98 protein-coding genes and 1 tRNA gene (1 of these 99 running past the window's edge) are annotated in these 115343 nt (G+C 64.8%); 49 read left to right on the top strand and 50 right to left on the bottom strand.

Translation table 11 applies throughout. The features are described 5' to 3' along the window. The 6 genes from apbC to VA599_RS16085 all read left to right on the top strand — a co-directional run. On the top strand, window positions 1-305 hold the final stretch of the coding sequence (gene apbC / locus VA599_RS16110; RefSeq protein ID WP_346789485.1) for an iron-sulfur cluster carrier protein ApbC. It extends 847 nt beyond the left edge of the window; only the last 305 of its 1152 coding nucleotides appear in the window; its start codon lies off the left edge, out of view; its stop codon occupies window positions 303-305. 8 nt (window positions 306-313) lie between these two features. Next, the gene (gene murI, locus VA599_RS16105; RefSeq protein ID WP_231151599.1) at window positions 314-1093 is read left to right on the top strand and encodes a glutamate racemase; all 780 of its coding nucleotides are present in this window, start codon (window positions 314-316) and stop codon (window positions 1091-1093) included. 64 nt (window positions 1094-1157) lie between these two features. After that, window positions 1158-1601: a ribonuclease domain-containing protein gene (locus VA599_RS16100; RefSeq protein ID WP_031296317.1), complete on the top strand. Its 444-nt coding sequence runs from the start codon at window positions 1158-1160 to the stop codon at window positions 1599-1601. Further along, entirely contained in the window at window positions 1592-1870 is a 279-nt protein-coding gene (locus VA599_RS16095) for a barstar family protein (protein WP_021476946.1), read from the top strand. Before VA599_RS16100 ends, VA599_RS16095 begins: the two co-directional genes overlap by 10 nt. A 395-nt stretch (window positions 1871-2265) precedes the next feature. Then, window positions 2266-3501 (top strand): dicarboxylate/amino acid:cation symporter, encoded by a 1236-nt coding sequence (locus VA599_RS16090; RefSeq protein WP_021476945.1) that lies wholly within the window; start codon window positions 2266-2268, stop codon window positions 3499-3501. A 120-nt stretch (window positions 3502-3621) separates the two neighbouring features. After that, a tRNA-Ser gene (locus VA599_RS16085) sits at window positions 3622-3711 on the top strand. 190 nt (window positions 3712-3901) lie between these two features. Here the strand turns inward: VA599_RS16085 and VA599_RS16080 are convergent. The 5 genes from VA599_RS16080 to VA599_RS16060 all read right to left on the bottom strand — a co-directional run bounded on the left by VA599_RS16080 (window position 3902) and on the right by VA599_RS16060 (window position 7896). Then, the gene (locus VA599_RS16080; RefSeq protein WP_021476944.1) at window positions 3902-5047 is read right to left on the bottom strand and encodes an osmoprotectant ABC transporter ATP-binding protein OsmV; all 1146 of its coding nucleotides are present in this window, start codon (window positions 5045-5047) and stop codon (window positions 3902-3904) included. Continuing rightward, window positions 5047-5706 carry an ABC transporter permease gene (locus tag VA599_RS16075; RefSeq protein WP_429838795.1) on the bottom strand — a complete coding sequence of 220 codons (660 nt, stop codon included), beginning with the start codon at window positions 5704-5706 and terminating at the stop codon, window positions 5047-5049. The genes VA599_RS16080 and VA599_RS16075 overlap by 1 nt, the downstream gene beginning before the upstream one ends. Further along, window positions 5706-6635 (bottom strand): glycine betaine ABC transporter substrate-binding protein, encoded by a 930-nt coding sequence (locus VA599_RS16070; protein WP_346789484.1) that lies wholly within the window; start codon window positions 6633-6635, stop codon window positions 5706-5708. The genes VA599_RS16075 and VA599_RS16070 overlap by 1 nt, the downstream gene beginning before the upstream one ends. 26 nt (window positions 6636-6661) lie before the next feature. Further along, the gene (locus VA599_RS16065; protein ID WP_021476941.1) at window positions 6662-7378 is read right to left on the bottom strand and encodes an ABC transporter permease; all 717 of its coding nucleotides are present in this window, start codon (window positions 7376-7378) and stop codon (window positions 6662-6664) included. 326 nt (window positions 7379-7704) lie between these two features. Beyond that, window positions 7705-7896 (bottom strand): hypothetical protein, encoded by a 192-nt coding sequence (locus tag VA599_RS16060; RefSeq protein WP_346789483.1) that lies wholly within the window; start codon window positions 7894-7896, stop codon window positions 7705-7707. Window positions 7897-8243: 347 nt separating this feature from the next. On the opposite strand from VA599_RS16060, the gene VA599_RS16055 reads away from it, so the two are divergent. Then, window positions 8244-12410 carry a response regulator gene (locus VA599_RS16055; protein ID WP_346789482.1) on the top strand — a complete coding sequence of 1389 codons (4167 nt, stop codon included), beginning with the start codon at window positions 8244-8246 and terminating at the stop codon, window positions 12408-12410. Between the two features lie 3 nt (window positions 12411-12413). Then, on the top strand, window positions 12414-13433 hold the full coding sequence (locus VA599_RS16050) for an HD domain-containing phosphohydrolase (protein ID WP_031296314.1): 1020 nt from the start codon (window positions 12414-12416) through the stop codon (window positions 13431-13433). A gap of 83 nt (window positions 13434-13516) precedes the next feature. Here the strand turns inward: VA599_RS16050 and VA599_RS16045 are convergent, their stop codons facing one another. Both VA599_RS16045 and aroC read right to left on the bottom strand, forming a co-directional pair. Next, window positions 13517-14941 carry an EAL and HDOD domain-containing protein gene (locus VA599_RS16045; protein WP_021476938.1) on the bottom strand — a complete coding sequence of 475 codons (1425 nt, stop codon included), beginning with the start codon at window positions 14939-14941 and terminating at the stop codon, window positions 13517-13519. A 55-nt stretch (window positions 14942-14996) separates the two neighbouring features. Beyond that, window positions 14997-16097 (bottom strand): chorismate synthase, encoded by a 1101-nt coding sequence (gene aroC / locus VA599_RS16040; protein ID WP_104946341.1) that lies wholly within the window; start codon window positions 16095-16097, stop codon window positions 14997-14999. A 185-nt stretch (window positions 16098-16282) separates the two neighbouring features. Between aroC and eat the strand changes: the two genes are divergently transcribed. Genes eat through eutC form a run of 3 tightly spaced genes read left to right on the top strand, consistent with a single transcriptional unit; the run spans window position 16283 to window position 19880 of the window. Further along, window positions 16283-17704 carry an ethanolamine permease gene (gene eat, locus VA599_RS16035; RefSeq protein WP_346789480.1) on the top strand — a complete coding sequence of 474 codons (1422 nt, stop codon included), beginning with the start codon at window positions 16283-16285 and terminating at the stop codon, window positions 17702-17704. Next, on the top strand, window positions 17701-19083 hold the full coding sequence (locus VA599_RS16030) for an ethanolamine ammonia-lyase subunit EutB (protein ID WP_346789479.1): 1383 nt from the start codon (window positions 17701-17703) through the stop codon (window positions 19081-19083). The genes eat and VA599_RS16030 overlap by 4 nt, the downstream gene beginning before the upstream one ends. Continuing rightward, the gene (gene eutC / locus VA599_RS16025; protein ID WP_346789478.1) at window positions 19080-19880 is read left to right on the top strand and encodes an ethanolamine ammonia-lyase subunit EutC; all 801 of its coding nucleotides are present in this window, start codon (window positions 19080-19082) and stop codon (window positions 19878-19880) included. Before VA599_RS16030 ends, eutC begins: the two co-directional genes overlap by 4 nt. A 354-nt stretch (window positions 19881-20234) precedes the next feature. On the opposite strand, the gene VA599_RS16020 is transcribed toward eutC, so the two are convergent. The 4 genes from VA599_RS16020 to VA599_RS16005 all read right to left on the bottom strand — a co-directional run bounded on the left by VA599_RS16020 (window position 20235) and on the right by VA599_RS16005 (window position 25225). Further along, window positions 20235-20864: a 2OG-Fe(II) oxygenase gene (locus tag VA599_RS16020; protein WP_346789476.1), complete on the bottom strand. Its 630-nt coding sequence runs from the start codon at window positions 20862-20864 to the stop codon at window positions 20235-20237. A gap of 227 nt (window positions 20865-21091) precedes the next feature. Next, on the bottom strand, window positions 21092-22360 hold the full coding sequence (locus VA599_RS16015; protein WP_104946336.1) for a RidA family protein: 1269 nt from the start codon (window positions 22358-22360) through the stop codon (window positions 21092-21094). 683 nt (window positions 22361-23043) lie between these two features. Then, window positions 23044-23964 (bottom strand): alpha/beta fold hydrolase, encoded by a 921-nt coding sequence (locus VA599_RS16010; protein ID WP_346789474.1) that lies wholly within the window; start codon window positions 23962-23964, stop codon window positions 23044-23046. A gap of 58 nt (window positions 23965-24022) precedes the next feature. Further along, window positions 24023-25225: an MFS transporter gene (locus VA599_RS16005; RefSeq protein ID WP_346789575.1), complete on the bottom strand. Its 1203-nt coding sequence runs from the start codon at window positions 25223-25225 to the stop codon at window positions 24023-24025. 128 nt (window positions 25226-25353) lie between these two features. Between VA599_RS16005 and VA599_RS16000 the strand changes: the two genes are divergently transcribed. Both VA599_RS16000 and VA599_RS15995 read left to right on the top strand, forming a co-directional pair. Then, window positions 25354-27012: an ABC transporter substrate-binding protein gene (locus tag VA599_RS16000; RefSeq protein WP_346789473.1), complete on the top strand. Its 1659-nt coding sequence runs from the start codon at window positions 25354-25356 to the stop codon at window positions 27010-27012. A 115-nt stretch (window positions 27013-27127) separates the two neighbouring features. Next, complete coding sequence (locus VA599_RS15995; RefSeq protein WP_104946333.1) at window positions 27128-27553, top strand: Hsp20/alpha crystallin family protein; 426 nt, start codon at window positions 27128-27130, stop codon at window positions 27551-27553. A 72-nt stretch (window positions 27554-27625) separates the two neighbouring features. Here the strand turns inward: VA599_RS15995 and pepN are convergent, their stop codons facing one another. Together pepN and VA599_RS15985 are read right to left on the bottom strand one after the other, a co-directional pair. Next, window positions 27626-30244 (bottom strand): aminopeptidase N, encoded by a 2619-nt coding sequence (gene pepN, locus VA599_RS15990; RefSeq protein ID WP_021478122.1) that lies wholly within the window; start codon window positions 30242-30244, stop codon window positions 27626-27628. Window positions 30245-30338: 94 nt separating this feature from the next. Further along, window positions 30339-32132, bottom strand: coding sequence for a M61 family metallopeptidase (locus tag VA599_RS15985; RefSeq protein ID WP_346789472.1), 1794 nt, complete (start codon window positions 32130-32132; stop codon window positions 30339-30341). Between the two features lie 458 nt (window positions 32133-32590). On the opposite strand from VA599_RS15985, the gene ccoN reads away from it, so the two are divergent. The 6 genes from ccoN to VA599_RS15955 all read left to right on the top strand — a co-directional run bounded on the left by ccoN (window position 32591) and on the right by VA599_RS15955 (window position 37857). Then, entirely contained in the window at window positions 32591-34015 is a 1425-nt protein-coding gene (gene ccoN / locus VA599_RS15980; RefSeq protein WP_021478124.1) for a cytochrome-c oxidase, cbb3-type subunit I, read from the top strand. Between the two features lie 15 nt (window positions 34016-34030). Further along, window positions 34031-34645 (top strand): cytochrome-c oxidase, cbb3-type subunit II, encoded by a 615-nt coding sequence (gene ccoO / locus VA599_RS15975; RefSeq protein WP_021478125.1) that lies wholly within the window; start codon window positions 34031-34033, stop codon window positions 34643-34645. 3 nt (window positions 34646-34648) lie between these two features. Then, window positions 34649-34840 (top strand): cbb3-type cytochrome oxidase subunit 3, encoded by a 192-nt coding sequence (locus VA599_RS15970; protein WP_021478126.1) that lies wholly within the window; start codon window positions 34649-34651, stop codon window positions 34838-34840. Beyond that, a complete protein-coding gene (gene ccoP / locus VA599_RS15965; RefSeq protein ID WP_104946330.1) occupies window positions 34837-35766 on the top strand; it encodes a cytochrome-c oxidase, cbb3-type subunit III in 930 nt (309 codons plus the stop codon). The genes VA599_RS15970 and ccoP overlap by 4 nt, the downstream gene beginning before the upstream one ends. 122 nt (window positions 35767-35888) lie before the next feature. Then, the gene (gene ccoG, locus VA599_RS15960; RefSeq protein ID WP_346789471.1) at window positions 35889-37322 is read left to right on the top strand and encodes a cytochrome c oxidase accessory protein CcoG; all 1434 of its coding nucleotides are present in this window, start codon (window positions 35889-35891) and stop codon (window positions 37320-37322) included. Between the two features lies 1 nt (window position 37323). Beyond that, window positions 37324-37857, top strand: a complete 534-nt coding sequence (locus VA599_RS15955; RefSeq protein ID WP_346789469.1) for a FixH family protein — start codon at window positions 37324-37326, stop codon at window positions 37855-37857. Between the two features lie 70 nt (window positions 37858-37927). On the opposite strand, the gene VA599_RS15950 is transcribed toward VA599_RS15955, so the two are convergent. Beyond that, on the bottom strand, window positions 37928-39133 hold the full coding sequence (locus VA599_RS15950; RefSeq protein WP_346789468.1) for an MFS transporter: 1206 nt from the start codon (window positions 39131-39133) through the stop codon (window positions 37928-37930). Between the two features lie 90 nt (window positions 39134-39223). Between VA599_RS15950 and VA599_RS15945 the strand changes: the two genes are divergently transcribed. Continuing rightward, window positions 39224-40900 (top strand): SgrR family transcriptional regulator, encoded by a 1677-nt coding sequence (locus tag VA599_RS15945; protein ID WP_346789467.1) that lies wholly within the window; start codon window positions 39224-39226, stop codon window positions 40898-40900. A gap of 12 nt (window positions 40901-40912) precedes the next feature. Here VA599_RS15945 and VA599_RS15940 read toward each other — a convergent pair whose 3' ends face one another. Together VA599_RS15940 and VA599_RS15935 are read right to left on the bottom strand one after the other, a co-directional pair. Beyond that, window positions 40913-41257 carry a hypothetical protein gene (locus VA599_RS15940; RefSeq protein ID WP_231163072.1) on the bottom strand — a complete coding sequence of 115 codons (345 nt, stop codon included), beginning with the start codon at window positions 41255-41257 and terminating at the stop codon, window positions 40913-40915. Beyond that, window positions 41257-41733, bottom strand: a complete 477-nt coding sequence (locus tag VA599_RS15935; protein WP_346789466.1) for a YbaK/prolyl-tRNA synthetase associated domain-containing protein — start codon at window positions 41731-41733, stop codon at window positions 41257-41259. The genes VA599_RS15940 and VA599_RS15935 overlap by 1 nt, the downstream gene beginning before the upstream one ends. Before the next feature lie 137 nt (window positions 41734-41870). Here VA599_RS15935 and VA599_RS15930 point away from each other — a divergent pair, with 137 nt between their 5' ends. Then, window positions 41871-42446 (top strand): class I SAM-dependent methyltransferase, encoded by a 576-nt coding sequence (locus tag VA599_RS15930; protein ID WP_346789465.1) that lies wholly within the window; start codon window positions 41871-41873, stop codon window positions 42444-42446. Window positions 42447-42629: 183 nt separating this feature from the next. Then, a complete protein-coding gene (locus tag VA599_RS15925; RefSeq protein ID WP_346789464.1) occupies window positions 42630-43250 on the top strand; it encodes a glutathione S-transferase family protein in 621 nt (206 codons plus the stop codon). A 49-nt stretch (window positions 43251-43299) separates the two neighbouring features. Here VA599_RS15925 and VA599_RS15920 read toward each other — a convergent pair whose 3' ends face one another. Continuing rightward, window positions 43300-44685, bottom strand: coding sequence for a tryptophanase (locus VA599_RS15920; RefSeq protein WP_346789462.1), 1386 nt, complete (start codon window positions 44683-44685; stop codon window positions 43300-43302). 579 nt (window positions 44686-45264) lie between these two features. Here VA599_RS15920 and VA599_RS15915 point away from each other — a divergent pair. The 5 genes from VA599_RS15915 to VA599_RS15895 all read left to right on the top strand — a co-directional run bounded on the left by VA599_RS15915 (window position 45265) and on the right by VA599_RS15895 (window position 50514). Then, window positions 45265-46638, top strand: a complete 1374-nt coding sequence (locus VA599_RS15915) for a peptide MFS transporter (RefSeq protein WP_021478138.1) — start codon at window positions 45265-45267, stop codon at window positions 46636-46638. A gap of 131 nt (window positions 46639-46769) precedes the next feature. Continuing rightward, on the top strand, window positions 46770-48239 hold the full coding sequence (locus VA599_RS15910) for an ArnT family glycosyltransferase (protein ID WP_346789460.1): 1470 nt from the start codon (window positions 46770-46772) through the stop codon (window positions 48237-48239). 14 nt (window positions 48240-48253) lie between these two features. After that, window positions 48254-49261 (top strand): glycosyltransferase family 2 protein, encoded by a 1008-nt coding sequence (locus VA599_RS15905; RefSeq protein ID WP_346789458.1) that lies wholly within the window; start codon window positions 48254-48256, stop codon window positions 49259-49261. Continuing rightward, a complete protein-coding gene (locus VA599_RS15900; RefSeq protein ID WP_346789457.1) occupies window positions 49258-49647 on the top strand; it encodes a GtrA family protein in 390 nt (129 codons plus the stop codon). The genes VA599_RS15905 and VA599_RS15900 overlap by 4 nt, the downstream gene beginning before the upstream one ends. A 54-nt stretch (window positions 49648-49701) precedes the next feature. Then, on the top strand, window positions 49702-50514 hold the full coding sequence (locus VA599_RS15895; RefSeq protein WP_346789455.1) for a ChbG/HpnK family deacetylase: 813 nt from the start codon (window positions 49702-49704) through the stop codon (window positions 50512-50514). A 12-nt stretch (window positions 50515-50526) separates the two neighbouring features. Here VA599_RS15895 and VA599_RS15890 read toward each other — a convergent pair whose 3' ends face one another. Continuing rightward, a complete protein-coding gene (locus VA599_RS15890; RefSeq protein ID WP_346789454.1) occupies window positions 50527-51201 on the bottom strand; it encodes a TIGR01621 family pseudouridine synthase in 675 nt (224 codons plus the stop codon). A gap of 199 nt (window positions 51202-51400) precedes the next feature. Between VA599_RS15890 and VA599_RS15885 the strand changes: the two genes are divergently transcribed. Beyond that, window positions 51401-51874 (top strand): pilin, encoded by a 474-nt coding sequence (locus tag VA599_RS15885; RefSeq protein ID WP_346789452.1) that lies wholly within the window; start codon window positions 51401-51403, stop codon window positions 51872-51874. A 27-nt stretch (window positions 51875-51901) separates the two neighbouring features. On the opposite strand, the gene VA599_RS15880 is transcribed toward VA599_RS15885, so the two are convergent. Continuing rightward, complete coding sequence (locus VA599_RS15880; RefSeq protein ID WP_021478145.1) at window positions 51902-52378, bottom strand: acyl-CoA thioesterase; 477 nt, start codon at window positions 52376-52378, stop codon at window positions 51902-51904. A 96-nt stretch (window positions 52379-52474) separates the two neighbouring features. Here VA599_RS15880 and VA599_RS15875 point away from each other — a divergent pair, with 96 nt between their 5' ends. Continuing rightward, the gene (locus VA599_RS15875; RefSeq protein ID WP_346789450.1) at window positions 52475-53188 is read left to right on the top strand and encodes a putative metalloprotease CJM1_0395 family protein; all 714 of its coding nucleotides are present in this window, start codon (window positions 52475-52477) and stop codon (window positions 53186-53188) included. Between the two features lie 123 nt (window positions 53189-53311). Here the strand turns inward: VA599_RS15875 and VA599_RS15870 are convergent, their stop codons facing one another. Continuing rightward, window positions 53312-55699, bottom strand: a complete 2388-nt coding sequence (locus tag VA599_RS15870) for a heavy metal translocating P-type ATPase (protein ID WP_346789448.1) — start codon at window positions 55697-55699, stop codon at window positions 53312-53314. A gap of 80 nt (window positions 55700-55779) precedes the next feature. On the opposite strand from VA599_RS15870, the gene VA599_RS15865 reads away from it, so the two are divergent. Beyond that, entirely contained in the window at window positions 55780-56286 is a 507-nt protein-coding gene (locus VA599_RS15865; RefSeq protein WP_021478546.1) for a Cd(II)/Pb(II)-responsive transcriptional regulator, read from the top strand. A gap of 73 nt (window positions 56287-56359) precedes the next feature. Here the strand turns inward: VA599_RS15865 and VA599_RS15860 are convergent, their stop codons facing one another. Both VA599_RS15860 and VA599_RS15855 read right to left on the bottom strand, forming a co-directional pair. Continuing rightward, window positions 56360-57043 carry an LrgB family protein gene (locus tag VA599_RS15860; RefSeq protein WP_046166868.1) on the bottom strand — a complete coding sequence of 228 codons (684 nt, stop codon included), beginning with the start codon at window positions 57041-57043 and terminating at the stop codon, window positions 56360-56362. After that, the gene (locus VA599_RS15855) at window positions 57033-57473 is read right to left on the bottom strand and encodes a CidA/LrgA family protein (protein ID WP_021478545.1); all 441 of its coding nucleotides are present in this window, start codon (window positions 57471-57473) and stop codon (window positions 57033-57035) included. Before VA599_RS15855 ends, VA599_RS15860 begins: the two co-directional genes overlap by 11 nt. A 102-nt stretch (window positions 57474-57575) precedes the next feature. Between VA599_RS15855 and VA599_RS15850 the strand changes: the two genes are divergently transcribed. Further along, window positions 57576-58466: a LysR family transcriptional regulator gene (locus tag VA599_RS15850; RefSeq protein ID WP_021478544.1), complete on the top strand. Its 891-nt coding sequence runs from the start codon at window positions 57576-57578 to the stop codon at window positions 58464-58466. Window positions 58467-58509: 43 nt separating this feature from the next. Here VA599_RS15850 and rlmB read toward each other — a convergent pair whose 3' ends face one another. Then, window positions 58510-59256: a 23S rRNA (guanosine(2251)-2'-O)-methyltransferase RlmB gene (rlmB, locus tag VA599_RS15845; protein ID WP_021478543.1), complete on the bottom strand. Its 747-nt coding sequence runs from the start codon at window positions 59254-59256 to the stop codon at window positions 58510-58512. A gap of 78 nt (window positions 59257-59334) precedes the next feature. After that, complete coding sequence (locus VA599_RS15840; protein ID WP_346789445.1) at window positions 59335-62589, bottom strand: sensor domain-containing protein; 3255 nt, start codon at window positions 62587-62589, stop codon at window positions 59335-59337. 282 nt (window positions 62590-62871) lie between these two features. On the opposite strand from VA599_RS15840, the gene mfd reads away from it, so the two are divergent. The 3 genes from mfd to VA599_RS15825 all read left to right on the top strand — a co-directional run bounded on the left by mfd (window position 62872) and on the right by VA599_RS15825 (window position 68288). Beyond that, a complete protein-coding gene (mfd, locus tag VA599_RS15835) occupies window positions 62872-66264 on the top strand; it encodes a transcription-repair coupling factor (RefSeq protein ID WP_346789443.1) in 3393 nt (1130 codons plus the stop codon). A gap of 806 nt (window positions 66265-67070) precedes the next feature. After that, entirely contained in the window at window positions 67071-67703 is a 633-nt protein-coding gene (locus VA599_RS15830) for a Clp protease ClpP (RefSeq protein ID WP_104946319.1), read from the top strand. A gap of 69 nt (window positions 67704-67772) precedes the next feature. Further along, a complete protein-coding gene (locus VA599_RS15825) occupies window positions 67773-68288 on the top strand; it encodes a DinB family protein (RefSeq protein WP_346789441.1) in 516 nt (171 codons plus the stop codon). A 6-nt stretch (window positions 68289-68294) separates the two neighbouring features. On the opposite strand, the gene VA599_RS15820 is transcribed toward VA599_RS15825, so the two are convergent. Beyond that, window positions 68295-69494: a GGDEF domain-containing protein gene (locus VA599_RS15820; RefSeq protein WP_346789440.1), complete on the bottom strand. Its 1200-nt coding sequence runs from the start codon at window positions 69492-69494 to the stop codon at window positions 68295-68297. A 340-nt stretch (window positions 69495-69834) separates the two neighbouring features. Here VA599_RS15820 and VA599_RS15815 point away from each other — a divergent pair, with 340 nt between their 5' ends. Beyond that, on the top strand, window positions 69835-70284 hold the full coding sequence (locus tag VA599_RS15815) for a hypothetical protein (RefSeq protein ID WP_231178773.1): 450 nt from the start codon (window positions 69835-69837) through the stop codon (window positions 70282-70284). A 10-nt stretch (window positions 70285-70294) separates the two neighbouring features. Here VA599_RS15815 and VA599_RS15810 read toward each other — a convergent pair whose 3' ends face one another. Further along, window positions 70295-71284 (bottom strand): aldo/keto reductase, encoded by a 990-nt coding sequence (locus VA599_RS15810; RefSeq protein WP_346789438.1) that lies wholly within the window; start codon window positions 71282-71284, stop codon window positions 70295-70297. A gap of 97 nt (window positions 71285-71381) precedes the next feature. On the opposite strand from VA599_RS15810, the gene VA599_RS15805 reads away from it, so the two are divergent. After that, entirely contained in the window at window positions 71382-72287 is a 906-nt protein-coding gene (locus tag VA599_RS15805; RefSeq protein ID WP_021478534.1) for a LysR family transcriptional regulator, read from the top strand. Window positions 72288-72331: 44 nt separating this feature from the next. Here VA599_RS15805 and VA599_RS15800 read toward each other — a convergent pair whose 3' ends face one another. Then, window positions 72332-73723 (bottom strand): amino acid permease, encoded by a 1392-nt coding sequence (locus VA599_RS15800; RefSeq protein ID WP_346789437.1) that lies wholly within the window; start codon window positions 73721-73723, stop codon window positions 72332-72334. Window positions 73724-74059: 336 nt separating this feature from the next. After that, window positions 74060-76723 (bottom strand): bifunctional acetaldehyde-CoA/alcohol dehydrogenase, encoded by a 2664-nt coding sequence (gene adhE / locus VA599_RS15795; protein WP_346789436.1) that lies wholly within the window; start codon window positions 76721-76723, stop codon window positions 74060-74062. Between adhE and VA599_RS15790 the strand changes: the two genes are divergently transcribed. Further along, window positions 76710-76940: a hypothetical protein gene (locus VA599_RS15790; protein WP_152526984.1), complete on the top strand. Its 231-nt coding sequence runs from the start codon at window positions 76710-76712 to the stop codon at window positions 76938-76940. The two genes, adhE and VA599_RS15790, sit on opposite strands and share 14 nt — an antisense overlap. A 147-nt stretch (window positions 76941-77087) precedes the next feature. Here the strand turns inward: VA599_RS15790 and VA599_RS15785 are convergent, their stop codons facing one another. The 3 genes from VA599_RS15785 to VA599_RS15775 form a co-directional block, all read right to left on the bottom strand. Further along, window positions 77088-78155 (bottom strand): carbonic anhydrase, encoded by a 1068-nt coding sequence (locus tag VA599_RS15785; protein ID WP_346789435.1) that lies wholly within the window; start codon window positions 78153-78155, stop codon window positions 77088-77090. A 104-nt stretch (window positions 78156-78259) separates the two neighbouring features. After that, window positions 78260-79123, bottom strand: a complete 864-nt coding sequence (locus VA599_RS15780) for a DMT family transporter (RefSeq protein WP_021478530.1) — start codon at window positions 79121-79123, stop codon at window positions 78260-78262. A gap of 116 nt (window positions 79124-79239) precedes the next feature. Next, complete coding sequence (locus tag VA599_RS15775) at window positions 79240-80481, bottom strand: MFS transporter (RefSeq protein WP_104946313.1); 1242 nt, start codon at window positions 80479-80481, stop codon at window positions 79240-79242. A 149-nt stretch (window positions 80482-80630) separates the two neighbouring features. Between VA599_RS15775 and VA599_RS15770 the strand changes: the two genes are divergently transcribed. Continuing rightward, window positions 80631-81077, top strand: coding sequence for a winged helix-turn-helix transcriptional regulator (locus VA599_RS15770; RefSeq protein WP_031296826.1), 447 nt, complete (start codon window positions 80631-80633; stop codon window positions 81075-81077). Window positions 81078-81168: 91 nt separating this feature from the next. On the opposite strand, the gene VA599_RS15765 is transcribed toward VA599_RS15770, so the two are convergent. Beyond that, window positions 81169-82512 (bottom strand): aminotransferase class V-fold PLP-dependent enzyme, encoded by a 1344-nt coding sequence (locus VA599_RS15765; protein WP_346789433.1) that lies wholly within the window; start codon window positions 82510-82512, stop codon window positions 81169-81171. Between the two features lie 37 nt (window positions 82513-82549). After that, window positions 82550-83440, bottom strand: coding sequence for an EamA family transporter (locus tag VA599_RS15760; RefSeq protein ID WP_346789432.1), 891 nt, complete (start codon window positions 83438-83440; stop codon window positions 82550-82552). A gap of 1169 nt (window positions 83441-84609) precedes the next feature. On the opposite strand from VA599_RS15760, the gene VA599_RS15755 reads away from it, so the two are divergent. The 4 genes from VA599_RS15755 to folE all read left to right on the top strand — a co-directional run bounded on the left by VA599_RS15755 (window position 84610) and on the right by folE (window position 89354). Beyond that, on the top strand, window positions 84610-85575 hold the full coding sequence (locus VA599_RS15755; protein ID WP_021478524.1) for a LysR family transcriptional regulator: 966 nt from the start codon (window positions 84610-84612) through the stop codon (window positions 85573-85575). A gap of 45 nt (window positions 85576-85620) precedes the next feature. Then, window positions 85621-86802, top strand: a complete 1182-nt coding sequence (locus tag VA599_RS15750) for an FAD-dependent monooxygenase (protein WP_346789430.1) — start codon at window positions 85621-85623, stop codon at window positions 86800-86802. Between the two features lie 55 nt (window positions 86803-86857). Beyond that, window positions 86858-88582 carry a DUF4153 domain-containing protein gene (locus tag VA599_RS15745; RefSeq protein WP_346789429.1) on the top strand — a complete coding sequence of 575 codons (1725 nt, stop codon included), beginning with the start codon at window positions 86858-86860 and terminating at the stop codon, window positions 88580-88582. A 151-nt stretch (window positions 88583-88733) separates the two neighbouring features. Continuing rightward, window positions 88734-89354, top strand: coding sequence for a GTP cyclohydrolase I FolE (folE, locus tag VA599_RS15740; protein ID WP_046157544.1), 621 nt, complete (start codon window positions 88734-88736; stop codon window positions 89352-89354). Between the two features lie 58 nt (window positions 89355-89412). Here folE and VA599_RS15735 read toward each other — a convergent pair whose 3' ends face one another. From VA599_RS15735 to acnA, 8 genes are all read right to left on the bottom strand, one after another. Continuing rightward, window positions 89413-90417, bottom strand: coding sequence for an NAD(P)H-dependent glycerol-3-phosphate dehydrogenase (locus tag VA599_RS15735; protein ID WP_346789428.1), 1005 nt, complete (start codon window positions 90415-90417; stop codon window positions 89413-89415). Window positions 90418-90426: 9 nt separating this feature from the next. After that, window positions 90427-90870 (bottom strand): SH3 domain-containing protein, encoded by a 444-nt coding sequence (locus VA599_RS15730; protein ID WP_021478519.1) that lies wholly within the window; start codon window positions 90868-90870, stop codon window positions 90427-90429. An 8-nt stretch (window positions 90871-90878) separates the two neighbouring features. Continuing rightward, a complete protein-coding gene (gene secB / locus VA599_RS15725) occupies window positions 90879-91331 on the bottom strand; it encodes a protein-export chaperone SecB (RefSeq protein WP_021478518.1) in 453 nt (150 codons plus the stop codon). Between the two features lie 108 nt (window positions 91332-91439). After that, entirely contained in the window at window positions 91440-91697 is a 258-nt protein-coding gene (gene grxC, locus VA599_RS15720; RefSeq protein WP_104946306.1) for a glutaredoxin 3, read from the bottom strand. A gap of 50 nt (window positions 91698-91747) precedes the next feature. Further along, window positions 91748-93139: a D-alanyl-D-alanine carboxypeptidase/D-alanyl-D-alanine endopeptidase gene (gene dacB / locus VA599_RS15715; protein WP_346789427.1), complete on the bottom strand. Its 1392-nt coding sequence runs from the start codon at window positions 93137-93139 to the stop codon at window positions 91748-91750. Between the two features lie 11 nt (window positions 93140-93150). Continuing rightward, a complete protein-coding gene (locus VA599_RS15710; RefSeq protein ID WP_346789426.1) occupies window positions 93151-95334 on the bottom strand; it encodes a primosomal protein N' in 2184 nt (727 codons plus the stop codon). A gap of 506 nt (window positions 95335-95840) precedes the next feature. Further along, window positions 95841-96908 carry a uroporphyrinogen decarboxylase gene (gene hemE / locus VA599_RS15705; RefSeq protein WP_346789425.1) on the bottom strand — a complete coding sequence of 356 codons (1068 nt, stop codon included), beginning with the start codon at window positions 96906-96908 and terminating at the stop codon, window positions 95841-95843. A 114-nt stretch (window positions 96909-97022) separates the two neighbouring features. Beyond that, entirely contained in the window at window positions 97023-99695 is a 2673-nt protein-coding gene (gene acnA, locus VA599_RS15700; protein WP_346789424.1) for an aconitate hydratase AcnA, read from the bottom strand. A gap of 149 nt (window positions 99696-99844) precedes the next feature. On the opposite strand from acnA, the gene fumC reads away from it, so the two are divergent. Further along, window positions 99845-101230: a class II fumarate hydratase gene (gene fumC, locus VA599_RS15695; protein WP_346789423.1), complete on the top strand. Its 1386-nt coding sequence runs from the start codon at window positions 99845-99847 to the stop codon at window positions 101228-101230. 18 nt (window positions 101231-101248) lie between these two features. On the opposite strand, the gene VA599_RS15690 is transcribed toward fumC, so the two are convergent. The 4 genes from VA599_RS15690 to VA599_RS15675 form a co-directional block, all read right to left on the bottom strand. Then, entirely contained in the window at window positions 101249-102094 is an 846-nt protein-coding gene (locus VA599_RS15690; RefSeq protein WP_231161629.1) for a type 2 periplasmic-binding domain-containing protein, read from the bottom strand. Window positions 102095-102136: 42 nt separating this feature from the next. Continuing rightward, a complete protein-coding gene (locus VA599_RS15685) occupies window positions 102137-102652 on the bottom strand; it encodes a chromate transporter (protein ID WP_021477458.1) in 516 nt (171 codons plus the stop codon). Continuing rightward, on the bottom strand, window positions 102649-103206 hold the full coding sequence (locus VA599_RS15680) for a chromate transporter (RefSeq protein WP_021477457.1): 558 nt from the start codon (window positions 103204-103206) through the stop codon (window positions 102649-102651). The genes VA599_RS15685 and VA599_RS15680 overlap by 4 nt, the downstream gene beginning before the upstream one ends. 68 nt (window positions 103207-103274) lie before the next feature. Beyond that, a complete protein-coding gene (locus tag VA599_RS15675) occupies window positions 103275-104141 on the bottom strand; it encodes a LysR family transcriptional regulator (RefSeq protein WP_205692454.1) in 867 nt (288 codons plus the stop codon). Window positions 104142-104263: 122 nt separating this feature from the next. On the opposite strand from VA599_RS15675, the gene VA599_RS15670 reads away from it, so the two are divergent. Genes VA599_RS15670 through VA599_RS15660 form a run of 3 tightly spaced genes read left to right on the top strand, consistent with a single transcriptional unit; the run spans window position 104264 to window position 105800 of the window. Then, window positions 104264-104860, top strand: coding sequence for a short chain dehydrogenase (locus VA599_RS15670; protein WP_221668391.1), 597 nt, complete (start codon window positions 104264-104266; stop codon window positions 104858-104860). Between the two features lie 29 nt (window positions 104861-104889). Beyond that, window positions 104890-105486 (top strand): short chain dehydrogenase, encoded by a 597-nt coding sequence (locus VA599_RS15665; RefSeq protein WP_104946298.1) that lies wholly within the window; start codon window positions 104890-104892, stop codon window positions 105484-105486. 26 nt (window positions 105487-105512) lie between these two features. Further along, entirely contained in the window at window positions 105513-105800 is a 288-nt protein-coding gene (locus tag VA599_RS15660; RefSeq protein WP_021477453.1) for a YciI family protein, read from the top strand. Window positions 105801-105933: 133 nt separating this feature from the next. On the opposite strand, the gene VA599_RS15655 is transcribed toward VA599_RS15660, so the two are convergent. Together VA599_RS15655 and VA599_RS15650 are read right to left on the bottom strand one after the other, a co-directional pair. Further along, window positions 105934-106971 carry a methyltransferase gene (locus VA599_RS15655; protein ID WP_346789422.1) on the bottom strand — a complete coding sequence of 346 codons (1038 nt, stop codon included), beginning with the start codon at window positions 106969-106971 and terminating at the stop codon, window positions 105934-105936. 79 nt (window positions 106972-107050) lie between these two features. Beyond that, window positions 107051-107332 carry a hypothetical protein gene (locus VA599_RS15650; RefSeq protein WP_346789421.1) on the bottom strand — a complete coding sequence of 94 codons (282 nt, stop codon included), beginning with the start codon at window positions 107330-107332 and terminating at the stop codon, window positions 107051-107053. A 44-nt stretch (window positions 107333-107376) separates the two neighbouring features. On the opposite strand from VA599_RS15650, the gene VA599_RS15645 reads away from it, so the two are divergent. After that, window positions 107377-108090: a hypothetical protein gene (locus tag VA599_RS15645; RefSeq protein WP_346789420.1), complete on the top strand. Its 714-nt coding sequence runs from the start codon at window positions 107377-107379 to the stop codon at window positions 108088-108090. 64 nt (window positions 108091-108154) lie between these two features. Here the strand turns inward: VA599_RS15645 and parE are convergent, their stop codons facing one another. Next, window positions 108155-110122, bottom strand: coding sequence for a DNA topoisomerase IV subunit B (gene parE, locus VA599_RS15640; RefSeq protein ID WP_346789419.1), 1968 nt, complete (start codon window positions 110120-110122; stop codon window positions 108155-108157). A 115-nt stretch (window positions 110123-110237) separates the two neighbouring features. Then, window positions 110238-110762, bottom strand: a complete 525-nt coding sequence (locus tag VA599_RS15635; protein ID WP_031296470.1) for an RNA pyrophosphohydrolase — start codon at window positions 110760-110762, stop codon at window positions 110238-110240. Window positions 110763-110947: 185 nt separating this feature from the next. Here VA599_RS15635 and pssA point away from each other — a divergent pair, with 185 nt between their 5' ends. Next, window positions 110948-112291: a CDP-diacylglycerol--serine O-phosphatidyltransferase gene (gene pssA / locus VA599_RS15630; RefSeq protein ID WP_346789418.1), complete on the top strand. Its 1344-nt coding sequence runs from the start codon at window positions 110948-110950 to the stop codon at window positions 112289-112291. 87 nt (window positions 112292-112378) lie between these two features. Continuing rightward, window positions 112379-114169, top strand: coding sequence for an ATP-binding protein (locus tag VA599_RS15625; protein ID WP_346789417.1), 1791 nt, complete (start codon window positions 112379-112381; stop codon window positions 114167-114169). On the opposite strand, the gene VA599_RS15620 is transcribed toward VA599_RS15625, so the two are convergent. Continuing rightward, window positions 114166-115092: an ion channel gene (locus VA599_RS15620; RefSeq protein ID WP_346789416.1), complete on the bottom strand. Its 927-nt coding sequence runs from the start codon at window positions 115090-115092 to the stop codon at window positions 114166-114168. The genes VA599_RS15625 and VA599_RS15620 overlap by 4 nt on opposite strands. Window positions 115093-115343 lie beyond the last annotated feature (251 nt).

The raw sequence follows: 115343 nt of genomic DNA, 5'->3' as shown, positions 1-115343 counted from the left end.
TGGGGCTGGTGGAAAACATGGCGATCCACGTCTGCTCCAACTGCGGCCACGCCGAGCACATCTTCGGCGAAGGCGGCGCGGCCAGGATGGCGCAGGACTTCGGCGTGGACCTGCTGGGCTCGCTGCCGCTGGATCTGGCCATCCGCCTGGCGGCGGACGAAGGCAAGCCCAGCGTCGCGGCCGATCCGGCGGGCAAACCGGCCGAACTGTACCGCGCCATCGCCCGCCGCGTGGCGGTGAAGGTGGGAGAAAAGGCTCAGGACTTCTCCGGCAAGTTCCCCAAGATCGTGATCCAGAACAACTGAGCCGCAGCATGATCGCAATGTACGATTCCGGCCTGGGCGGGCTGTCGGTGTGGCGCGCGGTGCGCGCCGCCCTGCCCGACTGGCCGATCACCTATCTGGCCGACCAGGCCTATTGCCCCTATGGCCCGCGCAGCCGCGACGAGATCATCGCCCGGGCGCTGAAGGTGGGGCATTACCTGGTCAGCCAGGGCGCGACCATCCTGGTGGTGGCCTGCAACACCGCCACCACCGCCGCCATCGCCGCGTTGCGCGCCGAGCTGTCGCTGCCCATCGTAGGCATCGAGCCGGCGATCAAGCCCGCCGCCGCGATGAGCCGCACCGGCCGCATCGCGGTGCTGGCCACCGAGTACACGCTGGCCAGCGCGCGCGTGAAAACGTTGCTGGACGACCATGCCGACGGCGTGGACGTGCTGCGCCGCGCCGGCCACGGCTGGGTGGAACAGGTGGAGGCGGGCGAGCTGTCCAGCGAACGCACCCGCGCGCTGGTGCGCAGCGTGGTGGAACCGCTGATGGGCGAAAACATCGACCACATCGCGCTGGGCTGCACCCACTACCCGTTTCTCGAGCCGCTGATCCGCGAGGTCACCGGCGACGGCATCCAGCTGTACGACCCGGCCGAGGCCATCGCCCGCCGCGTCGGCGACCTGCTGCGCCAGCACGGCTGCGACAGCCAGGGCGACCGCTACTACCGCTTCATCACCACCTCGGCCGACGCCGGCGAGATGGCGCTGCGGCTGCCGCAGCTGATCGGCCGCCCTTACCCGGTGGAGTCGCAGCCGCTGGATTGAGCGCTTCTCCCCCCGCCGCCGCGACGCTAGAATGGCGCGGCAACCCTTTGCCTCAGGTTTCATCATGAAAACAAGATTGCTGTTACTGCTGCTGTCGGCGCTGAGCCTCCCCGCGCTGGCCGCGCCCTCCTGTCGCGACGTCGCCGCCAAAGTCAATCTGCAGGCTTCCCGCCAGTTGGACGTGGCCGAGCTGGGCGACATGCTGCAAAGCCTCAACCGCGATGGCCGGCTGCCGGACAAGTTCGTCACCAAGCGCCAGGCCCAGGCCGCCGGCTGGAAGCCGGGACGCAGCCTGTGGACTGCGCCCGGCCTGCAGGGCAAGTCCATGGGCGGCGACCGCTTCGGCAATTACGAAAAGCGCCTGCCTGCCGGCCAATGGCAAGAAGCCGACCTGGGCTACACTGGCGGCAAGCGCGGCGCCAAGCGCCTGCTGTTCAGCCGCCAGGGCCAGCGCTTCGTCACCGTCGATCACTACAACAGCTTCATCGAGGTCGCGCCATGCAAGTAAAAGTATGCGAGCTGCGCCATATCCGCAGCCTGGAGCAGTTCTACGACGAGCTGGAGCGCCAGCTGTCGCTGCCCGCCCATTTCGGCCGCAACCTGGACGCGCTGTATGACAGCCTGGCCAACGATGTGGCCGGCCCGTTCGAGTTGCTTTGGCGCGATACCGAGGAAGCCCGCCGCGGACTGGGCCAGGATGTCTACGCCACCGTGCTGGAAATTCTGCAAACCGTCGCCGAAGAGCGAGGCGACGTCACCCTCGACATCCACCACTGATCCCCGCCCGCCGCGTTGTCGCCGCGCTACACGAACGGCATCAACGCGGCAGCCCTCGCCATGCGATGCGCTTCTTTAGCGCATCATGGAATTCTTAAGTCTTTAAGATCATTGCGAAATATTCGAATTCGAACCGCAATTGTCGAAATCCCGTCAAGACAACCTCGTACTAACACTCTATAATCGCTAACCTTCAGCCGGCTGCTCCTGTCGGACAACAACAGGTACAAGTCCCTGAAAACGGGCTAAAAACAACAAAGTAGCCCGGCCGCTACATGGCGAAACATGCCGGACACACGGCACGCACACATGACTCCCTCCATTAAGCCGCATGTCATGTCATGAAAATGCGACGCTCGTTTGAAAACGTCTCAAGAACAGGCAGGAACAACTGAATGAAGTCTAAAAAACTCACGGCCTTGATTCTGGTCGGGATGCTGCTGGGCATCCTCGTAGGCTACCTCTTCCGCCAACACGCCGGCGATGACGCCGCCGCGATCAAATCCTTCGTCGACGGCATGTCCATCCTCACCGACATCTTCCTGCGGCTGATCAAGATGATCATCGCCCCGCTGGTGATCTCCACGCTGGTGGTCGGCATCGCCAAGATGGGCGACGCCAAATCGGTGGGCCGCATCGGCGGCAAGACCATGGGCTGGTTCATCTGCGCCTCGCTGGCGTCGCTGACCCTGGGCCTGATCATGGTCAACATCCTGAAGCCGGGCGTGGCGCTGAACCTGCCGCTGCCCGACATGCACGCCGACTCCGGCATCAAGGCCGGTGCCATTTCGCTGAAGGACTTCGTCACCCACGCCATTCCCAAGAGCGTGTTCGAGGCGATGGCCAACAACGAAATTCTGCAAATCGTGATCTTCTCGGTGTTCTTCGGCAGCGCGATGGCCGCTCTCGGCGAGCGCTCCAAGGCGCTGATCGACGTGATCGACGTCGTCGCCCACGTGATGCTGAAGGTCACCAGCTACGTGATGAACTTCGCCCCGCTGGCGGTGTTCGGCGCCATCGCCGCCACCGTAGCCAAGGAAGGCCTGTCCATTCTCGGCACCTACGGCAAGTTCATGGCCCAGTTCTATCTGTCCATCGGCATTCTGTGGGTGCTGCTGATCGCCGTCGGCGTGCTGATCGTCGGCCCGCGCCTCTTGCACCTGATGGGCATGATCAAGGAGCCGCTGCTGCTGTCGTTCACCACCGCCAGCTCGGAAGCCGCCTATCCGAAAACCCTGGAACAGCTGGAACGCTTCGGCGTGTCCAACAAGATCGCCAGCTTCGTGCTGCCGATGGGCTATTCGTTCAACCTGGACGGCTCGATGATGTACTGCACCTTCGCGGTGATCTTCATCGCCCAGGCTTACGGCATCGATCTGACGCTGGCCCAGGAAATCTCGATGCTGCTGATCCTGATGCTGACCTCCAAGGGCATGGCCGGCGTGCCGCGCGCGTCGCTGGTGGTGATCGCCGCCACTCTGGCGCAGTTCAACATCCCGGAAGCCGGCCTGCTGCTGCTGCTGGGCATCGACCACTTCCTGGACATGGGCCGCTCCGCCACCAACGTGGTGGGCAACTCCGTCGCCACCGCCGTGGTCGCCAAGTGGGAAGGCGAGCTGAAGCGCCACTGAGCCGCTTCCTCCCCCACGCCAACGCCACCCTTCGCGGTGGCGTTTTTCATGAGCGGAAACTGCAAGAAACTATTGACAGTTCAGGCTCGCACGGACATAATGCGCTCCTCGACTGACACCGGAGAGGTGGCAGAGTGGTCGAATGTACCTGACTCGAAATCAGGCGTACGTGCGAGCGTACCGAGGGTTCGAATCCCTCCCTCTCCGCCAGTAGAACGCAATCAAGCCCTTGAGCAATCAAGGGCTTTTTTGTTGCCTTCTACAAATACATGACCATCCGCTCCGGATGCCGCCATCCGAATGCTCATACCCTCCCAAATCGCCGCCCGCACGCCCCACCCCAAACTCAGCGCAACAAAAAAGGCGCGAATACGCGCCTTTTGACCAATCTACGACAACATCACGCCAGCGCGACGCCCTTTCTTCGGGTGCGACCCGAATGCAGATAATCGGCGATGTAGTCCTGCGACACCTCGCCGCAATAACGGCCGGCCTCGTCCACCACCGGCATCCAGGTGAGATTGTGCTCGTACAGGCGCGACAGCACGACGCGCAGGTTCTCGCCGACGCCAGCCGTCACTTCGATTCTATTGATCTTGTCGCGGCAGCGGCCGACGCCGCCGGACTTGGCGTCTCGCCGCTTGACGAAGCCCAGCGGCTCGCCGGACGCATCCACCACGGTCAGATGCAGCAGATCGGCGTCATCCATCATGCCGTAGGCCGCGGACAGCGGGGTATCCAGCCGGGCGGTCAGCGTCTCCCGCTGCTCGGCCACCTCGCCGGCCTTCACCAGCAGCAGCCGCTTCAGCGTGCGGTCGTGGCCGACGAAGCTGGCGACGAAATCATCGGCCGGGCGCGCCAGCACTTCGTCCGAACCGGCGCACTGCACCATCCGCCCCTGGCGGAACACCGCGATGCGGTCGCCCAGCTTGATCGCCTCGTCGATGTCGTGGCTGACCAGCATCACCGTCTTGCCCAGCTGGCGCTGCATCTGCAGGAATTCGTTCTGGATTTGCTCGCGGTTGATCGGGTCCACCGCGCCGAACGGCTCGTCCATCAGCAATACCGGCGCGTCGGCCGCCAGCGCGCGGATCACGCCGATGCGTTGCTGCTGCCCGCCCGACATCTCGCGCGGGTAGCGCTGCAGGAAACGGTCCGGGTCCAGCGCCACCATATGCATCAGCTCGCGGGCGCGCTCGCGGCAGCGCTTCTTGTCCCAACCCAGCATCCTCGGCACCACCATGATGTTTTCCTCGATGGTCATGTTCGGAAACAGGCCGATCTGCTGGATCACGTAGCCGATGTGCCGGCGCAGCGTCACGGTGTCGATGCCGGCGGTGTCCTCGCCGCCGATCAGCACCTTGCCGGAAGTGGGCTCGATCAGGCGGTTGATCATCTTCATGGTGGTGGTCTTGCCGCAGCCGGACGGGCCGAGCAGCACGCAGATCTCGCCCTCGGCCACTTTCAGGCTGACATTGTCCACCGCCTTGAAAACCTGGCCGTTCTTTTGGGTGAATTGTTTGCAGAGATTTTGCAGTTCTATCATCAACGGATTCCTTTCGGTGTCAGCGCGCGCTGGGCGCGCAGCAGCAGCCAGTCCATGGCTACGGCGAGCAGGCTTACGGCGACGGCGCCGGCGATCAATTTGCGGATGTCGCTCTGGCTGATGCCGTGCAGGATCAGCGTGCCCAGGCCGCCGGCCCCGACGATGGCGGCGATCGCCATCACGCCGATGTTCAGCACCACCGCGGTGCGGATGCCGCCGAAAATCACCGGCACCGCCAGCGGCAGCTCCACCCAGCGCAGGCGCTGCCAAAAGGTGAGGCCGATGCCGCGGCCCGCCTCGCGCACGCCAGGCTCCAGATGCGTCAGCGCCGCGTGAGCGTTGCGCACGATGGGCAGCAACGAATAAAGAAACGCGGCGGTGACGGCCGGCACCGCGCCGATGCCGTGGCCGATCAGCGAGAACAGCGGGATCATCAAGCCGAACAGCGCGATAGCCGGGATGGTCAGCAGCACGGTGGCCAGGCTCAACACCACATCGGCGGCGGCGGGAAAACGCACGATGGCGATGCCCAGCGGCACGCCCAGCAAGACGGCAAGGCTGACGGCGATGCCGACCAGGGTCAGGTGCTGGCCGGCCAGCGCGCCGATATAGGACAGGTTGGCCAGCATGTAGCGGACGGTTTCCAGCAGGGTCTCCATCACGCGCCCTCCTTCGCCAGGCCGCGGCTGCGCAGGAATTCGGCCGCCACCTCCCTGACCGGACGATGCTGGATGTCCACCTCGGCGTTCATCGTCGACATGGTGTCGTTGTCCAGCAGGGCGGCCAGCCGGTTCAAGTCGTCGGCGAGGCCTGGGTTGCGGTCCAGCGCAGCCTTGCTCACCACCGGCGTCGCCGCGTAGGCCGGGAAGAAGTTCAGGTCATCCTGCAGCACCAGCAGTTCGAAACCCTTGATCCGGCCATCGGTGGTGTAAACCAGGCCGGCGTCGACGAAGCCGTCGCGGATGGCGTTGTAGACCAGGCCGGAATCCATCTGCCGGATCTGCGGCCGCGCCAGCTCCATGCCGTACAGTTGCTGCAGCGGCTTGAGGCCGTCCGGGCGGCCGGCGAACTCCATGTCGAAACCCAGCTGCCAGCGCTTGTCGCCGCTATTGCTCCGGCTCACTGCCCGCGCCAGGTCCGACAGCGTGCGCACGCCCTCGGCTTCGGCTCGGCTGCGCTTCATCGCCAGCGCGTAGGTGTTGTTGAGCGCCGCCGGGTTCAGCCAGATCAGGCCCTTGGGCTCGTCCAGGCGCTTGACGGTGGCGTAAGCCTCCTCGTTGCTCATTTTCTGCTGAATGCCGTGATGGATGATCAGGCCGGTGCCGGTGTAATCCCAGGCCAGATCGATCTGCCCGTGCTCCATCGCATTGCGCAGGATAACGGTGGCGAGGTCTTGCTTCTGCGCCACTTGATAGCCCTTGCCTCGCAAATACTGCGCGGTCAGCTCGGACAACAGATGCTGCTCGGTGAAGTTCTTGCTGCCCAGCGTCAGGCCTGCGGCCGCCGCCGGCGCTGACAACAATGTCAGCGCCGCGGCAGCCAGGCAGGCGCCTGTCAGCCAGTTGCGAAAAGACGCGATCATTTTCATTGGAAATCCTTCATGCGGGCCCGCGCTCAAGCGATGCCGCGCGCGGCGGCCAAACGGCCGACGAACGCCACCGATTGGTCCAGCGCCAGCGCGATCAGCGCGGTGCCGCCGGCGCCCAACAGCAGGGCGGTGTGGTTGTTGAGGTAGATGCCGGGGAAGATCAGCTCGCCGTAGCTGCTGGCGCCGATCAGGAAGGCCAGCGGCGCGGTGCCGACATTCAACGCCAGCGCGACGCGCACGCCGGACAGGATCACCGGCAGGGCATTGGGCAACTCCACCCGCCACAGCCGCTGCCGCGGCGTCATGCCGATCGCGTCGGCCGCTTCCAGCATGGCGGGCGGCAAGCCGGCCAGGCCGGCATAGGCATTGCGCACGATGGGCAGCAGCGACGCCAGGAACAAGGCGGCGATGGCCGGCGCGTCGCCGATGCCCACCATCACCATGGCCAGGGCCAGCACCGCCATCGGCGGCAAGGTGTTGCCGATATTGAAGATCTGCATCCAGGATTCGGCGCTGCGCCGCAGCCGCGGCCGGCTCAGCAGGATGCCGCTGGGCAGCCCCACCGCCAACGCCAGCGCCATCGATACGCCAACCAGATAGAGATGCCGCCCGCCCAGATAGAGCAGGTCTTCGCGGTATTCCGCCCACACGGCCGGGCCAAGGCCGTAATAGAGTCCCGCCGCCGCCAGGGCGGCCAGGATCAGCCAGATCATGCTGCGCTTGCCAAACGCTCTTTTGTGCATCTGCGTCCTCCTTGGCGGATAGCGACGACAAAACCGTCGGCGATCCGCTGTAATGATCGCGACAACCAGAGAGCTGCCAGTAGATTTTCAAGACATCCGGCCAAGCCGGATACGAGGTGCGTGAAACGCGGGAACGGGACGAGCCCGAAGATTGAGTGGCGCGTTGCGCGCCAAAGAACTTCGCAAACACTATAACATCGCGCAAATCAACATGCAAACAATCTAATATTCAAAAACACCATAATAATCTTGATATTGCAGAAAAAACATCATGATAAACATTACATTTGATCCAAACGTGCTGATGAATTTCCAGCCATAAAGAGCTATTTCTTCGCAACAGAACTGGCAGTCCGCTCTACGGAAAATCCGCCAAATCCCTTGAGATACAAAAGAAATCCGCCTTCGCCATCAAAGGCTGAGCGGCAAATCCCATCCGCCCTCCCCAGCCTTCCGCTCAAGCTGCGCAAAATATACATTGTCATTAAAAATAAAATTTCAGAGTTTCCGTTTTCCATTTTATTTCCCAGAATGGACCAGACGCCCGCAGGCCTGGCCCAGACGCGGCCCGCCCCTAGCCCGGTACGCCTCGACGAAGGACGCGGCCAGCGCCTTCCGGCCCGCAAGCCATGAGGAAATGACGGAAGGAATATGCAGCCCAAAGACAAACCTTTCGTCCTGAAGCTTTGGCTGGCGGATTGAACCCGCATCCGTATTTCTACTAGAAATCATCCACTTGTCTTGATTAAAGGCCAAACACCATCCAATTCGAACCTACGCTCATGCCAAAAGGCAATGCGATGAACTAACTTGAATGGATGAGACGCCCCCCGCATCGAGAGAGGGGCCCGAAATGGAGTCCGTGATGACAGAATCACAGTCAAAAAGACTGTTTGGTTTCGACAGGCGGATCGCATTGCTTGGTCTGCTGTTGTGGGGCTTGCTGGCCGCGGCCGTCACCTGGATCGCCGGCGAGCACGAGCGCGAGCGCGCGCTGACCTCGATGCACAACCGTCTGGCCTCGCTGGTTCAACTACGGCTGGAAATACTGAGCCAAAGCCTGGAGCGCTACAGCCAGAGCGTGCGTTTCCTGGCCGACACGCCGCCGGTGACGGGCTTGGCCCGCGCCAGCCTGAACAACGACTTCGACGCCAAAGAGCAAAGCTCCGGCGAGTTGTGGCGGCGGCGGCTGGCGGCGATTTTCCGCGCCTACGCCGCCACCGCGCCGGAAACGCTGCAATTGCGGTTGATCGGCACCGCCAATAACGGCCTGGAACTGGTGCATGTGGTCAATGGCCGCGGCGGCCCGGTCGAGCTGCCGCCATCGGCCCTGGAGCATAAAACCGGCTCAGACTACTACAAGCAGGCCATCCTCTTATCTCAAGGAGAGGTCCATCTGTCCGACATCCGGCTCAGCCGGGACCGCAGTCAAGCGGAAAAAGAATCGCCGCTGCCAGTGCTGAGACTGGCTACGCCTATCTATGCCGCCAACGGAAAACTGTTCGCCGTGCTGTCCATCAATCTTGATGCCCGCCATCTGATGTCCTATCTGCGGGTGGGCAGCGGTGAACGAAACGTGCGCGTCTACATCTCCAATCAGGATGGCGACTTCCTCGACCATCCCGACCCGAATAAGACTTTCGGCAAGGAGCGCGGCAAGCGCTGGCGCTGGCAGGACGAGTTCCAGCCGCTTTCGCCCCTCGACGGCCATGCCGGCCTGCAACACCTGCAATCCGCCAGGGGAGAAGTCTATGCGGTGACCAGCCAGTTGGCGCTGGCGCCGCAGAAACACGATGGACGCCATCTGGTCATCACCGAGGCGCTGCCCGAATCCATCATCAGCGGCGCCGTGGCCATCGCCCGCCGCGACACGCTGCTGGCGATGTGCCTAGGCGGCCTGCTGGTCGCGGCCCTTGCCTGGGTGTACCAGCGCCAGCGCAACCGCTTGCACAAGCAGATCCGCGAGATGAACGCCTCGCTGGAAACCGAGGTGCAGCAGCGCACGCAGGAAATCCGCCGTTACGTCGCGCTGCAGCAGGCCATCCTCAATGACTCCAGCTACGCCATCATCGCCACCGACCAGTCCGGTCTGATCACCTTGTTCAATCCGGCGGCGGAAGCGCTGCTGGGCGAAAATGCCGGCGAGGTCGTCGGCCGCCACCGCATCACCGACTGGCTGGACGCATCGGAGCTGGAGCGGCATGCGCGGCAACAGGCCGAAGAAAACCAGCCCCCGCAGACAGACGCCTTTGAAACGCTGGTCTCGCGCTCCCGCGGCGGCAAGTCCAGTCAACAGGAGTGGACAGTCACCGCCAACGACGGCCGCCGCATCCCGACATCGATCGCGATAACCGAGCTGCGCGACGACGACGGCGCCCTGCAGGGCTTTCTAGGCATGGCGGCCGACATATCCGCCCAGTTGCAATATCAGCGCGACTTGCTGAGCGCCCGCGATCAACTGGCCAAAGCGGCGGAAGTCGCCGAACTCGGCATCTGGACCTGGTGGCTGGCCGACAATGCGCTGGCGCTGAACACGCGGATGTTCGACATGTACCAATTCCCGCCGGAATTGCATCAGGAAGGCCTGACCTACAGGCACTGGCGCGACCGCCTCCACCCCGATGACGTGGATGCCGTGGAACGCGAGCTGATGGACGCGGTGGCCGGCCGCGGCACTTATGCGCCGATATTCCGCATCGTGCTGCCGGACGGGAAAATCCGCCACATCCAGGCCGGCGCGTTGGTCGAGTTCGACGACGACAATCGGCCGTATCGCGTCACCGGCATCAATCGCGACATCACCATCCAGCACAATGTCGAAACCACGCTGCGCGAGGCCAAGGAAACCGCCGAAGCCGGCAGCCGGGCCAAAGCCAACTTCCTGTCCAATATGAGCCACGAAATCCGCACGCCGATGAATGCCGTGCTCGGCCTCGCTTATCTGCTGGAGAAACACGGCCTGCCGGCCGAGGCTCTGGATCTGGTGCACAAGATCCGCGTTGCCGGCCGCTCGCTGCAGGCCATCATCAACGACATTCTCGACTTCTCCAAGATCGAGGCCGGCAATCTGGAAATCGAACGGGCTCCGTTCCGTCTCGCCGATGTGCTGGACAACCTTTCCACCATCATGAGCACCAATGTCGGCAACCGCGATGTCGAACTGATTATCGCGCCGCCGCCGTCTGACATCGACTATCTGCGCGGCGACGCGCTCAGGCTGGAGCAAGTGCTGATCAACCTGACCAGCAACGCGATCAAATTCACCGAGCAGGGCCACGTCAAAGTCACCATCCAGCCGCTGGAGGTCCGGCCGAAGCAAGTGCGGCTGCGTTTCGCGGTGGAAGATACCGGCATCGGCATCGCCCAATCCAAGCAGCGCGAACTGTTCCGGCCCTTCACCCAGGCCGACGCCTCCACCACCCGCCGCTTCGGCGGCACCGGCCTGGGATTGGCCATCAGCCAGCGGCTGGTGGCGCTGATGGGCGGCGAGATCGGCCTGGACAGCGAGCCTGGCCGCGGCAGCACTTTCTGGTTCACGCTGCGCCTTCCCCGCGAGCAGGGCGTCAGGCTGTCCTCGCCGGAAATGGCCAATCTCAATGTGTTGATCGCCGACGACAACCCCATCGCGCGCGAGACGCTGGGCGTCACCGCCAACGAACTCGGCTGGAAAACGCTGGCCGTCGACTCCGGCCAGCAGGCGGTGGACCAGGTGATCGCCGCGCTGGGCGGGAACCAGGCGGTCGACGTGGTGATCCTGGACTGGAAAATGCCGGGCATGGACGGCCTGGAGGCGGCGCAGGGCATCCGCCTGGCCTGCCGCGGCAAACGCATGCCCATCATCCTGATGGCCACCGCCTACTCTCGCGAGATCCTGCTGGCCGAACCCGCCGCCGACACGGTGACCGAGGTGCTGAACAAGCCGGTAACGCCGTCAGGGTTGTACAACGCCGTCGCCCGCGCGCTGCGGCCGCAGCAGGCCGCGCCGCAGATCCCGCCGCCGGCGCAGCATGCCGGCCGGCTGCATGGCTTGAAGCTGCTGGTGGTGGACGACAGCGACATCAACCGCGAAGTGGCGCAGCGCATTTTCGAGGACGAAGGCGCCGTGGTGTCTTTGGCCAATGACGGACGCGAAGCGCTCGACTGGCTGCTGCTGCACGGCGGCGAGGTGGACATCGTGTTGATGGATGTGCAAATGCCGGTGATGGACGGCTACGAAGCGACGCGGCAAATCCGCGCCACCCCGGCGCTAGCCCACCTGCCGGTGGTGGCGCTGACCGCCGGCGCCTTCCAGGCGCAGCAGGACGCCGCGCGCGAAGCGGGCATGAGCGACTACATCGCCAAACCGTTCGATGTCGAAATCGCCATCGGTCAGCTGCGCCGGCTGGTTGGGCGCCGAACCACCGCGCCGACGGGCGAGCCCTCTGCCAGCCAGGCGACGCTGCAATCGGACCTGCCCGGACTGGCGATTTCGCGCGGGTTGCAGATCTGGCGCGACGCCGACGTATACCGGCAATACCTGCGCAAGTTCGCTCGCGACTACGGCGACAGCGCGTCCACCATGCGCCTGGCCGGCAAGGTTGTCGCGCAGGCGCTGGCCCACAAGCTGAAAGGCGCCGCAGGCAATCTGGCGCTGGACGAGGTGTCGGCGCGCGCCGCCGACGTGGAGAATCGGCTGCTGGCCGGCAGCGACCCCGGCCCGGCGTTGGACGCTTTACGCACCGCGCTGGTACGGGCGCTGGACTCCATTTCGCGCTACGCGCCGGCGACGCAGGCCGGCGAAACCGCAAGCGCAAGCGCAAGCGCCACCGCCGTCGACGCCGAACAGTTGAAGCCATTGCTTCTGCAGGCGCTGCAGGCCTTCAACCGGGACGATCCCGCCGCGGTGGAGCCCGTTCTCGCCCAATTGGCCGCCCTGCTGTCAGATCAGCAGGTCGCGCCGCTGCGCGACGCGGCGGAGAACTTCGATTTCCGCGGCGGAGAAGCCGCCACCCATGCCCTGGCCAAAACGCTGGGCCTTTCCCAGGAACAGTGAAACATGCAGCCCTCCCCTCCCTTGCTCGTTGTCGACGACGAACCGCAAAACCTGGCCGCGATGCGCCAGGTGCTGGCGCCGCAATACCCGCTGGTCTTCGCCCGCAACGGCGCCGAAGCGCTGGCGGCGGCCGCCAAGCACCGGCCCTCGCTGGTGCTGCTAGACATCCAGATGCCGGACATGGACGGCTATGAGGTTTGCCGCCGCCTCAAGAAAGATCCGCAATCCTCCGCCACCCCGGTGATCTTCGTCACCTCGTTGGCGGAAATCGGCAACGAAGCAGCCGGTTTCGACGCCGGCGCGGTGGACTATCTGGTCAAGCCGGTTTCGCCATCCATCGTGCAGGCGCGGGTACGCACCCATCTATCGCTGGTTCAGGCCACCCAGCTGGAGAAAAGCCACCGTGACGCGATCTACATGCTGGGCCAGGCCGGCCACTTCAACGATACCGACACCGGCGTCCACATCTGGCGGATGGCGGGCTATTCGGCGATGCTGGCCTCGACCAGCGGCTGGGACGCGCCCTCCTGCCATCTGCTGGAGCTGGCCGCGCCCATGCACGACACCGGCAAACTGGGCATACCGGACGCCATCCTGCGCAAGCCCGGCCCGCTGACGCCGGAAGAATGGGAAATCATGAAGACCCATACCCGCATCGGCTACGACATCCTGATCCGCAGCGAAGCGCCGGTCTTCAGACTGGCGGCGGAAATCGCGCTGTATCACCATGAGAAATGGGACGGCAGCGGCTATCCTGACGGACTGGCCGGAGAGGCCATTCCCGAATCGGCGCGCATCATTTCGCTGGCCGACGTGTTCGACGCGCTGACGATGCGCCGTCCCTACAAGGATGCCTGGCCGATGGAAAAGGCGCTGGCCACGCTGCGCCAGGGCAGCGGCGTCCATTTCGAGCCCAGGCTGGTTGAAGTCTTCGACGCCGCGCTGCCCAAGCTGCTGGAAATCAAGGAAATATGGGGAGATCTCTCCCAACAGGCGGAGCACGACGTGCTGATGCTGTTCTGACGAGAGCCGCCGCGCGGCGCCCGGAAGCGCCTGGCCTTGCCGCGCCCAGCGGTCCGAACGCTCGCGAAGCGCGGCCGGCGGCGCTAAACCGCCTCGACGTTGTTGTGCACCTCGCTGTCGCGCAGCACCACCTGAGCCCACACCACCGAATCCAGGTAATACTGGTTGGCCAGGTCCAGATCGAAGTCCAGCACCCTGGCCAGCGCCTCGATCTGCGCGTTGTCGCCCTGCTCGCAAGCCATCGCCAGCGACAGGTGCGGCGAGAAGATGCCCTTGCCCTCCACCACCGCCTCCCTTACCGTCAGCGGCAGCTCCAGCGGATCCAGCACATCCGGAAAGGGAACATTGAGCAGCACGTCCAGCAGCGAGAACATCCCGGTCAGGAACAGGTGCTCGGCCTCCAGCTTGTTGCCGCGATAGCCGCCCAGCTTCTCCATGAAGCGGGCGCGGATCAACGACTTCTCCATCAGCGAGATCGCGGTGCCGTCCTCCTTGCGCGAGGTGAACAGCAGCATGGACAGCCATTTGAACAGCGTCTCCCGCCCCAGCAGCAGCAGAGTTTCCTCTATTGTCTGCACCTTGCGCGACAGGCCGTGTATCGGCGAATTGATGAAGCGCAGCAGCTTGAACAGCAGCACCGAGTCCAGCTTGAATTGGGCTTCCACCTCCTTGGGATCGGCGCTTGTGCGCAGCAGGCGCATGATCTGCAGCACGCGGGTCTGGTTGGTGTCCACCTTGCCGCCTTCCAGCGCATGGGCGGTGGTGACGAAGGGGCCGTGGAACAAGGCGAACCGGTTGTTGCCAGGTCCGCGCAGGCAAACGTCCATGTCCTCTGCGGTGCCGACGTTGCGCGCCATCCAGCGCGCCCCCGGATAACGTTTGGGCAGCTGATCCAGGATGGGCGCCAGCACCCGGGTGGACGGGCCGGCGAAATCCAGCACCATGAAATCCACCCGGCTGAACAGATCGGCCTGCAATCCCGGACTCAGCATGTTCTGGTCGTAGGCGGCGGGCTCCAGCGCGAAGCGCAGGCCAAGCTTCTGCAGCTCGTCCAGCTGGCGCAGCATGTGCTCCGCCACCTCCATGCCCGGCAGCGGCTCCAGCACGAAGATCACGCTGCCCGCCGGCATGCCGCGCAGCTGCGGGTCGTCGAGCGAGGTCATCGCGATGTGGACGAAGGCGCGGCGGTAGGCCAGCAGCCGGAAGATGTCCATATTGTGCAGCGTGGCCAGCAGCAGCCGGTCGAACTCCTGCTGTTTGCCGGCCTCGATGTTGCGCTTGCCCTGGCGGACGAAGAAATCATAGGCGACCACGCGCTGCTGGCGGTCCATCACCGGCTGGTGGGACACGAAGCCCAGCGTGGCGGGCAGATCGGCCGGCTCTTCCTCCTCCGGCGGGGAGATGATGGTATCGGGCGGCTCCGGCCTCGCGTCCTGATGCGGGGCCTCTTCCTCATGCGCGTTCTTCTTCAGACGTCCGGCCAATCCATCTATCAGATTTTTCAGCATGGTGTCATCCCAGGGTTGAACTGGCCTCGAGCCGCCCGGCCGGTATATGTGCATTCTAGCCGATATGACCCGCAATTCTCGGCGTTTCCACCCGCACATCGCCGCATTGCGCGCGGTGGCGCAAGGCATGGTCGATCAGCACCAAGGCCAGCATCGCCTCGGCGATCGGCGTGGCGCGGATGCCGACGCAGGGATCGTGGCGGCCGTGGGTTTCCATCGTTATCGCCTCGCCTTGCTTGTTGATCGAGCGGCGCGGCTGGGCGATGGACGACGTCGGTTTGATCGCGATCGATACGTCGATCTGCTGGCCGGTGGAGATGCCGCCCAGCACGCCGCCGGCGTGGTTGCTGGCGAAGCCTTGCGGCGTCAGTTCGTCGCCATGCTCGCTGCCGCGCTGGGCCACGCAGCCGAAGCCGGCGCCGATCTCCACGCCCTTGACCGCGTTGATGCTCATCATCGCGTAGGCGATGTCGGCGTCCAGTCGGTCGAACACCGGCTCGCCCCAGCCCACCGGCACATTGTCGGCCACCACGCGCAGCCGCGCGCCGATGGAATCCAGGCTCTTGCGGATGGAGTCCATATATTCCTCCAGCCGCGGAACGATGTCCGGATCGGCGCTGAAGAAGGGATTGCCGCCCACATGCTCCCAGCTCTTGAACGGAATGGCCACCTCGCCGATCTGGGTCATGTGGCCGCGAATGACGATGCCGTATTTTTCGCTCAACCACTTCTTGGCGATGGCGCCGGCCGCGACGCGCACCGCGGTCTCGCGCGCCGAGGAGCGGCCGCCGCCGCGCGGATCGCGGGTGCCGTATTTATGCCAATAGCAGTAATCGGCGTGGCCGGGGCGGAAAGTCTCGGCGATATTGCCGTAGTCCTTGCTGCGCTGGTCAGTGTTGCGGATCAGCAGCGCGATGGGCGTGCCGGTAGTCTTGCCCTCGTAGACGCCGGACAGGATTTCCACGGTGTCCGGCTCGCGGCGCTGAGTCACGTGGCGGCTGGTGCCCGGCTTGCGGCGGTCCAGCTCCGCCTGGATGTCCGCCTCGGTCAAGGCCAGTCCCGGCGGACAACCGTCCACCACGCAGCCTATGCCCGGCCCGTGGCTCTCGCCGAAGGAAGTCACCGTAAACAATCGTCCCATGCTGCTGCCTGACATCTGCTTTCCCCTGCCGCTGATTGCGTATCGTCATCGATTCTAGCATGGCGCGCGCAGCAAGCAGCCATGCTGCGGCGCGCATTGAAATCGGCAGCGGACGCTGGCATTCTTTTTGCATAAACGGGCGATGCGGGAATGCCCGCCCTTCCCGACGGGAAGGCCATCCAATCGGACAGGAGTCTGCCATGAACGCATCGACACCCGGCCTCGCGCGCAAGCTCGGCGGCTGGCAACTATGGGGCATCGCCGTGGGGCTGGTGATTTCCGGCGAATACTTCGGCTGGAGCTACGGCTGGGCGCAGGCCGGCACGCTGGGCTTTCTGTGCGCCACGCTGTTCGTCGCGCTGATGTACGCCGCCTTCATCTTCAGCTTCACCGAGCTGACCACCGCCATTCCGCACGCCGGCGGGCCCTTCGCCTACGCCCGCCGCGCCTTCGGCCCGCTGGGCGGCTTCATCGCCGGTTTCGCCACGCTGTGCGAATTCGTGTTCGCGCCGCCGGCCATCGCGCTGGCCATCGGCGCCTACCTCAATGTGCAATTTCCGTCGCTGGCGCCCAAATGGACCGCTTGCGGCGCCTATCTGGCGTTCATGGCGCTGAACATCGCCGGGGTCGGCATCGCCGCGATGTTCGAACTGGCGGTCACGCTGCTGGCCATCTTCGAACTGCTGGTGTTCATGGGCGTGGTGGCCCCCGGCTTCAGCTGGGACAACTTCATGCGCCACGGCTGGGCCGGACAGGACGCCTTCCATTGGGGCGCCGTCGGCGGCATGTTCGCCGCCCTGCCGTTCGCGATCTGGTTCTTCCTGGCGATAGAGGGCGCGGCGATGGCCGCAGAAGAGGCCAAAGACCCGGCCCGCACCATCCCGCGCGCCTACATCGCCGGCATCCTCACCCTGGTGGCGCTGGCCTTCGGCGTGATGGTCATGGCCGGCGGCGCCGGCGACTGGAGCCGGCTGGCCAATATCAACGACCCGCTGCCGCAGGCGATGAAGCTGATCGTCGGCGAGCACAGCGGCTGGCTGCACATGCTGGTGTGGCTGGGCCTGTTCGGCCTGGTGGCGTCGTTCCACGGCATCATCATGGGCTATTCGCGGCAGATCTTCGCGCTGGCGCGGGCCGGCTACCTGCCTCGCGCGCTGGCCGCCATCCATCCGCGCTTCAAGACGCCGCACCGGGCGATTCTGGCCGGCGGCGCGGTCGGCATCGTCGCCATCTTCAGCGACGATCTGGTGCAGATCGCCGGCCAGCCGCTGACCGCCAACATCGTCACGCTGTCGGTGTTCGGCGCCATCGTCATGTACATCGTGTCGATGCTGGCGCTGTTCCGGCTGCGCGGCCGCGAGCCGGCGCTGCTCCGGCCGTTCTCCGCGCCCGCTTATCCGTGGCTGCCGGCGCTGGCGCTGGGCTGTTCGCTGATCTGCCTGATCGCCATGGTCTATTACAACCGGCTGCTGGCCGGCATCTTCGCCGCGATGCTGGCCTCCGGCTACCTGTACTTCCTCGCCACCGCCCGCCAGCGCGCCGAAGCCGGCGTCGACGCTCAGCTGCAAGGTTCGGCCGAGATTGCCGCCCAGCCCTCCCCCACCATCCGGAGCCAAACATGAGCCACGCCATCGCCATAGGCCCGCGGACCTACCGCTTCGCCGACCTGAAAACGCTGATGGCGCGCGCCAGCCCACTACGCTCCGGCGACCAGCTGGCCGGCGTCGCCGCCGCCAGCGCCGAGGAGCGGGTGGCGGCGCAAATGTGCCTGGCCGACCTGCCGCTGACTGTCTTTCTCAACCAGGCGCTGATCCCGTACGAGGAAGACGAAGTCACCCGGCTGATTCTGGACGGCCACGACGCCGCCGCCTTCGCCGCCGTCTCCCACCTGACCGTGGGCGGCCTGCGCGATTGGCTGCTGTCCGACGCCGCCACCGCGGAAACGCTGGCGGCGCTGGCCCCCGGCCTTACCCCGGAAATGGCTGCGGCCGTGTCCAAGCTGATGCGCAACCAGGACCTGGTGCAGGCGGCGAAGAAATGCCGCGTCGTCACCGCCTTCCGCAACACCCAGGGCCTGTCGGGACGGATGGGCGTGCGGCTGCAGCCCAACCATCCGGCTGACGACGCGCGCGCCATCGCCGCCGCCACGCTGGACGGCCTGCTCTACGGCGCCGGCGACGCGGTGATCGGCATCAACCCAGCCGGCGACAGCCCCGACGACATCCGCGCCCTGCTGACCTTGCTTGACGAAGTGCGCCAGCGTTACGCCATCCCCACCCAAAGCTGCGTGCTCACCCACGTCACCAGCACGCTGGACTTGATCCGCCGGGGCGCGCCGGTGGACCTGGTATTCCAGTCGATAGCCGGCACCGAGAAAGCCAACGCCGGCTTCGGCGTCAGCCTCGCCGTGCTGGACGAAGCGCACCAGGCGGCGCGGGAGCTGAAGCGCGGCACGGTGGGAAACAACGTGATGTATTTCGAGACTGGCCAGGGCAGCGCGCTGTCCGCCAACGCCCACTGGGGCGTGGACCAGCAGACCTGCGAGGCGCGCGCCTACGCGGTGGCGCGCCGCTACTCGCCGCTGCTGGTCAACACCGTGGTCGGCTTCATCGGCCCGGAGTATCTGTACAACGGCAAGCAAATCATCCGCGCCGGGCTGGAAGACCATTTCTGCGGCAAGCTGCTGGGCTTGCCGATGGGTTGCGACATCTGCTACACCAACCACGCCGAGGCCGACCAGGACGACATGGATGCGCTGCTGACGCTGCTGGGCGCGGCTGGCGTGCACTTCATCATCGGCGTGCCCGGCGCCGACGACATCATGCTGGGCTACCAGAGCACCTCCTTCCACGACGCGCTCTATCTGCGCAATGCGCTGGGCCTGAAGCGCGCGCCGGAGTTCGAGGACTGGCTGGAGACGATGGAGATCACCCGCGGCGGCAGGCTCCTGCCGCAGGACAAGCGCCAGCGGCTGCTGGCGCTGATGGAGGGCGTGGCGTGAAAGAAAAGCAAAATCCCATCACCGAGGACGGCTGGAGCGAGCTGTCCCGCCTCACCGCCGCCCGCATCGCGCTGGGTCGAGCCGGCAGCAGCCTGCCGTGCAGGGAAACGCTGCGCTTCGCGCTGGCTCACGCCCAGGCGCGCGACGCGGTGCACACGCCGCTGGACGCCGCCGCGCTGGCCGGCGAACTCGCGGCCGACGGCCATCGCGTCATCGACATCCACAGCGCCGCCGGCAGCCGCGCCGAATACCTGCAGCGGCCGGATCTGGGCCGCAAGCTGGACGAAGCCAGCCGCGAACTACTGCTGGCGGAAGCCGACAAGGACTGCGATCTGCTGATCCTCATCGCCGACGGCCTGTCCTCGCGCGCGCCGGCCCAGCACGCGGTTCCGCTACTGCGCGAGCTGCTGCCGCGGGTGGGGAAGATGGGCTTGCGCGTTGGCCCGCTGCTGATCGCGCGCGAGGCGCGGGTGGCGCTGGGCGACGAAGCCGGGGAAATCATGGGCGCAAGAATGACGGCGATGCTGATAGGCGAGCGGCCAGGCTTGAGCTCGCCGGACAGCCTGGGCCTGTACCTGACCGCCGCGCCGCGCGCCGGCCGCAGCGACGCTGAGCGCAACTGCATTTCCAATGTGCGGCCGGACGGCCTGCCCTATCCGCTGGCGGCCTTCAAGCTGGCCTGGCTGATAGACGCCGCGCTGCGCCAGGCTACCGGGGTGGGACTGAAGGACGGCAGCGCAACCGATCCGCGCTGGGCGGCGCTGTTGGAGAGGCAGGCTAACTTGATCAAGAGCTAAAAGCCTGCTCAATATCTTATGCTTGACGCCTCGCTTGAGCGCAACGAAGAACACCACATATCCGACGCGCCCGCCCCCCTTCAAACCTGCTGCCGGGTGACAGATCCGAGGTCTTAAGCGGCTGTTTGTCTGAGCGATTTGACGGTAGCAAATCGCGAGTTCAGCCGCGCCTCGGATCTGGCGGGAACCGGCAGGAAGCCGCAGGCCAGGTTTGCAGGGCGGCCTTGAGGGTGAAGGGAGATTTGGCCGAACAAATCTCCCTTCCCGTTCGCCGGGCGGAACCGGCATCGAAATCATCATCCGCGCAGCGGATTCATAAAATAAGGGCCGGCACTCACGCTAAACCATCCCCCCTCACCACGGCAAGCTGTCGCCCTGGCGGCGATACCAGCCGGTGACAGATAGCCGCTGCTTCCGCGCCGGCAGCACCTCATGCCAGAAACGGTCGGCCAGGAACAACACCAAGGTTCCGGCTTCCGGCTCCACGTCGATAAACTGCTCGCAGGCTTCGTCCAGATAAAGCCGGATCTGGCCGCCGCCGTCGGCCGGCCAGTTCTCGTTGAGGTAGAACACCGTGGTCAACACGCGGGCGTCGTCGTCGCGGAAGCGGTCCAGGTGTTTTTTGTAGAACGCGCCTTCCGGGTAGACGGCGAAATGCGACTCCAGCTCGGCCAGGCCCAGGTACAGGCCGCGATTCACCGCCTGCATGATTTCGTCCATCGCGGCGTTGTAGGCGCGCACCGCCGGCAGCTCATCCACCTGATCCAGCCACAGCACCGAGTCGGAGCGGATCTCGGCGCGGCGCGCCTGGCCATCGGCGCGGCCGGTGGCGGCCTCGTGGAAGCGGCCGTCGTCCCATACTTGCAGGCAGGCCTCGCGCAGATTGGCGACCAATTCCGCCGGCAAGGCGCGGGGGATGACGATCCAGCCCTGGTCGGCCAGGGTGTCGAGTACGGCGTCGAGTTCGAATTGCAGCGCGGTCATGTCGAAGTTGTCCAGAAAACGGGCTGACGCTTTCTACCACATGCCGCACCCGCTGGCGAATGTCGAATATCAATCCTTGCACGCTTATCCGGCCGAGCCGCGAGCAACGGCGTCTCCGCAACCCTCAAGCGGGCTCCGGACAGGCCAGCCTTGGGCAGGCTCTGCGCGGGCAATGCAAAAAGAGAGCGGAAATAATCCCGCTCTCTTTTAGCCAAAAAAACGACTTCTTATGCTTTCGGAGGCGTGCCCTCGGCATTGGCCACCACGGCATCGATTTGTATCATCGCGCCGCGAGGCAAGGCGCCAACGCCCACCACCCGCCGTGCGGGAACGCCGCCGGGGAAGAAGGTGGTGTAAACCTCGTCCACTGCATCCATATCCGCGATGTTTTTAAGGAAAACATTGACCTTGACCACATCGCCCATCGCGTGGCCTATGCTTTCCACGATGGCCTTGATGTTGTTCAAGCACTGCGCGGCCTGCTCTTTCACGCCGCCAGCCACCATTTCATCCGTCTCAGGATGCAAAGGCAATTGAGCGGAAAGATGGTTGTAATGGGAGAACGCCACCGTTTGCGTAGAAAGCGGGCAACGGGGAGCGTTGTCAGTGTTATGCGCGTTGATCACGATGCCGTGCCTGTCTTCAACCGCTTGCGGCGGCGTGCCGTCTCCATGCGACACCACCGCTTCAATTTGCACCAAAGCGTCCATAGGCAGCGTGGCTTCCACTACCGTGCGCGCCGGAACATAGGCCACGGCCCGGGCGATGGCCGAGTCGGGGAAGAACGCGCGATAAGCTTCGTTTACCGATTCGATATCCGACAGGTTTTTAAGGAAAATATTGACTTTGACAATATCGTCAAACGGCACGGCGATATTTTCCAGAATCGCCCGGATATTCTTCAAGCACTGAACCGCCTGCTCTCTTGCGCCGCCGGCGACCAGCTTTCCGGATTCAGGATCAATCGGCAATTGAGCCGAAATATTGTTGTAATGGGAAAAGGCTACCGATTGGGTAGATAAATGGCTGGTCGGCGCATTGCGGCTATCGCTTGCGATCTTAACCAGATCTCCAGCCTGCGGCGCGTTGGGAATGGTGCCCTCGCCATTGGAAAGCAGAGCCTCCACCTGCAACAAGGCTCCCATCGGCAAAGCCGCGACCGCGACAGTCGTCAAGGTAGGGACATAATCCGGGAAGAAGGCGGAATACACCGCATTGACCGCATGCATGTCGGAGATATCTTGCAGAAAAATGGTGATCCTCACCACATCGCTCATCTCATGGCCGATGCTTTTTATAATTTCCTGGATATTTTTGAAGCATCTTTCGGCCTGCTCTTTGACACCGCCAGCCACCAAACGCCCCGTCGCGGGATCCACCGGCAATTGAGCCGACAGATTGTTATAGTGCGAGAAGGCTACGGTTTGGGAGTACGGACCCATTCCTGTTGGCGCCTTTTCCGAATTCCTTGCCAGTACCGCGTTGAAGCTACTCATGATGGTATACCTGTTTCGTTCGAATTAATCCGCAGCATGGCCGAATATATCGCTTCGCCATCGACAACCGCCGCTCCATTGGCATTGCCATTATTTAATCCACTTCGCCACCAGATAAACCCTCGGCAAAAACATAAAACCAGCCAAGGCCGAAACCGCGAGAAGTGGAAGCAATACAATCAAGAGTCCAGATTTTATCGGTTCATCGCCCAGGGCTGTCAATACGGCTCGACAACAAAACAAGGCTTAAGGAATCAATTCGAATTGAGTAAAAGGCCGCCACCACAGAACATAGCCATCCATCATGTCGCATATTCAACTAAAACTGCTCTTTAATGCTAATACTTCATACTGCCATTTTCTTCACACCTGCTCTTTGAAACCGCAAAATCAAACATATCCCATAGAAGCCGGATTTGACAATGATCAACATCGACAATATTCGGCGCCAAATGATTGGTTGTTTATCGCGTTTTTAAATGAGGGGCCGAATTATAAATTAGCGCGCAGCCCATGACTCGCCAGCCGGGCAAGGCCGCTCCCGAGCGCCGCGGTGGCGCGGTGGCGCGGTGGCGCGGATAAAGATACGCGAGAGGCCGCATGTCATCCATGCGGCCTCTCTCACGCAAAAAATGCAGAATGGGCGCTGAAATCCAAGACCCAGCCATCCAAGCCAAGCCGGCTCAATAATTCTCCGCCACTGCGTCGTAGCGCCCCGCCAGCCAATCCAGCGCCAGCGGAAAGTGGTCGCCCGGCGCGTCCGGGTGGGTCAGCAGCGATACGTGGTTGTAATCGTGCAGATGGCCGGTGCGCCGCCCCAACAGGTGCAAGCGCGACAAATGCGGGCCGGATTCGTCACGGAAGCGGCGCACGTCTTCCGGATGGCCGCGGCAGGGATCGTTGGCGGCGGCGAAATACAGCACCGGCGGCAAATGGCCCGCCCGCGCGGCTTCGGCGTAATCGAAGCCGTCGTCGCTGTCCACCCACGGCTTGGGCTGGGCCCACAGTTTGCTCTGCAGATGGCTCTTGTCGCTCTCGTCGTCGGCCCCCAGCCGGATGCGCCGCGCCGGCAGATAGCCGCAGGCCTTGATCAGCCAGCGCGCGGCGGTGCACCACATGAAATCCACCTCGATCAGCTTGTTCAGATTGCGCACCCGCACGCTGCGTTTGGAGCCGAAATACACCACGCTCGCCACCTGGGCGGCGATTTCCGGGAAGCGGACCAGGCAGCTGGTCATGTGCACGCCGCCCCAGGAATGGGCGATCCAGTGCACTTGCTGGCCGCCGCTTTTCCTGCGGACGAAGTCATGCAGCGCCGGCAGGTCTTCGCAAATGGTCTCGGTCTGGCCGTGGCGGGAATGCGGGCCGATCTTGGGCGTGCTGCGGCCCCGGCCGCGCAGGTCGGCTGCGTACACGTCGTAGCCGGCGTCGGCCAGGAAGTGGGCCAGGCCCTTGCCTGACTCGGTATAAAAGGTGCGGCCGTTGGCCATCACGCCATGCGCCATCAGCACCGGCGCGCCGCCTTCGCGGCCGCAGATGCGCTTCAGATGCAAACGCTCGCCGTCGCTGACCGGCACCCATAAGTCCTGCTGCAATTTCTCCATATTCTCCTCGCTGGCCGATGCCATCGCCGTCTGCGCGGCAATTCAAGCAAACGCTTGATCATGACAAAGAACCCGGCAAAGGAAAAGCCGTTCGCGCGCCGTCCTGCCCCAAACGCAGCCGCTCGCTGTAGAGCGCCAGCCCCGCGCCAGCCACGCACAGCAGCGCCAATATGGCGAACACCACCCAGGACGGCCCATGCGACAGCAGCACGCCCACCATCGCCGGCCCCAGCGCGCCGCCCAGAGAAGCCAGATTCTGCGCGCCGTAATAGCTGCCCTTCAGCGCGTCCGGCGCGATGGCGTCGATGTACAGGTATTCAGCCGGCACCAGCACGATCTCGCCCAGAGTGAACAGCGCGATCGCCGCGCACATCAGCGGCAGGCTGTCCACGCTGCCCAGCCACAACATGCCAGCGCCGATCAGCAGAAAGCCGCCGACGATCGCCCGCATCAGGCGATTCGGCTTCAGCAGCCGGCCCAAGGGGTATTGCAAAAGCACCACCACCACGGCGTTGCAACTGATCAACGCCGACATCCAGCGCATCGCCTCCGCCTCATCCATGCGCGTCAGCAGAAACAGCGGCAGATAGCCGGAAAAACGGCCATACACCACGTAGGCCAGCAGGCTGCTGAGGGTGAACCACACCAGCACCCGGTCGCCGGCCAGCGTGCGCAGCGTGGCGGCGAAACCGTCGGGCAGCGCCGCCGGATCATGCCGCCGCTCCGGCAGCCCGGGCTGCGCCGCGAGGCCGGCCAGCGCCAGCAGGCCTCCCAGCCAATAAGGCGCCGTCTCATGCCAGAACAGCATGCCGGCGCACAGCATCGGCCCCAGCGCCCAGGCCACGTTGGCCAGCGTGTAGCGCATCGAAAACGCCTTGCTGCGCCACTGCTCGGCCACCACGTCGCTGAGTATCGCCTTCACCGCGATGCTGTACACCACCATCGCCAGCTCGCCCGCCGCCAGCGCCGTCACCACCGTCGCGTAACTATGGCCGTAAGGCAGCAACACGCTGCCCGCCCCCATCAGCACCGCCGCGCCGCGCAGGGCCGGCCCCCTGGGCAGCCGGTCCAGCCAGTAGCCGCCGTACAGTCCGAACAAGGCGGACCCCAGCAGCACCGCCGCCAGCAGCGTGCCGGTGGCCTGCACCGACAGCTGCAATTGCTTGCCCAGCGCCAACACCAAGAGCGGCGAGATCACCGCCCGCGACAGGGACAACAAGAAGGAAGACAGCAGCACGCGCCGCACCACGGAAGAACGCATATCCACGACAACACCTTGTAAAGCAAAGGGAACCGCTGCAGTATTGCCGATAAAGAGGAATGTAAAAATGGATACAATCCTGAATAAATACTTCCGCTTTTATCCTGCCCATCCCAACAGGAGTCCCGATGCGCCTGCAGCAGCAATACCAGCAACTCTACCTGGCCTACGGCGATGCCCCGGCCCAACCCGGCCTGCCGCAGCTGGCCGAGTTATGGCGATGCGGCGAACGCAACGCGCGGCTGCAGCTGGCCAGGATGCGCGAGCTGGGCTGGCTGGAATGGCGGGCTGGCCGCGGACGCGGCCACCGCTCCACGCTCAGGCTGCTGCAGCGGCCGGACGAGCTGGAATGGCAGCAGTTGCAAGGCATGCTGGCGCGAGGCCAGCTGGAGCAGGCCTTCTCCCGGCTGGAGCCGTCCAGGCAGCAGCGGCTGCTGGCCGCCCTGCCGCAACACCTTGGCGCCGGCGACAGCGGACGCAGCCTGCGCATTCCCATTCCGCACCCGCCGCTGACGCTGGACCCGCAGCACGTCAACTCCCGGCTGGAGTCCCACCTGGTGCGGCAGATCTTCGACCGGCTGTGCCGCCACGACCGCCTGGGCCAGGAGCTGCGGCCGGCGTTGGCCCACCATTGGGAGGCTGACGCGGCGGGCCGGAACTGGCGATTCTGGCTGCGCCCCGGCCTGCGCTTCCACGACGGCGGAGCGCTGGACGCCGAAACCGCGGCCGCCAGCCTGCTCAGGCTCAAGCAGCCGGACAATCCCTACCACGCGCTGTACGGCCATCTGCAACAGGTTGACGTCCATGACGCGCTGTCGTTCAGTTGCCGGCTGTCCGAAGCCGACCAGCTGTGGCCGCAGCGGCTGGCCACCGCCAATTCGTCCATCGTGCCGATGCGGCGCGGCGCGGATTTCGAGCGCATGCCGGTGGGCAGCGGGCCGTTCCGCGTCGAGCTGAGCAGCCCGCAGCGGCTGAAGCTGGCCGCATTCGACCAACACTACCGCGAACGCGCGCTGCTGGACGCGATCGAGCTGTGGATCATCCCCTCCCCGACCGAACAGGACTTCCACCTGCGGCTGGAATACGGCAATCAGCGCGGCGCCACCATGCAGCAGTCGGCCTGCACCTATCTGCTGCTGTCGCCGCGCAGCGTCCGCGTGGAGGCCGGGCAGCGGCTGCCGCTGATGCGCCTCCTCGCCGAGCCGCATCCGGTGGCCGATTGCGACGCGCGCGCGCCGGCGCTGGGGCTGCAGCCGGGCTGGCGCCATCCGCGCCCGGCGCCGGTTCCGCCGCCTCGGCTGGATGGCGCGCGGCTGACGCTATTCCATTACGATCTGCCCTGCTTCCCGCCGCTGGCCGCCGCGCTGGCGCAGCGGCTCGCGCAACAGGGCATCGCGCTCGACATCCACGGCCTGTCGCGGCGCGAATTCTTCGACAGCGCCGCCTGGCGCGACCACGCCGACCTGATCCTGTGCAGCGAACTGCTGCACGACGACCGCGACTACGGCATGTTCGAATGGCTGAGCGGCTGCAGCACGCTGCAACTGGGACTGGCGCCCGACGCCGCCGCCCGCTTGGCCCGGGACATGCGCAGCCTGCAGGCGGAACCGGAATTCGCCGCGCGCCAGGACGGCTACCGCCGCGCCGGCGACTGGCTGGTGGCCGAAGGCTGGATGCTGCCGCTATCGCACGAGACGCTGGGCCACGACGCCAGCCCGCAGTTGGCCGGCTTGCAGCTGGGCGGCAACGGCTGGACCGACTTCGCCGGCCTGTGGCTGCGCGGCTGAGTTGACGCGCGTCAAGTCAGAACGCGCTCCGCCGCTTGAAACCGCGGACATGCGCCTCATCTTCATCCACAGGACGGCGAACCGCCGTAAGCCACTGAACCGAAAGGAGAAGCAAATGAGCATGCTGCCTGCCCGCCATAGCCTGTTTGACGAGTTTTTCCGCGATTTCACCCCGGGGTTCCTCGTCAAGCCGCTGCACGGCGACGCGCTGCCGGCGCAAATCAAGATGGATGTGAAGGAAACCGGCGACGCCTATCAGGTGGAAGCCGAATTGCCGGGCGTCGGCAAGGAAGACATCCACGTCGACATCGACGGCGCGCTGGTGACGATCAAGGCCGAGATCAAACAGTTCGACCAGCAAGGCAAAGACGAGCGGCCGCTGCGCAGCGAGCGTTACTACGGCCTGGTGTCGCGCAGCTTCCAGCTGCCGCAGGACATCGACCGCGAAACCGCCAGCGCCCGGTATGAAAACGGCGTGCTGAGCCTGACGCTGCCGAAGCGCCGCAGCGGCGGCTCCGGCCAGCGGCTGCGGATCGAATAAGCTCAGCCTCGGCCCCGCGGCAATAAAAAACGCGCCGGTCTCCCGGCGCGTTTTCACTGGCGATGACGCGAATCAGGCCAGGATCTTGGACACGATCTCGTACACGTCCTTGGACAGCTCGGCCTTGGCCATCCGCTCCAGCTCGGCGCGCATCAGCGCCTGCCGGCCCGGCTCCAGCTTCTGCATCCGGCGGAAGGCGCGGGTCAGGCCGCTGGCGCCCTGCGGATTGATGGCGTCCAGCTCCAGGATGCGGTCGGCCATGAAACGGTAGCCGCTGCCGTCGCCGGCGTGGAAGTGATGCAGGTTGGCGCCGAAAGCGCCCAGCAGCGAGCGCACCTTGTTCGGATTGCGGATGCTGAACGCCGGGTGATGCAGCGCCGCCTCCACCCGCTGCAGCGTGCCGTCCAGCTGGCTGCCTCCGATCAAGGTGAAGAACTTGTCCATCACCAGCGCCTCGTTCTGCCAACGCGAGGCGAAGTCGGTAAAGCAATCGTCTCGCTCCTGGCCGTCGCGGTCGCGCAGCGCCAGCAGCGCGCCCATCTGGTCGGTCATATTGTCCGCGTCGCGGAACTGCTTGGCGGCCATCTCGGCCGGCCAGGCGTCGTCCAGGCGGTTCAGCATCCACAGCGCGCGGTTCTTAAGGCTGCGCTTGCCGGAATCCTGCGGCTTGTACTCGCGGGTGAGGCTGAGCTCGTAAGCCTCGCGCCATTCGCCGCGCAGCGCCTGCGCCAGCTGGTCCAGCACGAATTCGCGCACCAGGTGGATCGCCGCCGGATCGGCCACGTCCACCATTTCCAGAATCTCGCCCTCGCTCGGCAGATTCAGCATCAGCGCCTTGAACGCCGGATCCAGGCTATGGTCCTTCAACACCGCGCGGAAGGCGCCGATGAAGGTTTCCGACAGCTTGAGCCCGCGGCCGGCGGCCGCGTCGTCCAGCAACTGCTTGAACAGGCGCTCGGCGAAGATCTGGCCGGCTTCCCAGCGGCAGAAGCTGTCGCTGTCATTGGCCATCAGGAACACCAGCTGGTCGTCGCGCCAGTCGTATTCCAGCTTCACCGGCGCGGAGAAGCCGCGCAGCAGCGACGGCACCGGCTCGGCCGGGATGTCGACGAAGGTGAAGCTCTGCTCGGCGGCCTTGACGTCCAGCACGCGCGAGACGCCGACGGCCTCCGCCTCGCCCTTCAGGCGCAGCGGCAAGTCCTGGCCGTCCTGGCCCACCAGGCCCAGCGCCAGCGGGATGTGGAACGGCAGCTTGGCCTGCTGGCCCGGCGTGGCCGGGCAGCTCTGCTTGACGGTCAGCGTGTAGCTTCGCTCGGCCGGATTGTAGCTGGAGGAAACGGCCAGCCGCGGGGTGCCGGCCTGGCTGTACCACAGCGCGAACTGCGACAGATCGACGTCGTTGGCGTCGGCCATCGCGGCGCGGAAGTCGTCGCAGGTGACGGCCTGGCCGTCATGGCGCTTGAAGTACAGATCCATGCCCTTGCGGAAACCGTCGCGGCCCAGCAGCGTCTCGTACATCCGCACCACTTCCGCGCCCTTCTCGTACACGGTCATGGTGTAGAAGTTGTTCATCTCGATATAGCTGTCCGGGCGGATCGGGTGCGCGGTCGGGCCGGCGTCTTCCGGGAACTGCGCCATGCGCAGGCCCTTGACGTCCTCGATGCGCTTCACCGCGCGGCTGTAGATGTCGGCGCTGAATTCCTGGTCGCGGTAGACGGTCAGGCCTTCCTTCAGGCTCAGCTGAAACCAGTCGCGGCAGGTGACGCGGTTGCCGGTCCAGTTGTGGAAGTATTCGTGGCCGATCACCGCCTCGATGCCTTCGAAGTCGGCGTCGGTGGCGGTGTCCTGGCGCGCCAGCACGTACTTGGTGTTGAAGATGTTGAGGCCCTTGTTCTCCATCGCACCCATATTGAAGTCGCCGACCGCGACGATCATGTAGATGTCTAGGTCGTACTCCAGGCCGAAGCGCTCCTCGTCCCACTTCATCGAGTGCTTGACCGACTCCATCGCGTGCGCGGTCTTGTCCTGGTCGGCGGGCTCGGTCCAGATCTCCAGCGCCACTTCGCGGCCGCGCATGGTGACGAACTTGTCCTTCAAGGCCGTGAGCTTGCCGGCCACCAGCGCGAACAGGTAGGACGGCTTCCGGTAGGGGTCGACCCATTTGACCCAGTGCCGCTTCTTGTCCACCATGCCCTCGCCCACCTTATTGCCGTTGGACAACAGCACCGGGTACTTCTGCTTGTCGGCCTTGATGGTGGTGGTGAACTTGGCCATCACATCCGGACGGTCCAGATAGTAGGTGATCTTGCGGAAGCCTTCCGGCTCGCACTGGGTGAACAGGTTGCCGCTGGACGCGTACAGGCCCATCAGGCTGGTATTGGCCGCCGGATCGAGTTCGGTTTCCACTTCCAGGATGAAGCTGTCCGGCACCTGGCGCACGGTCAGCACGTCGTCGGCCAGGCCGTAGCGGGTCTCGTCCAGCTTTTCGCCGTCCAGCAGCACGGCCAGCAGTTTGGCGCTGCCGTCCAGCGTCAGGTCGCGCTCGGCGGAATCGCCGTTGCGGGTGACCACCAGCCGCGACTGCACGCGGGTGGCCTCGTCCTCGATGTCGAACACCAGATCGACGCGGTCGATCAGGAAGGCCGGAGCCCGATAATCCTTGCGATACTTGACTTCTGGCTGTTGAGCCATGCGTGTCTCCTTATGGTCCGGCTCGTGGCCGGTCTCTTTCATAGACGGCGCGGCGTCTGGTCGGCGCCGCTCTTGGTCGAAATCGACCGCTCTGTCAGCGGCCTGCAATCCATTTGCCGCCGCTGGCTTCCAGCTTGAGGCGGCAGGTATCCTCGGGCGCGGCCAGCGGCGCCACGTCGAAAGTCATCAGTTCGTCGCGGCGGAAGGCGTGCAGCTTGATCTTGTCTCCCACGGCCAGACGGGCAAGTTGTTTGTCCAAATCGTAGGCGCGGAGCCTGTCCACCGCCACCACCACATCGCCGCCGGACAAGCCGGCTTGTTGCGCGGCGCCGCCGTCCAGCACCTGGACCAGCTTGACGCCGGCGGCGTCGGCCGCGGTCTTCACGCCCAGCGTCAGCGGCGCCGGCTTGGCGGCGAAGGCATCTACCACGCCGCCGCGGTCGGACGCGCCCTGCGCGGCCTCGAATTTCAGTTCCACGCCCTGGCTCTTCAATAGTTCAAGCAGCGGCAGGTCCTGGGTGGAACGCAGCGCCAGATCGAAGAAGGGCTTGAGCTTGAGGCCGGTGGTTTCGATCGCGATCTTTTCCCACTCATCCTCTTCCAGGCCCTTGCCGTCGGCGAGCCATTTGCGCCACAGCGCGCGCATCACATCGTCCAGCGACTGCTTGCCCTTGCTGTCGCGGCGGATCAGCAGATCCAGCGCCAGCGCGGCCAGCGAACCCTTGGTGTAGTAGCTGACAATGCTGTTGGGGCTGTTCTCGTCCTGGCGGTAGTACTTGGTCCAGGCTTCGAAGCTGGATTGCTCCAGCGTCTGCTTCATTCTGCCCGCGCCGCGTTGCACGCCGGTGATGGTTTCCGCCAACAGGCCCAGGTAGCGCCTCTCGTCGATCAGGCCGCAGCGGACCAGGGTCAGGTCGTCGTAATAGGAGGTGATGCCTTCGAATGCCCACAACAGGCGGGTCATGCCCTCGCGGTTCAGGTCATACGGCGTGAACGCCGCCGGCTTCATCCGCTTGACGTTCCAGCTGTGGAAGTATTCGTGGCTGATCAGGCCCAGCAACTTCAGATAACCGTCGCTGACCTCTGCCGCGCCCGGCGCCGGCAGATCGTCGCGGTTGGCCACCAGCGCGGTGGACGCGCGGTGCTCCAGGCCGCCGTAGATGTCCTTGCCGACGAACAGCATGAACACATAGCGCTCGAACGGCGCCGGCTCGCCGAACAGCTTGATCTGGTATTCGCAAATCTTTTTGGTGTCTTCGGCCAATCGCTTCAGATCGCCCTGGAACCGGCCGGAGACGACGAACTCATGCGGCACGCCGCAAGCCTTGAAGCTGACCTTTTGGAACTCGCCCATTTCCACCGGGTGGTCGATCAGCTCATCGTAGCTGGATGCCTGGTAGCCGCCGAATCCGCTCTTTTTCTTGATGTCGACGGCGGGCAGGCTGGTGGCCACTTTCCAATCGGCGTAGGCCTTGCCTTCCGGCGCGAGGATCTCCACGGCGCAGGGCTCGTTTTCATAGCCCTCAGCGGCCAGGAACACGCTGGTGCCGTTGAAGAAGCCGCGCTCGCCGTCCAAGTAGGCGCCGCGCACCGACAGGTCGAAGGCGTAGACCAGATAGCGCAGCGTCAGCGCGCCCTTGACCGGCGCCGCCTGCCAGCGGTTCTTTTCCAGCTGCCGCAGCGCCACCGGCTTGCCGCCGGCGCGGGCTTCCATCTCGACGATGTGCTTGGAAAATTCACGGATCATATAACTGCCGGGAATCCACGCCGGCAAAAAAAACACCTGGCCATCCTTGGCCGGGTGCGTAACGATGACGGTTGCCTCGAACAGGTGCGCTTCCGGCGACACCGGGCGCAGCGTGTATTGTACTGGGACGGGTTGGGTCATGATCAGCCTGCAAGCGTTGCAAAACTTGATGATTCTAGCATTTCCGCGATTTTGGCGGTTGCCCTCATGGCGTATTGATCCATGTCAAGAAGTCATACCAATACGCCAATACAATTGCATGCGTAGCAACATGCACTATTCGTATCGCTACCCTCGTAATACCGCGAGAATTGGGACAGACAAGAACCGATCCAAGCCGACTATGCAACTGGCTCGCATAAGGCATTTGATTTAGAATAACGGCATTGGATACGTGGGAATTTGGTGCTATCGAAAAGGCCGGCAAACTGCTAATACAGACATCAAAGCCTATCGGTACAGGTCAAGCACCTGATTCGACTTTCACTACACGGTTCCCCGCGGCTTGCTTTCCAATTTCCAGATTGGGATGAGGTTGAAAAGTTCAAGCCGCCTCGGTTTGTCATGTTCTGAGTTAGCAACCTTGGAGAAAACCTTAAATGGAAACGCAACCCACTTATAACTATAAGGTGGTGCGCCAATTTGCCATCATGACCGTAGTTTGGGGCATAGTCGGCATGTTGGTGGGCGTCATCATTGCGGCCCAGCTGGTGTGGCCGGAGCTCAATTTCGGGCCCTGGTTCCACTTTGGCCGCCTGCGCCCCTTGCACACCAACGCCGTCATCTTCGCCTTCGGCGGCTGCGGTCTGTTCGCCACTTCCTACTACGTGGTGCAACGTACCTGTAACGTCAGACTGATTTCCGACAAGCTGGCCGCCGTCACCTTCTGGGGCTGGCAACTGGTGATCGTGCTGGCGGCCATCACGCTGCCGCTTGGCTTCACCACCTCCAAGGAATACGCTGAGCTGGAATGGCCGATCAAACTGCTGATCGCCGTGATCTGGGTGATTTACGCGATCGTGTTCTTCGGCACCATCGCCATCCGCAAGGTCAAGCACATCTACGTGGCCAACTGGTTCTACGGCGCCTTCATCCTGGCCGTGGCGCTGCTGCACATCGTCAACTCCGCCTTCGTGCCGGTGACCATGTGGAAATCCTATTCGGTGTACTCCGGCGCCGTCGACGCGATGGTGCAATGGTGGTACGGCCACAACGCGGTGGGCTTCTTCCTGACCGCCGCCTTCCTCGGCATGATGTACTACTTCGTTCCCAAGCAGGCCGGCCGTCCGGTGTATTCCTACCGCCTGTCCGTGGTGCACTTCTGGGCGCTGATCTTCACCTATATGTGGGCCGGTCCGCACCACCTGCACTACACCGCGCTGCCCGACTGGACCCAGTCCGTCGGCATGGTGTTTTCCCTGATCCTGCTTGCGCCGTCCTGGGGCGGCATGATCAACGGCATCATGACCCTGTCCGGCGCCTGGCATAAGCTGCGCACCGACCCGGTGCTGAAGTTCCTGGTGGTGTCGCTGTCGTTCTACGGCATGTCCACCTTCGAAGGCCCGATGATGTCGATCAAGACCGTCAACGCCTTGTCCCACTACACCGACTGGACCATCGGCCACGTGCACTCCGGCGCGCTGGGCTGGGTGGGCTTCATCACCATCGGCTCGATGTACTACCTGATCCCGCGCCTGTTCGGCCGCGAAACCATGCACAGCGTCAAGCTGATCGAAGCCCACTTCTGGCTGGCCACCGTCGGCGTGGTGCTCTACATCGCCGCGCTGTGGATCTCCGGCGTGATGCAAGGCCTGATGTGGCGCGCGCTGAACCCGGACGGCACCCTGACCTACGCCTTCGTCGAGGCGGTGAAAGCCACCTATCCGTACCACACGGTGCGTCTGCTGGGCGGCTTCCTGTACCTCTCCGGCATGCTGTTGATGGCTTACAACACCTACCGCACCGTCGTCGCAGGCCGCGCCGTCGATGCCAAGATCCCGGCCATCACCGCAGAAGCACATTAACAGGCGAGAATAATCATGGACAGAATCCAGAAACTGATTGAAGAGCATGTAGGCTGGCTGATCGTGCTGACCCTGTTGGTGGTCAGCGTGGCCGGCCTGGTGGAAATCCTGCCGCTCGCGTTCCAGAAATCCGTGACCGAACCGGTGGCCGGCGTCAAGCCGTTCACCGCCTTGCAGCTGGCAGGCCGCGACATCTACATCCGCGAAGGCTGCACCACCTGCCACACCCAGATGATCCGCCCGTTCCGCGCCGAAACCGAACGCTACGGCCACTACTCCGTGGCCGGCGAATCCGTGTACGACCACCCGTTCCTGTGGGGCTCCAAGCGCACCGGCCCCGACCTCGCCCGCGTCGGCGGCCGCTATTCCGACGAATGGCACCGCGTGCACTTGAACAACCCGCGCGACGTGGTGCCGGAGTCGAACATGCCGGCCTTCCCGTGGCTGGCCAAGAACCTGGCCGACGCCGACGTGGTGCCGAAGAAGATGGAAGCCCTGCGCCTGGTCGGCGTGCCCTACACCGACAAGGACATCGCCGAGGCGAAGTCCCAGGTGGAAGGCAAATCTGAGCAGGACGCCGTCGTCGCCTACCTGCAAGGCCTGGGCCTTGCCGTGAAGAACAGGCGCTAAGCCATGGACTGGGTCACTTTCGGGCGTTCGCTGTTCACCGTGGTCTGCTTCGCGTTCTTCATCATGGTGTTGATCATGGCCTACAGCAAACGCTCCAAGAACCGGTACGAGGAGGCGGCCAACCTGCCCTTCCTGGACGACGACAAGGTAGAGCAAGCCCCGCATGACGAGGCTGCCCACGGAGCAAGAAAATGAGTCAATTCACAAGCGGTTTCTGGAATATCTGGATTATCGTGATCGTGCTGGGCGGCATCATCGGCTTGACGCTGCTGGTGTTCACCCAATCCAAGACCACGGTCAAAAAGGGCGAAGAAGTCGACATCACCGGCCACATCTGGGATGGCGACCTGGCCGAGTACAACAACCCGCTGCCGCGCTGGTGGATGCTGATGTTCTACATCACGCTGATCTTCGGCGTGGTCTACCTGGTGCTGTACCCGGGCCTGGGCGACTACAAGGGCGCTTTCGGCTGGACCCAGATCGACCAGTACAAGGCCGAGAGCAAGGCCGCCGAGCAAAAATACCAGCCGCTGTACGACAAGTACCTGAAACAGGATATGAAGTCGGTCGCCGCCGACCCCAAAGCCCAGGAAATGGGCCGCCGCCTGTTCCAGACCTACTGTGTGCAGTGCCACGGCGCGGATGCCCGCGGCGCCAAGGGCTTCCCCAACCTGGTGAGCCATGACTGGATCTACGGCGGCGAGCCGGACACCATCAAGACCACCATCCTGAATGGCCGCCACGGCCAGATGCCGGCCTGGGGCGCGGCCTTCGGCGAGGAGAAGGTCAAGGATGTGGCCAACTACGTGATGTCGCTGTCCGAACACAAGAAGAAGTTCGACGCGGAGCGCGCGGCCCGGGGCAAGGAAACCTTCGCCGCGGTGTGCGCCACCTGCCACGGACCGGACGGCAAAGGCAACCAGCAACTGGGCGCGCCCAACCTGACCCATCCGTCGGGCAGCTGGCTGTACGGCGGCACCGAGAAGGCTATCATCGAGACCATCACCAACGGCCGCAACGGCCAGATGCCGGCCTGGAAGGATTTCCTCGGCGAAGGCAAGGTACACCTGCTGGCCGCCTACGTCTGGAGCCTGTCCAACAACCCCAAGGCGCAGCAGTAAGCGCCTTGCCCGGCGCGCCGTCCGCCCCGCGCGGGCGGCGCGCTTCGCCTCTCCCCCACCCAGAGGCTTTGGTAGAGCGCATCGACCGGTGAGTTTCACCAAACCCTCTTCAGGAAAACGACATGTCCGAATCGCTGAAGAAAATCCCGATCAAGGTTGAAGGCGCCGGCCAGGACAACGAAACCGTCTCGCTGTACGAATCCCACCAAAAAATCTACGTCCGTGCCGCCAAAGGCATGTTCAACAACCTCCGCATCCTGTTCGTGCTCGGCACCCAGCTGGTCTACCTGGGCCTGCCCTGGCTGCAATGGAACGGCCGCCAGGCGGTGCTGTTCGATCTGGTGGACCGCAAGTTCTACCTGTTCGGCCTCACCATCTGGCCGCAGGACTTCGTCTACCTCGCCGCGCTGTTGATGTGCTGCGCCTTCGGCCTGTTCACCTGGACCACCATCGCCGGCCGGCTGTGGTGCGGCTATTCCTGTCCGCAGACGGTGTACACCGAGATCATGCTGTGGATAGAACAATGGATCGAGGGCGACCGCAACAAGCGCATCAAGCTGGACGCCGCGCCGATGAGCTTGCGCAAGCTCAGGCTGAAATCGACCAAACACTTCATCATGATCGTCTTCTCGCTGTGGACCGGCTTCACCCTGGTCGGCTATTTCACGCCGATGCGCAGCCTGGTCGCGGCGATGCCCAGCTTCGGCTACGGCCCGTGGGAAACGTTCTGGATGTTCTTCTACGGCGGCTTCACCTATCTGTTCGCCGGCTTCATGCGCGAGCAGGTGTGCAAGTACATGTGCCCCTACGCCCGCTTCCAGAGCGTGATGTTCGACGCCGACACGCTGATCATTTCCTACGACGAGGCCCGCGGCGAGCCGCGCGGCGCGCGCAAGAAGGGATCGGACCCCAAGGAACAAGGCCTGGGTTCCTGCATCAACTGCAGCATCTGCGTGCAGGTGTGCCCGGTGGGCATCGACATCCGCAACGGCCTGCAATACGAATGCATAGGCTGCGCCGCCTGCATCGACGCCTGCGACGAAGTGATGGACAAGATGGGCTATCCCCGCGGCCTGATCCGCTACACCACCGAGAATGCGCTGGAAGGGAAATACCCGGAAAAGGAAATCGCGTCGCGGCTGAAGCGGCCCCGCGTGGTGCTGTACATCCTGGTGCTGAGCGCGGTGATCATCGCTTCAGTCACCTCGCTGGCGATGCGCAAGCCGTTCAAGGTGGACATCCTGCGCGACCGCGCCTCGCTGGTGCGCGAGACCGACGAAGGCTGGCTGGAAAACACCTACATCATCAAGATCATCAACACCACGGAACGTCCGCAGCAATTCCGCATCACAGCCGAAGGCCTGCCCGACATCAAAGTCAAGACCGAAACGCCGCTGGTGGCCATTCCCGCCGCCGCCACCGACAGCGCCACCGTGCACGTGGAGGCCGACCCGCAGTACGCGACCAAGGGCAGCCACCCGATCCGCTTCATCGTAGAATCCGCCGGCGATCCCTCGCTGCGGGTAGAAGAAAAATCCAGCTTCATCGGAGAATGACATGCAGCACACCGCCCACCACCCGTCCCGCCCCTGGTATAAAGAACCCTGGCCCTGGATATTGTTCGGTCTGCCGGCGATATCCGTCGTCGTCGGCATCTTCTTCCTGATGGCGGCGATCAAGTCCGACGACGGCCTGGTCACCGACGACTATTACAAGAAGGGCAAGGCGATCAATATGGAGCTGCGCCGCGACAAGGCAGCCGCCCAGATGGGATTGTCCGCCCAGCTGATGTTCGGCAGCGACGGCCGCAGCCTGCGCCTGGTCACCGCCAGCAAGGTCAAACTGCCCGACACCCTGTCGCTGAGCATGATCCACCCGGCCCAGGACGATTACGACCTGTCCGCGGTAATGACCATGGCCGGCCCCAATCTGTACCAGGGCATCCTGCCCAAGATCCCGGTCAACGCCAACCACTGGTACGTGCAGTTGGAAGACCATGACAAAAAATGGCGGATCCAAGGCGAGTGGAAGCCGGGCTCGGGACAAATGGCGATGCTGGGCCAGCCGCATCTGGAACCGGTCGAGCACTGAGCGCCATGCTGGAATCGAAACGGCCCGTCTGCGGGCCGTTTTCTTTGCCCGGCCGCCGCGCGATCCGGAACTACGCCACCGCCCTCACCCGGCTGAGCCAGCACAGCAGCCCCGCTCCCGCCTGCCACGCCGCCGTCGCCAGCATCAAATCCCGCAACGGCATCCCCGCCGACAGCATGCCGCCCAAGGCCAGCGCCAGCGGCATCAACAGTTTGAACAAGGAGCCGGTCAGCCCGGACACGCGGCCGATCAGCTCAGTCGGCGTCGCCTCCTGGCGGTAGCTCCACACGCCGACATTGCCGCACACCACGACGAAGCTCTGCAAAGCCATCGCCGCCGCCAGCCACCGCATATCGTCAAACCACGCCTGCGCCGCCATGCCGGCCGCCTCCAGCAGCAGCGCCAGGCAAATCATCCATCCCAGGCCCAGCGCCTTCCTCACCCGCGCCACGCATAAGCCGGCCACAATGCCGCCCGCGCCGGCGCAGCCAAACAACAGCCCCAATTGCCCGGGAGAAAAGCCCAGCTGGTCGCGGGCGCGGAACAGGAACAACACCTCGGCGACGCCGGCCGCGCCATTGGCCAGCACCACCACCCAGCTCAATTGCCACAGCGCCGGATTGCCGCGCAGCGCCCGCCAGCCGGCGGCCAGCTCCGCCAAGAAACGCCGCTCGCCGCTCCGCCGCAGCGCTTGCGCCGGCACCCTGGCCATCAGCAGCGCGGACAACAAAAACATCAGCGCCGGCGCGCCCAGGCTCCAGTGCGGGCTGGCCCAGGCGATCAGCAGGCCGGACAGCATTGGCCCGCTGACGGCGAACACATCGGACAAAGTGCCTAGATAACCGTTGGCCTGCACCAGTTGCGCCGCCGGCACGCTCTCCTTCACCAGGGCCATCCGGCAGATGGCGGTCACGTAGTTGCACAGCATCACGCAGAAAGTCAGCGGATAGAACAGCCACGCGGCCATTCCGCCGCCGGCCAGCGCCAGCGCGCAGACGCCTAGCAATGCGGCCATCGCCAGCAAGGCCCGCTGCGCCCAGCTGCGGCGGCACACCCGGTCCACCCACACGCCGATGAAGGCCGCCAACAGCAGATTAGGCAGGAACTCCACCGCGCGCAGATTGCTCATCGCCGCCAAGGAATGCGTCAGCTCGTACAGGATCAGCGGCAGCGCCAACTGGTAAATCTGGCCGCCCAGCGCCAGCAGCGCGGTGGAAGCGAACAGGCCGGTAAACACCGGCTGCCGCCACAAGGAAGAAGAAGAAACCGCGGACATGCGCGCTCCATGACATTTGACAGAAGCGGCAGTATCCGGCACAAAAGCGGAGACAAAAATGGAACATTTAAAAACCATTCTTCCCCTTTTATGCGCCTGCTCCAACACTACCAGCGCCTGAGCCAAGCCTTCCCCGCGCACGACGGCCCGGCGCGGCTGGCCGACATCGCCGCCGCCCTGCATTGCAGCCCGCGCCATGCCCGCGAGCTGATGCAAAGCATGGCGGAAAACGGCTGGCTGCAATGGCAGCCGGGGCTGGGGCGCGGCCATGCGTCGCGGCTGCGCCTGCTCGCGCCGGCCGGCCAGCTGGAGACGGACGCGGTGCGCGGCCATCTGGCCGATGGCGACATCGAAAAAGCGATGCGGCTGCTGCCCGCCGCCGCGCGGCGCCAAGTGGCCGATCTGCTGCCGGCCTATCTCGGCCTCCCGCCGGCCGAACCGCAAACGCTGCGCCTGCCCTTCTACCGGCCGCTGCACAGCCTGGACCCGGTCCGGATCAACCGCCGCACCGAATGCCACCTGATCCGCCAGATCTTCGACGGCCTCACCCGCTACGACCGCGGCGAGGAGAAGATCGTCCCCGCTCTGGCCCACCATTGGAGCCATGACGGCGATTGGCGAAACTGGCGCTTCCATCTGCGCCCCGGCGTCGCCTTCCACCATGGCCGAACGCTGGATGGCGAAGACGTCCGCCAAACCTTGCTCCGCTTGCGCGACAAAGCCGGCCCCCACCAGGAGCTGCTATCGCATCTGGAAAACGTGGCCTTGCCCGCGCCATTGACCGTGGACATCCGCCTAGCCCGCCCCGACGCGCTGCTGCCGCGTCGGCTGGCCGACAGCGCCGCCTCCATCCTGCCGCGCGATTGCTGGACGCGAGCGGACTTTGGCCGCTTTCCCATCGGCACCGGCGCGTTCAAGCTGGAAGCCAACAACGACTACCGCGCCACGCTGCGCGCCTTCGACCGCCACTGGAAGGAAAGGCCGCTGCTGGACACGGTGGACATATGGGTCGTCGACGACCCGGACGTGCGGGCGCGGCTGGACGCCCGCTTCTGCCACCCTGATGAACCCAGCAGCCAACCGTCGCTGCGCCAGCTGGAAGCCGGCTGCAGCTATCTGGCGGCGAATCCGGCCCGGCTGGACGCCACTCAACGGCAAGCGCTGGCCGACTGGCTGCACCCCGCCATCTGGCAGGCCGCGCAGCCCGACGAAGCGGCTCTCGGCATGCTGCCGCAATGGCGGCACCGGCCACTTCCCGCCCAAGCGCCGCCACCGCGGCTGCCCGCGACATTGCGGTTGGCCACCTATCAGCTGCCGGCTCACATCGAATTGGCCGAGGCCGTGGCGCGCCGGCTGCGGGACGCCGGCTGCCGGATCGAGTTGACGGTGATGCCCTACCCCGACTTCGCCCGCTACGACTGGCTGGACGACGCCGACCTGCTGCTGACCGGCGAAGTGATGGCCGACGATGTGGATTTCGGCGTCTACCAATGGCTGTGCCAGGATGCCGGCTACCGCCATTGGCTGGAAGAAGGGACTCGACAAAAAATCCGGCTAACGGAAAGAAGACTGGCGATGGAGCCCGATGCGGAGCGGCGCTGGCAAGGCTACGAAGCGCTGGCGCGCGAGCTGGTGGAGGAAGCCAGCCTGATTCCGCTGCGGCATCATGTTCAGACGATGGAATTCGCGCCGCAGCTGCGGGGCGTCACGCTGGCGCAGTGCGGCTGGATGGACTTCGGCAAAGCGTGGCTGGCTCCCCCGCTCTGAGCAAGCCCTGGCTCAGATGGCGGCGTCCGAGTGATAACGCAGCCAGAAAGCCTCGCGGCAGCCGTTGTCGAAGCTTTTGCGCATCGGCTCTATGCCCGGCGAGCCGCCCAGCTCCAGCACTTCATAGGTGATCCAGCTCTCGGCGCAGGCCAATTCGCTAGGGTAATCGTCCACCTCGATGCTGCGGCGGATCGCCACGCCGTTGTCGAAACGGTACACCCGCTCCCGCAGCGTCACCTCGCAATCGGCCTCGCGCCAGCTGTCCTGCCTATCCTCGCGGCCGACGATGCGCTCCGCGCCGGCGCCGCCCATGATCGCCCGCGCATAGCCAGCCAGCGGCTCGCTCGCGTCGGCCATCAAGCGCTCTCCTTGCGGATGTCCGCCAGCAGCGGTTGCGCCAGACGGCGGTAATCGTCGCCGTCCAGCACGATGGACGCGTCCAGCCGGCCGGCGTTGAACGCGATTTCCCGGTAGCGCGCCAACAGCTGCGGGTCGACCACCAGCCGGATGGACGGATCGAAGCTGAACGGCGGGATGGAGCCGATCACGCAGCCGGTGGCGGCCTCGGCGTCAGCCGCGTCGGCCAGCTTCACCTTGCGCGCGCCGACGGCGGCGGCCACCTTGGCGAAATCCACCCGCTCGTCGCCGGGCAGCACCGCCAGCACGAACCGGCCAGGCGCGTCCGCCACCTTGCACAGCATCGCCTTGGCTCCCTGCCCCACCTCGGTGCCGCGTATTTCGGCCACCTTGTGCGAATTGCCCTCGGATGGATGTTCTATCACCCGGAAGCGGGCCTGGCCCTGTTCCAATATATTCCGCAAACGTTCAAACACGGTCAGCGCCTCCCGCAAATACTGGATCGTTCCAAACAACATGAGGCCGGAAAGCGGATGGACAAGCCCCGAATGCCGCTTGTTGCCCAAGCCGCCAAGCCTCTACACTGCAAACCTCGTCCCCATCCATGCCTCCCATGCTCAAACTGAACCTCGGCTGCGGCCACGACAAACGGACCGGCTTCATCAATGTCGACTCTCAGGCTGCTTGCCAGCCAGACCAGGTGGTCGACCTGGAGCGATTCCCCTGGCCCTGGGCCGACGGATCGGTGGACGAGATCGTGATGAGCCACGTGCTGGAGCATCTGGGCGCCGATACCGACACCTATCTGGGCATCATCAAGGAGTTGTACCGGGTATGCGCGCCGGATGCCCGCATCACCATCACCGTGCCGCATCCGCGCAGCGACAACTACCTGGCCGATCCCACCCATGTGCGGCCGATCACGGCGATGGGCCTGCAAATGTTCAACCAGGAGCTGAACCGCCAAAGCATCCAGGAAGGCGGCTCCAGCACCCCGCTGGGTATTTATCTGAATGTCGACTGGGCGCTGGAATCGTCGGATGTGAAGATACTGGAGCCCTGGGCCAGCCGCTTCAACGGCGGCCAGCTCACCGAGGATGACATCACGCTGGCGGTGCAGAACTTCTACAACGTGATCGGCGACTGTACTTTCGTGATGCGCATCCGCAAACCGGCTTTCGCCGGCTGACGCTCGCTCCACCCATCCCGATCCGGGACCTGCCCGGGCGCATCTCCGCCCAGCCGCCCAGCCGTGCAAGCCGCTTGCCCGCCATCCGCCAGACATGCATCATGCATAGCCGGACGGCTGCGAAAACTGGCGTTCCGCCATCCGCGTCCTAGCCGCAACCACCGTACTGAAAGGCTGAAGATCATGTCGAAAGAGCTTGTCTTCTATACCAACCCGCAATCGCGGGGCAATATCGTGCACTGGATGCTGGAAGAAGTGGGCGCGCCCTACCGCCCGGTGCTGCTGGAGTACGGCGCCTCGATGAAGGCGCCGGAGTATCTGGCCATCAATCCGATGGGCAAGGTGCCGGCCATCCGCCATGGCGATCAGGTCGTCACCGAAGGCGCGGCCATCTGCGCCTATCTGGCCGACGCCTTTCCCGAAGCCGGACTCGCCCCCGCGCCCGCCGAACGCGGCGATTATTATCGCTGGCTGTTTTTCGCCGCCAGCTGTGTCGAGCATGCCTGGACCAATCAGGCCGCGGGCTTCACGCCCACCCAGGAGCAACAGCGGATGTTCGGCTACGGCTCATACGACGCGACGCTGAACACCCTGGCCAAAGCCGTCGCCGGCCGCCGCTATCTCGCTGGAGACCGCTTCAGCGCCGCCGACGTGTATGTCGGCCGCACGATAGGCTATGGCATCGAGTTCGGCAATATGCGCGACTGGCCCGAACTGGTCGCTTACTGGGATGGACTGAAAAACCGGCCGGCCCTGCTGCGCGCCGCCGAGCAGGCCGCCCAGTGGCAGGCAATCAAGGCGTAAACGCCAGCCATGCGCGGGAGGCGGACTCGCAGCCTCCCGCCCGCAAGCGCTACGCCGGCCTCAGCCGCGCGGTGAAGTGCCGCAGTATCGGCGGCTCGTAGTCGAAGGCCAGCCCTTTCACCGCCGCCGCGCGCTGTTTCACCTCGATCAGACAGTCGGCGATGTAGTCCATGTGATCATTGGTATACACCCGGCGCGGTATCGTCAGACGCATCAACTCGAACGGCGACGGTTCCTGCTGGCCGGTCTGCGGATTTCGGCCCAGCAGCAGCGAACCGATCTCCACCGCCCGGACGCCGCCTTCCAGATACAGCTCGCAGGCCAGCGCGTGCGCGGGAAACCGCTCGGCCGGAATATGCGGCAGCAGGCGCGCGGCGTCGACGAAAACGGCATGGCCGCCGGTCGGATACTGGATAGGCACCCCGCCTTCGCGCAGCCGCTCGCCCAGGTAGGCGACCTGGCCGATGCGGTAGTCCAGGAAAGCGTCGTCCAGCCCTTCCCTCAACCCTATCGCCAACGCCTCCATGTCGCGGCCCGCCAAACCGCCGTAGGTGACGAAGCCCTCCATCGGCACGCAACGCACCTGCACCTCGCGGAACAGCGCCTCGTCGTCCTTGAAGCAGCACAGTCCGCCGATATTGACCAGCGCATCCTTCTTGGCCGACATCGTGAACATGTCGCCATGGCTGAACATTTCGCGCGCGATGGCCAGTATGGAAGCGCCGGCATAGGCCGGATCGCGCTCGCGGATGAACCAGGCGTTCTCGGCGAAGCGGGCGGCGTCGATCACCACCGGAATGCCGCGCGAGCGCGCCAGCTCGCTGGCCGCGCGGATATTGGCCATCGACACCGGCTGGCCGCCGGCGCTGTTGCAAGTGATGGTGATGATGACGGCGGCGACGTTGTCGCCCTCGGCCGCGATGATCTGCCCCAGCCGCGCCAGGTCGAAGTCTCCCTTCCAATCGTATGCCGTGCCGGTGTCCAGCGCCTGCGGCGTCAGCACGTTGACCGCGCGGGCGCCCGCCAGCTCGACATGGGCCTTGGTGGTATCGAAATGGAAGTTGGACAGGAACACTGGTCGCTCGCCCCGGCAACGCTTCACCAGTTCCGGAAACAGGATCTGCTCCGCGCCGCGCCCCTGGTGAGTGGGGATGGTGTGCGCGTAGCCGAACAGCTCCCGAACCGTGTCGGCCAGGCGCAGGAAATTGCGGCTGCCGGCATAGGCCTCGTCGCCCATCATCAGGCCGGCCCATTGGCGATCGGACATCGCGCCAGTGCCGCTGTCTGTCAGCAGGTCGATGTAGACATCCTCGGCTTTCAACAGGAAGGGATTCCAGCCAGCGTCGGCCAGCGCCAGGCGACGGTCTGACGGCGTGGTTTGCCGGATGGGCTCCACCATCTTGATGCGGAAAGGTTCGGGAATGCGTCGTGCCATGATCTTCTCCTCGGCGCGGCCGCGCCGCCCGGACGAGCGCGGGCGAAGCGGCGGCGGACCGTCATGCGGTCGAAACAAATAGGGAAACGATTGCCGGAGGAGATCAGGCGCGCGGGAAGTCGAACGTCAGAATGATGTCGACGGTGTACCAATTGGGGCGCAGGCCATTGAGGTGAGTCAGCGCCTGGCCAGCATGGGGTTCGATATTCATCGCCACACCTTGAGGCAGTTGCATGGTCGCCCGGACGCGGGCGTATCTTCAAGATAGGGCAGGATTGTCTGACTGCGCAACAATCAATAACTAACAAAAACCATCTCGCCATTGATTTGTATACAGTCAACAATAACCACTATGCAATAAACTCATCATGCCTAGAGTATTAACTAGCAAAAAATCATCGCCAAAGAAAAGTATTTGCTCCATTTATTACAATGTAATTGATATGGCTTAAAAAAAATTTCACATCTCAACATTTAATCGATATGATCTTGCGCTGCCTACAAAATCCAAGGCATGCATAAAAAACAAAAACACCGCTCGTTGCTGGTGATATCTCAAGTCACTCGAAGGAAACCCTTATGTCTACACAATCGCATCCCAAAGGGCTCTATCTGCTCTTTGTGACGGAGATGTGGGAGCGCTTCAGCTACTACGGCATGCGCGCCATCTTCACGCTTTACATGATCAAGGCGCTGCTGTTCGACAAGGCCCATGCCTCGGATATCTACGGCACCTACACTGGCCTGGTGTATCTCACCCCGCTGGTCGGCGGCTACATCGCCGACCGCTACTGGGGCAACCGCCGCTCCATCCTGGCCGGCGGCGTGCTGATGGCCATCGGCCAATTCATGCTGTTCTTCTCCGGCTCGATGCATGAAACCAACGTCGCCGCCGCCTCTTGGCTGCTGTACGGCGGCCTGGGTTTCCTGATCGCCGGCAACGGCCTGTTCAAACCGAACATCTCGTCGATGGTGGGCCAGCTGTACGCCCCGGGCGACAAGCGCGTCGACTCCGCCTTCACCATCTTCTACATGGGCATCAACACCGGCTCGCTGATCGCGCCGCTGGTGTGCGGCACCCTGGGCGATACCGGCAATCCGGGCGACTTCAAGTGGGGCTTCATGGCCGCCGGCTTCGGCATGCTGCTGTCGCTGGTTGTGTTCACCCTGTTCAAGAACAAATATCTGGTGACGCCGGAAGGCAAGCCGATCGGCCTGGCGCCCAAACGCCATCACGACAGCGGCGAAAAAGTGGTGCACGAGCCGCTGACCCGCATCGAGAAGCAGCGCCTGGCGGTGATCCTGATCGTGTCCGCCTTCGTGATCTTCTTCTGGTCCGCATTCGAGCAGGCCGGCGCCTCGCTGACCTTCTTCGCCGAAGAACAGACCAACCGCAACCTGATGGGCTACGTGATCCCGGCCTCGTTCTTCCAGTCGCTGAACCCGGTGTCGGTGGTGATCTTCGCGCCGATCTTCGCCTGGATCTGGACCAAGCTAGGCAGCAAGGGCATGGAGCCGTCGTCGCCGGCCAAGATGGCGCTGGGCCTGTTCTTCCTGGCGCTCGGCTATCTGGTGATCGCCTTCGGCGTCGACGGCTTGGCGCCGGGCGTCAAGGTCAGCATGCTGTGGCTGGTCAGCCTGTACGTGCTGCACACCTTCGGCGAACTGAGCCTGTCGCCGATCGGCCTGTCGCTGGTGGTGAAGCTGTCCCCGGCCCGCTTCACCGGCTTGATGATGGGCATCTGGTTCCTGTCCAACGCAGCCGCCAACAAGTTCGCCGGCACGCTGTCCGAGCTGTATCCGGATCCGGCCAAGCCGGTGCCGCATTTCCTCGGCTACGCGGTCACCAATCTGCACGACTTCTTCATGCTGTTCGTGATGATGGCCGGCGCCAGCTCGCTGGTGCTGTTCGGGCTGTCCTCGGTGCTGAAGAAAATGATGCACGGCCGCTGATCCGCCGCTTGCCTCACCCAAGCCAACGCCGCCTCCGGGCGGCGTTTTCGCTGGCGGGACGGCAGACGCCGATCCCGGTCTGTGATAGCCTTGCGCCGATCCTCTACCCCGTTTTGAAAACAAGTTTACGGATGAATACCGCTGCAACTTCTTCCTGGCGGAAGGCGGCCGGCTACGCCTTGCTGGCGCTGCTGGCCATCCGCCTGCTGGCGATGTGGGCGATCCCGCTCACCGACACCACAGAGGCGCGCTACGCCGAGATCGCCCGCAAGATGCTGGAAACCGGCAACTGGGTGACGCCGCTGCACGACTACGGCGTGCCGTTCTGGGCCAAGCCGCCGCTGTCCACCTGGCTGTCCGCGGCCAGCATGGGCCTGTTCGGCGTCAATGAATTCGCCGCCCGCCTGCCGGCGCTGCTGCTGGCGCTGGGCGCGCTGTGGCTGACGGCCGATCTGATGCGCCGCCGCGCCGGCAGCGACGCGGCGATGGCCGCCGCGCTGATGCTGGCCGGCGGCCTGCTGTTCTACGGCGCTGCCGGCACGGTGATGACCGACCCCTCGCTGATGTTCTGCGTGGCGCTGAGCCAGGTGGCCTTCTGGCACGCGATGAACGGCGGCGGCCGGATCTGGCGCTACGCCTTCTTCGCCGGCCTGGGCCTGGGCCTGTTGGCCAAGGGTCCTCTGGCCGTGGTACTGGTGGGCATGCCGATCTTCTTCTGGGTGCTGATCCGCAATCAATGGAAAGCGCTGTGGCGCGAGCTGCCGTGGATCTCCGGCACGCTCTTGGCCGCCGCCATCGCCCTGCCCTGGTACGCCTGGGCGGAAATCCGCACGCCGGGCTTCCTCAACTACTTCATCATGGGCGAGCACGTCAGCCGCTTCCTCGATTCCGGCTGGAAGGGCGACAAGTACGGCTTCGCCCACGCCACGCCGCGCGGCATGATCTGGCCGTACGCGCTGGGCGCGCTGTTCCCGTGGTCCATCGCCATGCTGGCCTGGCTGGCCTGCCGCGCGCGCCGGCTGCCGGCCATCGTCCGCGCCGGCGAAAACGACGGCTGGCTGCTCTACGTTTCGCTGTGGACGGTGATGACGCTGCTGTTCTTCACAATGTCCGGCAACATCATCTTCCCGTACTCGCTGCCGATGCTGCCCGGCGCGGCGCTGCTCATGGCTGAGCTGTGGCATCGCGGCCGCCATGAGCGCTCCGGCCGCGCGCTGCCGTGGCTCGCGCTGTCCTCCGGCGCGCTGGTGCTGGCCGCCATCGGCCTGCAATGGCATGACGGCGCCCGTTACTTCCGCACCCAGAAGCCGGTGATCGCGGCCTGGCTCCAGCAGCAGCCGGCGCAACAGGCCCGGCTATTCTACTGGGATAGCCGCCGCGAGTTCTCCGCCGAGTTCTACAGCCAGGGCAAGGTACGCACCACCGCCGACGCCCATGCGCTGGCTCCGCAGCTTGCCGCGCATCCGGGCAGCTGGATCGTCACCGAGCAGCGCGACCTCGCCAGCCTGCCGCCAGCCATCGCCGCGGGCTACGCCAAGGCCGGGGAGTTCCCGGTGATGAAGGACCGAATGCTGCTGCTGAAACCGGCCGCGGCCCAGTGAAAGCGCAAACCGCCATGACCGACGCACGCAACTTCGTTCCGCCCTATCTGCTGGAGCTGCACGCCGCCGAGCGCCCGGCCGACCCGCTGGTCAGCTGCCTGATTCCGGCCTACAACGAGTCGGAAAACATCGCGCCGATGCTGGAAACGCTGCACCGGCTGCTGTCCGAGCACGGCTACCGCCACGAGCTGGTGGTGGTCGACGACGGCAGCCGCGACAACACCGTGCCCAAGGCGCTGGAAGCCGCCAAGCGCCTGCCGGTGACGGTGATCCAGCTGTCGCGCAACTTCGGCAAGGAAATCGCGTTGACCGCCGGCATCGACAATATCGGCGGCGACGTCGCCGTGCTGATAGACGGCGACTTCCAGCATCCGCCGGAGATGGTGCCGGTGTTCCTCGCCAAGTGGCGCGAGGGCTATGACATGGTCTACAGCGTGCGCGCCAACCGCGACGGCGAGACCCTGGCCAAGCGCGCGTTCACCCGCGTGTTCTACGCGCTGCTGAACAGCGGGGCGCCGTTGAAGATCCCGGAAAACACCCAGGATTTCCGCGTGCTGGACAAGAGCATTCTGGAAGCGCTGCGGCGGATGCCGGAGCGCAACCGCTTCATGAAAGGCCTGTACAACTGGGTGGGCTTCACCCAGCTGGCGATGGAGACGCAGACGCAAGAACGCCGCGCCGGCAAAAGCAGCTTCAATTTCCGCAGCCTGTTCAATCTGGGCCTGACCGGCCTGACCGCCTTCTCCAACATGCCGCTGCGGATCTGGACCCTGGTCGGCTGCGTGATCTCGATGCTGTCGATCGGCTACGCGATCTGGGAGCTGGTGCACACGCTGCTGTTCGGCAACCCGGTCAGCGGCTGGCCGACGCTGGCCGTCGCCGTCACCTTCCTCGGCGGCGTGCAGCTGCTGTCGATCGGCATACTCGGCGAATACGTCGGCCGCATCTTCAACGAGGTCAAGGGCCGGCCCACCTATCTGATCAGCCGCATCTCCAAGCGCAAGGACGGGCAGGACGCATGAAGAAGCAGCTGTTCTGGTTCGGCGTCGTCGGCGTGTCGGCGATGTTGCTGCACTTCGCGCTGGTGACGCTGGTTCTGGTGCCGCTGGGCGTGCCGCCGCTCGTCGCCAACGTGCTGGGTTTCCTCGGCGCCTTTCAGCTCAGCTACTGGGGCCACCGCCGCTTCACCTTCGAGGCCGGCCACGTGCCGCACCGCCAGGCGCTGCCGCGCTTCTTCGGCGTGTCCTGCCTGAGCTTCTGCGTCAACGAGGCCATGTATTTCGCGCTGCTGCGCTACGCGCCGCTGGACTATCGGGTCTCGCTGGCCATCGTGCTGTTCGCGGTGGCGGCGCTCACCTTCCTGCTGGGCAAGCTGTGGGCGTTCGCCTCCGCTCCGCAAACAAATTAACGCTGTCGCGATGACGACGGAAAACTTTTGGAATCGACGACAGTCCTACCGCGCATGACGAAACGATTGACACTCTGCGCCGATGACTTCGCCCAGTCCGGCAGCATCAGCGCCGGCATCCTGCAGTTGATCGATGCCGGCCGCCTGTCCGCCACCAGCGTGCTCAGCCAGTCCCCGCACTGGCCGGAGCTGGCCGGCGAACTGAAGGCGCGGGCGGAGCGGGTCGACGTCGGCCTGCATTTCAATCTCACCCATCCGTTCGACGCGCCAGTGAAGCCGCTGTCGTACTGGCTGATGAAGAGCCAGCTGCGCCAACTGTCGCTGGCAACGCTGCGCGACGAGGCGCTGACGCAGATCGACCGCTTCGCCGACCACTTCGGCCGGCTGCCGGACTTCGTCGACGGCCACCAGCACGTGCACGCGCTGCCGGTGATACGCGACGCGCTGTTCGACGCCATCCTGCGGCGCTGGCAGCAGAATCCGCTGCCCTACCTGCGCTCGCCGGACCGCCTTGGCCACCCGGGCGACAACCGGCTGAAGGCGCTGGTACTGCGCAGCGTGTGCACCAATTTCGACGATCAGGCGCGCGAGCGCGGCTTCGCCACCTCGCCGTGGTTCGGCGGCATGTATTCGCTGAGCCCGCAGGCCGACTTCCCCGCCCTGATGCAGGCCTGGCTGGCCAAGATCCCGGACCGGGCGCTGATCATGTGCCATCCCGGCCTGCCCGCCGCCGACGCCTCCGACCCCATCGCCGCCAGCCGCGGCCGCGAATTCGACTACCTGGCCGGCGGCGCCTTCGCCGAACTGTGCCTGAAGCACCGGGTCAGCATCGCCCGCTTCCAGCCCGAGCCCGCCGTCGCCGCTTAAAGGGCTGGACGCTCAGGCGCCCGGCCAGGGTTGCCGCCAGGGCTCGCCCAATTCCTCAAGCCTGGCGCGGCAAGACTCCCCGGCGAATTTCTCGCCCGCAGCCGGCGGACAGACGAAGGCGAAACGCTCGCCGTCCAGCTCGAAACGCAGCGCGTAGGCATGCAGGTAGCCGCGATCGGCCGCGCTGCCGCCGTATAACGCGTCGCCCAGTATCGGCGCGCCCTGCGACTTCATCGCCACCCGCAGCTGATGCGTCTTGCCGGTGCGCGGCCGCAGCAGAAACAGCCTCAGCCCCGGCTCCAGCGAAAAACTGAAAAACTGCGTGACGGCCGGATTCTCCCTGCCCTCCGTCAAGCGCCAGGCGCCGCCGCGTCCCTTGGCCATGTCACCCGCCACCCTGCCCTGCTTTTTCAGCGGCTTGCGGTCCGATAAAGCCAGGTAATACTTCTCCATCTCCCGCTCGGCCAACGCCTCGCCCAGCGCGCGCGCGGCCTCCGCCGAGCGCGCCACCAGGATCAATCCCGACGTGATGCGGTCCAGCCGATGCACCGGCCACAAGGCCGAGTCGCCCAAGCCCTCGCGCAGGGCATCCATCAGTCCGGGCTGGTCGTCTTCGCGGTGGAAACCGACGCCGGGATGCTTGTCGACAAGATAGAAACGGGGATCTTGATGAATCAGGGTGTACATGACGGTTCCGGCTGCGAATCAGCCGCCGATTGTAGAGCAGGCGCCGCGCCGGCGACAACGCCGGACAAAACATGACAAATGACAACAAAAGACCAATTATGCCTTGAGCATGGCAAGGTCAAATTGATAGCCTTTCCCGCGACGCGGCATGCAGCCGAAACCGACCGCGCACCTTCGCCAAAACAGAAAGGACTTTTCCGTGAAACACGCCGCACAGCAGGGATTTACGCTGATCGAATTGATGATAGTCGTCGTCGTGCTCGGCATTCTCGCCGCCATCGCCATTCCCCAGTACCAGAATTACACCGCGCGCACCAAGGCAGTCGCCGCGCTGGCCGAGCTATTGCCCGCGCGCACCGCTTACGAGATTCATCTCAACGACGGGAAAACCATCCTGAGCGCCGGCTCGACCGACGCGATACTCACCCCGATTGGCCTGCGCGACGACCCCACCAACCATTGCGACATGAGCACTCTGGGCGACTCTCTGGCCTCCGCCGGCATCCAGTGCGACATTGTGCATGCGCCGGCCGCCTTGAAAAAGAACCTGGCGCAAGAGGTGAAGCCCTTCGTGCGGCTGGTCCGCGGCGAAAAAGCCGACTGGCAGTGCAAAACCAATATCAGCGAGGAAGAACTGCGCCCGGCCGGCTGCAAATTGCCGGACGAAACCTAACACGCTCTCAAACCATCATGGATGCCGTCACTGCGACTTTTTCTTGGCGTCCATCTCTATCCGCAACTGCTTGCGCATTTCGGCGGCGCGGAAGCGCTGCCGCTGCTCCTCGGTCTCCAGCACCAGGGTCGGCACCGCCATCGGCTTGCCGTCCTGATAGGCCACCATGGTGAAATAGCAGCTGTTGGTGTGGCGCTGGCTGCGCTGCTGGATGTTTTCCGCCACCACCTTGATGCCCACCTCCATCGAGGTGCGGCCGACGTGGTTGACGCTGGCCAGGAAGGTCACCAGCTCGCCGACATGTATCGGCTGCTTGAACAGCACCTGGTCCACCGACAGCGTCACCACGTAACAGCCGGCATAGCGGCTGGCGCAGGCGTAGGCCACCTGGTCCAGCAACTTCAGCAGCACGCCGCCGTGCACATTGCCGGAAAAATTGGCCATGTCCGGCGTCATCAGCACCGACATCACCAGCTCTCTTTGCCCCTGGGCCTCTTCGCTCATCGTCTGCTCCCGCATGTGTACAAGCGGACATTCTGCCACGCTGATTGGAATAGCGGGCAAGCGCTTCTATACTGAATGGACAGAGGAACGCGTTTCATGTCCATTTCCAGTGTAGCCGGCGGCTCTTCCAGCTACGGATTCAGCATGCATGGCGCCAATTGCCAGTGTCCCGCCTGCCAAGCCTTGCGCTCGCAGGCTGCGCCTGTTTCCAGCGCGTCAGCCTCCTCTTCGCCGCAAACCGCCAACGCCGCGCCTCCCACGTCGGCCGGGGACAAAGCCGGCAACGATGCCTCCAGCCAGAATGGCTCCGGCAATGCGCAAACCTCTCAGCAAACCAATGCCGCCGCTCCCAAGGGGCCGGACGGCAAGCCTTTGAACGACGCGCAGCAGAAGGAAGTGGAAGATCTGAGATCGCGCGACGTCGACGTTCGCCGCCACGAGGCCGCGCACCAGGCCGCCGGCGGCGCGCTGGCCGGCGCGGCCAGCTTCACCTATCAACAAGGGCCGGACGGCAAGCAGTACGCGATTGGCGGAGAAGTGCCGATCCGGCTGAGCCAAGGCAGCACGCCGCAGGAAACCATACAGAACGCCCAGACGGTGCGCGCCGCCGCTCTGGCGCCGTCCGACCCGTCCGGCCAGGACCGCGCGGTGGCGGCCGAAGCCTCGCAGATGGAGCAACAGGCGCGAGCGCAGCAGTTTCAGCAACAGCACGGCAATCAGAATCTCAGCCCGCTGCAGAAAATGCAGCAGGCCGCCGCCCCGGCCGGCAGCGCCCAGGCCAAGGGCGGCAATATCGACACCTACGCCTAGGGCCCGCTCACCGCCTTTTGCCGAACCGCGCAAGGCCATCCAACAGACTGGATTAAAATCGAAAGGCGTAGGCCCTGGTCGTTCCAAGGCCTACGCCCGATGCTGATCCAAGGCTTGGTGGCCTTAAACCCGCCGCGCCAGCCGCAAGCCGTTGGCGATCACGATCAGGCTGGTGCCGACGTCGGCGAACACCGCCATCCACAAGCTGGCCACCCCGGCCAGCGCCAGGCCGAAAAACACCAGCTTGATGCCCAGAGCGATCGCGATGTTCACCTTGAGCACCGCCGCGGTGCGGCGCGCGTGGGCGATCAGATCGGCCAGCCGCGACAGCTTGTCGTCCATCAGCGCGACGCCCGCGGTTTCCAAGGCGCTGTCCGATCCGGCGGCGCCCATCGCGACGCCCAGGTCGGCGCGCGCCAGCGCCGGCGCGTCATTGACGCCGTCGCCCACCATCGCCACCTTGCCACTGGCCTGCAATTGCTCGATGAAACGCAGCTTGTCCTGCGGCAACAGGCCGCCATGGGCGGCGGAGACGCCGGTCTGCGCCGCCACCGCGGCCGCAACCTGTGGGCTGTCGCCGCTGAGCATCACCGCGCGCACGCCCATTTCGTCCAGACGGGCGATGGTGGCCGCGGCTTCCGGCCGCACTTGGTCCGCGACGGCGATCACGCCCAACGCCCTCCCGCCGTCCAGCAGCACCAGCGCGCCCTCGCCCGCTTCCGCCATCCGGCTCAGCTCGGCGGCCAGCTCCGGCGTCAGCGCGCCCTGTTCTTCCGCCAAGCGGCGGCTGCCCAGCTGCAGCGCGCGGCCGTCCACGCGGCCGCGCACGCCGCGGCCCACCAATTCGCTGACCTGCTCTGCCGCCGGGACGGCGATGCTGCGCCGCGCGGCCTCGTCCAGCACCGCCTTGGCCAGCGGATGGGTGGAATGGCTGTCCAGCGCGGCGGCTATCGCCAGCACGGTTGATTCGTCGCCGCCGCCCAGCGCCGCCACGCGGGTGACCCGCGGCTCGCCCAGCGTCAGCGTGCCGGTTTTGTCCAGGCAGACGGTGTCGATGCGGGCCGCCATCTCCAGCGGCGCGCCGCCCTTGACCAGCAAGCCGTGGCGTGCGGCCGAGGCCAGCGCGCTGACCACCGTCACCGGCGTGGCGATCACCAGCGCGCACGGGCAAGCGATCACCAGCATCACCAGCGCGCTGTAGATCGCCTGGTGCCAGGCCATCAGGCCCAGCAGAGGCGCGGCGACGGCGAAGGCCAGGGCCAGAACCAGCACCACCGGGGTGTAGACCGAAGCGAAGCGGTCGATGAAGCGCTGCGTCGGCGCCTTGGATGCCTGCGCGTCGCGCACGGTGGCGATGATGCGCGCCAGCACCGAGCCGGACGCCGGCGCCGTGGTCTCGATCTCCACCACGCCGCTGCCATTGATGCTGCCGGCGAACACCGCATCTCTCGGCCCCTTGTCCACCGGCAGGCTCTCGCCGGTGATGCTGGCCTCGTTGAAGCTGCTGTGGCCATCGGCGATGCGGCCGTCCAGCGGCACGCGCTCGCCGGGACGCACCCGCACTCGGCTGCCCACCGCAACCTCGGCGGCCTGCGCCTCGCGCCAGCCGGTGCCGTCGGCCACCCAGGCGGTTTCCGGCGCCAGCGCCATCAGCGCGCGCACCGCCTCGCCGGCCCTGGCCAGCGACATCGCCTCCAGCCGCTCGGCGATGGCGAACAGGAACAGCACCATCGCCGCTTCCGGCCACTGGCCGATCAGCATCGCGCCGATCACGGCGACCGACATCAGGAAATGGATGTTCAGCGTGCGGGTGGACAGCGCGATCCAGCCCTTCTTCAACGTGGGAATGCCGCCCAGCAGGATGGAGGCCAGCGCCAGCGCCGCCACTTCCAGCCGGCCGTCGCCCAGGCTCCAGGCGATGCCCTCGGCCGCGGCGGCGGCCAGGCCGGAAGCGATCAACAGCAGATTGGCGCGGCGGCCATGGCCTTGCGGCGCCTGCGCCTGAGCGCCGGCATCCAGCTCCACCGCCTGCATGCCCACCTTGGCGATGGCGCTTTTCACGCCGTCCAGATGCGGCAGGTCGTGGCGCAGCAGCAACACCCGTTCGATGAAGTTGAACTCCAGCGCCACCACGCCGCTCATCCCGCCCAGCGCCTTTTCGATCAGCCTGGCCTCGGTCGGGCAATCCATCGCCTGGATCTGCAGCCGCGACTGCTTCGCGCCCTTGCCCTCTCCCAGTTGCACGCGGGACGGCCCGGCATGCTCATGGCCATGCGCGTGGCCGCAGCTCGCGCCGTGCCGGCGCTCATGCTGGTGATCGTGCTGATGGTGCTCGTGCTTGTCGCCCGGCTTGTGGTCGTGGCCGCAGCCGCCATGGGCATGCTGATGCGGGTCAGCGCCCTTCAGCGCCAACGCGGCTTCGGCCTTGGCCGAGCAGCAATCGCCGCCGCGGGCGTGTTGATGGCCTTGATGCGGCGGTACGGCCTTGTGGTAACGCGTCACGCTTGACATATGCGCCTCCATTGGTAGTCTGGGCACATTGCACACCCTGTAGTCACTACAGGGTCAAGCGTTTCTTTCGGGAGAGTGTCATGTTGATCGGAGAACTGGCCCGCCAGACCGGCTGCGAGGTGGAAACCATCCGTTATTACGAGCGCGAAGGCCTGCTGTCCGCGCCGCAGCGCTCAAGCTCCGGCTACCGCCGCTACACCGCGGAGCAGCTGGGCGAGCTGAATTTCATCCTGCATTGCCGCTCGCTGGGCATGTCGCTGGCCGACATCCGCAACCTGGCCGCATTCAAGGCCGACCACGATCACGACTGCGAGGACATCAATCTGCTGATCGACCAGCAGATCGCCAAGGTGCATCAGCAGGTGGAGGCCCTGCGGCTGCTGGAGCAGCAGTTGCTGGCCTTGCGCGACAAGTGCCACGACAGCCGCGCGGCGGCCGATTGCGGCATCCTGCAAACGCTGGTCGAGGCGGCCGAGGGCGCGCCCTGCGTCTGCCACACGCCGTTCGGCCAGGACAATCACGGCCACAGCCAGAATTACGACCATGCGGCCAAAAAAAATGGCCGATCCAACAAGGATCGGCCCTAAATCAACGCTCGTTTGGGGAAGAGGAGAAACCCACTGACCACCACCCCACGGCAGTCAGGTCACAACAAAATCGTTACAGCCAGTGGCTGATCAAGGGCGCGGCGAACACCGTCGCCACCCCGGCCAGCATCATGGTCAGGCTGGCCACCACGCCTTCCTCGGCGCCTATCTCGCTCGCCTTGGCGGTGCCGGCCGCATGGGCCGCCGCGCCGAACAGCGCGCCGCGCGCCAGCTTGGAGCGGATCGGCAACAGCGCCAGCATCAACTGGCCCAGCATCATGCCGCACACCCCGGTCACCACCACAAACAGCGCGGTCAGGTCGGCCGAGCCGCCCAGCGTCTGCGCCGCGGCCAGCGCGAACGGCGTGCTGATCGAGCGGGGCGCCAGGCTCTTCTGCATCAGATCCGGCAGATCCAGCCAGCGCGCCAGCATCACCGAGCTGGCTACCGCCACCGGAATCGCGGCCAATACGCCGCAACCTAATGACAGCCAATGCTTGCGGATCAGCGCCCGGTACTCGTAGATCGGCACCGCGAACGCCACCGTCGCCGGCCCCAACAGCCAGGTCAGCCAACGCGTATCGGCGAAGTAGGTCTGGTACGGCACCCGCGCCAACACCACCAGGCCGATGATCAGCAGCGGCACCGCCAGAATCGGCGTGCTCCACCAGCTGCGCGTCTTCAGGTAATACTTCTTGACCACCCAGTACAACACCACGGTGAGTACGAAGGAGATCAACGCAATCTCATGCTCCATGGACTTCAGCCCTCATCTGCGCCTTGCGGTTGCTGTCGCGGCGGCGCAGCCGGATTTCCAGCCGGTAGCAGCGATCCACGACCAGCGCGGTCACCGCCATCACCAGCGCGGTGGAGGCGACGATCACCAGCAGCAGGCGCACCCCGGCGGACAGAATCACGTCCGGGTACTGCACCACCGCCACCACCGCCGGGATGAAGAACAGCAGCATCTCGGCCAGCAGCCAGCGGGCGCCCTGGCGTAGCCAGTCCACCGGCAGCAAACCGGACCACAGCCCGGCCAGCACCAGCAGCATGCCCAGCACGCCGGCCGGCATCGCCGGCAGGAAACGGTGGCTCAGCTGGTTGGCCGCCATCCACACCAGGCTCAGCAGCAGAACCTGGGAAAAGGTTTGCAGCGGTTGCGACAGGCGGTGAAACAGGCGGGCCATGCTTGGCTTCCATCAACTTAGGAGTTGAGCAAAGTATAGCCAGCCGGCATTCATTCTAAAAATGAATTAAAATTATCAAGACGATTCCACCCAGGAATGCAAATGGACATACGCGCGCTACGCTATTTCGTCGAACTGGTGAAATGCCAGAGCTTCACCCGCGCCGCCGACGCGCTGTTCGTCACCCAGCCGACGATCAGCAAGATGGTGAAGCAGCTGGAGGAAGAGCTGGACATGCCGCTTATCCTGCGCGAGGGGCGCAGCTTCCGCCTGACCGACGCCGGCCGCGTCACTTACGAGCGCGGCCTGGACGTGCTGTCGGCGATGAACAAGCTCAAGCACGAGCTGGCCGATCTGGCCTCGCTCAGCCACGGCGAGCTGGTGGTGGGCCTGCCGCCGATGGTGGGGGTCGCCTTCTTCGCGCCGGTGGTCAGCCGTTACCGCCGCCGTTATCCGCAGATCGAGCTGAAGATGGTGGAAGACGGCGCGCTGGCGATCGAAAACCGCATCAAGAGCGGCGAGCTGGAGATAGGCGTGGCGGTGCTGCCGGTGGACAGCCAGCTGTTCGACCACTACTCGGTGGTGCGCGACCCGCTATGCCTGGTGGCGCCCGCCGGCTCGCGCTGGCGCGACAAGTCGCTGGTGCGTCTGGTGGACATCGCCGATCAGCCGCTGGTGCTGTACCCGGACGACTTCACCCTCAGCCGCCGCGTCGGCGACGCCTTCCGCGAGCTGGGCAAGACGCCCAACATCGTCGGCCGCAGCGCGCACTGGGACTTCATCGTCGAGCTGGTGGCGGCCAACCTGGGCGTCACCCTGCTGCCGCGCAGCATCGTCGAGCGGCTGGACCGCCAGCTGTTCGACGTGGTGCCGCTGTACGACAACAAGCTGTACTGGCACCTGGCGCTGATCTGGCAGCGCGGCGGCTATCTGTCTCACGCAGCCCGCGCCTGGCTGGCGCTGACGCGGGAGACGCTGGGCGGGCAGGATTGAAAAAGGCCGCTGACGCGGCCTTTTCTTGCGGCGGACGATTCGCTCAGCCAGCCTTCAACACCCGCTGGCGGCGGCTTTCCGACAGCACCATGCCGGACGACACCGACACGTTCAGGCTCTCCACGCTGCCGAACATCGGAATGGACACCAGCACGTCGCAGTGCTCGCGCGTCAGGCGGCGCATGCCCTCGCCCTCGGCGCCCATCACCCAGGCCAGCGGGCCGGAAGCGTCGAAATGGTAGAGGTCGGTGTCGGCCTCCATCGTGGTGCCGGCGATCCACACCCCGGCGTCCTTCAGGTCGCGCAGCGTACGCGCCAGATTGGTGACGGTGATGTAGGGCACCACCTCGGCCGCGCCGCAGGCCACCTTGGACACGGTGGCGTTCAGCGTGGCGGAGCGGTCCTTGGGGGCGATGACGGCGTGCGCACCCATCGCGTCGGCGACGCGCAGGCAGGCGCCCAGGTTATGCGGGTCGGTGACGCCGTCCAGGATCAGCAGCAGCGGCGGCTCGGACAGGTTTTCCAGCACGTCGTCCAGGTCCACGTAGTTCATGCTGGCGTCTATCATCGCCACCACGCCCTGGTGGCGGGCGTTGCCGCTCATGCTGTCCAGGCGTTCCTTGTCGACGATGTGCAGCTTGACGTTCTCCGCGCCGGCCTTGTCCAGCACCGCCTTGGCGCGGGCGTCGTGGCGGCCGCCGGCCAGCCAGATTTCCAGCAGGCTTTTCGGGTTCTGCCACAGGCGGGCGTTGATGGCGTGGAAGCCGTGGATCAGGCGTTTGTTGCTCATGGCGGGGATGTCTCGAATTCTCAATTCCCGCCATTGTAGCCGCAAGCCGCCCACCGGCCCAGCCTTGGCGCGCGTCGGCTAAGCCGGCTCGGCCTCGCGCCGCCAGCCGGCGGCGAGCTTCGCGAACTCGTCGGCCGGCAGCGGGCGGCCGAAATGGTAGCCCTGCAGCACATGGCAGCCCTTGCCCTCCAGGAACACCGCCTGCGCTTCGTTCTCCACCCCTTCGGCCACCACCTGGAACTTCAGCTTCTTCGCCATCGCCAGGATGGCTTCGGCGATGGCGGCGTTGTCGTCGTCGTCCGGCAGCCCCTCGACGAAGGACTGGTCTATCTTCAGCGTGTCCAGCGGGAAGCGCTTCAGGTGCGACAGCGACGAGTAGCCGGTGCCGAAGTCGTCGATGGACAGCCATACGCCCAGCGACTTCAGTTCGGACAGCAGGCTCACCGCCTCGGTCGGGCTCTGCATGATCATGCTCTCGGTGATTTCCAGCTCCAGCCGTCCGGCGACGAGGCCGGCGGCCTGCAACGCGCCCGCCACCTTGGCCGGCAGCGACGGCTGGCCGAACTGGCGCGGCGACAGGTTCACCGCCAGCCGGGGCACCCGCAACCCCAGCGCGTCCCAGGCCGCCAGCTGGCGGCAGGCTTCGCGCAGCACCCAGTCGCCTATCGGCTTGATCAGCCCGGTCTCCTCGGCCAACGCGATGAAGCGCGCCGGCGGAACCAGGCCCAGCTGCGGATGGCGCCAGCGCAACAGCGCCTCGGCCCCGGCCAGCGCCCGGCTGCCCGCGATCAGCTGCGGCTGGTAGTGCAGTTCGAACTCGTGGCGCTCCAGCGCCATGCGCAGGCCGTTTTCCAGCAGCAGCCGCTCGAAGGTCTGGGTGTTCATGCCGACGTCGAAGAACTGATAGGTGTTCTTGCCCGCCTCCTTGGCGCGGTACATCGCCACGTCGGCGTTCTTCAGCAGCGTGCGCGCGTCGCGGCCGTCGTGCGGGAACACGCTGATGCCTATGCTGCCGGTGATGAACACCTCGTGCGCCTCTAGGCACAGCGGTTTGCCCAGCGCCGCCAGGATGGCCGACGCCATGTCCGCCAATTGGTGGTGGCTGTCGAAACCGCTCATCAGCAGCGTGAACTCGTCGCCGCCCAGGCGGGCCAGCAGGCCGCGCTCGCCCACCACGCGCGACAGGCGGATCGCGATCTCGCACAGCAGCTGGTCGCCCACCTGGTGGCCGAAAGAGTCGTTGATCAGCTTGAAGCGGTCCAGGTCGATGAACATCACCGCCAGCCGGCCGTCTTCGCCATCCATCCGCGTCAGCGCCTCGTCCAGGCTGGCGGTGAGGCTGCTGCGGTTGGGCAGCCGGGTCAACGGATCGTGGTTGGCCAGGAACTGCAGCCGCTCCTCGGCCTCCTTGCGCTGGGTGATGTCGGAGAAGACCGCGACGTAGTTGCACAGCACGCCGTCCTCGTCGCGCAGCGCGGAGATCGACAGCTCGGCCGGATACCACTGGCCGCCCCTGCGCCGGTCCAGCATCTCGCCCTGCCAGTGGCCGCAATCGGCCAGCGCCTGCTGCATCGCCGCCCGCGCTTGCTGCTCGATGTTGAAAATGCGCGAGGCCTTGCCCAGCGCCTCTTCCTCGGCGTAGCCGGTAATGCGGGAGAACGCGTCGTTGACGGCGATGATGCGCGCGCCGGCATCCAGGATCAGGATGCCCTCGGCCGAGTTTTCGAATACCTTGGCGGCCAGCCTGAGATTGGTGTCGGCCAGCAGGCGCTCGGAGATGTCCATCACCACGCCGATCACCGCCTTGCGGCCGTTCAGCTCGAACAGGCGGCTGTGCACCTCCATGTCCACCAGCACGCCGTCCTTGCGCAAGCCGCGGGTGGAGTAATGCATCACCGCGATATTGTCGCGGAAGCGGCGCAGCAGCTGTTGCCGCAGCCGCTCGGCTTCGCCGGGCACCAGGATCTGGCCCATGGTCATGCCGGCCATTTCCTCCGGCTGGTAACCCATGATCTCGGCCAGCTTGGGATTCACGTAGGCCAGTTTCTCGTCCTGCATGATGTAGATGCCGACCAGCGACTGCTCCACCAGCGCCAGATACCGGTCCTCGGCCTCGCGCTTGGCCTTTTGCTCGCGCCGGGACTGGGTGATGTCGGTGTCCACGCTGCCGACGCCGGCCGGCCGGCCGTCGGCGTCGAACAGGGGAAACTTGGACGCCAACAGATAGGTTTCCACGCCGTTGAGCGCGAAGTGCTCGTCGAACTGCCGCGGCGACAGCAGGTTCAGCACCTGCTGGTCCTGCTCGCGTATCTGCTGCGCGTCCTCAAGATCGAATACGTCCTCCGGCCGCTTCCCCAGCAGCGAATCGGCCGACATGCCGACCCGGCGCGCGTAAGCGGCGTTCACCAGCAGGTAGCGTCCGTCCATGTCCTTCAGCGACATCATCGTCGGACTGTGGTTGACCAGCGATTCGATGCGGGCGCGGAACGCGCGCAGCGTCTCGCCGTCGGCGCGGTGGCCATCCATCAGGATGCCCACCAGCAGGCCGGACACGTTCAAGGCCAGCGCCAGCAAGAGATCGGTGGCAGCGTCGCCCATGCCCACGCGCACCAGGCCGGCCGGCGGCAGCGCCGCCAGCGACAGCAGCAGCGACGCCATGCCGGACGTCAGCGCCGCGCCGCCGGGACCGGTGCGGCAGGCCGCCCACAAGATCAAGGGGAAGAACAGCAGCTGGCTGGGCACGCCCGGCGGCTCTCCGGCGGCCAGCAACAGGCCCACGCCGCCGGCCGACAGCAGCAGGATCAACGCCAGTTCCAGCCGCAACGGCACCGGCAGCGGACGCAGCGGCGGACGGGCCAGCGGCGCGCACAGGAACAGCGCCGACGCCAGCGCCGCCCAGCATTGCCAGGCCCACGACCACGGATGGCCGGCCAGTCCGCCGGCCGCCCAGGCATAGCCGCCCAGCAACAGGGTCGCCGCCAGCGCCGGATAAAACAAAGCCAGCAGCAGGTGGCGCAGCTGCTGCGGCGTGCGCGGGCGCTCCAATCCGCCCAGCAGACCGCCCAGGCGCAAACCCGGCCGGATCAGGCACAGCGACGCCGCCATCAACAGGGCCCATGGCGGCGGCATCCACGCCGCCGCGGCCATGCCGGCCGCCAGCGGCCACCACCACGCGCGCCGCGGCTCCCGCGCCAGCAACTGCCAGCACAGCAAGCCGTGCGGCGCGAAACTCGCCAGGGACAATGCCGCATGCGGACCGCGCGGCCACAAGGCCACGCTGGCGACAAAGCCCAGGAATACCAGCAACTCCTCCACCCTAGGTGTGGTTCTCACGCTCCCATCCTTCTCCACTGTCGTCCGGTTGACCGGATCTTGCTCCATCCCGGCTCTGCAACCCTGGGCGGTTTCAGAGACATGACTATTATTTTTTCTGATATCTGATTAGCATTAACAGCTAATTTTCTTCATGCAAAATTAAAACTGGCTTGAAACAAACGCATACGATAGCCGGGAATCCAGACGCCGGCTAGAGTCGGCCGCAGGCAAAGCCATAAGGCCGCCCGGCGCACTGTTATAATCGCGACAAGCACAACCCCGCACAGAAGCCAGATCAAGTTGGATACGCTCCCGACCCTGCCGCCCGCCGGCCAGAAAACCCGCTGCGGCCGCCTGCCAGACGGCCTGGACAGCCATGCCATCGCCGCGCTTGCCAAGCAGCGCCGCCCACTGCTGGTTCTCGCCGCCGACGCCCAGGCCGCCCAGCGGCTGAAAGCCGAGCTGCCGTTCTTCGCGCCCGATCTCTCCATCGCGCTGTTTCCCGACTGGGAAACGCTGCCCTACGACCACTTCTCGCCGCACGGCGACCTGGTCAGCGAGCGCCTGGCCACGCTGTGGCAGATCCGCCAACGCGAATGCCAGGTGGTGATCGCGCCGGTCAGCACCGCGCTGGGCCGGCTGGCGCCGGTGAGCTACCTGCTGGGCCGCACCTTCTTTTTGAAAACGGGCCAGCAGCTGGACGTGGAAAAGCTGCGCGGAGACATGGTCACCGCCGGCTACCAGCACGTCACCCAGGTGATGGCTCCGGGCGAATTCTCCGTCCGCGGCAGCCTGATCGACCTGTACCCGATGGGCTCGCCGCTGCCGTACCGGATCGACCTGTTCGACGCCGAGATCGACAGCCTGAAGACTTTCGACCCCGACACCCAGCGCACGCTGTACCCGGTGCCCGAAGTGCGCATGCTGCCGGCGCGCGAGTATCCGGCCGACGAGAGCGGCGTCACCGCCTTCCGCCAGCGCTACCGCGAGAGGATCGAAGGCGACCCAAGCAAAAGCCGCGTCTACAAGGACGTGTCTCAGGGGCTGTGGCCGGCGGGCATCGAATACTATCTGCCGCTGTTCTTCGACGAAACCGCCACCTTGTTCGACTACGTGGGCGAAGACGCGCTGGTGGTGCAGCACCACGACGTGCAGGCGGCGGCGGAAACCTTCTGGCGCGACGCGCAAGGCCGCTATGAGATGGCGCGCGGCGACGTCGACCGTCCGGTGCTGGCGCCGGCCGACATCTTCCTGCGGCCGGACGAGCTGATGGCGAGGCTCAAGCCCTATGCCCGCATCGAATTCTCCGGCGACGGCGAAACCGGCGCCGCGCTGCCCGAACTGGCGGTGGATCGCCGCGCCGACGCGCCGCTGCACAAGCTGCAAAGCTTCATCGCCGCCGGCGGCAAACGCATCCTCTTGGCGGCGGAAAGCCTGGGCCGGCGCGAAACCATGCTGGCCTTCCTGGCCGAAAACGGCATCAAGCCGACGCCGGTAGACAGCTGGGCCGATTTCGCCGGCGGCAAGGCCGCGCTGGCGCTGGCCGTCGCGCCGCTCTACTCCGGCTTCTCGCTGGCCGATCCGGCCATCGCCGTGGTGACCGAAAGCGAGCTGTACCAACACGTCGCCCGCAGCCACACCCGCCGCAAGGCCAGCCGCGCCGGCTCCGACGCGATGCTGCGCGACCTGGCCGAGGTCAAGGCCGGCGACCCAGTGGTGCACGAAGCGCACGGCATTGGCCGCTACGTCGGCCTGGTGACGATGGACCTGGGCGAAGGCGAAACCGAACTGATGCAGCTGGAGTACGCCGACGGCGCCACGCTGTACGTGCCGGTATCGCAGCTGCAGCTGATCTCGCGCTACGCCGGCGGCGCCACCGACGACATCCAGCTGCACAAGCTGGGTAATCCCGCCTGGGAAAAAGCCAAGAAGCGCGCGGCGGAAAAAGCGCGCGACACCGCGGCCGAGCTGCTGAACCTGTACGCCCAGCGCGCGGCGCGCGAGGGCCACAGCTTCGAGCTGTCCCCCGCCGACTACAGCGCCTTCGCCGCCGGCTTCGGCTTCGAGGAAACGCCGGACCAGGCCACCGCCATCGAGGCGGTGATCCAGGACATGTGCTCCGGCAAGCCGATGGACCGGCTGGTTTGCGGCGACGTCGGCTTCGGCAAGACCGAGGTGGCGCTGCGCGCCGCCTTCGTCGCAGTGATGGGCGGCAAGCAAGTGGCGGTGCTGGTGCCCACCACGCTCCTGGCCGAACAGCATTTCCAGAATTTCTCCGACCGCTTCGCCGACTGGCCGGTGCGCATCGCCGAACTGTCGCGCTTCAAGAGCGGCAAGGAAACCAAGCAAGCCTTGCAGGGGCTCGCCGACGGCGGCGTCGACATCGTCATCGGCACCCACAAGCTGGTGCAGCCTGATATCCAATTCAAGAATCTGGGCCTGGTCATCATCGACGAGGAACACCGCTTCGGCGTGCGGCAGAAGGAACAGCTGAAGCGGCTGCGCGCCAATGTCGACGTGCTGACGCTGACGGCGACGCCGATTCCGCGCACGCTGTCGATGGCGCTGGAAGGCCTGCGCGACTTCTCCGCCATCACCACCGCGCCGTCGCGCCGGCTGGCGGTGAAAACCTTCGTCAGCCCCCTCTCCAACGGCGTGATCCGCGAAGCGGTGCTGCGCGAACTGAAGCGCGGCGGGCAGGTGTTCTTCCTGCACAACGAAGTCGACACCATCGAAAACATGCGGGAGAAACTGGCCGAGCTGATCCCGGAGGCGCGCATCGGCGTCGCCCACGGCCAGTTGCGCGAGCGCGAGCTGGAACAGGTGATGCGCGACTTCTTGCAGCAGCGCTTCAACCTGCTGCTGTGCTCCACCATCATTGAAACCGGCATCGACATCCCCAACGCCAACACCATCCTGATCAACCGCGCCGACAAGTTCGGCCTAGCTCAGTTGCACCAGCTGCGCGGCCGAGTCGGCCGCAGCCATCACCAAGCCTACGCCTACCTGCTGACGCCGGACGGCATGACCCGCGACGCGCAGAAGCGGCTGGAAGCGATCCAGCTGTCCGGCGAACTGGGCGCGGGTTTCTACCTGGCGATGCACGACCTGGAAATCCGCGGCGCCGGCGAAGTGCTGGGCGAAGGCCAGTCCGGCGAGATGCAGGAAGTGGGTTTCAGCCTGTTCACCGAAATGCTGAAGCAGGCGGTGCGCGATCTGAAAAAGGGTCGCGCGCCCGACCTGGACGCGCCCTTGGGCGTCACCACCGAGATCAATCTGCACAGCCCGGCGCTGCTGCCCGACGCTTACTGCCCGGACGTGCACGAGCGGCTGCTGATCTACAAGCGCCTGGCCAGCTGCGAGACCGAGGCCGAAATCGACGACATCCACGAAGAGCTGATCGACCGCTTCGGCCTGCCGCCGCAGAGCGTGAAGACGCTGATCGAAAGCCACCGCCTGCGCCTGGTCGCCAAGGAGCTGGGGGTGCAGAAGCTGGACGCGAGCGAGGTGGCGGTGCAGATCGCCTTCATCAAGAACCCGCCGATCGACCCGGTGAAGATCATCATGCTGATTCAGAGCAAGAAGAATTACCGCTTGGCCGGGCAGGACAAGCTGCGGGTGGAGCAGGCGCTGCCGGAGGTGGCGCAGCGGATCGTGAAGGTGAAGGAGGTGTTGAAGGAGTTGAGCGCGTAGGCTTGCTTGATTTCCATCCTGCCTCGAATGAACGGCCAGCTCGATTGAGCTGGCCCTTCTCCTATCCACGCAATCTCTTCTGATGAATCCGCTTCGCGGATAATGATTTAGTGCCGGTTCCGCCCGGCAAACGGGTGAGGGGGCTGCGCGGCCAGCCCCCTTTCAACCCCAGGTCGCCCCGCAGCGCTGCGAAACCCCGTCTTCAAATCCATTTTCAAGGAGCCGCCGGAACTAGCCGCGCGCTACCGTCGCGCGGCGTCGAACAACCGGCGTCTTAAAACCTTGAAAATGGCTTTGAAACCGGCTTGCGCTGACGGGGACAGGGACACGTCGATTCGATGTTAACCTCGACAAACGCTGTACCTTCCACAGCCTGGTGGAACAGATATCGTGGTTTTCTACTGGAAGCAAACAAATCCCCAGTTACGCTTTGGCTGAACGTCTGCGACGAACCCTCCTCCCCTTCTGCACGCGCCGGCAAAAAAGCGCTGGGCGAGGTTTTAAGACGCCGGCTGTTCGACGCCGCGCGACTCTAGCGCGCGGCTAGTTCCGGCGGCTCCTCGCTCGGCGCTTTTTTGCCGGGGTTTCGCGGGCTGCTGGGGCAGCCTGGGGTTGAAAGGGGGCTGGCCGCGCAGCCCCCTTTCCCGTCTGCCGGGCGGAACTGGCATCCAATCATCGTCCGCGCAGCGGACACAAAATCTTCGAACGGTGAAGCGGATTCCTCCCCTCCCCCAACCTGCGCCAATCCAAGGCAAGCCTCCCGCCCCGGAGCTAAATTGGAAAGACAAGCACAACGAGGAGCCGCCATGCCCCGCCGTAACGCCGAAACCGACGACGACGACAACGACAAGCCCGTCCCGCTGTATCGCCAGTACGAAACCCAGGGCACAGTGCGGCAGATATCGTTTTATCTGTCCGACGAGATCGGCGCCGCCATCCACTACACCGACCTCCTGTACACGCTGCGCACCGCCAACAGCACCGACATCGTCTACCTGCACCTGAACACCCCCGGCGGCAATTTCGACGCAGGCCTGCAAATCATCAACAACATCACCGCCAGCCAGGCCCACGTGGTCACCATCCTGGAAGCGCGGGCGTATTCGATGGGCGCGCTGATCTTCCTCGCCGGCGACGAGCTGGTGGTGCACGACACCTGCCAGCTGATGTTCCACAACTATTCGTCGGCGCTGATCGGCAAGGGCAATGAGCAGCAGGCGCAGGTGGCGGCCAGCGGCAAGTGGTTCGAAAAGGTGATGCGCCACGTCTGCCGCCCCTTCCTCACCGACGAGGAACTGGACCGCATCCTGAAGGGCGAAGACATCTGGCTGGACAGCGACAACATCCGCCGCCGGCTGAACAACATCCAAAAGGGCGCGCCGGCCGTGACGGCGCGCAAGCCGGGCAAGAAGAGCGGTGCTGCGGAATCCAACGGCTAGCGGAATCGACGTTGTCGACAAAGCGCCGCGCGGATAAAATGACATTGTCAAAACACGGATAATTCTGAAATGTCATTACGCGATATCCGCATGCTCACCCGCTACGGCGCCTGGGCCAACCGGCGTCTGTTCGACGTTCTGGCTGCGCTGCCGGAAGAGGAACTGCTCAAACCCCGCGCCACGGTGTTCGGCAGCATCCTGTCCACCTTGAACCACAATCTGGTGGTGGACCGTATCTGGCAGGGCCATCTGCTGGCGCGGCCCCACGGCTACAGCGGCCGCAACACCGCGGACACCCCCAGCCTGGCGGAACTCGCGCGGGCGCAGGCTGAACTGGACCGCTGGTATGTCGATTACGCCGACGGTCTGGACCCGGCCGCGCATGAGGAGGTAGTGGACTTCGCCTTCGTCGACGGCGGCCGCGGCAGCATGCGGCGCGGCGACATGCTGCTGCACATCGTCAACCACAAGAACTACCACCGCGGATTCGTCGCCGACATGCTGTACCAGGTGCCGGCCACGCCGCCGACGACCGATCTGCCAGTTTACCTGCGGGACGCCCACAGGGAGGAAGGCGGCCGATAGCGCGCGCTAGTGCTGCGCCTCCGGCTCCGGCTCGCGTTCTATCTCCACCCGGTTCCGGCCCTTGCGCTTGGCCTGGTACAGCAGCAGGTCGGCCTCCAGGAACAAGCTGGCCAGATTCTCGTGCTCCGGCGGCCTCAGGCAGGCCACGCCTATGCTGGCGCTGATCGACAATTGCAACTCCCCCACGCGGGGCTGCAAATTGGCGATGGCCAGGCGCAGACGATCCGCCACATTGCAAGCCTCCACCCGGCTGGCCAGCGGCAGCATCACCACGAACTCCTCGCCGCCGTGGCGTCCCAGCACATCTTCCTGGCGCGACTCCGCCCGCAGGCAATCGGCCAGTTGGCGCAATACCTCGTCCCCCACCTGATGGCCGTAGCGATCGTTGACCTCCTTGAAGTGGTCTAGGTCGATCAACAGCAGAGCCAGCGCCTGCCCGCGCTGCCGCGATCGTGAAAACATGGCGGCGGCCTGTTCGTGAAAGGTCCGATGGTTGTACAGCTGCGTCAAGCCATCCTGCTGCGCCTGCTGGCGTACCTGCAGCAACAGACGCTCGTAGCTGATGAACAATAGGCTCAGGCTGTAGCAGAACGTCAGCCAGAACAGGCTGAGCGAGGTAAACATGACCAGCAGTTGATTCACGCTGGAAAAATTGCTCCCTTTTTCCAGCCAGGACATGGCCAGCCGAAACAACGCGACCCCTATCGTCAGCGCCGCCAGGCCAAGCCCCAGCCGGTAACCCATCATGGTGCGCCACTGCCTCCCGCGATACAGCAGCGCGACGATCATCGACCAGTACAAGATATGCGCGCACGCGGTGACTCCCACCCGCCGCGTGTAACTGCCGGGCCCGGCCCAGAATACGAAGCACAGCATGATGATGGTCAGCATGGCCAGGTGGAAGCGCCAATCGTTGCGCAGGCCCAGCAACTGGCGGGTGGCGACCACGGCCAGCGGGTGGTACAGCAGCAGCAAAAAGGTATCCAGAACCAGATTGGGCCAGGCTGGAATAGGCAGGGGAAGATAGGCTATCAGGGTGCCGCAGGCGGCGATGCATCCGGCGATGCCCAGCATGAGCAACGCTCTTTCGTTCCGGTTGTAAAGCCAGAACATCAGCACCACCAGGGTCAGCATGGCGGTGTAGCCGGTGGTGCTGAGCAGGGTGGTCTTGAAATCCAGAATGCTTGGTATGATTGGGCTGGGCATGAAAAACAAATGTCTAGTCGACGAAAAACCGGCGCGCGCGAACCCAAATTGGAACCGCCTGCCGCGAGCTGGCGATACCATAGCAGAATTTTACTTGCGCCATGCCATCGCCCATGCCCTTCGCATCATCCTAGACTTGCCCGGACGCGCCCGCAACGTACAGACAGTCTAGTTTCTTGCCCATCCCTCTCAACTTAGATAGAATACTCTATCTTTCAGAGCGGCCAATCCCGCCGTCTCTGTCCCAGTCAGCCACGCGTCCGGCTTCGCCGACGCGCCAGCCATCAAGCCCACGCAACACCGGGTCTGCCTCGCGCGGCCCCTTCTGGCAGGAATCAAAATGCGCCTACACGCCTTCCTGCTGCCATTGGCGCTTTCCCAAGCGTCGCTGGCGGCCAGCACGCTTCCCTCATACGATTTCGCGTCCAAGCCGGCCATCGCGCCGACGCCACGCATCAAACCGCTCAAGGCGGACAAGAAGCCCAAGCCGCTGAATGTCCAGCCCCGGGTGAGCCTGGGTGATCTCGACAGCCCCTTGATCGAGGTGCGTCCTCCCGCCTTCTCCGGCTCCCGCGGCAATCCGATGCAGCCGGACAGCTTCTCGATAGGCCATACGCTCAATCAGACAAGCCCTCTCCACCTGCAACCGCAACAGGGTTACCAACCGTCTCGCGGCTGGCAGCATGGCATGCCGTTCACGCCCGGCCTGACGATAGACCCCCAAACAGGCCGGAAACAAGCGATACCGATGCACATGCTGCCTGCCTTGCCGCCCCATCAGCTGCGCTGAATCGCCCGGTTCAGCGATTGACCATGGACATCACCTCGGCGGCGTAGCGCAAGCCGCTGACCTTGCTGCCGGCGAACGCCGCGTCCAGCGCGGCCAGATCGTCGGCGCTCAGCGCCACCTCCGCCGCGCCCAGGTTGTCGCGCAGGTTCGCCTGCTTGCGCGCGCCGGGGATGGCGACGATGTCTTGCCCCTGCGCCAGCAGCCAGGCCAGCGCCAGTTGCGCCGGGCTGCAGCCCTTGGCCGCGGCCAGCTCCCTCACCTTGTCCACCAGCTGCAGATTGCGCTGGAAATTCTCGCCCTGGAAGCGCGGGTTGCCGCGGCGGAAGTCGTCGGCGGCGAAATCGTCCGGGCTCTTGATCGCTCCGGTCAGGAAGCCCCGTCCCAGCGGGCTGTAGGCGACAAAGCCGGCGCCCACCTCGCGGCAGGCGGCCAACACGTCGTCTTCCGGATCGCGCGTCCACAGCGAATACTCGCTCTGCAGCGCATGGATGGGATGGACGGCGGCGGCGCGTCGCAGCGTGTCGGCGGAGGCCTCCGACAAGCCCAGATAACGCACCTTGCCGGCCTGGACCAGCTCCGCCATCGCCCCCACGGTTTCTTCTATCGGCACCAGCGGATCGACGCGGTGCAGGTAGTAGAGGTCGATGCAGTCGATCCCCAGCCGCTTCAGGCTGCCTTCGCAACTGCTGCGCACGTAATCGGGATGGCCGTTGACGCCTCGCCGGGCGGGATTGTCCGGATCGAGCACGATGCCGAACTTGGTGGCCAGCACCACTTCGCCGCGGCGGCGCGCCAGCAGCCTGGCCAGCAGCCGCTCGTTGCTGTGCGGGCCGTACATGTCGGCGGTGTCCAGAAAGTTGACGCCCAGGTCCAGCGCGGCATCCAGCGTCGCTAGCGATTCGGCGTCGTCGCGCGGGCCGTAGAAAGCGCTCATGCCCATGCAGCCCAGACCCAGCGCGGAAACCTGCGGGCCATTGCGGCCCAGCGTGCGTTTTTGCATCGTATTCTCTCCTGTGGTGAATGGACGTCAGCATAGAAGATGGCGATGGGCCGATAAATGGCTCAAAATGACAAACATTATTTAGCCAGGCTTCACAATGTCGAGAATTCCACATGACGCGCTGCAGGCTTTCCGCGCCATCGCCCGTCACCGCAGCTTCACCCGCGCCGGCGCGGAGCTGGGCGTCAGCGCCTCGGCCTTAAGCCAGAGCCTACGCCAATTGGAGGAGGCTCTGGGCGTGCCGCTGCTGACGCGCACCACGCGCCAGGTGGCGCCGACCGAGGCCGGCGAGGCGCTGCTGGCGCGGTTGTCGCCGGCGCTGGACGAAATCGCCGCGGTGCTGGAGGAAACCCGGCAGAGCCGCGGCCAGCCGGCCGGCCAGCTGCGCGTCACCCTGCCCCACACCGCCGCCCAGTTGCTGTTCTATCCGGCGTTGGCCGATTTCGCCGCCCGGCATCCCAAGCTGCGGCTGGAGCTGGACGTCAACAACGGCCTGGTCGACATCGTCGCCCAGCGCTTCGACGCCGGCGTCCGCTTCGGCGAAGCATTGCAGGCCGGCATGCAGGCGCTGCCGGTCAGCCAGCCGCTGCGCTTCGTCGTCGCCGCCTCGCCCGACTATCTGCGCCGCCGCGGCGCCCCCAAAACGCCCCAAGACCTGCTCGGCCACGACTGCCTGGGCTATCGCTTCGGCGGCGGCGGGCAATACCGCTGGCAGTTCGCCGCCGGCGGCCAAGCGCTGCAATTGGCGGTCGATGGCCCCTTGATCGCCAACGACAATATGGCGCTGCTGCATGCGGCGCTGGAGGGCGCCGGCCTCGCTTACCTGGCCGAGCCGCTGATCGCGCCCTGGGTCGCCGAAGGCAGGCTGGCCGTGGTGCTGGACCATCACATGCCGCCGGCCGAGGCGCTGTACCTGTACTACCCGCACCGGCCGCGGCAGCCGGCCAAGCTCAGGGCGCTGATCGCCTTCCTGCGCGAACGCGCCGGCCTGCCGCAGGCGTAAAAAACCCGCCTGGCGGCGGGCGGGAAGAAATAACCGGCGCGGGCTCAGCGCGACTGCCGCGCCAGACGCCAGGCGGCGTCCTGCTTGTGGTAGCCCAGCAGATAATAGGCCGCCACCAGAAACACCAGCCAGCCGGGGCCGACGATCAGCGCGACGCGGGTGTCCGGGAAATAAGCCATCAGGCCTATCACCAGCGCCAGGAAACCCAGCGTCAGGTAGGAGCCGTACGGCCACAGCGGCATGCGGTGGCTGATGGATGCCAGTTCCTTGGCCGACAGCGAGCGGCGGAACCGCAGCTGCGCCAGCAGGATGATCAACCAGGTCCATACCGCGCCGAAAGTGGAGATCGCCGTCAGCCAGGTGAACACCTCCTTCGGCGCCAAGTAGTTCAGCAGCACGCCGAGCAGCAGCGCGGCCACCGACATCAGCAGCGCCGGCACCGGCACGCCGCTTTGGGAAACGCGCGCGAACACGGGCAAGGCCTGCTTCTGCTCGGCCAGATTGAACAGCATGCGGCCGGTGCTGAAGATGCCGCTGTTGCACGAGGACAGCGCGGCGGTCAGCACCACGAAGTTGATGATGCCGGCGGCGGCTGGAATGCCCATGCTCTCGAAAGTCAGCACGAAGGGGCTGCCGCGGGTGCCCAGCTCGTTCCACGGGTAGATGGACAGGATCACGAACAGCGCGCCGACGTAGAAGATCAGAATGCGCCAGAACACCGAATCCACCGCGCGCGCCAGCGCCTTCTTCGGATTCTTCGCCTCGCCGGCGGTCAGGCCCAGCATTTCCACGCCCAGGTAGGCGAACATCACCATCTGCAGCGACATCAGCACGCCGGAAAAGCCGTTGGGCATGAAGCCGCCGTGCGCCCACAGATTGGAGATGCCGGTGGCCACGCCATGGTTGCCGAAGCCGAACAGAATCATCGCGAAGCCGCCGATGATCATCAGCACGATGGTGACGATCTTGATCAGCGCGAACCAGAATTCGAACTCGCCGTAGGCCTTCACCGCGATGAAATTGACGCAGCCCATCGCCAGCATCGCCGCCAGCGCCCAGTACCAGGACGGCACATCCGGGAACCAGATGCCCATGTAGACGCCGACGGCGGTGATTTCCGCCATGCAGGTCACCAGCCACAGGAACCAGTAGTTCCAGCCGGTGAGGTAGCCGGCCAAGGGGCCGAGGTAGTCTTGCGCGTAGCGGCTGAACGAGCCGGCCACCGGATTGTGGATGGCCATTTCGCCCAGCGCGCGCATGATCATGAAAATGGCGAGGCCGCCGATGCCGTAGGCCAGCATGATGGCCGGGCCGGCCATCTTGATCGCGGTGGCGGACCCGAGGAACAGGCCGACGCCTATCGTCGCGCCCAGCGCCATCAGGTTGATATGCCTCTCCTCCAGCCCGCGGTGCAGGGTCTGTTGTTCTCCTGGCATGCAATGCTCCTTGTGTAAGCGTTGAAGTCCCGGCTGTCGTTTTGCCGCCGCGGACAGAGCGCCTGGTCGTGCGTTGGCCGTGCCCAGGGCACAGCCTGCGCTCAGGCATTCTGTTGCGGCTTATTTTTTGCCGGTCAATGACAAACCATTTTACATATATTCATATCGATATGAATAATCGAGCACATTAAAACCTTGATTCAACATTTTCAAGCACACAAAAAGCCAAGCTATCCATCCAACGCGTCAAGATGAATGACGCGCGCCCGATGCCGCGGACGCAAAAAAGCCCGGACTCTCATCCGGGCTTCGATCACGATTCGGCTACAAGCCGCTTCAGGCCTTGGCTTTGGACTTGCCTTTGGCCGGCTTGTCCTCGACCACAGCCTCCTCCCGCTCCCAGACCTCCTTGTACGGGCGGCCGTAGTAGCTGTCCAGCAGCAGCTGCCTCAGCTCGCTGATCAGCGGGTAGCGCGGGTTGGCGCCGGTGCACTGGTCGTCGAAGGCGGCTTCGGCCACTTCGTCCAGCTTGGCCAAGAAGTCCGATTCGGCGACGCCGGCGGCCTGGATCGACGCCGGGATGCCCAGCGTCTGCTTCAGCTCATCCACCCACTCGATCAGCTTCTCGACGCGCTGGTGGTCGCGGCTGGCCTCCAGGCCCAGATGGCGGGCGATCTCGGCGTAGCGCGCCACGCTCTTCGGCCGGTCGTACTGGCTGAAGGCGGTCTGCTTGGTCGGCACATCGGCGGCGTTGTAGCGGATCACGTTGCTGATCAGCAGCGCGTTGGCCAGGCCGTGCGCCAGGCCGAACTCGGCGCCGATCTTGTGCGCCATCGAGTGGCAGACGCCGAGGAAGGCGTTGGCGAAGGCGATACCGGCGATGGTGGCGGCGTTGTGCACCTGTTCGCGCGCTTTCGGGTCCTTGGCGCCGTTCAGGTAGGACGACGGCAGGTATTCTTTCAGCAGCTTCAGCGCTTGCAGCGCCTGCGGGTCGGAATACTCGTTGGCCATCACCGACACATAGGCTTCCAGCGCGTGGGTCACCGCGTCGATGCCGCCGAAGGCGGTCAGCGACTTGGGCATGTTCATCACCAGGTTGGCGTCGACGATGGCCATGTTCGGGGTCAGCTCGTAGTCGGCGATCGGGTATTTCACGCCGGTCGTCTCATCGGTGACCACCGCGAACGGCGTCACTTCCGAGCCGGTGCCGGAGGTGGTGGGCACCGCCACCATCATCGCTTTTTGGCCCAGTTTCGGGAACTGGTAGATGCGCTTGCGGATGTCCATGAAGCGCAGCGCCAGGTCGGCGAAGTGGGCTTCCGGATGCTCGTACATCACCCACATGATCTTGGCCGCGTCCATCGGCGAGCCGCCGCCTATCGCCATGATCACGTCCGGCTTGAAGGCGTGGGCCAGGTCGGTGCCCTTGCGCACCACCGCCAGCGTCGGATCGGCCGGCACCTCGAAGAAGGTTTCCACTTCCAGGCCCATCTTCTTCAGCAGGCGGATCGGCTCGTCGACGAAGCCGTTCTCGAACAGATACTGGCCGGTGACGATCAGGCAGCGTTTCTTGCCGGCCAGATCTTCCAGCGCCACCGGCAGGCAGCCGCGGCGGAAGTAGATGGACTTCGGCAGCTTGTGCCACAGCATGTTCTCAGCCCTCTTGGCGACGGTTTTCTTGTTGATCAGGTGTTTGGGGCCGACGTTCTCCGAAATGGAGTTGCCGCCCCAGGAGCCGCAGCCCAGCGTCAGCGACGGCGCCAGGCTGAAGTTGTACAGGTCGCCGATGCCGCCTTGCGACGACGGGGTGTTGATCAGGATGCGGGCGGTCTTCATCTTGTCGCCGAAGTAGCGCACGCGCTCTTCTTGCAGATCCTGATCGGTGTACAGCGCCGAGGTGTGGCCGATGCCGCCCATGACCACCAGCGCGGCGGCCTTGTCGCAGGCGTCGAGGAAGTTCTTGGCGCGATACATCGCCAGCGTGGGCGACAGTTTTTCGTGGGCGAAGGCTTCCTTCTCCGACACTTCGGTCACCTCGCCGATCAGCACCTTGGTGGTCGGCGGCACTTCGATGCCGGCCATCGCGGCGATCTTGGCCGCGCTCTGGCCGACGATGGCGGCGTTCAGGCTGCCATCCTGCAGAATCACCTTGCGCACCGCCTCGGCTTCGCTCTTGGACAGAATGTAGCCGCCGTGCTTGGAGAAGCGATCGCGCACCGCGTCGTAGATTTCATCGACGATGATCACCGATTGCTCGGACGCGCACACCACGCCGTTGTCGAAGGTTTTGGACATCAGGATGGAGGCGACGGCGCGCTTGATGTCGGCGGTTTCGTCTATCACCGCCGGAGTGTTGCCGGCGCCGACGCCGATTGCGGGCTTGCCGGAGGAATAAGCGGCCTTGACCATGCCCGGGCCGCCGGTGGCCAGGATCAGGTTGACGTCGGGGTGGTGCATCAGCTGGTTGGACAGCGCCACCGACGGCTCGTCGATCCAGCCTATGATGTCTTGCGGCGCGCCGGCGGCGACGGCGGCCTCCAGCACCAGCCGGGCGGCTTCGCAGGTGGAGCGGCGCGCACGCGGGTGCGGCGAGAAGATGATGCCGTTGCGGGTTTTCAGCGAGATCAGCGCCTTGAAGATGGCGGTGGAGGTCGGGTTGGTGGTAGGGACGATGCCGCACAGCACGCCGATGGGCTCGGCGATGGTGATGGTGCCGAAGGTGTCGTCCTCGGACAGCACGCCGCAGGTCTTCTCATCCTTGTACTTGTTGTAGATGTACTCGGAGGCGAAGTGGTTCTTGATCACCTTGTCTTCCATCACGCCCATGCCGGTTTCGGAAACGGCCATCCGCGCCAGCGGGATGCGGGCGTCGGCGGCGGCCAGCGCCGCGCTGCGGAAGATGTGGTCCACCTGCTCCTGCGTGAACTGCGCGAACGCCGCCTGCGCCTTCTTGACGCGGGCCACCAGGGCGTCGAGTTCGATCTGATTGCTGACTGCCATTTTGTCTCTCCAAGAACCAAATGAAATTGCCGAGCGCTTGATTTTCGTTTTTGCTGTTAAATTTTCGAATTCGAAAAAATATCAGCCAAAACCCTATCCGCCACCGCCACGCGATGACGACGCCATCCAACCCTTTGTAGCGGAGCCATTACATCCGAAACGCGATACCCTGATGAAATTCAGTGAGTTCATCGCGCATCGCCGCTGGCTCGCTTGATTCACGACTATCCTAATCCGTTTTCGGATATTCGTTTTTGCGCATGGCCAAACAATTTCCGCTTTTCCCGCAAAAAGAGCGCCGCTTAGGCGCTCTTTTGATGGTCCCGGAATAGACCGTTGTAACAGGCATGCTACCAGAGCGGGCTCAACGCCCCATGAAGCCGTAGTGGAAGTAGCGGCCGCTGCGCGTCAGCTCGCGGATGCGCGCCGGATCGGTCTCGCCGTTGATGTTGGTGATCACCAGCTTGCCGCGGCCTTGCTTCAGATCGTTGTTGAAGTCGTAATAGCCGCCCAGCACCGCCAGCCTGCCCGCCTCCACCTCGCCGGAGAACTTCAGGATGGCGCCCTCCACCTGGTTGTTGATGTTGATCAGCGCGCCGTTGGTGGCGTCGATTCCCTTGGGAATCTCGATATTGTCCAGCTCCTTCTGCACCGCCGGCCCCAGATTGCTGTAGTCGCCGGCCGCCGCCTTGATCGCGCCGCAGCCGGTATGGCTGACGAACATCAGCAGCGGGGTGCGCAGGTCGCGCACGCCGTACTCTATCGATCCTTCGGAGCTGGCCAGCTGGTTGCCCAGATTGCTGATCACGAACAGGTCGGCGTCGGCCTCCCCGCCCAGCATGCCCACATTGCCGCCGGGACTGGAACAGGCGACCACCGTCGCCCTGGGCGCGGCGCGTCCTCCCAGCTTGGCCAGATAGCCCGGCGAATGCTTGGCGATATACGCGCTGTTGGCCTTGAGGATGCTGCCGACCACGCCCTTGACCTGTCCGGCTTCGCCGGCCGCCTTCTCGACATGCTTGGCCGGGCGTCGCGGCTTCACCCGATGCGCGGCCCGCGGCTTGCCGCCCGGCGCCCGCACTTCCGGGCTGGGCTGGCTCAGATCGCGCGTCGGCGGCTTGGCCATCGGCACGCCGGGTTCCATTTTCTCCGGCGCGGCCTTGGCCGGCTCCGCCTTCTTCGCCGCTTCCGCCGCCGGCTTGGCGGCCTCAGACGGCTTGCCTTCCGCAGGCTTACCTTCCGGCTTACCTTCCGGCTTGCCTTCAGCCGGTTTCGCTTCGGCGGCCGGCTTCGCGGCCGGCGCGGCGCCGTGCTCCGCGGCCTGCGGAGGCTTGTTCAGCTTCAGCGGCAGCTTGATCACCTGCTGCACCTGGTTGCCGGACGCGTCGTCGGCCCAGGCCGGCTGCAGGCTCAGCAGCAACGGCAACATCATGCAAGATCCGATCAGCCGTGGGCTCATGCTCGATTCCTTACGTCATTCACAATCATTTCTATTCTGCATCATCGACCATGGCGGGGAAAGCCGCCAGCCGCCTTTCACGCCTGCCGCCGCTGGCTCAGCCACACGCCGGCGAACACCAGCGCCCCGGCCGCGCCCTGCCAGGCCTGCAATTTCTCGTCCAGCAACAGCCAAGCCATGGCGACGGTGAACACCGGTATCAGATTGTTGAAGGCGCCGGCGCGCGCCACCGGAATCCGCGACACCGCCCAGGTATAGAGCCCGTAAGCGCCCAGCGTGATCGCAGCGCCCAGGTACAGCACCCACAGGCTGGGGACCAGCAGCAGCTTGTCCGGCCAGACGCCCCACGGCGTCAGCATCGCCAGGCCGAACCAGGCGCAGCCGGCCAGCGTCTGGACGCCGGTCAGCGCCAGCGGCGAATAACGGACCGACAAGCGCTTGGCGATCAGCACATAGCCGCTGGCGCAAATCATCGCGCAGAACTCCAGCGCATTGCCCAACAGCGGGTCCGACGCGCCCGGCCCGGCCTGGCTGTCCATGCTCAGCCAGATCACGCCGGCGAAAGACAGCGCGATGCCCAGCCACACTTGCCGCGGCTGGCGCTCATGCAGGAACAGGGCGGCGCCCACCGCCATCATCATCGGCAACGTGGCGGTGATCACGCCGGCCTGCGACGCGCTGGTATGCATCAGCGCATTGGCCTCGAACAAAAAGTACAGGCATGGCTCGCACAGGCCCATCGCCAGCAGCCACGGCCAGTCGCCCTTGCGGTAATGCCAGGCGATGCGCCCCCCCATCGCCAGCGGCAGCAGGCACAGCGTGGCGATGGCCATGCGCGCGAATAGCACCGCCAGCGGATGGTAGAACTGGAATACGTATTTCAGAACGATGAAGGCGCTGGACCACAGGAACATGGCCAGCGTCAGGGCGAGATAAGGCAAGATGTCTCCCGATGCGGTTGGCGGGCCGTCTGCGCGGCCCTATGCGGGAGACATTGTTTCAGAAGACGAGGACAGCTGTCGAATGCCCGTCGCGCCGGAAGATGGGCGTCGTCCTCTTAATCCGCCTGCAGCGCGAAGGCCGGCGCGCGCCTTGGCATGGCGCTCATGCTCAGCCGCCAGAAGAGCAAGGCCAGCAAACTGATGGCAAACCCCAATCCGCATACGCCCAGCCAGCTCCAGCGCGCATACATGGCTGTCGACCCGATCGCCCCCAGGCCGCTGCCCACCGAATAAAACAGCATATAGCATCCGATCAGCCGGCTATGCGCATCCGAGCGCGAGCTCAAGATCATGCTTTGGTTGACCACATGTATGGCCTGTCCGCCCAAGTCCAGCAAGATGATGCCGACGATCAGCAGCCATATGCTGTAGTCCATCAAGGCGATGGCGGGCCAAGACAGCAGCAGGCAGGCCAACGCCCAGGCAGTGGTCTTCTGTCCCAGGCCTCTGTCGGTGAGATGCCCCGCCCTGGCAGCCGCCAGCGCACCGATCACGCCCACCAAGCCGAATGCGCCGATCGCGGTATGCGTCATCGAATACGGCGCAGCGCTCAGCGGCAGCACCAGCGCGCTCCAGAACGTGCTGAAAGCGGCAAACATCAGCATGGCCAGCACTCCGCGTATCCACAATACTTTTTCCCGCCACAGCAGCGTGAACATGGACCCCAGCAATGCCTGGTAAGAGATGCCCGTGTCGGCGCGCGGCGTATTGGGCAGCAATAGCCTCAGGAAGCACAGCATCAGCAACGCGAAAAGCGCCGACACCAGGTAAACCATCCGCCACCCCAGCACATCGCTGACAAAACCGGCCAGCACGCGCGCCATCAGCAGGCCGATGACCACGCCGCTCTGCGCCGCGCCGACCACTCGCCCCCTCTGCTCAGGCGGCGCCAACACCGCCGAATACGCGATCAGCCCCTGGGTCATGGCGGTGCCCAGCATTCCGACCCCCACCATGGCCGCAAGCAGCAGCCACAGCGAGTTCGCGCTGCATACCAGCGCCAGCGCGAGCATCAGCGCCACCAATTGCAGCGTCACCAGCCGCTTCCTGTCCAGCAGATCGCCAAGCGGCACCACAAAGAACAGCGCTAGCGCGCACCCCAGCTGGGTGGCGGTAATCACCCCGCCGACCATCGCATGCGAAATGCCAAAATCGGCAGCGATCGCGTCCAGAAGCGGCTGCGCATAGTAGACATTGGCGACGCTGGCCGCGCAGCATATCGCCAGCAACCAGACTATCGAAACGCTTAGCCCGCTGGCAGCGCGCTTGCTCAGGCCCGCCACACCATCATGACTCATAAGTACCCACCTCTCATTGTGGTTTTGTTTTGAAACCAAATTGATTATAAGCAGTCCATATCGTGCAAGACAATGGCTAATTGGCTCAAAGTCCTGTACTCCTAAACTTCAACCGACATACAATTCTAAAAATTCAACAGGTAACGCTTATGAGCAGACGGAAAACCTTATCCGACTCGCCATGCCCGGTCGCGCGCGCAGTCGACATAATCGGCGATCGGTGGTCATTGCTGATCATCAGAGATGCATTTGATGGTCTGCGCCGTTTTGGAGAATTTCAATCCAACCTAGGAATGGCCAAAAACATACTAGCTGATCGTCTAAAAATGCTAACAGAGAATGGCATCATTCAAACGGTTCCAGCATCTGATGGAACGGCCTATCAGGAATACGTGCTGACCCGAAAGGGAGAAGGTTTATTCCCAATAATCGTCATGTATCGGCAATGGGGCGAGTGCAATTTATACAAGAGCGATGAAAATCACTCCAGTTTGATCTACAAACATAATCGCCAGCCAGTAGGTGCCATTCACTTGGCGACGGAAAATGGCGCAAAACTGCAAAAAGACGATACTACCGTCAAGAAAATCGCCTAAACATCCGATGCTAAGATTAAAATGCCAAACCACCGCAGAAGCATGTCCCTCTTCAAGGGATAAAGATCATGCTTCTGCGGCCAGCGCCCGCTCAGGCCATGGCCCGGATTAAACTCAAAGCGCGATCCATTTCCGCAGGCGTATTGACAATGCCTGCTGAAAAGCGCGCATAAGACTTGCCATAGGGAGTCGAGCTGGCAATCACGGCCTTTTCCCTCAAACGCGACACCACTTCTTTTGGGCTCACCCCGTTGACTTCGAAACACACGAAGCCCGCAGACAGATCTCTATTCAAAGGCGTATGCAAAGTCACATGCGACATCCTGGACAACCCCTCTTTAAGCTGGCCATTCAAATCCAGGATGCGATCCGCAACCCTTTTCTTACCGATTTGTCGATGGAACTGGAATGCCTCAACCGTAGCCCATTGATTTTCGTAGGCAAAAAAACCGCCCGGGCTCACCCATGCCGCTTGGGTAGGACCATGCGGAGCCCTCTCCTCGCGCCATGCGGTGCTTAGCTCCGGATCCATCAGCGAAGGAATGGTTGGCTGCACCAAAGCCCAATTTTCTGGCTTGGCCCAAACAATCCCGTTGCCATGCGGACCCAAAATCCATTTATGCGTTCCCGCGGAAAAGAAATCGCCGCCTTGCAAAGCGATATCCTCGTCAAGCACGCCAAAACCATGCACGCCGTCAACGATCAGCAATAGCCTGTCGTTCTCATCGCGAGTCTGGTTAATTTTGGCCACTTCTGCCGCCAATTCTCTGATCGGCAATACCACGCCTGTACCGGAATGCACCCAGGTTACGCCCAAAATCTTGGTGTGCGGTTTTATCTCCTTGACCAAACGCGACACCATCTCAGGCCCGGACGCTTTCGCGCTGGACTCATACAGGGTAACTTTTCGGACGCGCCCACCCCATTTATTTACTGCCAACCGCATAGACTCATGATGAGGATAAAATTCATGAGTGGTAGTCAAGATCTCCTGCTCAGGCTTCAATCGTAAACCATTATAAATTAGCGCCAATCCAACTGTCGTGCTGCTAGTCAATGCGATTTCATTCGGACGGCCACCAACATATTCAGCCGCCGCGCCAGCCACGCTACGCCAAAGCTTGTCCTGCTCAAGAGCAAACATGTTATCGTCAAGGAAGGAGTATGGATTCAAATCCAGCTCACGTCGGTACTTATCTATTGCATTTCGAACACTTGCCGGATGCGATGCCAGGAAAAAGTTAGACAAGTGTATCAAGTCGGGATTCAGTAAAAACTGCTGGCGCACTGATGCCCAATCCATAGGATTAAACTCTGCGACACGCGCGACAGATTGAGCCACAGTCCCAGCCTGAGCCGCGCCCGAAAACCCTATGGCAGCGCCTGCCAAAGTCGCGCTTGCCGAATTAATCAAAAAATTTCGCCGACTATTCAAAACCACTCTCCTGACAAAGATTTAGTTAAAATTTTCCCTACCGAGACTGCATCTTAAAATCGAAATACGTTCGGACTCGATGCCCATAAAGTCCAACAATCAGTCCCAACAAAATAAAAACCATTGCCGCCAATTTAACGGTGCCTACGCTTTCGCCGAATATAGCAATAGAACCAAGCATGCCGAAAATCGGCACCATCAATGACAGCGGCGCTACTGTGGAAACTGGATATTTTTTCAATAATGAATTCCATACCCAGTAACCAAATAATGTTGTCGGATAGACTTGAAACAAAATTGAAAACAGCGCTTTGCCATCAAAATGATTGAAAAGCCTCACATAACCAACCCAGCCATGCTCAAAATATGAAATCAAAAATAAAGGAATAGGGGAAAATAAGCTGGACCATACCAAAAACTCAAAAATTTGGCGCACGGCTATTTTTTTTACGAGAACATTAGCCACACTCCATGATGCGGCTCCTAAGACCACCAGTACAACCCCGGCATAAGTCACGCTGCCATCTGTCACCGCTATAATCAACGCCAAGCCAAGCAATGCGATCCCCATGCCATAAATTTGATATGGAGACAAACGCTCTTTAAAAACCCAGGCGCCAAGCAGCATGGTAAAAAAAGCGCTAAATTGAAGTATCAGAGAAGCAATGCCTGCGGAAATTCCCACCTGAATACCAACATTAACGGCACCCCACAATCCGACTCCGAAAATCAAGCCATACAGTGCTATATACTTTAATGGCACAGAAGGCCGCTCGATAAAAAAGACTGCAGGCAACGCACACAACGCGAACCTCAAACCAGCCAGCACAAATGGATCCACCGAGGACAAGCCTATTTTTATTACTGAAAAATTGACCCCCCAAATGACCATTACGAATATGGCGAGAAAGAAATGACTCAGCTTCATAGGCTGTTACCCCAATTGTATTAAAAAGCGATTGGCACTATGCGTAGAGCAACGATCTCAACCTCTGATTACCAAACCAACTTCTACTTAGCAGGGATATGTTTTCCAATATCCGGGGGCCCGAAATAGAAACATCCTCAACTGAACACTCAGTGCTGCGACAGGCATGATTTCAATCCGCAGCGCTGGCCAATTCGCTGCCAATTCATATTTTTATATGGCTTGGCATGAATCAGACAATGATGATAATGGTCTCCAAACCATAGGACAGGCGGACCAATGGAACCCTACCGGATCGGCATGCCCAGTTTTCTTTAGCTGGAGTCCAAGCTGCAGCGCGAGCGTTGGCAGGACCAATTGCTCAATATGAATTTAATTCAAAATGGATATCATGATGACATTTATGGTATCAAAATGCAACCAGAGTCATGAAAACGCGCATGCCTCCGTATCATTCGAGCACGATTGCCCAAGCGCCTGTTCAAAGTCTTTTGCGAACAGCGCTGCCCAGCCAGCGCTGGCGGAGCAGCGCATGAAGATCTGCCCCCAATTCCGCCGCTCTCCCACTCAGCGGCCCCGCGTCCGGGCCAAGACTGCCGAATGCCTGCCCGCCCCTCGCTGGTTCGCATCCATCGATAAGACTCGCAAGCTTTCGCTCAACCCGCGGCAATGGCTGGCAGAGGCTCCAGCCATCTAATCGGAACCACTGCCGCCCATCCCTTCCCCGACGCTCGAAAACAAGACGGCCATGAATGCCCGTCTCATTCTCCGCGACGCCGAGGCAAGCCCATCCCGGAACGCAGCGGAGATGCCCCTTGCGCAAGCTCTTGCACATGGCGCCCGTCGATCGCCTGTCTGAAACATCATTCAGACAAATCGCGCATCGCCCTCCTAAATATCATCGCGCCGGCATGTTCCGCGGGATGGCTCGCCAGCATCGCGCGCCCTTCGGACACCAAGCCCCCGAATCCGCTCAAGAGCCTCGCTCTCATCGCGGCATACTCGCCGGGCATGTTCGCTAATCCCTTGCCACCACCAATCCCGGTATGCTCTCAAGATTTTCCTAAACATTTCCGCCTCCACAACTGTTTAATTTTTTACTCAACTACGATGCTATCGGATGTGATTCATTTGAAAAATCCTATATCCCATGACAAACTGTTCATGAAATGAGAACAAACTACCTACCCGACTCCCAAGCGCTGCTTGCCTTCGACGCGCTGGTCCGCCGCGGCAGCTTCACCGCCGCCGCCGAAGAGCTGGACTGCACCAAGAGCCGGGTCAGCCAACTGGTGAAAGCGCTGGAGAAACAATTCGGCACAGTGCTGGTGCTGCGCAATACCCGCCGCGTGGCGCTGACCGAAGCCGGCCAGCGGCTAGCCGTTCACGCCCGGGAGTTGCGCTGCCTGCTGGAGCGGGCCCGGATAGACATCAATGAGGCTGACGGCGAGGTCAGTGGACCGCTGGTGATCAGCTCCATCACCTCCTTCGCCCAATACCTGCTCGCGCCCATCCTGGCCGAGCTGGCGGTGCTGCATCCCGGCCTGCAACTGAAGCTGCAGGTGGAAAACCGGCTGCAGGATCCGATCTCCGAAGGGCTGGATTTCTGCATCCGCACCCGCAACGTCCACGACGACGCGCTGGTGGCCAAGCCGCTGGGGCTGGTGCGCGAGTGGGCGTTCGCCTCGCCGGACTATCTGGCCAAATCGCCGCCGCTCGAAACGCCCGACGACCTGCCGCTGCATCGCATCCTGCTGGACACCAGCCGCCCCAAGCTGCGCGACACGCCGGAGTGGCTGCTGGAAAAGGACGGCCAGCAGAAGCAGGTGCGGGTTCAGCCTGTGCTCAGCAGCCACCAGTACGCCCCGCTGCTGTCCGCCGCCATCGCCGGCAGCGGCGTCGCGCTGCTGCCGGCCTACGTCGCCAGCGAGCATCTGAAAAGCGGACGCCTGGCCCCGGTGCTGCCGGGCTGGAGCCATGACTGCTGGCCGGTCTACCTGGTCTACCCCTACCGCCACCCGCTGCCGCGCAAATACGAGGCCTTCATCCAGCACGTGGTGCCGCGCATGCGCGCGCTGTTGGAGGCCGGCATTGATCCAGACCAAAGCGGCATTCGGCCCCCATCGCCAGAATGAGCGCCATTCGCGCCGGCGCCGCGCCGGCCTGACAAGGAGAATGCAATGGAACATCGCGACATCGTCATCGTCGGCGGCGGCATGGTGGGCAGCGCGCTTGGCGCCGCGCTGAGCGGACAGGGATTGTCGGTCTGCGTGCTGGAAAGAGAGGCGCCCGCGCCGTTCGCGCCGGAGCAGCCGCCCGATCTGCGGGTCTCGGCGATCAGCCCGGCCTCCGCCGCCTTTCTGCAGTCCATAGGCGCTTGGGAGCCGGTGCTGGCGATGCGCGCCGCGCCCTACCGCCGGATGCAGGTATGGGAGGACGACGAGGCCGCAGGCACGCTGTTCGACGCCGACGAAGCCGGCGTGGCGGAACTGGGCCACATCGTGGAAAACCGCGTGGTGCAACTGGCCGCGACCAGGGCGCTGCTGGACAAGGGCGACATCGACTACCGCTGTCCGACGGTGGTATCGGAAATCGTCTACCGCCCCCAAGCCTCCCAGCTGACGCTGTCCGATGGAAGCAGGCTGCAAGCCAGGCTGCTGATCGCCGCCGACGGCGCCCGCTCGCAGGTGCGCGACGCCGCCGGAATCGGCGTCACCGGCTGGGATTACCCGATGCACGCGCTGGTGCTGTCCTGCCGGATGGAGGGCGGCCAGCAGGACATCACTTGGCAACGCTTCACCCCCAATGGCCCGCAGGCCTTCCTGCCGCTGACCGGCGACGCTGCCTCCCTGGTGTGGTACCACCGGCCGGAAGAAGTGAAGCGCTTGCTGACATTGGGCGACGACGAGCTGATCGCCGCGGTCAGCCAGGCTTTTCCGCGCAAGCTGCCCGGCATCCGGGAGTTGACCGCGCGCGGCAGCTTCGGCCTGACCCGCCGCCATGCCCAATGCTATGTCAAAGACGGCGTGGCGCTGGCCGGCGATGCCGCCCACACCATCCATCCGCTGGCCGGCCAGGGCGTCAACCTGGGCTTCCAGGACGCCGCCGCGCTGGCCCGGACCATTCTGGATGCCCGCGCCAAGGGAGAGGACTGGGCCAGCGCCAAAACCTTGTCCCGCTACCAGCGCGCGCGCAAACCGGCCAACCTGGCGATGCAGGCCGGCATGGACGCGTTCTGCTACGGCTTTTCCAACAATATCGGCCCGCTGCGCCTGCTGCGCGGCCTGGGGCTCAGGCTGGCGGACAAGGCCGGCCCGCTGAAGCGCGAGGCGATACGCTACGCGCTGGGGCTGCGCGCCTGATCGATTTTTCCATTCATGCTAGGATCGGGAGACTTTTTCCCCTCCCGGCATGTTCATGAACCCATTCCACATTCGCGCCGCCATCGGCCTGCTGCAAGGGATCGCGCTTTACGCGCTGTACCGCGCGTCGGACCATGGCGGCTGGCTATCCCTCCACCCGCTGCTGTTCTCGCCGCTGCTGCTCGCCGCCGCGTCGCTGCCCCTGCTGTGCCAGACCGGACTCGGCGTGCTGCGCCCCTCCCGGCTGGCCGCCTGGCTGGCCGGACTGGCCCTGGCCGTAGCAGTCGTCGGCGCGCATGACCGCTGGCGCGTCGGGCTGGAGCACGCCGCGCGCTCGGACCTGATGCCGGGGGCGCTGGCGATTCTGGGCGTCGCCATGCTGCTGTTCATCGCCTGGCCGCTGATCCTGGCCGGCGAAAGCGAGCGGCGCTGGCGGGCGTCCTACCCCGCCTATTTCGACACCGCCTGGAAGCTTGGCCTGCAGCTGATGTTCTCCGGCCTGTTCGTCGGCGTGTTCTGGCTGATCCTGAATCTGGGCGCCGAGCTGTTCGCCCTGGTGGGCATAGACGGCCTGCGCCGGCTGATAGGCGAAGCCGAATTCGCGATACCGGCCAGCACGCTGGCGCTGTCGGCCGGCCTGCATCTGAGCGATGTCCGCCCGGGCATCATCCAAGGGCTGCGCTCCCTGCTGCTGACCCTGCTGTCCTGGCTGCTGCCCCTGCTTGTCCTGCTGGTCGGCGCCTTTCTCGCGCTGCTGCCTTTCACCGGGCTGAACAGCCTGTGGAAGACCGGCCACGCCTCCGCGCTGTTGCTGGGCGCGAGCGGGCTGCTGATCTTCCTGCTGAACACCGCCTACCAGGACGGCAGCGAGCAGCCCGGTCGCGTCATCCGGCTCAGCCTGCGCGCCGCCTGCCTGCTGCTCGCGCCGCTGCAGGCGCTGGCCGCCTACGCGCTGACGCTGCGCGTCGGCCAGTACGGCTGGTCGCCGGACCGGGTGTTCGCCGCCAGCCTCGTCATCCTCGGCGCCTGCTACGCCGCCGGTTACGGCTGGGCGGCCTTGCGTCGGCAGGCTGGGCTCGCCGGCGTGGCCTGCGCCAATATCGGCGCCGCCTGGCTGTCGCTCGCCCTGCTGGCCGCCGTGCTGACGCCGCTGGCCGACCCGGCGCGGATCTCGGTGTCCAGCCAGCTGTCCCGGCTGCAAGCCGGCCGCGTGGCCGCCGAACGCTTCGACTTCGATTTCCTGCGCTACCGCGGGCTGCGCTATGGCCATGCCGCCCTGCTGCGGCTGAAGAACGATCCCGGCGTGAACGGCGCTGTCCGCCTCAAGGCCGGCGACGCGCTCAGCGAGGACAAGCCCCAGCCCAAGCCTCCCGCCCAGGCGGTCCGCCCGCGCGGCCCGGTCCCGTTGCCGGCCGGCTTCCTGGCCCAGGACTGGAAGCAAGCCGCCAAGCGAACCGGCGAACTGCCGTCCTGCCTGCTGGATGGCCGCAATGAATGCGACGCCTATGCCGGCGACTACAGCGGCGGCGGCAAGCCGGAAGTGCTGCTGGCGGAAAAGCTTGCCGCCCGCTTGTCGCTGTTCCAGCGCAACGCCCAGGGCCTGTGGACGCTCGCCGCCACCTACGACCTTCCCGCCGCCTGCCCGGCCCCGCTGGAAGCGCTGGCGGCGGGACAGGCGCGAGCCGTTCCCCCGCGGTTGCCCGACCTGGACGCCGGAGGGCTGCGGCTGCGGCCGCGCTATCCCTACGCGCCGCAGGAATGCCCAGTCGCTAAAAAATAAGCGGAGCGCGCCGCGCCGCGCGTAGAAACCGAAATAAACGGACGGAATCCGATCGTCAAGACGGCCCGCCTACCGATACCATGCAAACACAGGCGGCCGCCCCTTCTCCGGGCCAGGCCGCCCCTCCGTCCCACCGCAATGGAGCCGCGCCATGTCTTTCATCGACGATCACGACCACTCCGCCTGCCAGCGCCCGCTCGACCGCGTCCGGCCCTTCGATGCCGCCGCCTTCGAAAAAGCGGTGGCCGACATGCTGACCGCCAGCGGCATCGCCATCGACCCCATCCACACCGGCAAGACCGCCCAGCGCGTGCGCGAGCTGTGGCAGAAACGCCTGCTGGACGGCTACGACACCGTCCCTGCCGAGGCGCTGGGCAGCGGCTTCGCCGACGACCGCCGCGACATGGTGGTGATACGCAGCCTGGCGGTCCATGGCATGTGCCCGCACCACCTGCTGCCCTTCCGCGGCGTCGCCCACGTCGCCTACCTGCCCGGCGGCCGGCTGCACGGCTTCGGCCGCATCGCGCGGATGGTGGACGCCATCAGCCACCGCTACACCTACCAGGAATGGATCACCCACGAGATCTCCCGCACCCTGGTCGAGCACGGCGGGGCGCGCGGCGCCGCCTGCCTGATCGAGGCCGAGCAGCTATGCCTGTTGATGGGGGAAAACCGGCGCGGCGACGAACGGGTGATCACCCAGTGCTACGCCGGCGATTTCGAAACCGACGCCAATGCCCGCAACGAATTCCTGCGCGCGATCGAGCGCTGAGCGGCGGGCATGAAAAAGGCCGCTGCCCGGAGGGGAGCGGCCCAGATGTCTTTCGCGCCTAATCCAGCAAGCCGCCGGATTCGGACTTCGGCGAGCGCCTGAGCAGGCCGTCCACCACCTGTTGCGGATCGTGCCCCTGGTACAGCAGGCCGCACACCGCGGCGGTGATCGGCATGTCCACCTGCAAGCGCTCGGCCATGGTCAGCACCTCGCGCGCGGTGGCCACGCCCTCGGCCACATGGCCCAGTTCGTCCAGCACCTGCTGCAGCGGCTTGCCTTCGGCCAGTTTCAGCCCCACCTGGCGGTTGCGCGACAGCGCGCCGGTGCAGGTGAGGATCAGATCGCCCATGCCGGATAGGCCCATCATGGTCTGCGGGCTGGCGCCGAGCGCCATCGCGAGCCGGGTGATCTCAGCCAGCCCTCGGGTAATCAGCGCCGCACGCGCGTTCAAGCCGAAATCCAGCCCGTCGGCGACGCCGGTGGCGATCGCCATCACGTTCTTCACCGCGCCCCCCACCTCGACGCCGACGAGGTCGTCATTGGCGTACAGGCGCAGCAGCGGGCTGTGCAGTTCGCGCGCCACGCTGGCGGCGAACTCGGCGTGGTCGGAGGCGATGGCCGCCGCCGCCGGCAGGCCCTGCGCCACCTCGCGGGCGAAGCTGGGGCCGGACAGCGCGCCGTACAGATGATCGGCCGGCAGCTCCTCCTCCGCCACCTGGTGCGGCAGCAGGCTGGAGCCGGCCTCGAAGCCCTTGCACGCCCACAGGATGGGCGGCGACGGCGCGTCCAGCGCCATCAGAGACTTCAGCGTGGGCCGCAGCCCCGCCATCGGCGTGACGATCAGCGCCAGCTCCGCGTCGCGCGTAGCGGCCGCGAGATCCGACGACAGCGTCAACGGCTCCGGAAACGGGCAGTCGGGCAGGTAACGCTGGTTGACCCGCTCAGCGTCCATCCGCCGGATCTGCTCAGCGTCGCGCGCCCACAAGGTCACCTGGTGGTGACGGGCAAAAGCTATCGCCAGCGCGCTGCCCCATGCGCCGGCGCCGAGTATCGCCAGTTTCATCCGCGGTCCTTACAAGCCCCAGAGATCGGTAATACGAGCATAGCCGACGCTGCCGTCGCGGTGGCGCACTTTGGCCCAGCCGTTCTGCGGGGCCTCCTGCAGCTCCAGCACGCCGTCCTTTGGCACGGTGAACAGCAGCTTGCCGTCCTCCGCGCCCCGGTCACGCACGCCGGCCTGGGCCGACACCACCAGCAGCCAGCGCTGCTTGGACAGCGCCGCGGCCGGAATCCAGGCGATGCCGCCGGTGGCGTCGCGCACGCGCGACCACTCTTTCTGGCTCTGCAGCACCTCGACCGGATAATAGCGGCTGACCGCGAACAGCTTTTTCGCGCTCAGCGAAGGCGCCTCGTACAGCGCGACGCCGGTTTCCTTGACCGAACGGAATTCCAGGGCATGGACGGACGGGGCCGCCAACGCGGACGCCAGCAACAGCGGCAGAACGAGACGCTTCATGGCTGGCCTCAGGCGTTGCCGGCTTCGGCTTGCTGCGCGCGCTGCTGCATGTACAGCGCTTCGAAGTTGATCGGGGCCAGCAGCACCGGCGGGAAGCCGGCGCGGTTCACCACGCTGGACACGGTCTCGCGGGCGTACGGGAACAGGATGTTCGGGCAGGCGACGCCGAGGATCGGGTCCAGGTCTTCGCCCGGGATGTTGCGGATCTGGAAGATGCCAGCCTGGGCCACTTCGCACAGGAACATGTTCTTTTCCGGCAGTTTGGCGGTCACGGTGACGGTCAGGGTCACTTCGAAATAGCCGTCGTCCAGCTGTTGGCCGGCGCTGGCCAGCTGCATGTCGATTTCCGGCTGAGCCTGTTCCAGGAACACCTGCGGCGCGTTCGGCACCTCCAGCGAGATGTCCTTCACGTAGATTTTTTCGATGGAAAACGCCGGTTGCAGCTCTTGTTGTTCGCTCATGTTCTTTCTCGCAAAAACCGTCTCATGACGGCAGAATTTTATGGGTACATCGGCGGGCATCATCGCACGAAAGCCGCGCGGCGGCCAATCGCGGCAAAGCCCCGCCGCTCAGTCCGCCAGCAGCGGGTCCAGCTTGCCGGAATGGTTCAGCGCCACCAGCTCGTCGCAGCCGCCGACATGGGTGTCGCCGATGAAGATCTGCGGCACGGTGCGGCGGCCGGTCAGCGCCATCATCTTGTCGCGCGCGTCCGGATCGAGGTCGATGCGGATCTCGGTGATTCCGCTGACGCCCTTGCTGGCCAAGAGTTGCTTGGCGCGCACGCAGTAGGGGCAGACCGCGGTGGTGTACATGGTTACCGGTTTCATGGTTCTCGCCTGAAAATTCGATCGCCGACGATTATAGCCGGGTTCGCGGCTCAGCGCCTTGCGCTGGATCGCATCGTTTCGGTATTGAAGCCGCGCGCCAGGTCGGCCACCACCGCGTCCAACGCCTTGCCCGACTCCATCGCCCGCGGGCCGTTGACGATGGCGACGATGGCCAGCCGCCTGCCGTCGGCCGCCTGCCAGTAGCCGGCCAGCGCCTTGACGTCGTTCAGCGTACCGGTTTTCATCCGCAGCCGCGGGCCCAGGCCGGCGAAACGCTTCTTCAGCGTGCCGTCGGTGGCGGCGATCGGCAGGCTGGCGATGAATTCGCCGGCGTACGGGCCGCGCGCGGCGTCCAGCAGCACCTCGCCCATCAAGCGGGCGGTCACCCGCTCGCGCCGCGACAGGCCGGAACCATTTTCCAGCCGCAGCGCGCCGACGTCGGCAATGCCGCGATGGCTCAGCTCCTCGCGCAGCGCGCGCTCGGCCGCCACCGCGGTGTCCTCGCCGCCGGCCTCGCGCCCCAGCGTCAGGAACAGCGTGCGCGCCATGGTGTTGTTGCTGTACTTGTTGATGTCGGACAGCGCCACCGCCAGGGGTTGCGACTGCCAGGAGGCCAGCTCGCGCGCGCCGTCCGGCGCCCGGCCGCGCGCCACCCGCAGCGGCCCGCTGCCGCCCAGCGCCGCCCACAGCGCGGCGAAGTCCTGGCCGGCGAACGCATCGTGGCCCAGCACGTTGACGTAGGCGCGCTGCCCGTCGCAGGCCGGCGGCAGGCTGCCGGTCACGCGCACGCGGCGGCCGTCGTTCTCGATGGAGACGAAGCGGCGCACATCGGCGCAGGCCTCATCCGGCCCCGGCTTCAGCGATGCGCTCAGCTCTACGCCCGCCAGCGGCGGGTCCAGCGCGACGCGCGCGCCCTGGCCGTCGTTGAAGAAGGTCAACCAGGCCACTTTCAGATTGGTCAGATGGGTGTCGGGGCCGACGACGAAGGCGCGGCCAGCGTCACCCTCGAAATCCTCGGCGCCGCCGATATTGCCGAAGACGCGCTTGTCCAGCAGCAGCTGTCCGTCCAGCTGGCGGATGCCGCGCAGCCGCAGGCTGTACAACAGGCTCAGCAGATCGCCGTTGTCGAAGCGCGGATCGCCGCCGCCCAGCCAGTACAGATCGCCCTTCAGCGCGCCGCCCTCCACCGGCGCGGCCGACAGCAGCGCGGTCTTCCAGCGGTAGTCCGGTCCCAGCCGGTTCAGCGCCGCCCAGCCGGTCAGCAGCTTCATGGTCGAGGCCGGGTTGACCGGCTCGTCGGCCCGGTGGCTGGCCAGCGGCTCGCCGCCCTCCACCGGCGCCGCCCATACGGCGATCTCATCCGGTTTCAGGCCATGCAGATCCAGCGCCAGCGCCGGCGCGCAGGCCAGCGCCAGCAAGGCCGGCCACTTCGCGAATGCCATATCGTTTCCTCTCATAATTCCTGCGGATCCACGTCCAGCGACCAGCGCAGCGCGCGGCCGTGGGTCTTGGCCAGTCCATCCAGCAGCGGCGGCAACTGATGAAGCAGCCGGTGCAGCGCGCCGCGCCGCGGCGACTCCAGCACCAGCTGCGCGCGTTCGCGCTGCGCCAGCCTGGCCATCAGCGCCGGCGCCGGCCCGGAAATCAGCACACCCTCGGCCAACGGCTCCAGCGCCTCGCGCGCCTGGCGCAGAAAGGCGGTGGCCTGGGCCAGCGCCGGGCTGTCGGCGCGCAGCAGCGCCTGAAAGGTGGATGGCGGAAAACCGGCCTGGCGGCGCTCGTTCAGCAATGTGGCCGCGTAGCCGTCGAAATCATGCGCCGCCAGCGCCTGGTACAACGGATGGTCCGGCCACTGCGTCTGCACCAACACCTCGCCCGGCGCGTCGGCGCGGCCGGCGCGGCCCGCCACCTGCATCAGCTGGGCGAACAGGCGCTCCGACGCGCGAAAATCGGCCGAGTACAGCCCGCCATCCGCGCCCAGCGCCGCCACCAGCGACAAGGTGCCGAAGTCGTGCCCCTTGGCCAGCATCTGGGTGCCGACCAGGATGTCCACCTCCCCGCCGTGCACCTTGCGATAAACCTCGTCCCAGGCATCCTTGCGGCTGGTGGTGTCGCGGTCTATCCGCAGCACCCTGGCCTCCGGCAGCATGCGCTGCAGCGCCGACTCCAGCCGCTGCGTGCCTTCGCCCAGCGGCTTGATGTCGGGATCGCCGCAATCCGGGCAGGCGCGCGGCACTGGCTCTTCCCAGCCGCAGTGGTGGCAGCGCAGCTTGCGCTCCATCAGGTGCACCACCAGCTTGGCCGAGCAATGCGGGCAGCCGCTGGTCCAGCCGCAGGCTGTGCAGGCGACCACCGGCGCGAAGCCGCGCCGGTTGATGAACACCAGGCTCATCTCCTTGCGCGAGAGCCTGGCCTTCAGCGCCTCCAGCACCGCCTCGGACAAGCCTTCGACCAGCTTCTTGCGACGGGTGTCCACCAGCCGCACGTCGGGCAGCCTGGCCGCGCCGTGGGCGCGCCGGTTCAACGCCAGCCTCTTGTAGCGGCCGGCCTCGACATTGGCCACCGTCTCCAGGCTGGGCGTGGCCGATCCCAGCAGGATGGCGATGCCGGCGCGGCGCGCGCGCCACACCGCCAGGTCGCGGGCGTGGTAACGCAGGCCGTCCTGCTGCTTGAACGAGCCGTCGTGCTCTTCGTCGACCACGATCAGGCCCAGCCGCGGCAGCGGCGTGAACACCGACAGCCGGGTGCCGATCACCACGTCGGCGTCGCCGTGCCAGGCGTCCAGCCAGCCGTGCATCCGCTCGCCGTCGGCCAGGTGGCTGTGCTGCACCACGATGCGGCTGCCGGGGAAGCGGTCGGCGAAGCGGTTGATCAGCTGCGGCGTCAGATTGATTTCCGGCACCAGCACCAGCGTCTGCCGCCGCGCCACCAGCTGCTCGGCGATCAGGCGCAGATAGACCTCAGTCTTGCCGCTGCCGGTGACACCGTGCAGCAGCCAGGGCTGGAAGCCCTCGCTCGCCGACAGCGCGTCCAGCGCCGCCTGCTGCTCGCCGTTCAGCGCCGGCGCGTCGCCCAGCCGCAGCGGCGGCGGCTCCAGCGTCGCGCGCTCGGCCTTGCCCTCGGCCAGCCAGTCGGCCAGCAGCTTGCCGGCCTGAGGCGTCACCGCCTTGGCGGCGGCCAGGTCCAGCGGACCGTCCTGCAGCGCCTGCCACAAGGCCAGCCGCGCGCGCTGCCGCGCCGGCGGCGCCTCGCTCAGGCCGGCGTCGGTCAGGATGAACGGCCTACGGTCCGGCCTGATGACATCGCGCGGCTCGCGCAGGCCGGTGGGCAGCGCGGTGAACAGCGTCTGGCCCAGCGGGTGGTGGTAGTAATCGGACGCGAAGCGCGCCAGCGCGAGAAATTCTTCCGGCAGCGGCGGCAGTCCATCCAGGACGCCGTCGATGCTCCGCAATCTGGCGGCGTCGAGCTCGGGCACACCCTCCCCCGGTATCGGCGTGACCACCACGCCACACAAGCGGCGATTGCCGAAGGAAACACTGACTCGGGAGCCTGGCATGACAGGCGATTCAGTCAGGTAGCTGAACGTTCCCGCCAACGGCACATCCACCGCGACCTGAATCCGGACCGGCCCGTTCATGATTGCCCCTCGCCAGATGCAAACCCTGCTGCGACAAGGCTTTGCATCCGCTGTGCACAGATCTTGTGGATAACTTTGTGAACAACCATGGTGATATCGGGCAAAAAGCCGTGAAATCAGTGTTTCCACTAGATTGCACAAAAATTAATCAAACGTAAAATCTCTTTTATTTCAACAACTTACGAATATTAATTTTTTTTAACCGCCGCGCTTGACAAGGTTTGACCCAGGGTCTAGGCAGTGTGCATAACTCGAAGAACACCAGCCGCGCCTGCTGTCAACCCGCATCTTCCCGTAGCCAGGCGCCAATATTGTCAGCAAGTGAATTTATGCAACAGGAACGATGGCAAGCGGCTGAATACCCCCGGCTTCGGCCATGCGGTCGCTCCGGGGAAAATTAATAAATCCTTAAAAAAACAGCGTCTTTTAATCAACTTTGCTCAAAGCGGCAGTCACAACGCACCGACATGGGGCGGCGCGTTTTCCGCCCGCCCCGTTTCGGCGCGTCAGGCCGCGCCGTGATAGCCGCGCGACAGCCGATGCACCGCGTCCACCAGCGCGCCGGCGTGGGCCGGATCGGCGAACTGCGAGATGCCGTGGCCCAGATTGAACACGTGGCCGCTGCCCTGGCCATAGCTGGCCAGGATGCGCGCCACTTCGCGCTCGATGGCCGCCGGTTCGGCGAACAGCGCGTTGGGGTCGAAGTTGCCTTGCAGCGCCACCTTGGCACCGACGCGCGCGCGCGCCTGGCCGATGTCGGTGGTCCAGTCCAGGCCCACGCAATCGGCGCCGATGGCGGCGATGTCTTCCAGCCACTGGCCGCCGCCCTTGGTGAACACGATCACCGGCACCTTGCGGCCGTCGGCCTCGCGCTTGAGGCCGGCGACGATGCGCTGCATGTAGGCCAAGGAGAACTCGCGGTAAGCGGCATGGCTGAGCGCGCCGCCCCAGGTGTCGAAAATCTGCACCGCCTGCGCGCCGGCGTCGATTTGGGCGTTCAGATAGGCGATCACCGACCGGGTGTTCGCCTCCAGGATGTGGTGCAGCAGTTCCGGGCGGCTATACAGCATGGCTTTGACGTGGCGGAAGTCGTCGGAGCCGCCGCCCTCCACCATATAGCAGGCCAGCGTGAACGGGCTGCCGGAGAAGCCGATCAGCGGCACGCGGCCGTCCAGCGCCTTGCGGATGCTGGAGACGGCATCGAACACATACTGCAGCTTGCCCATGTCGGCCGGCTCCAGCGCGCGGATCGCCGCCTCGTCGCGCAGCGGGCGCTGGAACTTCGGCCCCTCGCCCTCGGCGAAATACAGGCCCAGGCCCATCGCGTCTGGCACGGTCAGGATGTCGGAAAACAAAATGGCCGCGTCCAGCGGAAAACGGTCCAGCGGCTGCAGCGTCACCTCGGTGGCGTAGTCCGGGCTGGTGCACAGGCCCATGAAGCTGCCGGCGCGGGCGCGGGTGGCGCGGTATTCCGGCAGGTAGCGGCCGGCCTGGCGCATCATCCAGATCGGAGTGTATTCGACCGGCTCCTTCAGCAGGGCCCGCAGGAAGGTATCGTTTTTCAGCTGGGTCATGGCATCACGCGGCTATGGAAATCAGCGGGCATTATATCCCAGCCGACCCTGCCGCCGGCGCGGACAAATGAAAACGGCCGGAAACCCGGCCGTTGCTCGGTCTTCAGCAGGCGGTCACGCCAATATCTGCCTCAGCACATAGGGCAGAATGCCGCCGTGGCGGTAGTAGTCGACCTCCACCGGCGTATCGATGCGCAGCGTCAGCGCCAGCCGCCGCTCCAGGCCGCCCGGACTACGGATCACCAGCGTCGCCTGCTGCCGCGGCTTCAGTTCGCCATCCAGCCCCTCCAGGTCGAAAGTCTCGTCGCCGGTGAGGCCGGCGGCGCTGTCTCCGCTCTGGAACTGCAAGGGAAGCACGCCCATGCCCACCAGGTTGGAGCGGTGTATCCGCTCGAAGCTCCTGGCGATCACCGCGCGCACGCCCAGCAGCCGCGTGCCCTTGGCCGCCCAGTCGCGGCTGGAGCCGGTGCCGTACTCCTCGCCGGCGAAGATCACGGTCGGCGTGTCCTCGGCCTGGTAGGCCATCGCCGCGTCGTAGATGGACAGCCGCTCGCCGTCGGGCTGCCGCAGCGTCAAGCCTCCTTCCACCGGCCGGCCGTCAACGTCCGGCGGCAGCATCAGGTTGCGGATGCGCACATTGGCGAAAGTGCCGCGCATCATCACCTCGTGGTGGCCGCGGCGCGAGCCGTAGCTGTTGAAATCGACCGGCTTGATGCCCTGCTCCTGCAGATACAGACCAGCCGGCGACGACGGCTTGATGGATCCCGCCGGGCTGATGTGGTCGGTGGTGACCGAGTCGCCGAAGATGGCCAGCGCCCGCGCGCCCCGCACCGGTTTGGGCGCGGCCGGGTCCATCGCGAAATCGGCGAAGAACGGCGGCTCGGCGATGTAGCTGGACGGCTCCCAGCCATAGGTTTCGCCCGTGGCCGCCGCGATGCCGGCCCACAGCGGGTTGGCGTCGGCCAGATCGCGGTACAGCCGGCGGTAGGTTTCGGGATCGGCGGTCTGCGCCAGCGCCGCGCCCACTTCGTCCAAGCTGGGCCAGACCTCGCGCAGGAACACCGGCTGGCCGTCCGAGCCCTCGCCCAGCGGCTCGCGCTCCAGGTCGATGTCGACGCGGCCGGCGATGGCGAAGGCCACCACCAGCGGCGGGCTCATCAGGAAATTGGCCTTGATCGCCGGATGGATGCGCGCCTCGAAATTGCGGTTGCCGGACAGCACCGACGCGCACACCAGATCGCCGGCGGCGATTTCCGACTCGATCGCCGGCGCCAGCGGACCGGCGTTGCCGATACAGGTGGTGCAGCCGTAGGCGACCACGCCGAAGCCCAGCCGCTCCAGCGCCGGCAACAGGCCGGCCTTGGCCAGGTAGTCGGTGACCACGCGCGAGCCCGGGGCCAGCGAGGTCTTGATGTGCGGCGCCACCGTCAGCCCGCGCGCCGCGGCCTTCTGCGCCAGCAGGCCCGCGGCCAGCATCACGCCGGGATTGGAAGTGTTAGTGCAGGAGGTGATCGCCGCGATCAGCACCGAACCGTGCTTCAGGCCTGCGGCGGCCGCGCCGCCCGGCGTCTTGCCGTAGCCGCCGGCGGAGGCCGGCTTCTGCAGCAACTCGCCGAAGCGCGGCTTCAGTTCCGTCAGCGCGATGCGGTCCTGCGGCCGGCGCGGGCCGGCGACGCTGGGCACGATGGACGCCAGGTCCAGCGCCAAGGTCTCGCTGTAATCGATGTCGCCGTCCAACGGCATGCCGAACAGCCGCTGCGCCTGGAAATAGCGGCGGAAGGCGTCCACTTCCTCGGCGCTGCGGCCGGTGGCGGCCAGGTAGTCGGCGGCGCGCTCGTCCGGCGGAAAGAAGCCCATGGTCGCGCCGTACTCCGGCGCCATATTGGCCAGCGTCGCCCGGTCCGGCAACGTCAGCGACGCCGCGCCCTCGCCGAAGAATTCGACGAACTTGCCCACCACATTGGCCTTGCGCAGCAGCTCGGTGACCGCCAGCACCAGGTCAGTGGCGGTGACGCCGGCGGCGAGTTTGCCCTTCAGGTTCACGCCCACCACGTCCGGCGTCAGGAAATACACCGGCTGGCCCAGCATGCCGGCCTCGGCCTCGATGCCGCCCACGCCCCAGCCGACCACGCCCAGCGCGTTGATCATCGTAGTGTGCGAGTCGGTACCGACCAGCGAGTCCGGATGATAGACGTCGCCATCATGCAGCACGCCGCGCGCCAGGTACTCCAGGTTCACCTGATGGACGATGCCGATGCCCGGCGGCACCACCTTGAAGGTGTCGAAGGCCTGCATGCCCCACTTGATGAAGCGATAGCGCTCGGCATTGCGCTGGAACTCCAGCTTCATGTTCAGATCCAGCGCGCCCGCCTCGCGGAAATGGTCGACCTGCACCGAGTGGTCCACCACCAGGTCCACCGGCACCAGCGGCTCTACCGCCGACGGCGGCTTGCCGAAGCGGGCGGCGACGCCGCGCATCGCAGCCAAATCGCACAGCAGCGGCACGCCGGTGAAATCCTGCAGCACGATGCGGGCGACGACGAAGGGGATTTCCTCGCTGCGTTCGGCCCTGGGCTTCCAGCCGGCCAGTTGCCGCACATGCGCTTCGGTTATACGCTGGCCATCCAGATTGCGCAGCAGCGACTCCAGCACGATGCGCAGCGACACCGGCAGCCGGCCGACATCGCCGACGCCGAGTTCGGCCAGCGCCGGCAGAGAATGAAAGCGGACGCTGCGGCCGGACGCCAATTGGAAATCTCGCAGACTGTCTTGCGCTTGCAGGGACATGGTGAACTCCGGTGAGCGCCGGCCAAAGAGGCCGGCTGGGCCGCGAAGGACGGATAAGAACGCATCCGCCGCCTGGGTCTGACATCCTGCATCAGGATAGGTTAGGACCGGTTTTGCCGGCGCAAGTTCGAACAGGAAAGGATGATGGCATGACGAAAACCGTACGCAGCGAAACCGACAGCTTCGGTCCGATCGACGTTCCCGCCGACGCGCTGTGGGGCGCGCAGACCCAGCGCTCGCTCGCGCATTTCCATATTTCCAGCGAAAAGATGCCGCCGGAGCTGATCCAGGCGCTGGCCCGGGTCAAGCGCGCCTGCGCCGAGGCCAACCGCGAGCTGGGCAAGCTTGACGACGCCAAGGCCGCCGCCATCGTCGGCGCCGCCGACGAGGTGCTGGCCGGCCGCCACGACGGCGAATTTCCGCTGTCGGTGTGGCAAACCGGCTCCGGCACCCAGAGCAATATGAATATGAACGAGGTGCTGGCCAACCGCGCGTCGGAGCTGCTTGGCGGCCGGCGCGGACCGGACCGGCTGGTCCACCCCAACGACGACGTCAACCGCGGCCAGTCGTCCAACGACATCTTCCCCACCGCGATGCACGTCGCCGCCGCGACGCAAGTGGCCGAACTGCTGCTGCCGTCGCTGGGCCAGCTGCGGCGCGCGCTGGAAGCCAAAGCCCAGGCTTTCGCCGGCATCGTCAAGATCGGCCGCACCCATCTGCAGGACGCCACCCCGCTGACGCTGGGCCAGGAAATGTCAGGCTGGGCGGCGCAGCTGGCGCTGGCCGAACAGGCGATCCGCGCCACGCAGCCTATGCTGTGCCAGCTGGCCGTCGGCGGCACCGCGGTCGGCACCGGCCTCAACACCGATCCGCGCTTCGGCGACGCGGTGGCCGCCAGACTGGCCGAGGACAGCGGCCTGCCATTCACCAGCGCCGGCAACAAGTTCGCCGCGCTGGCCGGCCACGAGCCGCTCGTGTTCGCCCACGGCGCGCTGAAAACTCTGGCCGCCGCGCTGATGAAGATCGCCAACGACATCCGCTGGCTGGGCTCCGGCCCGCGCAGCGGCCTGGGCGAGCTGACGCTGCCGGAAAACGAGCCGGGCAGCTCCATCATGCCCGGCAAGGTCAACCCCACCCAGTGCGAGGCGATGACCATGTTGTGCTGCCAGGTGCTGGGCAACGACGCGGCGCTGGCCATCGGCGCGGCATCCGGCAACTTCGAGCTCAATGTATTCAAGCCGCTGATCGCGCACAATTTCCTGCAGAGCGCGCGGCTGTTGGCCGACGGCATGGACAGCCTGCGCGAGCACTGCGTGGACGGCATGGAGGCCAACCGCGCGCGCATCGCCGAGCTGATGGAACGCTCGCTGATGCTGGTCACCGCGCTGAATCCGCACATCGGCTACGACAAGGCGGCCGCCATCGCCAAGCACGCCCACCATCACGGCACCACGCTGCGCGAGGCGGCGCTGGCGCTGGGGCATCTGAGCGCCGAGCAATTCGACGCCTGGGTCAGGCCCGAGGACATGGTGTGACGCCGGCCTGGAGAACGCTCAGGGATGGAACCACAGCTCGCGCCGCGCCAGCGGCGTGGCTTCCGGCAGCAGCGGATTGGGCAATTCGATGATGGCGCGGCCGGATAGCTTGAGCTCGCGCAGATGGTCGCTGTTGAACGCCTTGAACAGCTGATCGAAGCTGCCGTCGCGCACGCCCTTCTCCAGCCCTTGCTGCAACATGCGGGCCAATTCCGGCCGCTGCGGCGAAACAAAGAAATAAAAGGCGGTCGGGTAGTGCAGCAATAGATACGGGTCGAGCATCAGCCCCTTGCTGTTGGGCGACTCCAGCTCCTGCTGCACCTCGATCACGCTGCGCGGGAAGTAATCGTAGCGATGCTGGCGCAGCATGGAAAACAGATTGGGATAGTCAGGGCTGGTCAGCACCGGCAAGCCGGCATGCTGCAGGATCTGGGTATCCGGCCAGTCCTGCCCCTGTCCGGCGCGGAAAGCCGCCAGCTGCGGCAAGGTCTTGACGCTCTTGAACAGTTGCGGCCGGTCGGCGTTGATCAGCGGCACCCGCCAGCCTATCAGGCCCTTGTCCAGCGGAATGCGCACCGTCAGCAGCTTGCGCTCGCGCTCGCGGCTGGTCATGCCCCAGAACAGATCCACGCGGCTGTCCGGACGCTGCATCTGCTCCATCGCCCGGCCCTGGTTCATGTCGCGGGCGGCCAGCAGCGCGCAGCGCTGCCCCATCTCGCTGCAGGCCAGCTGCAGCAAGGCCTGGATATACGGCCAATGCGGATCGTTGTCGCCTGACACCAGCGCGTAAGTGATGGACACGCCTTCCGCCCGCGCGCACAAACAGCACAGGCACAGCATCCCTATCCGCAGCAATTTCGCCATGTCTCGCCCTTACGGAAGCGCTAAGGCCATTATGGCAACGGTTTACAGCCAGCCCAAGCCTCCGGCCGCGCCGCCCAGCAACAGCAGCCACACCGGATTCCAGTTCCGCTTCCACGCCAGCAGCGCCACCGCGGCGCTCAAGATCCAGCCGCCCAAGTCGCGGTTGGCCGCCTGCAGCAGCAGGCAGGCGCTGGCGCCCACCAGCCCTACCGTCAGCGGCAGCAGCGCGCGCGACAGCAGCCCGGCCAGCTCGCCGCCCTGGTTGGCCGTCCACCAGCGGGAAACGTAGAAGCTCAACAGCGACGACGGCAAACACATGCCCAGCATGCTGACCAGCGCGCCGGCGACGCCGGCCACATGCCAGCCCACCAGGCTGACCACCAGCACATTGGGGCCCGGCGCGGCCTGGGCGATGGCGAACAGCTCGGCGAACTGGCCGGCGCTCATCCAGCCCTCGGCCACCACCAGCCGCTGCAGTTCCGGCAGCAGCACATTGGCGCCGCCCACCGCCAGCAGCGACATCAGGCTGAAATGCCACAGCAGCACCAGCAAAATCATTTCGCCATCCTCCCCCGGCTCAGCCAGGCCAGCGCCAGCGCCAGCGGCGCCGAAGCCAGCAGCACCCACAGCAGGGGCAGGCGGAACACCGCGATAGCGGCGAAGGTGGCGGCCACCACCAGCGCGCTCCACAGCCGCCGCTCCAGCCTGGACAACAGGCGCAACGCCATCGCCAACAGCAGGCCGGCCGCCGCCGCGGCCAGGCCATGCATCACGTGCTCCACCAGCGGCAGCTGGCGGTAGCGGCCGTAGACGGAAGCCAGCAGCAGCACGATGACCATCGGCGCCAGCAACAGGCCGCACACCGCCGCCAGCGCGCCGGACGGCCCATGGAAGCGCGCGCCGATCGACACCGCCATATTGACGATATTGGGTCCGGGCAGCACCTGGCACAGGCCCAGCTGCTCGGCGAAGTCGGCCTCTGACAGCCAGCGCCGCTTCAGCACCAGCATGCTGTGCGCCTGCGGCAGCACGCCGCCGAAACCGCTGACGCCGATGGAGAAGAAGCCGGCGAACAGCTCGCGCCGGCTGGGAAGAATCAGATCGCTATGCATGCCTTGACACTACTCGCCGCCGGAAGACTATACAAACGAGAAATTCTGACAGGGGCGGTCACCAGCCCTCACAGCTCGCCCAGCCGCTCGATGATGAAATCGACGAAAACCCGCAGCTTGGGCAAGGGCTGGCGGTCGGCCGGATAGAGCAGGTGCATGGGTTTGGCCTCCGGCAGGTAGCCGTCCAGCAAGGACACCAGCCGCTCCGCCGCCACATCGTCGGCCAGCAGCGTTTCCGCCTGCAAGACGATGCCGGCGCCGGCCAGCGCCATCTGGCGCAAGGCCTGGCCCTGATTGCACTGGAAGCGGCTGGAAGGGATTTGCGCGGCGTGCAGCCTGGCCAGCGCGTCCCAGCCGTCGTCGCGCCGCCAGCGGCTGAAGCCCAGGCAATCATGCTCCGCCAGTTGCTCCGGCGTCTCCGGCCTGCCGCGCCGCGCCAGATACGCCGGCGACGCGGCGATCATCATCCGGTACGGCTTAAGGCGGCGCGCCACCAGGCCGGAATCGGCCAGATGGCCGATGCGGAACACCGCGTCGTAACCTTCTGCCACCAAATCCACCAGTTGATCGCTCAGTTCCAGCTCCACGCCGATCTCCGGATAGCGCGCCATGAACTCCGCCAGCAAGGGCGCCAGCCTCAGTGTGCCGAAAGTCACCGAGGCATTGACTCGCAGCACGCCGCGCGGCTGTTCCCTGAGCAAGGCGGCGGCGTCATCGGCCGCGGCCAGATCGGCCAGGATGGCGCGGCAGCGCTGGTAGTAATGCTGTCCCAGCTCGGTCAACTGCTGGCGACGGGTGGTGCGCACCAGCAACTTGCCGCCCAACCGCGCCTCCAGCGCGGCGATATGCTTGCCGACCATGGGCTGGGACAGCCGGTGGGCATCGGCGGCAGCGGTGAAGCTGCCCTTGTCCACCACCGCGACGAATAATTCCATGCTGAGCAGGCGATCCACTGATTAAAAACTCCAGGTTATCAATCCTGTTCATCATAGCGGATTAATCAATCCAGGGAATCCGCGCACACTGCAGACATCGCAACCCGCAATGGAGAACACCCATGAAGATTCTGCTCGTAGGCGCCAGCGGCACGTTGGGCCGCGCCGTGCATCAGGCCTTGTCCCACCATCAGGTAATCACCGCCGGCCGCGGCAGCGGCGATCTGCGCGTCGACATCACCGACAGCGCCAGCGTGCAGCGGATGTTCGAGCAGGCCGGCCGACTGGACGCCATCGTCAGCGCCACCGGCAGCCTGCACTTCGGCCCGCTGGCGGAGATGACCGCCGCCGACTTCCGCATCGGCCTGAACGACAAGCTGCTGGGCCAGATCGACTTGGCGCTGGCCGGCCAGCACTATCTGAACGACGGCGGCTCGATCACGCTGACCAGCGGCATCGTCAGCGCCCAGCCGATACGCCACGGCGCCAACGCCACTGCGGTCAATCGCGCGCTGGAGGGCTTCGCCGCCGCCGCCGCGCTGGAGCTGGGCCGCGACCGCCGCATCAATGTGGTCAGCCCCAATGTGCTGCGGGAGTCATGGGACGGCTACGCGCCCTACTTCCCGGGCTTCGAAGCAGTGCCGGCCGCGCGCGCCGCGCTGGCCTACGTGCGCAGCGTGGAAGGCATCGCCAACGGCCAGACGCTTACCGTGTGGTAGGCCGCGCCATGACTGAGGAGAAACCGCATATGAAAATACTGCTAGTCGGCGCGAACGGAACCATAGGACGCGCGGTGCGACAAGCGCTGTCCCGCCATCAAGTTCTGGCCGCCGGCCGCGACAGCGGAGAGCTGCGCGTCGACATGAGCCAGCCTGACAGCATACGGGCGCTGTTCGAACGCACAGGCAACGTCGACGCCATCGTCAGCGCCGCCGGACTGCTGCACCTGGGGCCGCTGGCAGAGATGACGCCCGAGCAATTCCGCATCGGCCTGGACAGCAAATTGATGGGCCAGGTGAACCTGGCCCTGATAGGCCAGCATTTTCTCAATGCCGGCGGCTCCATCACCTTGACCAGCGGCATGGGCAATGAAATCCCGCTGCGCCACGGCAGCAACGCCTGCGCCGTCAACGCCGCGATAGAGGGCTTCGCCCGCGGCGCGGCGGTGGAGCTGGCGGCCGGGCTGCGCATCAACGCGGTTTGCCCAAGCGTGCTGCAGGAGTCATGGGAGCCGTTGCAAAGCTACTTCCCGGGTTTCGAGGCCGTGCCGGCGGCTCGCGTCGCCCGCGCCTATCAACGCAGTGTAGAGGGCGTCGAAACCGGCCAGGTTTTCAAAGTCTGGTAAATCGCCAACCCCAAAGGAGAAAACGCATGTATCTGCTCAACATCAGCTATATCCGCAAACCCGCCGAAGTGGAAGCGCATATCCCAAGCCACGGAGAATGGGTAAAACGCCACCTGGCTTTGGGCAATATCCTGTTCGCAGGCCCCAAGCAAAGCGGCTTGGGCGGCGTCATCCTGGCTCGGTCCATGCCCAAGGCGGCGCTGCTTGCGATACTGGGGGAGGATTCATACCTCCAGCACGACGTCGCCGAGTATCAGATCATCGACTTCGACATCAAGGCGGCTCGGGAAGATCTGCAAACGCTGCTCGCCTGAAACAGCATCCCCGCAGCTGTCGAGGCTAGGTCCGTTCAACACTGACGCCTCTCCAAATGCAAGAGCGGAAACGGCCTGCCGGCGCCATCCCGCGCCGAGCGGCCGTCTGTCATGAACTCGACGCGGCGATGCGTCAGACCGCTTCGGCCTCGATAATCGAAGACAGCGCCAAAGTCGGTAAAACGCTACTCATCCGGAAACCCGCGGAACCGAGCAGGGCGTCGAATTCGGATTCCGTTCGCTCTCGCCCCCGCACCGTCATCAGCATCACGATGTCCAAGGCAACGGCCGGATGGGCGGAGCCGTCGTCTGGCAAGACCGCCTCGATGACCAACAGCTTCGCGCCGGGACGCATCGCGCTGCGCACATTGCGCAAGATCTTCACAGCGTCCCCATCGGAAAAGTCGTGCAGAACATTCTTGAGCAAATAGATATCCCCCTGCACGGTCAAATTCGAGAAAATATCCCCCGCCACGATGCGGCAGCGCCCCTTGAGCGCCTCCCCATCCAGCAAGTGACTGGCGATGGTTTCCGGCCGGTCCAGCAGAACCCCGCTCAAGCCGGGGTGCAATGCGAGCACCTCCTTCAGCAGTCCCCCCCTTCCCCCCGCGACATCCACCACCGTCCCCGTCTCCGGAAAGAGATAACTGCGCGCGATCTTTTCATTGACGCCGGCAGTAATGGAAACCATGGCCTTATCAAAAACCTGGTTCTTTTCAGAATGTCCCCGCAAATAGGGAAAGAATTCCATGCCATGAAATACCTCGAATCCCGGCAGTCCTGTCATCAAGGTATTCGGCAAACCCGCCGCGGAATGGCGAAACATCTCATCGGTGAATAACAGCGCCGCCTCGCGCTGGGAATTAACCGCATCCGAACAGAGCGAGCGTCCGGCAGGGGACAGGTCCCACATCCCATCGTCTTCTTTATGAAACAGGTCTTTCATGGCCAATAGCCGCAGTACTCGCTCCAGCGGTTCAGCCATTACGCCGGTTTGTGCTGCCAGCTCTTCTACTCCACGCGGCCCCGCAGCCAAAGCATCCGGGATATGATGAAAAACAACCGCCCTCAAGGCAGACGCATAAATATGGCCATACATCAAATCATGCAACAAGGACGATTGCCGATGGCTATTCACCGCGGTTGAAACAGGAGGCGGAGAGGAGAACATGAAATACCTTTCCACAATCAAGACAACAGCGATTATTTTACCAAAAAACCACTCTTACCTCTATCCAAAACAGCACTGATCAATAAAAATATACGCATCCAATTACTTGAAGATATTCAAAAATCAATACCCTGCTTTCCACAAAATCAAACCAGCACACGCTCGAAATCCCACCATCCATATTCAAAAAAAGTCCAGACCAAATATCAAAAAACACAGACATCGATTTTTGCCGAAGAAAATAGGCTGGCATCCGGGAAATTCCGCCGCGGATAAATGCCCCGCCCCCTCCAAACCCACTCCACCCTCTCGCCGCCGCGCTCAAGCGCTTGCCGCGGGCAGCCTGGCCACGAACTCGCACCCAAGCCCGCCTATACTGCATCAGTCTCAAGCGCGGGAGGCCGCATGAAGCCCATCCTGTGGAGCGGGCTGGCGCTGCTACTGTGCCTGCCCCTTCTCCATGCCGAGCCAATACCAGCGTACAGCCAGGCAATAGAGCCCTGGGGCGACGCCGCCAGCGGAGACGGCCTGACGCCGCGCTTCCTGAGCTGGCTGGCCCAACAAAGCGGCCTGCGGCTGAAGCAGGACACCCGGCCGCTGCCGCGGCTGGTGGAGGACATGAAAGCCGGCCGCGACGCGCTGGCGCTGATCACCGCGTCGCCGGAGCGGGACGCCTTCGGGCTTGAGCTGTGCCGCCCCGCCGACATCCGCCTGTCCGTGGTCTACCGCCTCGGGACGCGCGAGCTGCGAGCCGCCGATCTGAAACTTCGCCCGGTCGGCATCTTGCGCGGCACCCATACGCTGGACGCCTTCATCGCCCGCAGCGGCGCGGAGCCGGTGCTGGTCAGCGACATGCGCCAGGGTCTGGGCATGCTGCGCATCGGCCGGCTGGACGCGATGATGTGCGTGCGGCCGGGCTGCGGCCGCGTGTTGCGCGAGATTTCCGCCCCTGCGGACCGCTGGGCGGAGCTGGCGATCAGCCGCGAGCCGATGGCTGTCTATGTGTCGCGCGCCCATCCCTTGTCAAAGGACCCGGCAGCCTTGGCGCGGTTGAAAGCGGCCTGCGTCTCGCCCGAGGGCCGCGCCAAGATGGCGGAGTTGCTCGCCCGCTTCGACTAGCCGTGAAAAACCCCGCCGGCCTTTTCAGGCGGACGGGGTTGGAGAGCGTGAGAATCCGGCCGGATCAGATGTCGGCTTCCACCTCGTTGCCCTTGGCCTCCATCCAGCCGCGGCGGCTGGACGCCTCGCCCTTGCCCATCAGCATCACGAACATGTCCAGCGTCTGCTGCAGCATGCCGGGGCGCACCTGCACCTTGACCAGGCGGCGGGTATCCGGGTTCATCGTGGTGTCCTTCAGCTGCTCTGGGTTCATCTCGCCCAGGCCCTTGAAGCGGGAGATGCTCCACGCGTTCTCGCGCACGCCCTCGCTGCGCAGGCGGTCCAGAATGGCCGTCATCTCGCCCTCGTCCAGCGCGTACAACTTGCGCGGCGGCCGGGTCTTGCCCTGGCCCGGCACGTCGACGCGAAACAGCGGCGGCTGGGCGATGTAGATGTTGCCGTTTTCAACCAGGCGCGGGAAATGGCGGAAGAACAGCGTCAGCAGCAGCACCTGGATGTGGGAGCCGTCGACGTCGGCGTCGGACAGGATGGCGATCTTGCCGTAGCGCTGGCCGGACAAGTCCGGCGCGTCGTTCGGGCCGTGCGGGTCCACGCCGATAGCCACCGAGATGTCGTGGATTTCGGCATTGGAGAACAATTGGTCGCGGTCGGTCTCCCAGCTGTTCAGCACCTTGCCGCGCAGCGGCAGGATGGCCTGGTATTCCTTGTCGCGCGCCAGCTTGGCCGAGCCGCCGGCGGAGTCGCCCTCCACCAGGAACAGCTCGTTGCGCTCGATGTCCTCGCTCTCGCAGTCGGTCAGCTTGCCCGGCAGCACCGCCACGCCGGAACCCTTCTTCTTTTCCACCTTCTTGACCGACTTGAGGCGGCTCTGCGCCTGGCGGATCGCCAGCTCGGCGATCTTCTTGCCAGCTTCCACATGCTGGTTCAGCCACAGTTCGACCGGATCGCGCGCCAAGCCGGAAATCAGTTTCAGCGCGTCGCGGCTGGTCAGCTTGTCCTTGGTCTGGCCCTGGAACTGCGGGTCCAGCACGCGGGCGGACAGCACGAAGCGCACGCGGCTCCATACGTCCTCGGCCATCAGCTTGACGCCGCGCGGCAGCAGGTTGTGGTGGTCGATGAAGCTCTTCACCGCGTCGTAGACGCCGGCGCGCAGGCCGGCCTCGTGCGTGCCGCCCACCGGCGTCGGAATCAGATTGACGTAGCTCTCGCCGCTGGCGCCGTCCTCGAACCAGGCCATCGCCCACTGCGCGCCCTCGCCCTTGGCGAACTGCTCATGGTCGTCGCCGATATAGGCTTCGCCGGAGAACAGCGGCGCCACCGGCTCGTCGTCGCCGCACAATTCGGACAGATAGCTCTTCAAGCCTTCCGGATACTGCCACGCCTTCACTTCGTCGCCGCTCGGCTTCTCCACCGTCAGCGTCACCGCCACGCCGGGCAGCAGCACCGCCTTGGCGCGCAGCAGGCGCTCCAGCTCCTGCATCGAATAGCGCGGGCTTTCGAAATACTTGCCGTCCGGCCACACCCGCACCCGGGTGCCGCTGGTGCGCGGGCCGCAGTCGCCGATGCGGGCCAAGGGCTCGATCACATCGCCGCCGGAAAACACCAGGCGGTGCACGCCGCCTTCGCGCTTCACTTCCACTTCCAGGCGGGTGGACAGCGCGTTGGTCACCGACACGCCGACGCCATGCAGGCCGCCGGAGAAGGCGTAAGCGCCACCATCCTTCTTGTTGAATTTGCCGCCGGCGTGCAGCCGGGTGTACACCAGTTCCACCACCGCCACGCCTTCCTGCGGATGCAGGCCTACCGGGATGCCGCGGCCGTCGTCCTCCACGCTAAGCGAGCCATCCTGATGGACGGTGACAGCGATCTTGCGCGCGAAGCCGCCGAGCGCCTCGTCCGCGGCATTGTCTATCACTTCCTGGCAGATATGGGTGGGGTCGGTGGTGCGGGTGTACATGCCTGGCCGCTCTTTCACCGGCTCCAGCCCCTTCAGCACCCGTACCGAGGATTCGTCGTATTGTTGTTGAGTCATGTTCTGGTCTTGCCCTGTCGGCGCGTCACGTCGACGCCGCCCGCTACGGGCGGCACAAATGAAGACAGCGGGCATCGCCCGCCGTCGCTGTACTGCAAAAAGCGTGGTTCGCCGCTCACTGCTCGCTCTGGGTGGAGGTGCGCGCCAGGTAGGCGTGATGGCTCTCCACGCCGCGCAGGAAGCGCGCCAGTTCGGACAGCGCGCGCTCGTAAACGTCGTGCTTGAACTCGATCACCGCGTCCACCGGCGCCCAGTAGTCGTTCCAGCGCCAGCCATCGAATTCCGGATGGTTGGTCGCCCGCAGGCAAACGTCGCTGTCCCGCCCCACCAGCCTGAGCAGGAACCAGATCTGCTTCTGGCCCTTGTAACTGCCGCGCCATTCGCGGCGTACCCAATTCGTCGGCACCTCGTAACGCAGCCAATCCCGGGTGCGCCCCAAGATCTTCACGTGCTGAGGCAGCAATCCCACCTCTTCCAGCAGTTCGCGGTACATCGCGGCTTCCGGGCTTTCGCCCGGCTTGATGCCGCCCTGCGGGAACTGCCAGGAATGTTCGCGCACGCGCTTGCCCCAGAACACCTCGTTTTTGGCGTTGGTGAGGATAATTCCGACGTTTGGGCGGTATCCGTCCCGGTCCAGCATGGAAAAAACCTGCAATTCGTTAGTTACCGAATTTTTGCACATTTCACGCCGCCTTGCCACGCGCGCCGGCTCCGTCCTCGCCTCGATGCCGCTTGACCCATATCACCATGGCCAGGCGGGCACTCCCCCAAACCGCCAAAACGATGCTACGATTCGCCGATTGAACGTCATTCCACTGCGCATTCATGGCAACCCTGCTGAACCGACCCACGCTGTCCCGCCTGACCTGGCTGCCACTGCGGCCCGAGGACTTCACTACGCTGCTGCAGACGGCCGATTTCCGCCTCCGTCTGCTGGAGGCCATCGCGGCGGCGACGCGGCGGGTTTACCTGTGCGCGCTCTATCTGGAAAACGAAGAGGCCGGCCAGGAAATCCTGAACGCGCTGTATCAGGCCAAGCAGCGCTGCCCGCAGCTGGACGTGAGGGTGATGGTGGACTGGCACCGCGCGCAGCGCGGCCGCATCGGCGAGGATCAGTCCCATTGCAACGCCAGCTGGTATCGGGAAGAGGCGCTGCGCCGCGATCTGGACATCCCGATCTACGGCGTGCCTGTGCAAACGCGCGAACTGTTCGGCGTGCTGCACCTGAAAGGCTTCGTCATCGACGATACCGTTTTCTACAGCGGTGCCAGCCTGAACAACGTCTACCTGCACAAGCTGGACAAATACCGCTTCGACCGCTACCACTTGCTCCACAGTCCCGAGCTGGCCGATGCGATGGCAGGCTTCATGAACGAGCAGTTTTTCAACGACCCCGCCGTGTTCCGCCTGGACAAGCCCACGCCGTCCACCCGCAGCATACGCAAGGAAATCCGCCAGTTCCGAGACAAGCTGGCCCACAGCCAGTACCGCCCCTCCATGGACCGCATCGCCGCGCCCAACGATCTGGCGGTCAGCCCCGTGGTCGGCATCGGCAAGGGCAATCGGCTCAACCGCGCGATCCTGGATGTGATCGCCAGCGCCCAGCGCCGGTTGTTCATCTGCACGCCCTATTTCAATTTCCCGCGCGCGGTGGTTCTGGAAATCAACCGCGCGCTGCGCCGCGGCGTGGAAATCGACATCGTAGTCGGCGACAAGACCGCCAACGACTTCTACATTCCGCCGGAACAGCCCTTCCGCGTGATCGGCGCGCTGCCCTATCTGTATGAAATGAACCTGCGCCGTTTCGCCAAGCGCCAGCGTCAATACCTGAGCCGGGAACAGCTGCGCATCCACCTGTGGAAGGACGGCGACAACACCTACCACCTGAAAGGCATCTGGAGCGACGACCGCTATATTCTGCTGACCGGCAACAACCTGAACCCGCGGGCCTTCCGCCTGGACCTGGAAAACGCGCTGCTGCTGCGCGATCCGCAAGGCGCCCTGCGCGGGCAGAGCGATGCCGAACAGCAAAGCATCCTCCGCCATGCCTCGCCGCTCTCGCATTACCGCCAGCTGGAAGACGTGCGGGTCTATCCCGAACAGATCAAGAAGCTGCTCACTCGGCTAAGCCGGGTGCGAATAGACCGAATGCTGAACCTGATGTTGTAAGCGCCTCCCACAGCCCCGCTCCCTCGGGGTTTTTTACTGCCCTCGGCTATGATTAAGCGGTGGACTGGAGTCAACGTGGAGAGGCCGATGCGCGCCGCCGTCGACGTAAAAACCGCCAATCTCGCCGTCGGCCACGACTACGCCGAGAAATGGCAGGAAGTGCTGGACCTGCTGGCCAGGCTGCTGCGCATCCCGGCGGCGCTGATCATGCGAGTGCAGCCGCCGCGGATCAAGGTCTTCCTGTCCAGCCGCAGCGACGGCAATCCCTACGAGGAAGACGAACTGGCCGACCTGGGCACCGGCCTCTACTGCGAAACCGTGATGGCCCGCCGCGGCGAGCTCATCGTCCCCAATGCCCTGTCCGACCTCGACTGGGACCACAACCCCGACATCAAACTGGGCATGATCTCCTATATGGGCCTGCCCCTGATCTGGCCCAATCAGGATGTGTTCGGCACCATCTGCGTGCTCGACAGTGAGGAAAATCCCTACAACGCCACCTACCGCCAGCTGCTGGCGCAGTTCCGCGCGATGGTGGAGCGCGACCTCAGGCAAATCTATAACGACAAGGCCCGCGCGGAAGAAGACGCCGCGCTGCGCGCCGACGAGGCAGAGCGGGTCCGCCGGGAGTTCGAACGGCTGCGCGCCGGCGAGCGCAAGGCGCTGCAAGCATTGCGCGAGAGCGAGGAGCGCTGGCACTTCGCGCTGGAAGGCGCCGGCGACGGCGTATGGGACTGGGACCTATCCGAGGGAGGCGTCTTCCTCTCCAGCCGCTGCCAGCAGCTGCTAGGCCTCTTTCCGGCCGAAATCACCGGCTTCCAGTTGTGGCAGACCCGCATGCATCCCGACGAGCTTCCCGCCGTCCAGGCCGAGTTGGCGAGCTATCTTCAGCGGCCGGAAGGCTCTTTCGTCTCGGAACACCGCTTCCGCAGAGGCGATGACTGGATCTGGCTATTGGCGCGCGGCATGGTGGTCAGCCTTGATATCCACGGCCGCCCCTTGCGGATGATAGGCACCTATTCCGACATCACCGCGCGTAAGCAGGCCGAGACGGAGCTGCAGCTGCTGAACAACCATCTGGAAGAAAGAGTCGCGGCGCGCGGCGCCGAGCTGCAAACGGCGATGCAGCAGATCAGCATCGCCGAGAAGCAGGCGGCGCTCGCGCGAATGGTGGCCGGCATGGCCCACGAGTTGAACACACCGATAGGCAATGTGCTGCTGTGCTCGTCTCAGATGCGCGCTGACATCGGAGCCATCGCCGCCGACGACGCGGAAAAGCGCCTATCACGCAAGGGCTTGCAGGAGTTTCTGCAAAAAGCCGGCGAAACCTGCGAGCTGCTGCAACGCAACAGCGAGCAGGCCGGAGACCTGATCGGCCGGTTCAAGCAGATCGCGGTCGACCAGCTGGACCAGCCCAAACGCAGTTTCCACCCCGCCAAAGTCATGGCCAATCTGCTGGAGACGCTGTTGCCGGCCGAGCACCATCCCCACATCCGGATAGAGCTGCGGATTCCCACCGACTTGGTCATTGAAAACTATCCCAGCGCGCTGGAACAGCTGGTTTCCCATCTGGTGGCCAACACCCTGGCCCATGGCTTCGACGAAAAAGGCGGCGGCGCCATCCGCATCGACATCGGACGCGATCAGGACGAACTCACCCTGATCTACGCCGACGACGGCAAGGGCATCGGCCACGAGCTTCAAAGCAAGGTATTCGACCCCTTCTTCACCACCCGGATGGGCCAAGGCGGCATGGGATTGGGGCTGGCGCTGGTCCATAACATCGTCCAGGCCATCCTGAAAGGACGCATCCGCCTGGAGAGCGAGCCCGGACAGGGAGCCGCCTTCATCATCAACTTTCCGGCAAATCCCAGCTAGTCCCCCCCTCGCTCGGCCCCTCGCCTCTCCGCTTCATCCTCGCGGGACGGCAATGGTTTCACCTCCTGCAGGCGCTGGTAGTCGACATGGTCGTTTTCATCCTCGTCGGTGTAAATCAGGTCAGCGAAGGCGTGATTCCAGCGAATATCCTGATGCGAAAAAGTGTGCCGGGCCACCATGGGCTGGATGGTGGTCTCGTCGATGCCATTGACCGACAGGATCAATTGCGCGCGGGTCGCCGCCAGCGACGCCGCATCGCGCCGGTGCAAGGGGCTGCGCTCGTCTATCTTGTGCACCAGCGTCCATCCCAACACAAACATCGGATGCTGGTCGCGCACCAGGTCCAGGTCATACAGCTTGCGAAAAGTCGTCCCTTCCGCCGTGGTCTCATGCTGCAGCAACCGCAGCCGGGCGCTGGCGTCGATGATCACATTGTTGCGGGCATTGGCCGCGCGCAGCATCAGCACCGGCTCGCCGTTCAGGGGCCGCACCACCGGGCTATTGGTAAACACGATGCGCGCCCTGGGCCGCGAAAAACGCGCGAACGTCATGCCGGTGATCAGCGCGATGCTCATCATGCCGATGAAGATCTCCAGCATTGAAACCCAGTGGGTATACAGCGTCTGTGGATGCATGTCGCCGTAGCCGACGGTGGCGAGGGTCTCGACACTGAAAAAGAAGGCGCCGAGAAAACCTTGCGGAAACTGGTTGGCGATGCCACCGGGCTGCAGTTGATAAAGCCCGGCGAACAACAGATTCAATGCGATGAAAGACGCGGCGATAAACAAATAGAAATGCGGCCAGCTGATAGTCATGCAGTAATGGTAGAGATCGTGCAGGGAGTGCCGCGGCAGGCTGTGAATGAACAGGCTGCGGCCACCCGCGTCTATCCGCCGCGCCGGCTTGCTCGTACGAGTCGCCATCGACTGCGTCCTTCAATGCAAATGGCTGATTGTGTGAGCGATGCGCTCAGGCGTCAATGACAGCCCACGCCATCCGCAAACGCGAAAGCCCCGCCGGGGTTCGGTCGGGGCTGCCTGGGGGAGGTTTCGCGCGCGCAATGCAAAAACCCCAGCTCAATGAGCTGGGGTTTTGCGTATGGGGCGTCTGGCGGTGTCCTACTTTCACATGGCGAATGCCACACTATCATCGGCGCTAAGGCGTTTCACGGTCC

The organism is Chromobacterium indicum (assembly GCF_039708975.1).
Classification (GTDB): Bacteria; Pseudomonadota; Gammaproteobacteria; order Burkholderiales; family Chromobacteriaceae; genus Chromobacterium; species Chromobacterium piscinae.
The sequence above is the reverse complement of the archived record's forward strand: the minus strand, read 5'-3'. Positions and strand labels throughout refer to the sequence as shown.

Coding starts and splice junctions, on each gene's coding strand:
- murI (WP_231151599.1), top strand. CDS start 314: ATGATCGCAATGTACGATTCCGGCCTGGGCGGGCTGTCGGTGTGGCGC.
- VA599_RS16100 (WP_031296317.1), top strand. CDS start 1,158: ATGAAAACAAGATTGCTGTTACTGCTGCTGTCGGCGCTGAGCCTCCCC.
- VA599_RS16095 (WP_021476946.1), top strand. CDS start 1,592: ATGCAAGTAAAAGTATGCGAGCTGCGCCATATCCGCAGCCTGGAGCAG.
- VA599_RS16090 (WP_021476945.1), top strand. CDS start 2,266: ATGAAGTCTAAAAAACTCACGGCCTTGATTCTGGTCGGGATGCTGCTG.
- VA599_RS16080 (WP_021476944.1), bottom strand. CDS start 5,047: ATGATAGAACTGCAAAATCTCTGCAAACAATTCACCCAAAAGAACGGC.
- VA599_RS16075 (WP_429838795.1), bottom strand. CDS start 5,706: ATGGAGACCCTGCTGGAAACCGTCCGCTACATGCTGGCCAACCTGTCC.
- VA599_RS16070 (WP_346789484.1), bottom strand. CDS start 6,635: ATGAAAATGATCGCGTCTTTTCGCAACTGGCTGACAGGCGCCTGCCTG.
- VA599_RS16065 (WP_021476941.1), bottom strand. CDS start 7,378: ATGCACAAAAGAGCGTTTGGCAAGCGCAGCATGATCTGGCTGATCCTG.
- VA599_RS16060 (WP_346789483.1), bottom strand. CDS start 7,896: ATGGAAAACGGAAACTCTGAAATTTTATTTTTAATGACAATGTATATT.
- VA599_RS16055 (WP_346789482.1), top strand. CDS start 8,244: ATGACAGAATCACAGTCAAAAAGACTGTTTGGTTTCGACAGGCGGATC.
- VA599_RS16050 (WP_031296314.1), top strand. CDS start 12,414: ATGCAGCCCTCCCCTCCCTTGCTCGTTGTCGACGACGAACCGCAAAAC.
- VA599_RS16045 (WP_021476938.1), bottom strand. CDS start 14,941: ATGCTGAAAAATCTGATAGATGGATTGGCCGGACGTCTGAAGAAGAAC.
- aroC (WP_104946341.1), bottom strand. CDS start 16,097: ATGTCAGGCAGCAGCATGGGACGATTGTTTACGGTGACTTCCTTCGGC.
- eat (WP_346789480.1), top strand. CDS start 16,283: ATGAACGCATCGACACCCGGCCTCGCGCGCAAGCTCGGCGGCTGGCAA.
- VA599_RS16030 (WP_346789479.1), top strand. CDS start 17,701: ATGAGCCACGCCATCGCCATAGGCCCGCGGACCTACCGCTTCGCCGAC.
- VA599_RS16020 (WP_346789476.1), bottom strand. CDS start 20,864: ATGACCGCGCTGCAATTCGAACTCGACGCCGTACTCGACACCCTGGCC.
- VA599_RS16015 (WP_104946336.1), bottom strand. CDS start 22,360: ATGAGTAGCTTCAACGCGGTACTGGCAAGGAATTCGGAAAAGGCGCCA.
- VA599_RS16010 (WP_346789474.1), bottom strand. CDS start 23,964: ATGGAGAAATTGCAGCAGGACTTATGGGTGCCGGTCAGCGACGGCGAG.
- VA599_RS16005 (WP_346789575.1), bottom strand. CDS start 25,225: ATGCGTTCTTCCGTGGTGCGGCGCGTGCTGCTGTCTTCCTTCTTGTTG.
- VA599_RS16000 (WP_346789473.1), top strand. CDS start 25,354: ATGCGCCTGCAGCAGCAATACCAGCAACTCTACCTGGCCTACGGCGAT.
- VA599_RS15995 (WP_104946333.1), top strand. CDS start 27,128: ATGAGCATGCTGCCTGCCCGCCATAGCCTGTTTGACGAGTTTTTCCGC.
- pepN (WP_021478122.1), bottom strand. CDS start 30,244: ATGGCTCAACAGCCAGAAGTCAAGTATCGCAAGGATTATCGGGCTCCG.
- VA599_RS15985 (WP_346789472.1), bottom strand. CDS start 32,132: ATGACCCAACCCGTCCCAGTACAATACACGCTGCGCCCGGTGTCGCCG.
- ccoN (WP_021478124.1), top strand. CDS start 32,591: ATGGAAACGCAACCCACTTATAACTATAAGGTGGTGCGCCAATTTGCC.
- ccoO (WP_021478125.1), top strand. CDS start 34,031: ATGGACAGAATCCAGAAACTGATTGAAGAGCATGTAGGCTGGCTGATC.
- VA599_RS15970 (WP_021478126.1), top strand. CDS start 34,649: ATGGACTGGGTCACTTTCGGGCGTTCGCTGTTCACCGTGGTCTGCTTC.
- ccoP (WP_104946330.1), top strand. CDS start 34,837: ATGAGTCAATTCACAAGCGGTTTCTGGAATATCTGGATTATCGTGATC.
- ccoG (WP_346789471.1), top strand. CDS start 35,889: ATGTCCGAATCGCTGAAGAAAATCCCGATCAAGGTTGAAGGCGCCGGC.
- VA599_RS15955 (WP_346789469.1), top strand. CDS start 37,324: ATGCAGCACACCGCCCACCACCCGTCCCGCCCCTGGTATAAAGAACCC.
- VA599_RS15950 (WP_346789468.1), bottom strand. CDS start 39,133: ATGTCCGCGGTTTCTTCTTCTTCCTTGTGGCGGCAGCCGGTGTTTACC.
- VA599_RS15945 (WP_346789467.1), top strand. CDS start 39,224: ATGCGCCTGCTCCAACACTACCAGCGCCTGAGCCAAGCCTTCCCCGCG.
- VA599_RS15940 (WP_231163072.1), bottom strand. CDS start 41,257: ATGGCCGACGCGAGCGAGCCGCTGGCTGGCTATGCGCGGGCGATCATG.
- VA599_RS15930 (WP_346789465.1), top strand. CDS start 41,871: ATGCTCAAACTGAACCTCGGCTGCGGCCACGACAAACGGACCGGCTTC.
- VA599_RS15925 (WP_346789464.1), top strand. CDS start 42,630: ATGTCGAAAGAGCTTGTCTTCTATACCAACCCGCAATCGCGGGGCAAT.
- VA599_RS15920 (WP_346789462.1), bottom strand. CDS start 44,685: ATGGCACGACGCATTCCCGAACCTTTCCGCATCAAGATGGTGGAGCCC.
- VA599_RS15915 (WP_021478138.1), top strand. CDS start 45,265: ATGTCTACACAATCGCATCCCAAAGGGCTCTATCTGCTCTTTGTGACG.
- VA599_RS15910 (WP_346789460.1), top strand. CDS start 46,770: ATGAATACCGCTGCAACTTCTTCCTGGCGGAAGGCGGCCGGCTACGCC.
- VA599_RS15905 (WP_346789458.1), top strand. CDS start 48,254: ATGACCGACGCACGCAACTTCGTTCCGCCCTATCTGCTGGAGCTGCAC.
- VA599_RS15900 (WP_346789457.1), top strand. CDS start 49,258: ATGAAGAAGCAGCTGTTCTGGTTCGGCGTCGTCGGCGTGTCGGCGATG.
- VA599_RS15895 (WP_346789455.1), top strand. CDS start 49,702: ATGACGAAACGATTGACACTCTGCGCCGATGACTTCGCCCAGTCCGGC.
- VA599_RS15890 (WP_346789454.1), bottom strand. CDS start 51,201: ATGTACACCCTGATTCATCAAGATCCCCGTTTCTATCTTGTCGACAAG.
- VA599_RS15880 (WP_021478145.1), bottom strand. CDS start 52,378: ATGAGCGAAGAGGCCCAGGGGCAAAGAGAGCTGGTGATGTCGGTGCTG.
- VA599_RS15875 (WP_346789450.1), top strand. CDS start 52,475: ATGTCCATTTCCAGTGTAGCCGGCGGCTCTTCCAGCTACGGATTCAGC.
- VA599_RS15870 (WP_346789448.1), bottom strand. CDS start 55,699: ATGTCAAGCGTGACGCGTTACCACAAGGCCGTACCGCCGCATCAAGGC.
- VA599_RS15865 (WP_021478546.1), top strand. CDS start 55,780: ATGTTGATCGGAGAACTGGCCCGCCAGACCGGCTGCGAGGTGGAAACC.
- VA599_RS15860 (WP_046166868.1), bottom strand. CDS start 57,043: ATGGAGCATGAGATTGCGTTGATCTCCTTCGTACTCACCGTGGTGTTG.
- VA599_RS15855 (WP_021478545.1), bottom strand. CDS start 57,473: ATGGCCCGCCTGTTTCACCGCCTGTCGCAACCGCTGCAAACCTTTTCC.
- VA599_RS15850 (WP_021478544.1), top strand. CDS start 57,576: ATGGACATACGCGCGCTACGCTATTTCGTCGAACTGGTGAAATGCCAG.
- rlmB (WP_021478543.1), bottom strand. CDS start 59,256: ATGAGCAACAAACGCCTGATCCACGGCTTCCACGCCATCAACGCCCGC.
- VA599_RS15830 (WP_104946319.1), top strand. CDS start 67,071: ATGCCCCGCCGTAACGCCGAAACCGACGACGACGACAACGACAAGCCC.
- VA599_RS15825 (WP_346789441.1), top strand. CDS start 67,773: ATGTCATTACGCGATATCCGCATGCTCACCCGCTACGGCGCCTGGGCC.
- VA599_RS15820 (WP_346789440.1), bottom strand. CDS start 69,494: ATGCCCAGCCCAATCATACCAAGCATTCTGGATTTCAAGACCACCCTG.
- VA599_RS15815 (WP_231178773.1), top strand. CDS start 69,835: ATGCGCCTACACGCCTTCCTGCTGCCATTGGCGCTTTCCCAAGCGTCG.
- VA599_RS15810 (WP_346789438.1), bottom strand. CDS start 71,284: ATGCAAAAACGCACGCTGGGCCGCAATGGCCCGCAGGTTTCCGCGCTG.
- VA599_RS15805 (WP_021478534.1), top strand. CDS start 71,382: ATGTCGAGAATTCCACATGACGCGCTGCAGGCTTTCCGCGCCATCGCC.
- VA599_RS15800 (WP_346789437.1), bottom strand. CDS start 73,723: ATGCCAGGAGAACAACAGACCCTGCACCGCGGGCTGGAGGAGAGGCAT.
- adhE (WP_346789436.1), bottom strand. CDS start 76,723: ATGGCAGTCAGCAATCAGATCGAACTCGACGCCCTGGTGGCCCGCGTC.
- VA599_RS15785 (WP_346789435.1), bottom strand. CDS start 78,155: ATGATGTTGCCGTTGCTGCTGAGCCTGCAGCCGGCCTGGGCCGACGAC.
- VA599_RS15775 (WP_104946313.1), bottom strand. CDS start 80,481: ATGAGTCATGATGGTGTGGCGGGCCTGAGCAAGCGCGCTGCCAGCGGG.
- VA599_RS15770 (WP_031296826.1), top strand. CDS start 80,631: ATGAGCAGACGGAAAACCTTATCCGACTCGCCATGCCCGGTCGCGCGC.
- VA599_RS15760 (WP_346789432.1), bottom strand. CDS start 83,440: ATGAAGCTGAGTCATTTCTTTCTCGCCATATTCGTAATGGTCATTTGG.
- VA599_RS15755 (WP_021478524.1), top strand. CDS start 84,610: ATGAGAACAAACTACCTACCCGACTCCCAAGCGCTGCTTGCCTTCGAC.
- VA599_RS15750 (WP_346789430.1), top strand. CDS start 85,621: ATGGAACATCGCGACATCGTCATCGTCGGCGGCGGCATGGTGGGCAGC.
- VA599_RS15745 (WP_346789429.1), top strand. CDS start 86,858: ATGAACCCATTCCACATTCGCGCCGCCATCGGCCTGCTGCAAGGGATC.
- folE (WP_046157544.1), top strand. CDS start 88,734: ATGTCTTTCATCGACGATCACGACCACTCCGCCTGCCAGCGCCCGCTC.
- VA599_RS15735 (WP_346789428.1), bottom strand. CDS start 90,417: ATGAAACTGGCGATACTCGGCGCCGGCGCATGGGGCAGCGCGCTGGCG.
- VA599_RS15730 (WP_021478519.1), bottom strand. CDS start 90,870: ATGAAGCGTCTCGTTCTGCCGCTGTTGCTGGCGTCCGCGTTGGCGGCC.
- secB (WP_021478518.1), bottom strand. CDS start 91,331: ATGAGCGAACAACAAGAGCTGCAACCGGCGTTTTCCATCGAAAAAATC.
- grxC (WP_104946306.1), bottom strand. CDS start 91,697: ATGAAACCGGTAACCATGTACACCACCGCGGTCTGCCCCTACTGCGTG.
- dacB (WP_346789427.1), bottom strand. CDS start 93,139: ATGGCATTCGCGAAGTGGCCGGCCTTGCTGGCGCTGGCCTGCGCGCCG.
- VA599_RS15710 (WP_346789426.1), bottom strand. CDS start 95,334: ATGAACGGGCCGGTCCGGATTCAGGTCGCGGTGGATGTGCCGTTGGCG.
- hemE (WP_346789425.1), bottom strand. CDS start 96,908: ATGACCCAGCTGAAAAACGATACCTTCCTGCGGGCCCTGCTGAAGGAG.
- acnA (WP_346789424.1), bottom strand. CDS start 99,695: ATGTCCCTGCAAGCGCAAGACAGTCTGCGAGATTTCCAATTGGCGTCC.
- fumC (WP_346789423.1), top strand. CDS start 99,845: ATGACGAAAACCGTACGCAGCGAAACCGACAGCTTCGGTCCGATCGAC.
- VA599_RS15690 (WP_231161629.1), bottom strand. CDS start 102,094: ATGGCGAAATTGCTGCGGATAGGGATGCTGTGCCTGTGCTGTTTGTGC.
- VA599_RS15685 (WP_021477458.1), bottom strand. CDS start 102,652: ATGATTTTGCTGGTGCTGCTGTGGCATTTCAGCCTGATGTCGCTGCTG.
- VA599_RS15680 (WP_021477457.1), bottom strand. CDS start 103,206: ATGCATAGCGATCTGATTCTTCCCAGCCGGCGCGAGCTGTTCGCCGGC.
- VA599_RS15675 (WP_205692454.1), bottom strand. CDS start 104,141: ATGGAATTATTCGTCGCGGTGGTGGACAAGGGCAGCTTCACCGCTGCC.
- VA599_RS15670 (WP_221668391.1), top strand. CDS start 104,264: ATGAAGATTCTGCTCGTAGGCGCCAGCGGCACGTTGGGCCGCGCCGTG.
- VA599_RS15665 (WP_104946298.1), top strand. CDS start 104,890: ATGAAAATACTGCTAGTCGGCGCGAACGGAACCATAGGACGCGCGGTG.
- VA599_RS15660 (WP_021477453.1), top strand. CDS start 105,513: ATGTATCTGCTCAACATCAGCTATATCCGCAAACCCGCCGAAGTGGAA.
- VA599_RS15655 (WP_346789422.1), bottom strand. CDS start 106,971: ATGTTCTCCTCTCCGCCTCCTGTTTCAACCGCGGTGAATAGCCATCGG.
- VA599_RS15645 (WP_346789420.1), top strand. CDS start 107,377: ATGAAGCCCATCCTGTGGAGCGGGCTGGCGCTGCTACTGTGCCTGCCC.
- parE (WP_346789419.1), bottom strand. CDS start 110,122: ATGACTCAACAACAATACGACGAATCCTCGGTACGGGTGCTGAAGGGG.
- VA599_RS15635 (WP_031296470.1), bottom strand. CDS start 110,762: ATGCTGGACCGGGACGGATACCGCCCAAACGTCGGAATTATCCTCACC.
- pssA (WP_346789418.1), top strand. CDS start 110,948: ATGGCAACCCTGCTGAACCGACCCACGCTGTCCCGCCTGACCTGGCTG.
- VA599_RS15625 (WP_346789417.1), top strand. CDS start 112,379: ATGCGCGCCGCCGTCGACGTAAAAACCGCCAATCTCGCCGTCGGCCAC.
- VA599_RS15620 (WP_346789416.1), bottom strand. CDS start 115,092: ATGGCGACTCGTACGAGCAAGCCGGCGCGGCGGATAGACGCGGGTGGC.